The organism is Pseudomonas frederiksbergensis, from assembly GCF_900105495.1.
Lineage (GTDB): Bacteria > Pseudomonadota > Gammaproteobacteria > Pseudomonadales > Pseudomonadaceae > Aquipseudomonas > Aquipseudomonas frederiksbergensis.
Genome location: NZ_FNTF01000002.1, coordinates 4,822,898 through 4,937,188, shown reverse-complemented (window position 1 = coordinate 4,937,188; position 114,291 = coordinate 4,822,898). Strand labels below are relative to the sequence as shown.

Sequence of the window (114,291 nt, the reverse complement as noted above, 5' to 3'; positions counted from 1 at the left end):
GTAGTGATTGTGGTGTGTGGCGGCGTGAGCATCAGCGCGCAATTGGTGGCAGGTTGGGCGCGATTATCCAAGGGTGCTGAAGTGAGGTAGGGCTGCAAACGCTATCCGGGTGCCGCGAGCCCCACCGCTACTTTTTCAGCCTTTATTGACCTGCAGCTACGCCTTCCTGGACGAGGATTGCTCTGGCCAGGTCTTCGTCGCTGGCGTTGAGACCGGGATTTTCCAGGCGAACCTGCTTTAAGTACGACTCCAGATAAGCACCCCGAATCGCGCCACCACTGGCGACGAAGCTGGTGGCGTCATCTCGGGCTGGTATCACCCGTTTGTCATCCTTGAAGGTCGAGTACAGCGATGCGGAGACCCCGGCCGAGGTGGCGACATCTTTTGCATCTACATCGGCCATGGCCGAACCAACGGGCAAACAAAGCACTAGTGAAGAGATGATAATCAGACGACGCATGACGGTGTCCTCGGAAAGCGTGAAGCAAAAAAGGAAGTACCTCATAGTCTAGGATGCGTGGCGGACGTCAGGAGTTCCCTGGCGAAGCGATATCAGTTCAATACTGATCTGGCCTAATGAATCTGGACAAGCTCACTCCCACAGGGAATGAGGTTGGTCATACATTTTGCGGCCACCCAAGATCCAATGTGGGAGCGAGCCTGCTCGCGATAGCGGTGGGTCAGTCACCTTGATGTTGAGTTTGCCGAGGCCATCGCGAGCAGGCTCACTCCCACAGGGAATGAGGTTGGTCATACATTTTGCGGCCACCCAAGATCCAATGTGGGAGTGAGCCTGCTCGCGATAGCGGTGTGTCAGTCACGTTGATGTTGAAGGTGCCGACGCCATCGTCGGATCGCCGCCCGGAGCAAGCTTTGCTCCTACAGCAGTGGGATGCTGTAGCTCACGATCAAGCGATTCTGATACTGGTTGCGGGACGCCTCGCTGTTGGACTTGCCGTTACGCCATCCGAACCCGACACCTTTAAGCGAACCGGACTGAATCACGTAGTCCAGCGCAATATCCCGCTCCCATTCCTTCTGGGTATCGCCAGAGGTCGTCTTGATGTTGTCCCCGCTGAGGTACATGACAGACGCTTTCAGTCCGGGCACCCCCATGGCGGCAAAATCGTAGGCGTATTGACCGAAGGCTGTGCGTTCCCCTGCGCGGGTGAAGGTTTGAATCAGTCGGTCGGTGTACAGGTAGACGCTGGAGCCGCCGGCACCCTTGTTGGCCAGGCTGCCCTGATTGAGCTGCGTGAAGTTGCTGCCGCTCGAAACGCTTTGATAACCCGCTGTGAGGCCATGGCCACCCACCGTATAAATCAGCGCGGCGCTCCAGGTTCGATTGTCGATCTCACCATCATTGCCCTCGGTGTAGCCGCTGATTTTGTAGCCTGACGTCCCCGAGCTGTTTGCACCGGATGAATCGGTCTTGAAGTAGCGCAAGTCGGTTTTCAGCGATTGACCTTCCGCGATCGCCAGCGTGTGGATCAGACCGAAAAACTGCTGGGTGTAGTAGTTGTCCAGGTTAGCGTAGTAATACTGGGCGGTCAGGTCCTTGGTGACTTTCCAGTCGCCGCCGGCGAAGTCGAACGCGTTGCTTTCACGAGTGCCGCCCGTGGCAGCCAACCCGGTCTGATCGCTTGAGCCCCGACCGGTGGCGTGTTCGATTCGGCCTGCGGTGAAGGTCAAATCCTTGAACTCGCCCGAGGTGATCTGGCCACCTTCGAAGGTCTGTGGCAGAAGACGGCCGTCGTTGGACACCAGGATGGGAAGCTTGGGCATCAGCGTGCCCAGGCGCAGTTCGGTTTTCGAGACCTTGACCTTGCCGGTCAATCCCAACCGGCTCCATTCGTCGACAGCGCTGTTGTCGCTATCTGAAGGAATCATGCTGCTGCCGACGTGTCGTCCCTTGCCACTGTCCAGCGTAATCCCCATCAAGCCCAGTGCGTCGACGCCAAAACCAACCGTGCCGTCGGTGTAGCCCGACTTGTAATCGAGCATGAAACCCTGTGCCCACTCTTCGGTTTTCGACGGCGCAGCCGTGCCGTCGCGGTTGTCGTTGTTGAAGTAGAAATTTCTCATTCCCAACGTGGCTTTGCTGTCACTCAGGAAGTCGGCGTGCGCCTGGGTGCTGAGTGCAATGGCACCCAATGCAAAGGTCACCGCCGTTTTCTTCTTGCTCATGTGAATCGCCCCTTTATTTTTGTAGTTTGAATGTGGGAGGGTGGCTCCCGCAGTAGCGGGTGCCGGCAACGTTCGATGCCTGCGGGAGCGTTATTTGCCTGGCTTAAATACCCAACACGTTGGCGCCGATGCACGGGTCAATCCCGCGTTCCAGACGACGCTGGTGCACGATCACGGTGATTTCCATCGAGCCGGTGGTGACTTCGAAGTCGAGGATGTGGCCGCCGTACGCTTGAAACGTGGCGTCACCGGCAACGCCGTGCATATGGATCGAAGGCTGGTCGTTCTTCCACGCCACCGAGCCGGTGACGCTGGCCATCTCGACACTGTTCAAGGTCTTGGCGTCGAAGTCTTTTTTGTCCTTGTTCCAGAAACCGAACTTCACATTGCCGAAGCCGATGCCGCTGATGGACGCGCTGGGGATTTTCTCGGCGATGGCCAGTTTGGTCAGTTCCTTGAAGGCGTTGTCGCCCATGCGCAGGACCATGAGGTAACCGGTGGGGGTTTTGGTGTAGCGCGGTGTGGCTTCAGTTACACATTGCATAGGGGCTGTCGTCGCGGCAGGAGCGGTTTCGGCAACGGCCAGTTGAGCGCCTGCGGTGTTGATCATCACGGCAGCGGTCACGGCCAGCATCAATTTGCAAAAGCGGTGTTTCCGGTGAAGTTGAACGTGCATGAGACTTCCTCTGTTTTTGTTGTTGTGTGGGTGAAGCGGTTTTTGGGACGAGCGAATCCGACGCCTGTTGTTCAACAGGCGCGGAAGTTGTGCTGACAGCGGGTGTTAGTTGAAGCCGGGTGACTTACAGCGCATCACGGCTGCTGACACCGTCCACCAGTCGGGCAATGCCCAGCGGGTTAGCGTTCTTCAGTGCGTCCGGCAGCAAGCTGTCGGGGCAGTTCTGATAACAAACGGGACGCAGGAAACGGTCGATCGCCAACGTTCCGACCGATGTACCGCGCGCATCCGAAGTGGCCGGGTACGGCCCGCCATGAACCATGGCATCGCAGACTTCCACTCCGGTCGGATAACCGTTGAACAGCACGCGACCGACTTTCTGTTCCAGCAGGGCCAGCACGTCGTTCAGGGTATTGAGCTCCGAATCTTCGACGATCAACGTAGCGGTCAACTGACCGCGCAAACCGTGCAGTGCCTGGAGCAATTCGGCGTGATCGGCGACCTCCACGACGATGGTGGTCGGGCCGAAGACTTCTTCCTGAAGCAACTCATCCCCGTTGATCAACAGGCTGACATCGGCCTTGAACACTTGCGGTTGCGCCTGATTGCCCTGTTGTGCGGTACCGGCCAGGTGCGTCATGCCAGGGTGTGCGTGAAGATTGTCCAGACCGTGGCAATAGCTTTTCAGCGCGCCAACATTGAGCATCGTTTGCGCTGATTGCTCGCCCATCAACCCGGTAAAACGTTCCAGGAAGGCCGTGAACTCTGGCGAACGAATGCCCAAAACCAAACCGGGATTGGTGCAGAACTGACCTGCGCCCAGGACCACGGAAGCGGCCAATTCGGCAGCGATCTTGTCACCGCGCGCCTTGAGTGCTTCGGGCATCAACACCACCGGATTGATGCTGCTCATCTCGGCGAACACCGGAATCGGCTGAGGCCGTGCCGCCGCCATGTCACACAAGGCCCGGCCACCGCGCAATGAACCGGTGAAACCTACCGCCTGGATAGACGGATGCTTGACCAAGGCTTCACCGAAGCTGCCGTAGAGCATGCTGAACACGCCATCAGGCATTCCGGTTTTCCTGGCCGCGCGAGTGATCGCATCGGCGACGTAATCGGCGGTTGCCATGTGACCGCTGTGGGCCTTGAACACCACCGGGCAGCCCGCTGCGAGGGCGGAGGCGGTGTCGCCGCCGGCGGTCGAGAAGGCCAGCGGGAAGTTGCTGGCACCGAACACGGCGACCGGACCGAGCCCGGTGCGGTACTGGCGCAGGTCGGGGCGAGGCAACGGTTGACGGTCGGGCAGCGCACGATCGATGCGCGCGCCGTAGAAATCGCCGCGACGCAGCATCGTGGCGAACAGGCGCATCTGGCCGCTGGTGCGTGCCCGCTCACCTTGAATACGGCCGGCGGGCAGGGCAGTTTCCCGGCACACCAGCGCAATGAGCGAGTCGTCCAGCGCCTCAAGCTCAGTGGCAATAGCCTCTAAAAACTGAGCGCGTCGGGCAGCTGAAAGGTTACGGAATATCGGGTAAGCCGTGGCCGCCGCTTCTGCGGCCGCATTCACTTCATCCGTGGTCGCCTGATGGAAGCGATATGGCAGAGCTTCACCGGTAGTGGCGTCGTGGCTCTGCAGGGTGCTCGAGCCTTTTGCCGAACGAGCGCCAGCGATGTAGTTGTGGCCTGAAACTTCAAACATGGGAACTCCTGAAAGGCTGTTCAAATGAGGGTCAAGTGAGCCGGTAAATGCGTCGGGCGTTGTCATGAAACAGGGCGAGCCGATCCGTGAGGGAGCGGTCGCTGACAATCGTTTTAAAGCCGTCGAAGATCTCGCTCATGCCGTTCACGACGCCGTCTACTGGGTAATTGCTGGCAAACGCACAGCGACTGACATCGACAATCGAAATCGCGTCGTTCACCACCACGCGGTTCGACTCGACGGGCCATGCCTCGCCGGGGACGCAAATGCCGGAAATCTTCAGGGCGACGTTCGGCTCCCGTGCCAGCAATGCGAGGTTTTCACGCCAGCCGGCCAACCCTTCTTGCGAACGATCAGCCGGCAGCGCCGTGTGATTGACCACAATGGTCACGTCGGGAAAGTCCCTCGCCAGCTCGGCCGCTTCCGGCAGATGCCACCACGGCGCCTGCAACTCGAAGTGCAGGCCGTTTTCAGCCAGTTGTGCGTAGCCCTCGCGCCAACGAGGGTCACGCATGGAGCCGGGCGCAACGAAATCTTCGCGCCAGGCTTCAAGGCGGGTGACCGCAGGTTTGTGGCGCACGCCGCGCACCAACGGATGATCGCCGTACAGCCGCAACAGGTCCGATGCGTCTTCACGATCCAGCCAAACCTGCGCCACCATCGCCGCCAGGGTCGGCTCGTTTTGTGCCAGCGACTCGACAAAACCCACCTCGTCGGCGGGCGTCGCAGGGTCCCATTCACCCTCGATAACGACGGTCTGCACGATGCGATGGTTGCCCGTCAGCCGGCGATAGTCTTCAGGCAGAAAGTTGCGGCAGATCGACGAGTAATCTCCATAACGAAACGGTCGCAACGGACGGTCGTTCAGCCACGGGTAGTAATGCTTTTCGATATCGAAATAGTGTTGATGAGCGTCGACGATGGGTAAGTCCGCATCCTCGCCGTTGGCCAGAAAGCGCGCACGCCAGTCGATCACGGAGGGGTTATCCATGCTGTTCCTCCAGACGATAAAAGCGTTGCGCATTGCCGGCGAACACCGCTTCCTGCACGGCACGCCCCAGTGGCGCGAGCATCGCGGCCACGCCATCGGCAATCGTGTCGTAGGACGCGCGCAATCCGGCGACCGGGAAATTGCTGGCGAACATGCAGCGCTCGGGGCCGAAGATCTCCAATGCGGTCAGCACCACGATCCGGTTGTCGTCGTAGTTCCAGAGCGAGTCTTTCAACCCGAACTCCGACAGCTTGATGTGCACGTTAGGCTGCAAGGCCAGTGCTTCCAGGCCTTTGCGCCAGCGGCTCATGCCGTGCGGGCTGCGGTCCCAGGCGAAACCGGTGTGATTGAGGGCGATCTGGATGTGCGGAAACATCGCCGCCACTTCGGCGGCCTCGGCCAGGTGCCATGGCGGCACGCGCAGGTCCCACGACAGACCGTGGTCAGCCAGACGCGAAAAGCCTTCCAGCCATTTCGGGTCTTGCATGGTGCCCCTGGCGCCGGCAATTGATACGTCTGGCGATGCCGAGGTCACCGGTTTGGAACGGATGCCTTTGACCAGCGGCCTGGCAGCCTGGGCCGCGAGAATGTCCGCGCTGTCCTCTCGGTCGAACCAGGCGTGGGCAACGATGGCATTCGGGAAGCCGTAACGGGCGTTCACCTGTTCCAGCCAGCGTGTCTCGGCGACTTGCTCATCGCGAGCCCGTTCTGCCTCGACATGCACCGTTCCCACCAGCCGTTGTCGTTCGGTCAGGGCGAGAAAGTTTTCCGGCAAGAAATCACGGCACAGGCTGTGATAGTCACCGAGAAAAAAATCCTCGTGATAGTCGTCCTGCAGCCAGGGATATCGACCGTTGCCCAGATCCCACAGGTGGTGGTGAGCATCGACAATCGGTAGCGCATCCTCGGGCGCAAGGTTCGGTAAGCCGTTGCGTTCGTGCAGCGTGATCATGACGTCGTCCTTGCTCAGCGCGACGCGGCGAATTGGGAAGGGCTGAGCACGCTGTCTTCGACTTCCCCTGCGGCGGCCGCCTCGGCCTTGGCCTGAACGCGGCTGCGCAGTTTGGCGACGTTCACCACCACCCGGGTATGCGCCGCCGTGGCCACCAGCTCGACGTCATCGCGAACTTCGACGTTGAAAGTGATGCTGCGACCCTCGATTCGGGTCACCGTGGCGACGATGCTGACCGACATGCCGAGCAACGTGGCGCCGACATGGCGGATGTCGACTGCTGCGCCGACGGTGTTTTCGCCCTCATCGAGGAAGGTGAGCAGGTAATCAAGGCAGGTCTGTTCGATGTCATCCACCAGCCGGGGCGTGGCGTAGATGCGTAAGTCCTCGCCCAGAAACGAGATGGTGCGTTCCCGGTCGACAATCAATCGACGCTCGGTGGCGATGCCGGCTTGCAGTGTGGAAAAGTTCATAAAAAACCTCGTGTTTGAGGGCCGACGGTCGGGCTTCTACCGTCGGCTGGAGTCAAAGGTGATTCAGGCAGTGGGCAGGAAACCGATGGAAATCCAGGGCACGGCGATCAGCACGCCCAAGGCGACAACGAGTGCGCCGAGATACGGCCAGACCCGGCGCATGGCGCCGCTGGGGTCGACCTTGGCGATGGCGCAGGCGGCGTAGAAACCCACCCCAAACGGCGGGGCGAACAAACCCAGGCCCATGGCGAAGATCGCGACCATGGCGTAATGCACGTCGTTGATGCCCATGTCTTTGGCAATCGGAAACAGCAGCGGCCCGAACAGCACGATGGCCGGGATGCCTTCCAGAAAACTGCCCAGAAGGATGAACGCCACGGCGGAGATGATCAGGAAGCCCATCGCGCCCCCCGGCACCGTCGACATCACCTGCGCCAACTGGTGCGAGAAGCCCGACTGGGTCAATGCCCAGGCCATGGCGGTGGCGCTGCCGATGATGATCAGGATCGCGCCGGACAGCGACGCGGTGCTGACCAGGATCGGATACAACCGGCGCCAGTCAAAGCAGCGGTAGCACAGCAACCCGACGATGAAGGTGTAGGCCACGCCGATGGCGGCGACTTCGGTGGCGGTCGCGACCCCTTCGACCACCGCGGTGCGGATCACGAAGGGCAGGGCCAGTGCCGGTAACGCGACCAGCAGCGAGTGGCCGATTTCCTTGCCGGAGGCGCGTTTACCGGTGGTGGCGTTGCCTTTGCGGTTTTTCCACCAGATCACCGCCGCCATGGCGATTGCACCCACCACCGCCGGCATGAAACCACCGGTGAACAGGGCGGAAATCGACACGCCGGTCACCGAGCCGATGGTGATCAGCACCAGGCTTGGCGGAATGGTTTCCGACATCGCCCCGGAGGCATTGAGCATCGCCACCAGTTCGTTTTCATCCTCACCGCGCTTCTTCATTTCCGGAAACAGCGCCGGCGCGATGGCGGCCATGTCGGCAGCCTTGGAGCCGGAAATGCCGGAGATCAGGTAGATGGCGCCGATCAACACATAAGACAGACCGCCACGGACATGGCCGATCAACGAACAGAGGAAGCGGATCATCGCTCGGGCCATGCCCATGGCCTCGATCAGCGCCCCCAAAAACACAAACAACGGAATGGCCAGCAAAATCAGGCTCGCCATGCCTTCGTCCATCCGGCCGACCACCAGGGTCAAGGGTGTGCCGGTCATGGTCGACAGATAAGCTACCGTGGCCAGGCCGAACGCCACCATGATCGGCACGCCGATCATGATCATCGCCATCACACCGATCATGAAGAAAATGACCAGGTTCCAGTTACCCATCAGCAACATCCAGCCTTCTGCCACCCACAACAACGCAGCCAGGGAAGCCAACATCGCCACCGACACCGAGAAGTCGATCAACCGGGCGCTGGTCAGCAGACGCGCGACGCAGGTCATCAGCATCAGGCTCAGACCGACCGCGATGGCGGACACGCGAAAGGCGTTGGGGATTTCAAGGGCGGCGGTGGTGATGATCCACTCGTCGCTGACGTATTCCCAGGCCGGGGTGAACAGCAACCCGATGAACGCGATGACAATCACGGCGCCCAAGGTGTCGACAAAGGCGCGTTTTTCCAGCGGCAGCCGTCCGATGAACGACGTCAGGCGCATGTGCTCGCCTCGACGCATCGCCACCACTGAGCCGAGCATCGCCAGCCAGAGAAACAGCAGCGAGGCCAGTTCGTCGCCCCAGACAATGGGTTGATTGAGCACGTAGCGCGAGAACACATTGCAAAACAGCAGCGTGACTTCGACAACCACCAGCAACGCCGCGCTGCCTTCGGTCAGCCAGCGCAGCCCGGTGTCCAAGGCGCGACCGAGACGAAACGTGGTGGGGCGCGTGCTGAGTCCTTCAGCGGGAGAAACATCCGTCATTGGTATTTCGTTTTTCATGACCTTGTCTCCGGCTTAGGACAGTTGACCCGCGTACTGCTCCAGCAAGCTCCAGGCTTCAGTGCCGTACTTTTCTTTCCATTGGGTGTAAAAGCCTTTGGACTGCAAGTCAGTGCGGAACAATGAACGGTCGACTTTGTTGAAGGTGATGCCATGGGCGGTCAGGGACGGCTCCAGGCTGGCGTTGAGATCGATCACCTGTTGACGCTGGACCAGCGCCGCAGCGTTGATTTGCCGGGAAACGATTTCCTGCACGTCCGCCGGCAGTTTTGGAAAGGTCTTGCCCGAAGCGACGATCCAGAAACCGCCCCAGATGTGGTCGGTCATGGAGCAGTATTTCTGCACTTCATAGAAGCGCGCGGCTTCGACGACCACCAGCGGGTTTTCCTGGCCGTCGACCACTTTGGTCTGCAACGCCGAGTAGGTTTCGTTGATGCTGATGCCGGTAGGGGAGGCGCCCAGGGCGCTGAACATGGAGGTCCACAGCGGGCTGACCAGCACTCGCAGTTTGAAGCCGGCCAGGTCTTGCGGCGTGTAGATCGGCCGCGTCGAACTGGTGATCTGGCGGAAGCCGTTGTTCCAGACTTTCTCCATCGGGATCAGGCCGACCTTGGCGGTCTTGGCCCGTACGTATTCGCCCAGCTTGCCGTCCAGCGCGGCCCAGACACTGTCGTAGTCCTTGAACGCGAACGGCATGCTTTCAATCGACATGGCCGGCACCAGTGTGGAGAGAATCGCGCCTGGCAACGGAATGAAATCGACTGCCCCGGCGCGCACCTGGGAGAGCATGTCGGTGTCGCCGCCCATGGCGCCGTTGGCGTACACCTGCAGGTCCACGGCGCCGTTGGTTTCGGTCTTGATGGCTAGCGAAGCCGCCTTCATCTGGATGTTCAGTGGATGGGTATCGGGCAGGCTGCTGGTGTAGCGCAACACGATGGGTTTGGTCGCGGCGAAGACGCTGGAGGGCAGCAGGTTGGCGGCGAAGGCACCGCCGACGGTGACGCCGGCAGATACCAGGAATGATCGGCGGCTGACGGCCTCGGTCAAGATACGGCTCATGATGTTCACCTTATTGTTTTTGTAGTTGTTCTAAAAAACAGCGGATCGTTAAAGCAAACGCTGCTCCTTGTGGGAGTGAGCCTGCTCGCGATGGCGGCGTATCAGTCGATACTTATGTCGCCTGACACGGCCTCATCGCGAGCAGGCTCACTCCCACAGTTTTTTGCGTTACGCCAGTGCCACCACGGCCTGGCTTCGAATCAACTCGTCGATTTCATCTTCCGCGTAGCCGCTTTCTTTCAGCACTTCGCGGGTGTGTTCACCGAGCAGCGGCGCATGCCGACTGCTCGGCGGCGCGGCGTTGTCCATGTCGGAGAAGTGAATCGGCAAGCCCATACCGCGTACCCGGCCTTCGGTCGGGTGTTGGGTCTCGACGACCATGCCGCGTGCTTCGGTTTGCGGATGGGCCAGCGCCGCGGCGATATCGAGGACCGGCCCGGCAGGCAGGCCGAGGCTGTCGAACAGCACCATCCATTCATCCGTGGTGCGCGCGACCAGGACTTCGTTGAGGATTTCCACCAAGGCCAGACGGTGCTCCATGCGCAACGCGTTGCTGGCAAAGCGTGGGTCGGCTTCGAGTTGTGGCACGGCGAGCGCCTCGACCAGCCGTTCGTAGTTAGCCTGGTTGGCGGCACCGATGTTGATCCAGCCGTCTGCGGTGCGGAACACCTGATACGGCGCGCTGGTGGAGTTGGCCGAACCCATCTTCGGCAGGATGGTGCCGTCGGCGAAATATGCCGCAGCCGGCCAGTACATCTGTTGCAGGCCGGCTTCGAACAGCGAGGTATCGACCATCTGGCCGAGGCCGGTTTTCTGTTTGGCGGCGTACGCCGCGCAGATGCCGAGAGCGGCGAGAATGCCGGAGTTGATGTCGGCCACTGGCGAACCGGCCTTGACCGGCTCGCGCCCGGCTTCACCGGTCATGCTCATCATGCCGCTCATGCCCTGGGCGATCAGGTCGAAGCCGCCTTTCTCGCCGAACGGGCCACTGCGGCCGTAGCCGGAGATCGCGCAGTAGATCAGCCCTGGATTGAGGGTTTTCAGTGTTTCGTAGCCCAGGCCGAATTTCTCCATGGTGCCGGCACGGAAGTTTTCCGTGACCACATCGGCGTCCATCAACAGGCGGCGCAATACGTCGCGCCCGCCCTCGGTTTTCAGGTTCAGGCCGATACCGCGCTTGTTGCGGTTCACCACCATGAACGAAGCCGATTCACCGCTGGCCATGATCGGCGAGAAGCGGCGCGAATCATCACCGCCCGGGACTTTCTCGACCTTCACCACGTCGGCGCCCATGTCGGCCAGCATCATTCCGCACACCGGGCCGGACATGATGTGAGCCAGTTCTACCACGCGCATTCCTGTCAGCGGTCCCATGTTATTTCCCCTTGAATTGTGGTTTGGCTTTCTCGATGAAAGCGCTCAGACCGATCTGAAAATCTTCGGTGTCGTAGCAGAAGTAACTCGCGTCAATCTGCTCGACGTTGGGTGCCACGCCGGCCTCAAGCTGACGTGCAGCCTGGCGATGCCAGCGGGCGACGAGGGGGGCTCCAACGGCGATGCGCCGGGCGGTGGCGAGGGTTTCGGACTCGACCTCGGCATCGGGTACGACGCGGGTCACGAGGTTTTTCACGTAGGCGTCGTTGGCGTCGAGAATGCGACCCTCAAGCAGAATTTCCAGGGTGGTCGAGCGCCCGGCCAGCGCCACCAGACCGGCCATTTCGTCATACGACATGACCAGCCCCAACTTGCCGACCGGCGCGCCGAAACGACTGGAGGTGCCGCAGATACGCAGGTCGCAGAGTGCGGCGATTTCCAGGCCGCCGCCGACACACACGCCATGGATCATCGCGATCACCGGGTGCGGGCAGTCGACAACCGCGCGCATGGCCGCCGAGGTCACTTCGGCATATTCCCGGGCTTGAGCCAGGTTGGCGCGCACGCTCGGGAACTCGCTGACATCGGCGCCAGCGGCGAAGGCTTGTTCGCCGGCACCGCGCAATATGACGCAGCGCACACTGGCGTCGGCGGACAACACGGTCATGGCATCACCCAGGTCCTGCCACATGGACAAGGTCAGGGCGTTCATTTTCCCTGGGTGGCTGAGGGTGACGGTGGCAAGGCTGTCTTGCCGGTCGATAAGGACGGTGGGCTTCATGATTGTTGCGCTGGCGTCGGTTCAACCGACGACGCGGCTGCCTCCTCATTTTTTATTGTTGGATAGCGACGGTTACAACGACTGCTCAAGCATCGACAGGTAGTCCGCGGACGATGCTTCGCGGGGGTTGGTCTTGTGGCTGTGATCGTGCAAGGCGCCTTCGACGATGCCGGCAAACAGGCTTTCATCGACGCCGATTTCGCTGAGGCGGGTCGGCAGGCCCAGGCGGCGGGTCATGTCCTCAATGGCTGTGCCGATATTGGCGCCGGCCTCGAGGCCCATGGCATGGCGCAGGCGTTCGAGCTTGCGTTCGTCGCGAACGGTCGGGGCGTTGGCGTTGAAGTCCACGACCGCTGGCAGAAAGATGGCGTTCAAAGTGCCGTGGTGCAGCTTCGGATTGATGCCGCCCAAGGCGTGGGACAGGCTGTGCACGCAGCCCAATCCCTTCTGAAAAGCGAGTGCGCCCTGCATCGACGCGCTCATCATGTTCATTCGCGCTTCGCGATCACCGGGTTCGGCGGTGGCGCGCTCGATGTGTTCCCAGGCACGCCACAGGCCGTCGAGGGCGATGCCATCCGCCGCCGGATTGAAGGCCGGCGCCATGAACGTCTCGATGCAATGAGCGATCGCGTCCATGCCGGTGGCGGCGGTCAGCATCGGTGGCAGGCCCAGGGTCAGTTCCGGGTCGCAGATGGCCACGCGAGGCACTACGTAAGGTGAGATTACGCCCACTTTACGACCATCGTCGAGGATCAGGATGGCGCCTCGGCCGACTTCGCTGCCAGTGCCCGCGGTGGTGGGAATGGCGATCAGCGGCGCGGTGGCAGAGGTGATGCGATCCAGCCCGCCCTCGATCACCGCAAAGCTGTGCAGGGGGCCGTCGTGCGTGGCGCAGACAGCGACGCCTTTGGCCAGATCGATGGAAGAACCGCCGCCGACCGCGATGATGCCGTTGCACTCGCCGAGGTGATAGTGCGCCACGGCTTCACGTACCGCGTGTTCGTTGGGGTTAGATGGGGTGGCGTCGAAAATCGAAGGAGGCAGTCTGGCGCCGAGGGCCGCGATGACCTTGTCGACGATGCCGGCATTGCGCACGCCGATGTCGGTAACAATCAGCGGCCGGGTAATGCCCGCGCGCCCGGCTTCGGCGGCCAGATGCTGCAGGCTGTCGTAGCCGAACTGGATCTTGGTGACGTAATTGATGAGGGACATGATTCACCACAAGTTATACAGGATTGTTATTGTTGCAATCGGTCTGCGGCAGGAAGGCTTTCGCTCTCTGGTCAAACCCATTGCATTGCCTGGTTGTGGGGTGGACTATAGGGCCGTCGTGGCGAGCCTCGATACTGACAACTTTCGATACCTCTATAACTTTTAGTTAACCCTGATGACGCCCTCACTCAATTCGATCATGTCCCGCCTGCACATCAAGCAGCTGCGCTTGTTGATAGCCCTTGATGAACACGGCTCCTTGCTGGGCGCGGCCAAACAGGTTGCGCTGACCCAGCCCGGCGCGAGTAAAGCCCTGCAAGAAATTGAAACGACGTTCGGTACCTCGTTGTTCACCCGCACTAACCGCGGGCTTGAGCCGAACGATGCCGGACGCTCGGTCATTCGTTACGCCCGCTTGATCCAGACCGACCTCGCACACCTGCGCGAAGAGATCATCGGCATCATGAGCGGCGAGGGCGGACGGGTGTCCGTCGGCACCATCATGGGCGCCGTCCCACTGCTGACCACCGCGATCAGCCGGGTAATTGCCGACCACCCGAAGCTGTCCATCGAGATCGTCGAAGACACCAGCGCCGCACTGCTCAGCCAACTTGACGCCGGGCGCCTGGACCTTGCGATCTGCCGCACGACCATCAGCACCACGCCCTACTTGTATGAGAGCGCCACCTTCGTCGAAGAAACCCTGGCGGTGATCGCCAGCACTCAGCATCCATTCGCCTATGCCCGGCAGCTATCGCTGAAGGACCTCGTGGATTACCGCTGGGTCGTCTATCGCGCCAACATGCCGATGCGTTTGCTGCTGGAGCGCGAGTTTCACGAAGCCGACCTGCGTTTCCCGGTGCATCTGCTGGAAACCACATCGGCGTTTGCCACTTTGTCGCTGCTTCAGGAAAACCCGACCCTCGTCGCGTTGGTGTCGACCGACGTGGCGAAGTTCTGCTCCGGCTACGGTTTCACCACCACGCTGCCGCTGCCCATCACCTCGCGCAGCGAACCGTATGAGCTGGTTTCGCGCAAAGGCGTGCCGGACTCGCCGGCAGCCAGGCTGCTGCGAGAAGCCTTGTTGAGTCCCGGATGAACTCGTGGCCGGTTGGCTTGCACAGCCCCTGTGGGAGCCGTTCGCAGGATGTGTGGCCGGCGCCGGTTCCCTGTGGGAGCGAGCCTGCTCGCGATGGCGTCGGGCCTGACACGCCGTGTCATCGTTCATCGCGAGCAAGCTTTGCTCCTACGGCACTCGCATCACTCGTGAATATCCAGAACAAATGTATTGCCGATGCCGGTCTGTTTCCCCGCAGACGGGCTGCGTACCTTGGGTCCACTGCAACTCACAAGGACCCCCTCATGCTGAATCGATTGGCACTGCCGTTTGCCCTGTTGTTCACCCTCAATGCCGCCCACGCTGCGGATGCCGAGAAATGGTACCCCTCCAAATACGGCGCCAACGATGAAATCGGCGCGCTGAACCTGCTCAACGCCGAGTCGGTGATCAATGCCTCGAAACTGATCAAAACCGGCAAAACCTACCCCTTGGCCGTGCCCATCGACAAAACGTTGCCAGCGTTCCGTCATCGCAGCTTCAACCTGACCAACATCCAGCCGGGCGAAGCCGGTGGCACGACCATGGGCCCGAACAAATTCACCTTCAACGATGAACTGGTCGTGGGCTGGACCGGCGTCGGCACCCAGCTCAACGGCATCGGCCATATCGGTATCGATTACGTCTATTACAACGGCAACCGCGCCGCCGATTTCGTCACCGTGGAAGGCGTGAAAAAACTCGGCCTGGAGAAGGTCCCGCCCATCGTCACCCGCGGTGTGGTGCTGGACATGACCGCCGTGTACGGCGCGCCGATCGTGCCGGAGAAAACCGAGTTCAGCGTCGCTGATATCCAGAAGGCCCTGGATCTGCAAGGCATCGCCATCCAGAAAGGCGATGTGGTGCTGTTCAACACCGGTTGGCTGGAGCTGCTGGGCAAGGACAACAAGAAATTCCTCGCCGTGGAGCCGGGCATCGGCATGGAAGCGGCCAAATGGCTGGTGGACAAGCAGATCGTCGCCTTCGGCGGTGATACCTGGGCGTCGGAGATCTACCCGGCCAAAGACGGCCAGGAATTCCCGGTCAACCAATACATGCTGGCCAAAAACGGCATCTACAACCTTGAGTTGATCGACAGCCGGGCACTGGTGAAAGACAAGGCGTGGGAGTTCATGTTTGTCCTCGGCCAGCCGCTGTACACGGGCTCGACCCAGGTCAACATCAACCCGGTCGCCATTCGCTGACAGCCACCGTTCGAAGCCGTAACGCACACTTTGTAGCAGCTGGCGAAGCCTGCGTCCGGCTGCGCAGCAGTCGTGAGATCAGGCAATGCGGTGTGTCAGAAAAAACCGCGTACTCAGGTTTTACGACTGCTTCGCAGCCGAACGCAGGCTTCGCCAGCTGCTACGGTTTTGCGTTACGGATTCGAAGTGTGCGTTGCCGCAGTCATTGTTTACCTCTTGAATCGAGAACACACGGACATGGTTCCTTCCCTTTGCAGCATCGCTGCACGTTTGCGCCTCAAACAACTGCGTCTGCTGATCGCGCTGGATGATCGCGGCTCGTTGCACAAGGCCGCCGAGAAGATTTCGATTTCCCAGTCCGGCGCCACCAAGGCGTTGGGTGAAGTCGAATCGTTGCTCGGCATGCCGCTGTTCGAACGCCAGCCCAAAGGCCTGGTGGCCAACGAAATGGGCCGTTGCATGATTCGTTATGCGCGGCTGATCTACAGCGATGTCGAGCACCTTCGCGAAGAAATGCTCAGCATCATGCAGGGCCAGGGCGGGCGGCTCTCGGTGGGGGTGATCATGGGGGCGGTGCCGTTGCTGACCCGGGCCCTGACCGAGTTGCGCCTGAAGCAGCCGGAGCTGTCGGTGGAACTGGTGGAAAACACCAGCGCCACGTTGCTCGGGTTGCTGGATCAGGGACGACTGGACCTGGCGATTTGTCGCACCAGCGTCGGCCAGCGTTCGGATGCCTATGACTGCATCGAACTGAGCGAAGAACCCTTGGCTGTGGTCGCCAGCAAGGACCATCCGCTGGCCAGCGCCGAGTCTTTGCAGCTATCGCAGTTGAGCGACTACCGCTGGGTGGTCTATCCCAAGGACATGCCGATGCGTCAGACCCTGGAGCGTGAGCTGAATGAGGCAGGGCTGGGGACTCCCCGGTATCCGCTGGAAACCTCATCGATTTTTGCCACCATTTTATTGGTGCAACAGGATCCGACCTTGTTGGCAGTGATCCCGGTGGAAGTGGCCAGGTTCTGCGAACAACACGATTTGCTGGTGAAACTGCCGGTGTCGATGCGTGCATTGATCGAGCCCTACGGCGTGATCAGCCGGGCCGGCGCCGATCTTTCCCCGGCGGCGACCCTGCTGATCAACGAATTGCAGCAGGACCTGATTACTTGATCACGATCGGATTGACCGGTGCACCCGTGCCGCCAACGACCTTCAACGGCGCGGCGGTATAGAGGAACTGCCACTGGCCGTCTTCAGCGCAATCACTTGCCAGAGCATCAAGCATCGCCACTTCGGTGAAGGTCACGCCGAGGTTGCGCATCAAGGCATTGTGCAGCGGGATCAGCACGCCCGAGGTGGGGTCGACCGCCACTTCGTTGGCCATGGTGTCGGTCACCAGATTGGGGATTTCCATCTGGTGAAACCATTCCACCAGCTCGCGGCTGAAGGTCAGGCCCGGCTCGGCGAAATCCTTGTAGAACTCCTCCGGCTCGCGCTCATAGAACGAGCCGATCCAACCCGTGCGGATGATCAGGATGTCGCGCTTCTGGATCTCGACGCCCTGGGCTGTCGCCGCAGCCAACAGGTCCAGGTGATTGAAGGTTTCGCCCTTGTCCAGCACCGCTTTGCCGCGATGGCGAGCCATGTCGATCAGCACCGCACGCCCGACAATCCCGCGCTCGGCGATCGGCAGGATGCTGGCCTTGTCCATGCTGCCGATGGTGCTCATGGCGTCGTAGCCATTCCACAGTTTATTGTCGTGCCAGACGTGGCCCAGCGCGTCATATTGGGTCGAGCCTTGCAGGTGCATGAAGATCACGTCGTCGGCGTATTCCACATGGCCGTCGAAGTGGCTCTTGCCGGCCAGGAAATGGCCCTTGTCCAACACGTTGACGCGCATTGACGGACGTCGGCCGGGCCACAAGGGTTCGCCTTTGGGGTGGCCGATCTGCACTTGCAGGGTGAAGGTCTTGCCCTGGCGAACCGAGGCGATACCCCGGAGTATTTCTGCGCTTTGCAGGTAATTCAGGGCGCCGACTTCATCGTCGGGTCCCCATTTTCCCCAGTTGGTCGGCAGGCCTTCGAGCAAGGCTTTGATGTCGGGAGAACGGTCGGCGGCGGTGTTATTGGGATTGTGGTCGCACATGAGGGTTTCCTTGGTTTGAGCGGATGCCGACGGACTTGAATCCATGCGCTGTACCTGTGGGAGCGAGCTTGCTCGCGATGGCGGCGGAACAGTCAATATCGATGTTGAATGAACAACCGCTATCGCGAGCAAGCTCGCTCCCACAGGTTTCGCGTTGCCCATCGGAGCTGTGTTGGGATTATTTGATGGGGGAGAAATCCGCAGCGATCAGCAGTTTCGATTCCATCTTTTCCAGCATCGGGAACGCTTTCGGCACGAAGCCTTCGAGCCAGTCCGGGTCTTGATACAGCGCCGCGCGCTTCTTGATCCGGTCATCCAGGCTCTGGTAGGCCCAGATGTGGATGACCTGATTCAGCTCGCCGATTTCGGTGTACCACCAACCTACCAGCGTGGTGTAGCGGGAGATCACCGGCAGGCCGGTTTCCTCGAAGTGCTTGAGGTAGGTCTGCATTTTTCCGATTTGAATCGTGTAGGTGCGCATTTCGTAAAACATGGGCGTCGTCTCTTCAGGAGTGAGTGCCGTGCCAGGCGTTGCTGATGATTCGTTCGATGTCGGCGGCGGTGGTCAGGCGTGGATTGACCAGCACGTTGCCGCTGCGCATCGAGTCGCTGACCATTTGCGGCATGTAGTCCAGGTCCACGCCCAGGTCCTTGATGTTGTCGGGAATGCCGATGGCCTTGTTCAGCGCCACCACGTGTTCCACCACTTTGTGCCCGGCGCGGGCAACGCTCAGGCCATCGACGTTCTCGCCCATGGCCACGGCGATTTCACGAAACAGCTCCGGGCAGGCCGCGAGGTTGTATTCGATGACGTAGGGCAGCAGCGTCGCGTTGGCGATGCCATGGGGAATGTTGAATACGCCGCCGAAGGTGTGGGAGATCGCGTGCACGTTGCCCAGTTTCGATTGAGCGAACGCGACGCCGGCGAGGAACGAACCGAGCAGCATCTGTTCCCGGGCGTGCAGGTCGGAGCCGCTGAAAAACGCTTTCGGCAGGTGGGTGCAGATCATCTTGATCGCTTGCAGCGCCAGGGCCTGGCTGACCGGGTTGGCCTGTTTCGACACGTAGGATTCGATGGCGTGGGTCAAGGCGTCCATGCCCGTGGCCGCGGTGATCGACGGCGGCAGTTTGAGGGTCAGTTCGGCGTCGAGAATCGCCAGTTTCGGAAACAGCGCCGGGCTGATGATCACAGTCTTGAACAGGGTTTTGGTGTTGGTGAACACGGTGGAGGCGGTGCATTCGCTGCCGGTGCCGGAGGTGGTCGGAATGGCAAAGATCGGCAGAGGCGGGTGCAGCAGTTTGTCGTAGCCCTCGTAGTCGAGGATGTTGCCGGGGTTGGTGGCCATGGCCGCCACACCTTTGGCGGTGTCGATGCTGCTACCGCCCCCGACGCCGATGACCGAATCGCAGTCGTGGTTCTTCAGGAATGCCACGGCGCGTTCCAGCACGTCGGTGGTGGGGTTGGGTTCGACACCGGAAAACACTTCGTAGTGAATGTCACTCTCGACCAGCGAAGTGAAAAAGCCTTCCATCACACCCGACGCCATCAGCCCTGCGTCGGTGACCACCAGCAGTTTTTTTCGAACGTGCGGCTTGAGCAACGCACCGGCCTGACGCACCAGGCCGTTGCCGCTTTTCAGGGTCGTGGGGAAATAAAACTGGAACGGGTTCATGGGTGTCTCCGGTTCTTATTGGTCTGGAGACAGTAATAAGCGTGGGAGGCGGCTGATAATGAAAAGGTCTGATCCGGCGATCACCCTTTGTCATCCCCTGATGTGTCCTATCGCAGTGGTAACGTAAGGTTTTCGAACCGACTGGAGCATCGTCATGGAATTGGGAATATCGGGCCGCTGGGCCATCGTCTGCGCCGCCAGCAAGGGCCTGGGGCTGGCCTGCGCGCGAGCCTTGGCGAAGGAGGGCGTCAACCTGGTGATCAACGCCCGTGGCAACGAAACCTTGCAGGCTGCAGCTCAAGAGTTGCGCAACCTGGCACCGAGCATCGAAGTGCGCACGGTGGCCGGGGATATCAGCACGCCTGCGGTGCGCGAGCAGGTGTTGGCGGCGTGTCCGCAGGTGGACATCCTGATCAATAACGCTGGCGGTCCGCCGCCGGGTGACTTCCGTGACTGGCAGCGCGAAGACTGGTTGAAAGCGCTGGACGCCAACATGCTCACGCCCATCGAGCTGATCAAGGCCTGCGTCGATGGCATGGCCGAGCGAGGGTTCGGGCGCATCGTCAACGTCACCTCTGGCGCGGTGAAAGCGCCGATCGATGTGCTGGGCCTGTCCAACGGCGCTCGCAGCGGGCTGACCGGTTTCATCGCCGGGCTCGCGCGTCAGTCGCGGCTGGCCGGGCACAACGTCACCATCAACAACCTGCTGCCAGGCCCGTTCGAGACTGAGCGCCTGCACAAAACCCTCAGTGCCGCCGCCGAAGCTAACAGCACCACGCTTGAGAGCATCAGCGAGCAGCGGCGCCAGCACGTGCCGGCCCAGCGTTTCGGCCAGCCCGACGAGTTCGGCGCGTACTGCGCGTTCATTTGCAGCGCCCACGCTGGTTTCCTTACCGGGCAAAACCTGTTGCTGGACGGCGGCAGCTACCCTGGTACGTTCTGATTGATTGGGGGATGACGTTCAGTGATCCCCCAATCAGATCCCCTCATTATTCAGCTGTCGGGTGCGTGATTAGAGTGGAGCCGCTTACCCAATGCCAGGCAGACAAGACGCAATACCTGTGGGAGCGAGCTTGCTCGCGATAGCGGTCTTACATTCAACAGATGAGTTGTCTGCCAGTCAGCTATCGCGAGCAAGCTCGCTCCCACAAGGATTGCGGTGGCTGACAGGCATTGGGCCGCTTGCATCCACAACAATAAAGAGCGCCCCTCATGAACAATCCGAGTGCCGAAACGCTGTCCCTGACCGCCACCGAGCGCCCGACCAGCGTGCGCTGGCGGATCTTCCTCATCATGTTGCTGCTGACCGCGATCAACTACATCGACCGCGCTTCGTTGTCGGTGGCCTTGCCGTTGATTTCCAGTGAGTTCCAGATCCCGCCGGCGCTGGAAGGCTTGATGCTCAGCGCGTTTTTCTGGTCCTACGCATTGATGCAGATTCCTGGCGGCATGCTGCTGGATCGTTTCCAGACCCGTCGTGTCATCGTCATTGCGACCGTCGCCTGGGGCGCCTTTCAGGCCCTGGCCGCCGGCGCGCACAACTGGATCACGCTGCTGATCACCCGCATGGGCCTGGGCATTGCCGAGTCGCCGATCATGCCGGCCGGGGCCAAGCTCAATGGCGCCTGGCTGACCCCAAACGAACGCGGACGCGGCGCGGTGCTGGTCGATGGCGGTGCACCGCTGGGCAGTGCCTTCGGCGCGATCATCATTGCCGGCCTGATCGGCTGGTTCGACTCCTGGCGCATCGCCTTCGTGATTGCTGGCGTCGGCACCATGCTCGCGGGTGTGCTGGCCTGGAAATACATCCGCAACCATCCCAGCGAACACCCTGGGGTGAATGCTGCGGAACTGGCGCACATCACCGAGGGCAATACCAAAGTCAACCAACCCGGCGCGGTCACCAGCATTCCTCTCAAGGAGCTGCTCAAGGATCGTTCGGTGCTGGCGATGTTCGCCGGTTATTGCTGCATTCTCAGTGTGTTCTACGGTTTGCTGACCTGGATGCCGAGCTACCTGCACCAGACCCACGGCCTGAACATTTCGAGCATGGGCGGGGCGACTTTCCTGATTTTCATGTGCGGTTTCGTCGGCGAGCTGGTTGGCGGTTATCTGGGGGACAAATGGAAATCCAGCGGCGCCTCGCCAAACCTGGTGATGCGCAGCATGTTCAGCGGCTCGGCGCTGGTGGCGGCCCTGTGCATGCTGGCGGTGGCGTATGCGAGCGAGGCCAGCAAAGCGATCGGTTTGCTTTGCGTGGCGATGTTTTTCATTCGTTGGTGCGGCATGTACTGGTGTATTCCGTCGATCCTTGGCGGCACCTCGAAAACCGGCGTACTGGCCGGCACCATGAACTTCTGCGGGAACATGGCCGGGGTGATCGTGCCGATCCTGATCGGGTTGATCGTGCAGTTCACCGGGTCGTATTTCCTGGTGCTGATCTTCTTCGTGGTCATGGCCATGCTGCTGGCGATATTCTCCAGCCTGATCGATTATCGGGAACGAGGGCTGGCGTGAAAGGAGCGCAGGACAGGTGAGCGTCGATATCGAATGCGTGGTGGTCGGGGCCGGAGTGGTCGGGCTGGCGGTCGCCAGAGCCCTGGCCCGCAGCGGGCGGGAGGTGATCCTGGTCGAGGCGGGCGAGGGCATTGGCGTGGGCATCAGCTCGCGCAATTCGGAAGTGATCCACGCCGGCATTTACTACCCGAGCGGCAGCCTCAAGGCGCAAGTGTGCGTGGAGGGCAAGCAACGCCTTTACGCCTATTGCGATGAGCGCGGCGTCGATTATCGGCGCCTGGGCAAGCTGATTGTGGCCACCGATGACGGTCAGTGCGCGGGCTTGCGGAAGTTGTTGGCGCAGGGCCACAGCAATGGCGTCGATGACCTGCAATGGCTGGACGCCGAACAGGCGCGGCAACTTGAATCGGAAGTGTCCTGCGTCGCTGCGCTCTGGTCGCCGTCCACCGGGATCGTCGATTCCCATGCCTTGATGCTGGCGCTTCAGGGGGATGCCGAAGCCAGCGGCACGTCGCTGGTTTTTCATACGCCATTGATGTCAGCCCGTTGCACCGAGCAAGGTTTCGAACTGCAAATGGGCGGCGCGCAACCGACGGCCTTGAGCTGCCGCGAGTTGATCAATTGCGCCGGGCTGTCCGCGCCGGAGGTGGCGAGCCGGATTGACGGCTTGCCGTCGCAGCACGTTCCCGAGGCTCGATTGTGCAAGGGCAGCTATTTCAGTTTCAGCGGCCGGGCGCCATTCCGGCATCTGGTGTATCCGGCCCCGGAAAGTGCGGGGCTGGGCGTGCACATGACGCTGGACCTGGGCGGCCAGGCGCGCTTCGGGCCGGACGTCGAATGGGTCGATCAGGTCGACTATCGTGTGGATCCGCGCCGTGCCGATGGTTTCTATGAAGCGATCCGACGTTACTGGCCGGGATTGCCCGATAACAGCCTGCAACCGGCCTACAGCGGTATCCGCCCAAAAATCACCGGGCCTGCCGAACCGGCGGCCGACTTTGCCATCAGTGGGCCGGCCGAGCATGGTGTGCCGGGGCTGGTGAACCTGTTCGGTATCGAGTCACCGGGCTTGACCAGTTGCCTGGCGCTGGCCGATCGGGTAACGACGATATTAGCCAAACCACGACCTATGTAGCAGCTGTCGAGCAACGCGAGGCTGCGTTCGGTGCGGGCCGCGTTCGGACGAAGCCGTCGCTAAACCATACGCTGCGGTGTCTCAGATAAATCGCGTGCACAGGATTCACGACTGCTGCGCAGCCGAACGCAGCCTCGCGTTGCTCGACAGCTGCTACATAGGTCGTGTTACGGCGGAGCTACCGGTAATCAGCGTTTGCGATGCCGCTCGCCGTGAGGTCTATGCTTTGCAGTGCGCCCATCACAATGGGAGACCTGCGATGATTAACGTACGCACTGCCCGCATGCTGGCCGATTACAAGCGCTGGGCCAATCAACGCCTCTTTGACAGCTTGGCTGCACTGCCTCCGGGTGAGGTCAATAAAGAGCGCGTCTCGGTGTTCAAGAACATGATCGGCACCCTGAACCACCTCTACGTAGTGGACTGCATCTGGCAGGCCCACCTCGAAGGCCGAGGGCACGGCTTCAAGACGTCACACGATTTGCTGCACCCCGAACTCGCCGAGTTGCGCCAGGCGCAAAAAGACATCGATCACTGGTACTGCGATTGGAGCGAACGGCAGACCGATGCCTCGCTGGATAAGCCCGTCGAGTTCAGCTTTGTCTCGGGTGAAAGCGGCGTCATGAGCGCCGGGGCGATATTGATGCATGTGGTCAACCACGCCAGTTATCACCGCGGCTGGGTGATCCAGATGTATTTCGAGATCCCGGTCATGCCGCCGGTCACTGACCTGCCGGTCTACCTGCGTGAGACTGACCCCGCGTCCTTCCAACCGATTAGAGCCCCGGCAGCGGCGCCGACATATGTTGCGCAATTCTCGAGCGCAACCAACGTTCTGCCGGATCGTTATCGTTGACGCCGTTCCAGACCATGGACAGTTCCGACAGCACGATGTCAAACGGCGGGTCGTCGGCGCGCAACTGGCTGCTGCCTTCGATCAGCGCGCACGCCGCGTAGTCCGGCACCGTGGCCAGCATATCGGTGCCGGCCAGCAAGGCGCGCAGGCCGGCGAATTGCGGCACCGCCAGCACCACCCGGCGTGAGCGGCCGATACGTGCGAGGTCGTTGTCGATGGCCCCGGTCAAATCCCCGGAAAACGACACCAGCGCATGGGGACGTTCGCAGTAATCATCCAGGGTCAGGGGGCCGGGACGATTGTCGCCGCGCAGGATCTTCACGCTCAGGTCCCGCAGTTTTTTGCGCTTGGCGTTGGCTGGCAGTTCCGTGGTGTAGCTGATGCCGACAGAAATCTCCCCGGTGGAGAGCATCGACGACATCAGCAGGAAATTCACCCGCCGCACCACCACCACAACGTTTTGCGCTTCTTCGCGTATTTGCTTGAGCAGCGGCGGAAACAAGCCGAACTCGGCGTCGTCGGACAGGCCGATGCGAAACACATCGCGGCTGGTGGACGGGTCGAAATCCTTGGCCCGGCTGACCGCGCCGGAGATGGTGTCCATCGCCGGCTGCAATTCCTTGAGAATCGCCAATGCGCGCTGGGTCGGCTCCAGCACCCGACCGTTACGCACCAGCAGCGGGTCGTCGAACAGGTCGCGCAACTTGGCCAACGAGGCACTGACGGCAGGCTGGCCGAGAAACAGCTTCTCTCCGGCCCGGGTCAGGTTCTTTTCGAACATCAGCGTTTCGAAAATCACCAGCAGGTTCATATCGACGCGGCGCAGGTCGTTGCGGTTCATGCGGGGTTCTCGCTGGGTTTTGGGATCTTTTCAGTAAAGCACCAAACCCTGTGGCGAGGGGGTTTAGCGAAACGTCGCACCGCCCCGTTGAGTCGCGCAGCGGCTCCAAAACCTGCAATCGCGTTCATTCAGGTAAACCGAGTGCACAGGATTCACGACTGCTTCGCAGCCGAACGGGGGCAAGCCCCCTCGCCACAGGGTTTTGTGTGCTTCTCACGCAGAGTGGACGATTAGGTGGCCGGGCCCGGTTCGGTCAGCACTTTCCTGAACGTTTCCACCAGCGGTCGCAAATTGATCCGGTGCCACGCGGCCCACAGCGGCGTGGTGAATGAAATCCATGGCACTTCGCGCAGCACCACGCCGGGTGGTGCGTTGCGGCTCAGGCCTTTCTGGATCATGGCGATGCCCAGCCCCGAGGCCACCAACCCCAATGCGGTAAACGGTTCAGTGGCTTCCATGCGAATGTCCGGGGTGAAACCGGCGCGGATGCAGGCGCTGACGAAGTCGTCGCGGCTGGCGGCGTCCTGGCGGGGTTGCACGCCGATCCATTCCTGATCGGCCAGATCTGCCGGGGTCAGTGTGGTGTGGTTAGCCAACGGATGATGCTCGGGCAGGGCCAGCAGCATCGGATCGTCCAGCACCTGAAAACCCAGCAGGTCCGGGTCGTCGGCGACGGGCGGTTCGCTGACCAGGGCGATATCCAGACTACGCTGACGCAGGCCTTCGAGTTGTTCGGCGGAATTGAGGTTGTACAGCGCGACGTGCACGTTCGGCCGGTCGACCCGCAGGACCCGCAGGGCATTAGGCAGAACGCCGGCGTGCATGGCATTTTCGATGTAGCCGATGCACAAGCCGCCTTCTTCGCCGCGACCGAGACGCTTGCCCAGGGATTCCAGGCGATTGGCGTGGGTCAGCAGGGCACGGGTTTCAGCCAGGAAAGTCTGGCCATCGCGGGTCAGGCGAATGCGTTGCTGGCTGCGTTCGAACAGGGTCAGCCCCAGGCGTTCTTCGAGCTGGGCGATCTGCCGGCTCAGGGGCGATTGGGAAATGTGCAGGCGTTCGGCGGCGCGACCGACGTGTTCTTCTTCGGCGACGGCGACGAAGTAGCGCAATTGGCGGATGTCGATCATGTCAGACTTCTGGGGACTCAAGTGCTGCACATTATGTCTTGGACGGTCCGATCATCGCAATCTAGGATCTGCTCAACGGTCACCTCTGCTGACCCCTGACACTCAAGAGGAAAAACCCATGAGCTTGAAAGACAAACTACCTGGCGCCCTCGGTTTCGGCACCGCCCCATTGGGCAACATGTTCCGCGCCATTCCTGAAGACGAGGCGCTCGCCACCGTCCACGCCGCCTGGGATGCCGGTGTGCGTTACTTCGACACCGCTCCGTTTTATGGCTCGGGCCTGTCGGAAATACGCCTGGGCACCGCGCTGGCCCAGTACAACCGCGACGACTACGTACTCAGCAGCAAAGTCGGCCGAGTGATTCTCGATGAAGTCGAAGACGCCGCAGCCCGTGATTTGGGCGAAAAAAGCGGAGTGTTCGAACACGGCCGCCCGAACAAGATCGTCAACGACTACAGCGCCGACGCCACGCTGCGCTCCATCGAAGACAGCCTCAAGCGCCTGCAAACCGATCGGCTGGACATCGTTTGGGTGCATGACATCGCCCAGGACTTCTACGGCGATCAATGGCTGGAATACTTCAACCAGGCCCGCACCGGCGCCTTCAAGGTACTGACCCGCTTGCGCGAAGAAGGCGTGATCAAGGGCTGGGGGCTGGGCGTGAACAAGGTTGAGCCGTGCGAGCTGACCCTGGATTTGACCGAAGCCCAGCCGGACGGTTTTCTGCTGGCCGGTCGCTACACGCTGCTCGATCACGATCGTGCCTTGCAACGTTTGATGGACGCCGCGCTGGCGCAGAACGTCGAGATTGTGGTCGGTGGTCCTTATAGCTCGGGCATTCTGGCCGGTGGCACACACTTCGAGTACCAGAAAGCCAGCCCGGCGATCATCAATAAAGTCGAGCAGATCAAGCGAATTGCGGCCGCCCATGGTGTCGACATCAAGGCAGCGGCGTTACAGTTTTCGTTGGCTAACCCGGCCGTGGCGGCGGTGATTCCAGGCTCCAGCCGTCCCGATCGGATTGCTGAAGACGTTGCCGCGATGTCGGCGGTCATTCCCGCTGCGTTCTGGCAGGCGATGCGCGAGGCGAAACTGGTGTCCGAACGCGCGCCATTGCCGATCATTGGAGGTTGAGCATGAACATCGATCTGAGTGGAAAACTCGCCATTGTCAGCGGCAGCACCGCCGGCATTGGCCTGGGCATCAGCAAGGCATTGGCCGAGTCCGGCGCCACGGTGGTGGTGATCGGCCGCGAGACGGCCAAGGTCGAACAGGCGCTGGCGAGCATTCGTCAGAGCGTGCCGGATGCGCGGTTGCGTGGCCTGACCGCCGATTTGGGCACTGCCGAAGGCGCCGAGTTGTTGTTCGCCGCCGAACCGCGGGCGGACATCCTGGTGAACAACCTCGGGATCTTCAACGATGTGGATTTCTTCGACGCACCGGACAGCGAGTGGACGCGTTTTTATGAGGTCAACGTGATCTCCGGCGTGCGCCTGTCACGGCATTACGTGCCGGACATGGTCAAGCAGGGCTGGGGCCGGGTGATCTTCCTGTCCTCGGAATCCGGGGTCGCAACACCGGCCGACATGCTCAACTACGGCGTGACCAAAAGCGCCAACCTGGCGGTGTCCCATGGTTTGGCCAAGCGGCTGGCGGGCACCGGGGTGACGGTTAATGCAATCCTGCCTGGCCCGACGTTGACCGATGGCCTGGAGCAGATGCTCAAAGACGCCACTGACAAATCGGGGCGCAGCGTTCGGGAAGAAGCCGACGCCTTCGTGCGCAAGGCCCGGCCGAGTTCGATTATCCAACGCGTGGCGGATGTCGAGGAAGTCGCGAATCTGGTGGCTTATATCGCCTCGCCGCTGTCTTCGGCCACTACTGGCGCGGCTTTGCGGGTCGACGGTGGTGTTGTCGACAGCATGGCGATTTGAACCTTTTTGATTGAGAGAGAATATTTCATGGCTACAGCATCAGCATTCATCGACATTCCGGCGACCGCCGAGCAGGTTTGGCAATTGATTGGCGGCTTTGACTCGCTGCCGGACTGGCTGCCGTTTATTCCCCAAAGCGAGCTGAGTGAAGGCGGCCGGGTGCGCAGCCTGCAAACGGCGGACGGCGCAGTGGTGGTTGAACGGTTGGAGACGTTTGATAACGCCGGGAAGACTTACAGTTATTCGATTTTGCAGGCACCGTTTCCGGCTACTGACTACCTGGCGACTATCCGTGTTGATGCGCAGGGGCAGGGCGCGCGAGTGACTTGGTCCGGGCGGTTTACCCCTGTCGGTGTGAGTAATAAAGAGGTTGAGGATTTGTTTGCCGGGATTTACCAGGGCGGTCTTGAAGCCCTGCGCGCCAACTATCCGGCCTGACCCTGAACTGATCGTTCCCACGCTCTGCGTGGGAATGCCACTAGGGACGCTCCGCGTTCCAGCTCTCGAAAGGGACGCGGAGCGTCCCGGGCTGCATTCCCACGCAGAGCGTGGGAACGATCAACGCGGAGCGTGGGAACGATCAGCTACTGAGCCTGAGCCGGTAATTTCAGCTCCGCGCACAACCCACCGCCTTCACGATTACTCAACGTCAACGATCCCCCGATCGCCAGCGCCAACTGCTGCGCAATCGCCAATCCCAACCCGGTCCCGCCGGTACTGCGGTTACGCGAGTTTTCCACGCGATAAAAAGGCTCCATCACCTGGGCCAATTCCTCCTCGGCAATCCCCGGCCCGCGGTCCATCACCTTCACCGACACACTGCCGTCAGCCTTCGCTTCCACCCACAACTCGGCGGCGCCGGCGAACTTCAGCGCGTTGTCCGTCAGGTTCACCAACACCCGCCGCAAGGCGTGCGGCCGGGTGTTGATCACCGCGTCGCTTTTGCCTCCGAGCTGCACGTCTTTGCCCATGTCCTGATAGTCGAACACCAGGCTGTCGAGGAACGAGTCCAGATTGGTGCGGCGACTTTCCTCGGTGGCGCCATGCACGCTGCGGGCATAGGCCACGCCTTCGCGCACCAGGTGTTCTATCTCGCCAAGATCATTCCAGAGTTTGTCTTTCTCGGCGCAATCGTCCATGAATTCGGCGCGCAGTTTCATGCGGGTGATCGGGGTTTGCAGGTCGTGGGAAATCGCCGCCAGCAGTTGCATGCGTTCCTTGAGGTAAGCGGCGATGCGCGCCTGCATCGAGTTGAAGGCCTTGGCGGCATGTGCGACTTCGGTCGGGCCTTGTTCGTCCAGGTGCACCGCGTGGGTGTTGGGGTCCAGGGTCTCCACCGCCTGGGCGAGGCGGGTGAGGGGGCGGATGGCGATTCTCACCGCCAGCCAGGTGCAGATGAGCATCAGTGCCAATTGCCCCAGCAACACGATGGGCAGCCAAGGCGACAACGGCACCATCGAGGGTCGCACGTCGATGGTCACCGGGCTGCCGTCCGCCAGTTTCAGGTGGACCTGAAAATGTTTTTCTGGCCCTGGGATGTCGGTCACCGTCATCGGGTAATCCTTGCCGATGGCCTCCTTGATCGACGTCATCGCCATGGGTGAATCGCTCATCGGCATGCCCGGCGAGCCTTCGTTCAACAAATAGCGGTAGTTACGTCGATTCAGTTGTTGCAGCCAGCTCATGCGCTCTTCTGCCGGCAAGCGGTCGAGGATGGCGATGGAGGTCGAGACGTCGGTTTCCAGATTGCCCAGCATGGTGTTTTTCGTGCTTTCGTACCGCTCGTAGTACTGCGCGCCGAAAGACAGCGCCTGCGCGAGAATCAAGCCGATCAGGAAGATCAGCGACAGCCGCGAGGCGAGGGTGCGAGGCCAGCGCATCGAGAGGTTCATGAGGGCGCCCCGAGGACTTCCACCGGCAGGGAAAACACATAGCCTTCGCTGCGCACGGTTTTGATGTAGGCCGGTTCGCGGGCATCGTCCAGCAAGCGCTGGCGCAAGCGGCTGACCAGCAAGTCGATGGAGCGGTCGAACAGGTCGGCATCGCGGCCTTGGGTCAGGTTCAGCAATTGATCGCGATTGAGCACCCGCTGAGGGTGATCGAGGAACACCCGCAGCAACCGATATTCCGCGCCACTGAGGGCGACCATCGTGCCGTCTTCATCGAGCAGGTGCCGGGCCGATGTGTCCAGGCGCCAGCGTCCGAAGGCCAGCAAGCGACCGCTTTCGGTGACCACCAGGTTGGGTGGCAGCATCCTCGTGCGGCGCAGCACCGCGTTGATGCGGGCGAGCAGTTCACGGGCGGCGAAAGGCTTGACCAGGTAATCGTCGGCGCCCATTTCCAGGCCAATGATGCGGTCGGTTTCATCGTTGCGCGCGGTGAGCATCAGCACTGGCGTGGCCTTGTGTTTGCCGGCGCGTAGCTCACGGCACAGCACCAGGCCATCGTCGCCCGGCATCATGATGTCGAGCACGATCAGGTCCACCGGCGTGGACTCCAGGAACGTGCGCATTTGCCGCCCATCGGCCACGACGGTGGTGCGCAGGCCGTTTTTCTTGAGGTAGTTGCCTACCAGTTCCCGGATCTCGCGGTCATCGTCCACGATGAGAATGTGATCGACGTGTTCCATTTGGCCAGGCCTCTGTAGATGGGGGATGTCGCGCAGTCTATCGAGCCTTGGCCCGCTCGCCCGCAGTCCTTTGTATTGCAGTGTATCTGGCCTGTCGGCGGATACACGTGGACGCAAAAACCCCCGTTTTCAGGGCATTTGTATCGCTGTGTATCCCGGCCCGGTTCTGATACGTAACGATTTACCCGCGCCTGTTCCCGACACAGACGAGATACCTCTCGAGCTTCTAATAGGTTCCATCGAGGCAAATCAAACCGCCTCGGCCCAATCAACGATTGCCCTGTTGAAGCCTTGAGGAAACCACCATGAACACCAAAGCCGTCTGTGCTGCTTGCCTGTTTGCCGCCCTGAACATCTGCACCTTGTCGGCCCGCGCCGAAGCCGATGTCGCCGCTAAAACCTACACCTACGGCACGCAACTGGACATCAAGAAAGTGGTGTCGCTGAAACAGGACGACTCGACTTCCTGCGCAGTTGTGGATGCCCAGCTGACTTACCTGGATTCCCATAACAAAACCCAGGTCCTGGACTATCGCAAATTTGCGGATAGCTGCAACTCAGACAACTGAGTCCTGCGCTGACCCATTTCAAACAGGAGGAACATCATGAACAACGTAAGCCGCTTTTTGACGGCCATTGCCTTCTCCGTGGCGGGCGCCGCTGCCCATGCCAATGCTGCTGTTGAACAGAAAAGCTGTGGCAGCGCGACTTGCTTTCAGCTGACGCCGGTGGCGCAGAAGGGCGGGAACGCCTTTTTGGCGCAGGACGGTACCAGCCGTACGCCGCAGGACCAGCAGCTGGAAAACCAGGCGGTCTGACGCTCTAGCTAAATTCTGTAAACGCCACTGTCTCCCTGTGGGAGCGAGCCTGCTCGCGATGACGGCAGCACATTCAGCCTTTCAGTGACTGCCAGACCGCCATCGCGAGCAGGCTCGCTCCCACAGGGATGGGTGGTGTGTCGCCCCTCTCTATATTCAAGGTGATTTCATGTTTCTCATCGCTTTCCTGGGCGGCATATTGACCGTCCTCAGCCCTTGCATCCTCCCGGTCGTGCCGTTTCTGTTCGCCGGTGTCAAACGCACACGTTCCTCGATCCTGCTCACCCTTGGCGGCATGGTCCTGACTTTCGCCCTGATTTCCAGCCTGGCCGTGGTCAGCAGCGAGTGGGTGGTACACGCCAATAATTCCGGCCGTCACGTGGCCCTCATCGTAATGGCGCTGTTTGCCCTGTCGCTGATTTCCGCCCGTGTCGGTGACTGGCTGGCCCGGCCCTTCGTGGCGCTGGGCAACCGCCTCGATCCAGACACCCGCAAAATGTCCGGCCCGTTGGGTTCGGTCATGATCGGCGTCGCCACCGGCCTGCTCTGGGCTCCGTGCGCCGGACCGATCCTCGGGGTCATCCTCACGGGCGCCATGCTGCAAGGCGCAAACGCTCAAACCAGCCTGTTACTGGTGGCGTACGGCCTGGGCAGCGCATTGTCCCTGGGCACCTTGATTTTCGCCGGCCGCGGGCTGGTCAATCGCTTGAAGTCGTCGATTCCGGTCACCGGTTGGCTGCGTCGGGGTACGGGGGTTGCGGTGCTGGCGGCTGCGGCGGTGATTTCTACCGGTGCCGACAAGACACTGCTGGCCGGCACTTCATCCGAAAGCCTGACGACGGTTGAGCAACGCGTGCTGGAAACCGTGCCGAAAGTCGTCGATTACTTCGTCAGCAAGGTCAGCGCAGAGTCGTCCATGGACAACGCCCAAGGCCCGATGCCGTCGCTGTCCGGTGCGGTCGAATGGCTCAACTCGCCGGCGCTGAGCAACGATTCGCTGAAAGGCAAAGTGGTGCTGGTGGATTTCTGGACCTACGACTGCATCAACTGCCAGCACACCTTGCCGTACGTGAAGGACTGGGCGAAGAAATACGAGAAGGATGGCCTGGTGGTGATCGGCGTCCACACCCCTGAATACGGTTTCGAGCGCATCATCGACAACGTCAAGGATCAGGTGAAAAAGCTCGGCATCACCTACCCGGTGGCTATCGACAACAACTACGCGATCTGGCGCAATTTCGACAACCAGTACTGGCCGGCTCATTACCTGATTGACGCCAAGGGCCAGGTGCGTTTCACCCATTTTGGTGAAGGCCGCTACGAGGCTCAGGAGAAGATGATTCAGCAGTTGCTCGAAGAGGCCAAGGCTGACGCCAAAACCCCCGTACCTGCCGCATGAACCTGTAAATCAACAGCGCCACCCGTGAAATCTCCAGACGATCGGGCAGGGTTGGCCGACGATCGGGCAGGACGCCAGCGTTGCCCGGCGCGATAGTTGGCACACAGGGTCTGCCGACCCTGTCATCAATAAAAAGAATGAGAGGTTGCCATGCCCAAGTTTGTTATAGAACGCGAGATCCCGGGCGCAGCGTCAGCGTTTCCCCGGTCCTGAACATTATCGATCCCATGACGGCGGAGTCAGTATCCGCCGGTTCCTGCTCAGTGATCCCACTCCGCCGGAGAAAGAATCCATGAGTACACCCATTGATCTAACTGCCTTGAAAAACCGTCAGATGGCCTCTTGGGCCAGTGGCGACTATGCCGTGATCGGCACCACCTTGCAGATTGTCGGTGAGCAACTGGCCGAAGCCTGCGATTTGCTCTGCGATGAACGCGTGCTCGACGTGGCAGCCGGCAACGGTAACGCGACGCTCGCTGCCGCGCGCCGTGGTTGCCACGTCACCTCTACCGACTATGTTGCCGCGCTACTGGAACGCGGCGAAGACCGAGCCAGGGCAGAACGCCTGGACGTGACCTTTCAAGTGGCTGACGCGGAAGCCTTGCCGTTCGAGGATGCCAGCTTCGATGCCGTGCTTTCGACCTTCGGCGTGATGTTTACCCCGGACCAGCCCAGGGCCGCGGCGGAACTGGCGCGGGTCTGTCGTCCCGGAGGGCGGATCGGCCTCGCCAACTGGACGCCCGAAGGTTTTGTCGGCCAGATGTTCAAGACCCTCGGCCGCCACCTGCCGCCACCGCCGGGCGCTCAACCGCCTTCGCAGTGGGGCACCGAAGCCTGGCTGCGCACGCAGTTCGACGAACGAGACTTCCTGCTCCAGGTAGCGCGCAAGACCTTTAACTTCCGTTACCGCTCGGCCGCGCATTTCATCGACACGTTCCGCACCTGGTACGGCCCAGTCCACAAAGCCTTCGCGGCGCTACCTCCTGAAGGCGCCCAGGCGCTGGAAAACGACCTGACTGAACTGTTGAACCGCTTGAACCGAGCGGGAGAAAAATCGCTGGTGGTGCCGAGTGAATACCTGGAAGTAGTCATCACCCGGCGTTGAGCTGGCAACACTATCCCCCTGTGGGAGTGAGCCTGCTCGCGATGAGGGCCTTACATTCAACATTGATGTTGACTGAAAATCCGCCATCGCGAGCAGGCTCACTCCCACAGGGGGATAGTGTTTTTGTCGGGGGGGCAATTATTCATCCAGCCGCTCGGTGTACACCACCCAAACGCTGCACGGCATTTTGTACAGCAGATGCTCCACCGTGCTGCCGATCAGCCGGCCCATGCCGCGATGGCCAATCCGGCCCATGACAATCACATCAACGTCATAGGCGTCGGCATAGCGGGTGAGGACCTTGGCCGGGTTACCCATGATCATGTGCCTCTGCTCCGGCGCGATGCCGTTGCGCTCGGCCAGGTCGTTGAAGGCGTCCTCCTGGTAATCGAATACGGTCCTGGCCTTGCCCGACGAGAAGAACGCCGAACCGTTGTCGAAGCCGAATTCATCGGCACTGATGGATGAAAGGTCATAGGCATAGACCACATCGAGCTCGGCATTACAGGCACTCGCCAGTTTCGCCGCCTCGTGAAGGATCCGGTCGTTGAAGGTTTTGTAATGGTCATCGCGATGAAAGGGGTCGACCGCCGCAACGATCTTTCGGGGCAGCGCGTGCACGGCGTGGCTGACGAAATGCAGCGGTACCGGGCATTCGCGCAACAAATGCACATCGAGCGGGGTGAATATCAGCCGCGACAACAGGGATTCGTGCTCCAGCGCCTTGATCAGCACATCCATCGGCTGTTCCTTGAGGTGAATCAGGATTTCTTCCAGCGGACGTTCTACCCAGGCCACTTCGGTGGTGACGTGAACCCCGATTTTGCGCAAGGGACGGGCCTGTTCCTCAAGCCATTGGCGGTGGCGCTCGACGTAGCCCACGCGCATCTGTTCCAGGGCCTTTTCATTGACCAGACTGGCGGTTGCCAGACCCTCTAGGTAATCGAAGGCGACGATGTGCAGCGCGGCGTCTTCGGCCTTGGCCAGCGCAGCGGCCCTGTCGAAAGCGGGGCTGTGTTCCATCAGCGGTGATGCAACCAGCATGAAGCGGGATTGACCAGACATGACGAACCTCCCGTGGATTAGCCGCCCGACGTGCGGCTCGTGCGACGTACACCCAGTCTCTAAGTATTGACCATGATCATCCTCCCGTCCGCAAACCGGACGCGGGCTGAAGTTCGTGATGGTGCCGCAAGCGTTGGTCAATCTGTGGGAGTAGGTTCGGCGGGTTGGTCTTGCACGAGGATATCGGGGACTGTTACTTGGGGCTGTGGAGGAGGGCACTACTGTTGATTACTAACTGCACCTGACGCTAACAGCCTTCGCGGCGCGTTGCAGTTCTTGCTTGACGTCGACCGGGATCCGCTGCTTCACCAGTCGTTGCTCGAGAAATGTCTGATCGCCTCGGGTATCAACCTCGGCGTCAATAGCCGCATCCTCTGCTTCGATGGTGGCCGCGTGAGCCTCTATGACCGAATCGACTTCTGCGTCGCTCTTGGCGGCGTCGAGTGCACCAATGAGTGTCGCCACTTCGTCTTCTTCAGCCTTGCCATAGGCTTCTACGGACAGCCCGGCAGCCAACGCCCGCGCCCGGATTTCCACGCCTTTGAGCGTCTGCTTGGCTTCTCCGCACAGCATGTCGTGTTTCTGGCTTTCGACGGTTTTCCATTGGAAAAACCCATACGTCATCGTGCCGATAAGCGCTACGGTGATACCACCGATCAGGATCTGTTTCATGGCTACAGTCGTGAACGTCTGGGGGGTGAGGGTTCGGTGAGCATCGCTTCGTTCTCTATTCGAGGAAATAAAAGCGTAGCACCGGAACCCGGTCAAGCCCCGTCCAATGTCAATGCAAATGCGTGACGACGTACAGGAACGGAAGGGCTTCAGATGATGGCCTCACGGCCCTTGGCGTGTTGCTAGTTACCGTCCGCCACTTTGCGTTCTATCTCCGCTATTTTCCGATTGAGCTCCTCAGCTTCCTGCTCCCGGGTTCGGGGTGAAGAGGGCGTGACGGTTTCATTCGCCTCTTTGGCGCCCGTGCCCCTGTTCTCACGATCTGTTTCGGCGTTTGAATTTTCGTCTGATTCGACGTCGTTAACACTGTCATCGTTGTTCATTTTAATGACCTCCATTGGCCTGAACATTGGATTCGATGCCATGGCTTGAGTTCGAGATTTTTGTACCGGATCTGGAAGAAAAATTGGCGTCATGAAATAGACAACTGACGCCACTTCATATCGCTTGCAAAGTGGCTACCTTGAACTTTACTAGTCACTGAACGTGAGAGCGTTCGTCATCAATAAATGTCTTTTATATCAAGGTTTAAGCGCGCCACTTTGAAGTTCCGCCTTGATCTTTTTCTGATCTGCCCCAAAGAAAGCTCAAAGGATGACGAAGAAATGAAAGAGAACGTGGCGGCCGTTATCCGCAAACTGATATCTCCTTCAATGCGGTATGAGATTAGAAACGCTTCACACTGGTTGCGAGACATCCTTGGGCGTGCGTGTTTCTGGCGCTGGGAGATTGCCAGGTTCAGAGCGCAGAACGAAAGTCCCTACGAAATCCTTTATATCGGAAGAAAAAAGAAGCGCGAGATGGCCAAGCTTCTCATCAGGGGAAAGACCCAGGGTAATTCCCCTGTTGTCGACGTCGAAGCGCAACCTGGCGTGTCGAGCCATGTAGTGGTGGTGAGTGAAATGCCGACTTCGGGGGCCTTGTTTGTACCCCTGTATTTGAGTGCCGTCGTACCGCTGGGGCGATCCGTCGAGGAGATCACCACAAAATACGACAGCGAATTACGGCGAAACATCCGCAAGAACCGGCCGCGCTACCGAATGGTCCAGACGCTGTTGGACGAAGACATTGAAAAGGCCGATAGGGAGATGCTTAGACCTTATGCCACGGCAAGGCAAGGCATCCACGCTGCGCAATTTGCCACGCCGGAGGTCTTCAGGATTGCCAAGACCGTCGGCCGGCTCGACCTGATCATGCTGGAGGACGAGGTCGTTGCCTGTCACCTTGGCTGTGTAATAACCCGGGGCGGAAAGCGCTACTGGAGCACGCTGCGTTTCGGATACACCGAGGCGATTTTTTCAGATGCCAAAAGACTGCGTGAAGTGAACTCGATTACCACCTTCATGGCACTTGAATGGGCGATAGACAATGGCTTCGATTATTACGACATCGGTCTTTGCCTGGCGCGGCCGGATGACGGACTTCTGAAATGGAAAAGAAGGCGCGGCGGTGATATTGATTCCATGGGCAACCACGCTTACATGTTTGTCCGGCTGCCCAAGACAGGGGCGGCCAAATTCCTCTGGGATACACCGTTATTCGCGGTTGAAGGCAAGGAATTGACCCTTCACCTTGGCTTGCCGGACGGGCCAAGCGATGAGGAAGTGGCCAGCCGTTATCATGAAATGGTATTTGGCGGGCTGCACAAGATTTATCTTTATTGCGCCAGGAACTCGGGCGAACAGTTTCTCGAAACCTTGCGTAGTCGCTATGCCAGTTTGCAGACCCCACCCATTATGAAAAGGATTGCATCGAGCTGAACAATTTCCAGGCCTGAAATAAACAGAGCGCTTCGCGTCTGACTATTGACCCTGTTGTGCAGGGAGGACTTTTCATGGAAAGCAATGTCTCGCCAATCAGCACTTCAACCACGGGCAATCGGAAAAAATGGACCCTTGCCGCCTACCGGTACATGGCAAGAAAAAGATTCGTCCGAAAGGCGGAGATCAACTTGAAAAGCCTGGCGGCGAAAACCTGGGACGTGGCTCCGGGTGGCACATCGTATTCTCCGCCTGCTTTCTTCCTGCCCAATCAAATGGACCGTGTCACAGGCTGGGAGGCAAAGCGCTTTTATCCTTTCGAGCATCCCGCTCGCACAATGGAAGGGCTGGGCACCGTTGTGCAAGGCCCGACACGTGGCTACCTGATCAAGGATGTCTGGCTGATCGATGGAGCGCTCTACAAGAACAATGCAAGTCACTGGCTGTCTCTCAAGCCCGGTATGTTTCCGCGAATTCTCGTGGAAAACGAAATCGAGCGCGGCGCCGCCTACTGCACGCAAAACGGAAATACATGGTTTGGTACGTGGTTGATGGAAGACTGCCCGACCTATTCATTGGCATGTAACGAAGGCGTCCCGATAACCACCGCGCCCTCTGCCAGGTTTCCTCTGTTTACCCAGGCTCCCGCTTATGAGGACTGGTTTGATATGAAACCGCTTCGCCTGCACAGTGCGTTTTTTCGTGAACTCGTGCTGTTCGACGATGTGAGCAACAATCAAAGCAGGCATTTACGTTTCCGTGCCATGGGCGAAAAACTCCTGTCGCACGTGAGCTATGAGTCACACCCCGGCGTGTTCATTCTGCGAGGTGGCGACGGTGACTTGCGCTATTTACGCAATGAAAGGGAGCTCGCTGAACATCTGCGCAAAAGCAGAGGGTTTCGCGTAGTCGATCCTTTGAAAACAGATGTGCCGACCATCGTGGCGACATGTGCCGGGGCGCGGATCGTGATGGGGGTCGAAGGGAGCCAACTGGTTCATGGTGTGAATGTACTGCCGCAGGGTGGTTCGTTGCTGGTACTGCAGCCACCGAACCGTTTCGTCAGCTACTTCAAGTACCTGACGGATCGCGACCACCAGAATTTTGGCTTTGTGGTCGGAACGCCAGAGGGCGATGGCTTCAAGATCGACATTCAAGAGGTCGAGCGCACACTGGACCTGTTCCCGTCCTGATGGGGGATGGCGCTTCCCTGCGACTTACCGTATCAGTGCTCTTTGACTTTCTTGATGCGGAAAATAATCAGCGCAAGGATCGCAATCGCGAGGGGCGTCATCGCCAGCATTGCCTCTCGCGGGGCCACCTCGGCGCCGAGCAGGTGCAACCCTGAGTAGCCGAGCTTGAGCAGGTTCAGCAGGTAGTAAGTGATGGCGATGATCGACAGGCCTTCCACGGCGCGCTGGATCTTGATCTGGGCATCGGCGCGGGCGTTGAGGCTTTTGAGAATTTCCGAGTTCTGTTCTTCCATTTCCACCTGGACCCGGGCTTGCAACAGGTCGCCCAGGTTGGCCACGCTTTTGGCCAGGTGCTCCAGGCGTTGTTCGGTGGCGGTGCAGTACCTGACGGTGGGTTTGAAGCGCCGTTCGATGAACACCCCGAGACGCTGGCAATCGCCGACGTGACTTTCCCGCAATTCGCCCAGGCGCTCGTACACGAGTTGCGCATAGGCCTGGGTGGCGCTGAAGCGGTGGCGGGTTTTCGCGGTGCTGCTGACCACTTGGGCTGACAGGTTGGAGATGTCAGCCAGCAGGGCTTTCGCGTTACCGCTGTCGGCGTCGGCGTTACGCTCGGATAGGGTAACCAAGGTCTTGTCAAAGACATCGAGTTGCGCGCTCAAGGTCTTGGCCGTGGTCAACGATAACGAGGCCATCATGCGGTAGGTTTCGATTTCCAGCAAACGACGGATCATCCGCCCTTGGCGGTAAGCATTGAGGCGCCGGTTGATGAACAGGATGTGGTTGTTGCCGTCCTCGCTGAGACGAAAATCGCTCCAGACCACCGCATCGCCACCGCCTACGCAGGAACCGCATGGGTCCTTGAAACCGTAGCCGGCGAGGTCCAGGCCGGCTTCGCCACGCACGACGATCTGCACCGAGTTGATCAGCTGCGGCAAATGCGCATCGATCTTTTGCGCCAGCACCTCGGGCAGTGATGTCCAGGACAGGTCATCGCTGGATGAAGTGACCACCAGGGTCAGGGTGAAGAACTCGGCGTGGCGTTCCCATTTCAGGGCGTGGCCATCGAGTCGGGTGATGCCCTGGGCAGCATGAGGATCGATTGGCGTCGGGCAGCAGCGCTCCAGCAGCGCGTTGCACTGTGGCTCCCCGCCAAGGAAGGCCAGATGAAACACATGGGCCGGTTCGTCGAAATACAGTGACGGACGCGCGTGCAGTTCGTTGTGCAGGGTTTGTCGTTGCGGATGCATGCTGTTCAGGCCATTGATCGACTGCTGTTGTAGGTGGGACAGGTCGATGAACTGATGAGTCACAAGCTCAAAAAAGACGCCTGCTCAATCGTGAGTCAGGCGCCCAAAACCCAAGAAACGGGTTACTTCTTGCTTGATTGTTCTCTGATCTGAGTCAGGCTGAGTCGAGGGGTCAAGGCTTCAGGGTCGACCCTGACCTCAATCAAGGATGGCCGGGACATGCCAAGGCAGCGTTCAAACGCTGGGGCAAACTCCGACGTGGCGGTGACTACCTCGCCATGCAGCCCATAGGCTTGGGCCAGTGCGGCGAAATCCGGGTTGAGCAGTTCAGTGCCTGACACGCGTCCAGGGTAATTGCGCTCCTGGTGCATTCGGATGGTTCCGTACATTCCGTTGTTGATCACAATGAAAACCACATGGGCGCCATATTGCGCTGCTGTCGCTATCTCCTGACCGTTCATCAAGAAACAGCCATCTCCGGAAAATGAAACCACCACCCGATCCGGGCACGTCAGTTTGGCCGCCACCGCAGCAGGAACGCCGTAGCCCATGGAGCCATTGGTAGGGCCTAACTGAGTGCGGTACTGGCGGAACTGATAGAAACGCTGAAGCCAGACAGCGTAGTTGCCGGCGCCATTGGTCAGGATTGCATCGTCTGGAAGTCTGCGATTCAACCATTCAATGATTTCGGCCATTTGCACATCGCCAGGGGAGGGCGAGTGTTGCAGGTTTTCGCGGTAGTTTTTGTTCAGGGTGCGCGTCCATTCACTCTTTACCGGGCTGGTCACCGCAGGAAGTTTTGCGGCTGATTGGGCAAAGGTCGACAGGCTGCTGTTGATCGCTAACGCAGGTTGGTAAACCCGTCCCAGTTCCTCGATGCCTTGGTGAACATGGATCAAGGTTTGCTTCGGTACCGGGATGTCCAGGATCGCATACCCGCCCGTTGAAACCTCACCCATTCTGGAGCCCACGACCAACAGCAGGTCGGCGTTTTTTATCGCTGAGGACAGCTGCGCTGACGCGGCGAAACCAAGATCACCGACATAGTTCGGGTGTCGATTGTCGAACAGGTCCTGGCAGCGAAAGGAGGCGGCAACCGGGATGTTCTGCTGTTCAGCAAACAGCTGGATGTCGTGCACCGACTGGGTGTCCCAACCGCTGCCACCCAGCACCATCAATGGCCGCTCTGAGCGTTCAAGCAATTGCTGCATGGCGGCCATTTGCTCGGCTGCCGGGGTCATCAATACGCGTTTGAAAGGCCCGGCATCACTGACTTCCGCCATTTCGGTCAGCATGTCTTCCGGCAGGGCGACCACTACAGGCCCAGGCCTGCCATTGACCGCTCGGTGGAACGCCTGGCTGATCAGTTCGGGAATTCTGCGGGTGTCGTCTATTTGCACGACCCATTTCGCCAAGGGGCCAAACATCTGGCGAAAATCAACTTCCTGAAAGGCTTCGCGATACTGCTGATCGCGAGCAACCTGGCCAATGAACAGAATCATCGGCGATGAATCCTGGAACGCGGTGTGAACGCCAACCGAAGCGTTCGTTGCCCCCGGGCCTCGGGTCACGAAGCAGATGCCGGGCTCGCCAGTGAGCTTGCCGTAGGCTTCTGCCATATAGGCCGCCCCACCTTCCTGGCGGCACACCACCAGATCGATTTCTTCTTGCACGTCATGCAATGCATCGAGCACCGCGAGGTAGCTTTCTCCCGGAACACAAAACGCTCTTTTGACGCCATGGATGCGTAAGGCATCCACCAATATCTGACCTCCGCTACGACGAGAAATGGTTTTACTCATTGTTATCTCCTGAGTCGAATGGTGCGGTGTGAAGGGGGGAATCGCGCTCTTTCTGACAGGTACGGACTCGATCAATTGGAAGAACAACGGCTAACGTCTGCGCCACGAATTCTGAGCATCATCGAGTAGGCGTACAAACGATGATTGCTCAGCACTTCATTCCCTCAGCTATTGAAGTCGGACTGCTTGTCAACCAGTTACTTCTTATGCCGTCGTGCGCTTCTGGCGTGGCGGTCAGTCGTGAAATTGCAATTTCACACGATGAGCGATTAATATACGGTTCATATACATTTCATATTGGATTGATCAGTGGGTATCGTAAAAATTTCAGAAGCCATGCACGAGAATCTGCGCGTCGCCAGCGATGCGTTGAGTCGCTCGATCAACGCCCAGGCCGAGCACTGGATGCGCATCGGGATGCTTGCGGAGTTGCATCCAAACCTGGACCACAGCGACATCTGCCGTGTGCTGATTCGTGCCGAACTGGCGGGCGGTCTCGATGTGAAACAGCTGTGCGCACTCGCCGATTTTTCGCAAAACGCCCAGGTTGATGCAGCATCAGGAGCCAAGCCATGAAGGCCAATGTAAAACTCAATACCCCGGCAGAAATAGCCATGTCTCGTGTGGCGGGCACGCTGGCCGCCGAGGTCCTGGCCATGATTGCTCCGCATGTCAAAGCGGGGGTCACCACCGACGAACTTGACCGGCTCTGTCACGATTACATCGTCAACGTGCAGAAAGCCATTCCAGGCAATGTCGGCTATCACGGGTTCCCGAAAACCGTGTGCGCATCGGTCAACCAAGTGGTCTGCCATGGCATTCCTTCGGCCACGCCACTCAAGGATGGCGACATCGTCAATATCGACATTGCCGTGATCAAGGAGGGTTGGTACGGCGACACCAGCCGCATGTACTTCGTGGGCGAGCCCAGCCTGCAAGCTCGACGTCTGGCAGAGACGACCTATGAAGCGATGTGTGCCGGTATTCGCGTCGTCCGCCCCGGCGCGACGCTGGGTGACATTGGCCATGCCATTCAGAAGGTGGCTGAAAGAGACGGGTTCAGCGTCGTGCGCGAGTACTGCGGCCACGGTATCGGCAAGATTTATCACGATGAGCCGCAGGTCCTTCACTACGGCTTCCCAGGCCAGGGCCTGAAACTGAAAGCCGGCATGATCTTCACCATTGAACCCATGTTGAACGCTGGCAAACGCCATGTGAAAACCCTGGCGGATGGCTGGACCGTGGTCACCAAGGACCACTCCCTCTCGGCTCAGTGGGAACATATGGTCGCGGTCACTGACGACGGCTTCGAGGTGTTGACCCGTTGGCCCGATAGTGTCGATGGGTATCCCGCTATCGTTTAGGCGCAAAATGGCGCTAGTGGTTTTGAAACCTCTACAGTTAGCATTGAGGTTTATCAACGCACTCAACGACAGGTTGGGTAACGTAACCGAGCAGGCCGAACATTGATCGAGCGACGTCAATTCAGCGGAGGCATGAAGGGGAAAAATCTCCGCTATCTGAATGAGAACCCCAACGAGAAGACTCAGGTGGTCAGGGCAGGATTTCTGCTGCTTGAGCATTTCTCGCTGCCCGCATTCACGCAAGCACTGGATACGATTGTCACCGCGAATCTTCTGCGACCCGGGCTGTTCTCTTCCCGAACGTTCGGCTTGACCGATGAGGAAGTCATCAGTGACCTGGGCCTGGTCATTCGCCCGGATGGCCATTTCGTTGGCTCAACGATCCAGGAGCTGGACCTGCTGGTCATTTGCGGCGGCTACAGGACAGAACTCAAAGCGACGGATGAACTCATCTCCCTGTTGAGGGCCGCATCAGACCAGGGCGTCATTCTGGCCGGGTTGTGGAATGGCGCATGGTTCCTGGGGAGGGCAGGCTTGCTTGACGGATATCGCTGCGCGATTCACCCCGAACATCGCCCCGCGCTCGCGGAAATCTCCAAGGCGACGCATGTCACCAGTGAACCCTACGTCATCGATCGAGACCGGCTCACGGCCTCCAGTCCTTCCGGGGCGTTCCACATGGCGCTGGACTGGATCAAAAGCTTGCACGACAAAGCCCTTGTCGAGGGGATTGAAGACATCCTGGCTTTCGAGGAGTCGCGTTATCGGCGCATAAAACCGACTGAAAATATCTGTGTGAGCGCGCCATTACGCGAGGTGGTGAAGCTGATGGATGCCAACCTCGAAGAGCCTCTGGAACTGGAGCAACTGGCGGTTTACGCCGGCCGTTCGCGTCGTCAACTCGAGCGCTTGTTCAAGGAGCAACTGGGCACGACGCCGCAACGGTATTACATGGAATTGCGGATTACCGAGGCGCGTCGACTGCTCCAGCACACCGAACTGTCCCAGGTGGACGTATTGGTGGCTTGTGGTTTTGTATCGCCCAGCCATTTCAGCAAGTGTTACAGCTCTTACTTCGGCTACAGGCCTTCCAAGGAAAAGCGCCTGGTCAAGTAGCAATGGGGGGCGGCAAGTTGCCCCCCCAGCCTCTCATCCCGCCGAGGGGCTGAATCGTTCAGCGCTCGTTGACCCTTGCCGTGCTATTGCGCAACGTCAGTTCAAACGGCAATACCACATGACGTTGCGCAATCGGTTTCTTCTCAATCAAGGCAATCAGCATTTCGACGGCTTTCTGGCCGAAGACTTCGGCGGGTTGCGCGATGGTCGTCAGGGGGGGATCGCAATACGCCGCGAAGGGAATGTCGTCGAAGCCTACCAGTGAAATATCTTCGGGTACCCGCAAGCCTTGCTGCTTGATGCGCTTCAACGCGCCGATGGCCATTTCGTCGTTTTCGCAAAAGAGCGCGGTGGGACGGTCGGCCAGCTCCAGCATCGCTGCTGCACCGTCATGACCGGCCTTCAAACTGAAATCCCCGTGGCAGATCAGAGAGGCATCGGAGGCGATGCCGGCCTGGCGCAAGGCGTCTTGATAACCGGCCACACGATCGCGGGTCAGCGGGCTGCTTTTCGGGCCCTTGATCAGACCAATCCGGCGGTGGCCCAGTTCTATCAAATGCTCGGTCATGGCCTTGGCTGCTGCGCGGTTGTCGAGGCTGATCGTGGGATGGCGGCCGCCTTGAATCACCTCACAGGCGTTGACGATGGGCGGTAACTCGGCGCTGGGGAAGGTCGCTTCAAAAGGGTCGTAGGCGCGCAGTTGAATCACGCCATCGGCCTGATGGGCGTACACCAGCTCGGCGAATTCCCGTTCGATTTCCTCACGACCCTGGGTGTCGCACAGCAGCAGTCGGTACCCGGCGGCCTGGGCAGCCTGTTGGGCACCGCTGATCACCCGGGCGAAAAACGTGTTGGCGATGGCCGGGACCAGAATCACCAGGTTGCCCGTCCTGCGTGAGCGAAACTGCACCGCCATCAGGTTCGGCCGATAACCGGCCTTTTCCACGGCGGCGTTGACCTTGTCCCGCGTGTCGGGGAGCACGCGCTCAGGCGATTTCAGCGTTCTGGAGACCGTGGCCACCGAGACGCCGGCAAGCCGGGCGACTTCACGGATATTGGACAAGACCACCTCGTTGTCGAACTGTGCGGCTGGCGAGCTTAGCGCAAGTCGAGCGTGCCCTGAAATGTTCGTCGATATTAATCCGGGGTTTGACACCTCGCGCAACAGGGCCTAAATTTCCGTGGCGATGTAACCGGTTACATCGCCACGGAGTTTAAGTGTCCAAACAGCATAGGTATCTACATAAGGCTAAGTCTGTAGCAGCTGCCGAGCCTGCGAGGCTGCGTTCGAGGACGAAGTCCTCGCCAGGCCTGCATACGCGGTTTGCCTGAAAGCGCCCGCAAACTGATTTGACGACTGCTTCGCAGTCGAACGCAGCCTCGCAGGTTCGGCAGCTGCTACGGGGGGCCAAAAAGATGTGTAGTGCCTCAAACAGAGAAAAGTCGCGATGAACGTTCCAGTGGCAAAAATAAGAATGGGCTTTGTCGGAGGCGGCGAGGGTGCCTTCATTGGCAAGGCTCATCGTCAGGCCGCCGGGCTCGATGGTCGTTTTGAATTGGTGTGCGGTGTGTTCAGCCGAGACGCCCGCAACAACCAGGCTACAGGCGCGGCGCTGGGATTGTCCGCTTCGCGCTGCTACAGCGACTGGCAGCAGATGCTCGATGCCGAGGGCGCACTGCCCGCCGATCGGCGCATGGAACTGCTCGTCATCGTCACCCCTAATCACCTGCACGCGCCGATTGCCACTCGGGCGCTGAGTGCAGGGTTTCATGTGTTCAGCGAGAAACCCGCGGCGCTGAATCTGTCCGAGCTGTTACCTCTCAAGAAACTGCTGGAGAGCAGCGATCGCCTCTATGGATTGGCTCACACCTACCTCGGTTATCCGATGGTCTGGCAGGCTCGGCAAATGGTCCGCGACGGCGTGATCGGCACGGTGCGCAAGGTGATCGTCGAGTATCCCCAGGGCTGGCTCAGTCAGGATGTGGCCGGGCAGGGCAACAAGCAGGCGGGCTGGCGCGATCTGCCCGAACAGTCAGGGTTGGGCGGCTGCATTGGCGATATTGGCACCCATGCCTTTTCATTGGCCGAATTCGTCGCAGACCAACCGATCAAGCACCTGTGTGCGATGTTGAATACGCACCTTGCAAGCCGGCAACTGGACGACGACGCGGCGATGCTGTTCAAGATGGCCGACGGCGCGAGCGGTGTATTGATCGCCAGCCAGGTCTGCGCTGGCGAAGAGAATCCGTTGAAGATCCGCATCTACGGCGACAAGGGCGGGCTGGAGTGGCGTCAGGAAGAACCGTCGAGCCTGATTCATCGCGCCATCGATCAACCCTTGCGCACCCTGCGTTCCGGTGTCGGTCAACCCTGGTTGTGCGAAGCCGCGAACCGACGCATGCGTCTGCCCGCCGGACATCCCGAAGGTTATCTGGAGGCCATGGCCAACCTCTACGGCGACTTCGCCAGCGCGATCCGCAGCAACCTCAAAGGCAATGAGGCCCCCGGTGTGCCGGGCATCGAAGTGGGATTGCGCGGCATGGCTTTCATCGAAACCGTGATCGCCAACCATCGTGGCGACAACAAGTGGACCGAACTGGTCTGCCATCCATGAACCTGGAGAATTCCCCCGTGAATCCTACATCCCAACCCTCGACGGGCTTGCGTGGTCCAGGCATTTTCCTGGCGCAGTTCATGTCCGCTGAAGCACCATTCGATACGTTGGCCAATATTGCTCGTTGGGCGGCGTCCCAAGGGTACAAGGCCATTCAGTTACCCACGTTGGGCACGCAATACATCGACCTGGCGCGCGCCGCCGACAGTCAGGATTATTGCGACGAATTGAAAGCCACCTGTGCTCAGGCGGGCGTCGAAATCAGTGAGCTGTCGACGCACTTGCAAGGCCAACTGGTCGCGGTGCATCCGGCGTTCGATGCCTTGTTCGATGACTTTGCGCCGGCGCATGTGCGCGGTCAGCCGCAGGCGCGGACCGAATGGGCCATCGACCAATTGAAGCTGGCGGCCCGCGCCAGTCAGCGGTTGGGATTGAAGGCCCATGCAACCTTTTCCGGCGCGTTGCTCTGGCCGTATCTCTACCCTTGGCCGCAGCGGCCGAGCGGTTTGGTCGAACAGGGTTTTGCAGAACTGGCCAAGCGCTGGTTGCCGATCCTCGAGTGTTTCGAAGAGGCCGGCGTCGACCTGTGCTACGAGATCCACCCCGGCGAAGACCTGCACGACGGCGCCTCGTTTGAGCGTTTCCTGGAGGCGGTCGATCATCATCCACGCGCCGCCATTCTGTATGACCCCAGTCATCTGCTGCTGCAGCAAATGGACTACCTGGGGTTCATCGATCGCTACCACGACCGCATCCGCATGTTCCACGTCAAGGACGCCGAGTTCCGGCCCGATGCCCGTTCGGGGGTCTACGGCGGCTATCAGGCATGGGTCGACCGACCTGGCCGCTTCCGTTCTCTGGGCGATGGCCAGATCGATTTCAAATCGATCTTCAGCAAACTGACCCAATACGACTTTGCCGGTTGGGCCGTGCTGGAGTGGGAGTGTTGCTTGAAGGATTCGGCACAGGGGGCCGCGCAAGGAGCGGCGTTCATCGAGCAGCACATGATTACCAAGACACAAAAGGCCTTCGACGACTTCGCCAGCGTGACGTCCGACGAAGGTTTCAATCGCCGCCTGCTGGGTTTGCCCGCTGCCTGAATAAAACGCTGTTCGTTGCTCTTCTCCAAAAACAAAAACAATAAGTCGGTGACTGTTATGACCCTGATGACCGCGCGATTAAGCGCCATGATGTTCCTGCAATTCTTTATCTGGGGTGGATGGTTCGTCACCCTCGGTACCTTCCTCGCCAGTGATCTGGGCGCCAGCGGCGGGCAGATCGGCATGGCGTTCTCGACCCAGTCCTGGGGTGCGATCATCGCGCCGTTTGTGATCGGTTTGATCGCTGACCGTTTCTTCAATGCCGAACGCATCCTCGCCGTGCTGCACCTGGTAGGCGCGGTATTGCTGTATCAGCTTTATCGAGCGCCGGATTTCAGCACGTTTTATCCGTTCGTACTGGCCTACATGATGATCTACATGCCGACCCTGGCATTGGTCAATTCGGTCGCGTTCCGGCAGATGAGCGACCCGGCCCTGGAGTTTTCGCGCATCCGCGTGTGGGGCACCGTTGGTTGGATTGTGGCCGGTGTGGTGATCAGTTTTGTGTTTGCCTGGGACTCTCAAGCCGCGATTTCAACAGGCGGGTTGCGCAATACCTTTCTGATGTCGGCGATGGCGTCTCTGGTGCTGGGCCTTTACAGCTTCACCTTGCCGCGCACTGCACCTCTGAAGCCAGAGTCCGGCAGCGGCGGCCTCAAGCAAATGCTCGGGCTGGATGCCTTGGGCTTGCTCAAGGACCGCAGCTACCTGGTGTTCTTCATTGCTTCCATTTTGATCTGCATTCCACTGGCGTTTTATTACCAGAATGCCAATCCGTTCCTGGCGGACATCGGCATGACCAACCCCACCGCGAAAATGGCCATCGGTCAGGTCTCGGAAGTGCTGTTCATGCTGCTCCTGCCGCTGTTCATTCAGCGCTTCGGCATCAAAATCGCGCTCCTGGTGGGAATGCTGGCGTGGGCCTTGCGCTACCTGTTGTTCGCCTACGGTAACAATGGCGACCTGGCCTTTATGCTGTTCACCGGTATCGCCCTACACGGCATCTGCTACGACTTCTTCTTCGTCTCGGGCCAGATCTACACCGATGCCAAAGCGTCGGAACACTTCAGAAGCTCCGCCCAGGGCCTGATTACCCTGGCGACCTACGGCCTGGGCATGCTGATCGGCTTCTGGGTTGCAGGGCAGGTGACCGATCATTACGCGTTGGCGGGCAGCCATGACTGGAAAAGCATCTGGCTGTTCCCGGCCGGGTTCGCGTTGGCAGTATTTTTCTGTTTTTCGTTGGCGTTCAAGGGGCGGCAAACGGCAGTCGTGCAATCGACCATCTAGCGATTGATGACAGCCACTGCCTTTCGAAAACAGATCGAAAAAAACAGCCGAAGCCTTTAGGGACTTCGGCTTTTTTTTGTCCAGTGCCGGCGCGACGGCATCCGAACTAACGCGTCTGGGTTCTTGCAGACGGGGAAATCCCTGCTTAACTCTGAATCAGTGGTCAGTCTGTGACTATGTAGTCACGGAGGCCGTACGGGCACCGTCATGCTGTGCGCTTAGCTCAAATTGGTACAAGGAAAAGTTACATGATGCCGAAAACTGCCATCGTCGAGATCTGCGGGAAGTACAAGGTTCATACCGAGCACTATCTCAACACAGCCGCTAACAAGACCATCATTCTGGTCAACGGCTCACTGGCAACAACAGCATCCTTTGCCCAAACGGTGCGTTACCTGCAACCACGATTCAACGTGGTCCTTTACGACCAGCCCTACGCCGGTCAGTCGAAGCAACACAACCTCCACGGCGAACCGATCCGAAAGGAAGACGAGGCAGCGATACTGCTGGAGTTGATCGAACACTTTTGTGCACACCATGTGCTGTCCTTTTCCTGGGGCGGTGCGGCGACCTTGCTGGCGCTGGCCCAGCAGCCGCGACGTATCGAGAAAGCGGTGATCGGTTCATTCGCAGCACGGGTCAATGCGCCGATGCGCGATTACCTGGAGCGCGGCCTGAACCATCTCCAGGCGTGTGACCGCCTCAATGTCAGTCGCTTGATCAACAGCACGATCGGCAAGCACCTGCCATCACTGTTCAAACGCTTTAATGACCGCCATGTCAGCAGCCTGGCCGAGCACGAGTACCGGCAGATGCATTTCCACGTCAATGAGGTGCTGACTCAAAACACTCATTGCTATGTCGCCTGTGCCAATGCCATTGAAATCCCGCTGCTGTTTGTCAACGGCGAATGGGATGAGTACACCTCGGTAGAAGACGCCCGGATTTTTGCTGATCACGCCCCTCAGGCCAGCTTTTACACCATCAGGAACACCGGGCATTTCCTCGATATGGAACACCCGGCGGCGTTGCATGACACCCGGCAGGCCTTGCTCGGCTTTCTCGATCCGGCGTGCAGGAAGCAGGGCCGTGTTGCCTCAGACATCCAGGTCAATTACGTATGAATCATTGAATTGCGGGTTTTCATTAACGCCATTTTTTGCATAACCCCGGGGATTGCAAATGACCCGGGTTTTGCCCACCGCATAGTCAAAGCTTCCATGGGTATGGCCATGCAGCCAAAGCGCCGGCTGCCAGACGTTGATCCGTTCTTCGAGGTCTGAAACAAAACTCGCGTTGATCGGTGAATTCTCGAATAGCGGGCTTATGCTCAACCGTGTCGGTGCGAAATGCGAAACCACCACCGTGGGCGTCGTTCTGTCGCGGGTGAAGCAGTCTTCCAGCCAGGCGACTGTCTGCAAAAAAACCAGTTGTGAAACTGCCGGAGTGAACAGGTCTGGAAAATCGGGCGAGATTTTTATGTGGGTGTAGTCCCGCATAAGCTTCGTAGCCAGATCAACACCCCGTGCCCGATCTTCTGCAGAATCGAAAAGACGATAGTCGGACCAAAGGGTGCAACCCAAAAACCGCACGCCGTCGTGGACATGCTCCGAACGTTCCAATACGTGGATCCGTGTCCCTTGCGACAACCTGTTCAACTGTTCGTAGGTAGAAATCAGGTCACTGCCATAAAACTCGTGATTCCCAGCCACGTACACGATCGGAAGAGGGCACGATTTGGCCCACTCAATGGCCGCAGCCGGACGGGAAATGTCTCCGGCGAGAACGACAATGTCAGCATCCACATCGGGAAAAGGTAACGCGTTGACGGACAAATGGATGTCTGACAGCAAGGCGATGCGCATCGATCGACTCCTACTTGATTTGAATGTCAGCCCCGTTGAACTGACGTCGGCAAACGCCGCTCCATGATGATCGTACGCTCGGCCCCGTGAAACTCGTCGCGGATTTTTCGATAACCCAGCTTGAAGTAAAAGGTTTCGGCGGTGATGGAAGAGGGGACGCGCAGTACCTCGATATTTGCGGCTTGGGCGACCGATTGAAGGGTCGCCATCAACTGCCTGCCGAGTCCGCGGCCCTGATGGTCTGGGTCTACGAATACGCTGCGTACAACGTCTTGATCAAGACTGGCCGTGGCGACTACACGCTTATCGTGGGTGGCGACAAAGACCTGGCGTTGGTTTAACAGGGCGAGGATGGCCTCGGGAGAAAAGCTTTTCTCTACCTGGGTGATGACGTCGGGCGGGTAGTCCCGAGCATTGGACTGGCGCAGTGATTGAATGATGATCTGGCTGATGGCTGCCGCATCGTCAGGGGTAGCGAGTCGAATCTGGTTATTCATTTGAAGACCCCAATCCTTGTGTCTTTGCCAAAATCCTAAGTCGATCTTGAACGGTCAATGTCGCCGTAGCGAGCGACTAGTTGAGCTGAGCACCTCGCGCCTCTAACAACTCCCGCAATACCGAACGATGGCAATGCGCTTCCTCTTCGCAATAACAGCCAATGGCCAGTGACGTTTGATGGGACAACGCCGCCAGCAAATCGAGCAACTGACTGGGCGCTGGGTGGTTCATTTCGCTCTTGAACTTGCGCTTGAACACTTCCCACGCCTTGTCGTCTTCCGCCGCTTTGGCTTCTGCGACCAGCTCGGCGCTGGGAGACAGCAACGGCTGCCATACGTCATAAAAATCACGGCTGGCGAACTCGGCTTTCGGCACGCCACGCGGCGGACGCCGCACCGTGCCCAGGCGCAGGCCTTCATTGGCTGCGCGCGGTGAACCGAGGCGCACGATATGGATGGGCATGCTCTACCTTCCTTTATTACCGCGAGCTTTCGAACCACTCCAGCGCCGTGCGCCAGATGCAAATCCCCAGGAAGTAAGCCGACATCAGCAGCCAAAGCCCCATTACCAGCGGGTTGATCACTGGATGGTTGACCACCAGCGACAAGCTGCACAGCAGCCAGATCGCCGTCACGGCAATGTTGATCGGCATGAACTTGCGCACGCGGAACGGGTGGAGGAACTTCATCCGGGTCACGGTCAACAGCGCCAGGCCGATGATCGCGAGAAAAGTGATCCACGGCGGCGGAGCGATGATGTACAGGCACAGGGCAACCACGTTCCAGGCGGCGGGGAAGCCCTGGAAGTAGTTGTCTTTGCTCTTCATGTTGACGTTGCAGAAACAAAACAGCGACGAGACCAGAATCAGCGAGACGGACAGCAGCAGCGTGTAGTCCGGCAAGGGGATGTAACGATAAATGAACAGGGCGGGGATAAACACGTACGTCAGGTAGTCGATGACCAGATCGAGGATCGAGCCATCGAAACTTGGCAATACCGACTGGACATTGACCTTGCGTGCCAACGCGCCATCCAGCCCATCGACGATCAGGGCGACGCCCAGCCACAGCAGGCAGTTTGTCGCCTGGTTTTCCAGCAGGGCGAGGGTTGCGAGGAAGGCAGTGACCACGCCGGTGGCGGTAAAGCCATGGGCGCCCCATGCTTTGAGCCTGGCGATGTGTAGGGTCGATATCACGGGAGTATTCTCCAGAAAGTGAAGCAAGCCTGTTATCACCCCTTCAATCGGGGGTGTCGGCAAACCAAGTCAGGTTGCATGTATCGACCGGGTATCCGGGGATAAGGTTCACCATCTGTAAATCTTAGCTGGGCTGAAAAAAAATACCCCGGATCAATTCGGGGGTAATAAAGCCAAACGGTGGTGGCGCATTCGTCGGCGAGGACTATCGTTGCCTGACTGGATCACCCCAACTGATGAGGACATCTCATGAACACCAGCGATCTGCTCGAACAACTACTGCGGGCCGGTCAAGGCTCAATGTCGCAACAGGGTGGCGGTGGCGCGTCGGCCCAAGGTGGTCTCGGTGGGTTGCTCGGCGGCCTGTTGGGCGGCAGTGCCGGGTCAAGCGCCGGGGGCGGTGGCCTGGGTGGTTTGCTCGGTGGTCTGCTGGGCGGTGGCTCAACCATGGGTGGTTCGACCCGGACCCGCTCGGGTGGCGGCACTAACTACGCGGCACTGGCTTCGCTCGGAATGATGGCATTCCAGGCTTATCAAGCCTGGCAACGCAGCCAGGCCTCGGCGCCGCAACCGGCACCGCGCACTGTCGACCTGTTGTCCGGCCCGGAAGTCGAGGACCACAGCCATGCGATTCTTCGGGCATTGATTGCGGCGGCGAAGGCCGATGGCCGGATTGATGCCGCCGAGAAGCAGATGATCAGCACCGAGATCGGCCGCCACACCGATGATCCAGAGCTCCAGCAATGGCTGGATGACGAAGTCGCGCGGCCGCTGGACGCCGCCGATGTGGCGCAGTCGGCTACGGATTCCGGCATGGCGGCGGAAATGTACCTGGCCAGTGTGATGCTGGTGGACGACCAACAGGACGCCGAACGTCGCTATCTGGATGAACTGGCTGCGGCGCTGAACATCGATCCGGACCTGCAAGTGCATCTGGAGCAACAGGCCAAAGGTGGCGTGGCCTGATGATCGTTTCTGCGCTTTGCGTCACCAAGTTGCCGGGTAAGGCTCTGGCATCGTGGATGGAACGCGGAGCGTCCCGAGAGGCGTTCCCACGCGGAGCGTGGGAACGATCAACGCCTACGAGGTCATGGGGGCTTTCGGCACCAAAAACGTAACGCCGAAGCGCTCGGCGATTGCCAATATCTGCGGCAAATCCTGCGGCACTTTGAGCTGATCCAGTGCGGCAAAGAACTCGCCACCACGCGGATCAGACACTACGCCGATCATCTTAGCCGTCGCACTGATGTTCTTGTAGGCATGAATAGTCCCAGCGGGAATATGCACATACCCCCCGGGGGAAAGTGTGGTGGCCTTGCCCGCAACGGTCACTTCCACCTGCCCGTCGATGACGTAGAACGCTTCGTCCCATGGATGAAAGTGCGCGGGCGGCCCACCGCCTTGCACGCCTTCCTGGATATGCATTTCAAAAGGTTTGCTCAGATCCCCGCCCGCAAGAATGGTGATGGCCTCACCCACGACACTGACCGGGTCGGGTTTTTTGTCGGACTCGATGACATGAATCGTTCGCATGATTGCTCTCCGAAGGATGAGACCACACCCGCTGAGTATATTCACTCGATCCGGTACCGGGTGCCGTGCCACAAGCCCGTCTGTCCGGGCGATTCCCACGCTGATGGAATTTTCTTCCGGGGGTGTCGCTCTGCTGATGTAGAGACGTGCTGATTGAGCGTCCTGCCACTGGCCTCAGACCGAGAGATACGCCCATGACTGCCCTGACACGACTTGAATCCCAGCCGGCCCCCGAGCGCGCGATCCTGACCGCCGGCAGCCTGAAACGTATCTACGAACAGTTATTGCTGAGCGACGATATCGAACACCAGCGCGCACTCGGAAAAACCTTCCTGGAGGCGCAACTTGCGCAAGCCGCAGACCTGCCCGAGGACATGCCGCGAGACCTGTCGGCACTGCAAACCTTTGTCGAACAGCACTGCGCCGATGTAGCACGCCAATACGCCGATTACCTGCAACAGCGCAAGGACGGCGGACCGCGGCAGTTCTTTACCAACAAGGCGCACGCGTTGTATTTCCTGCAAGCCGTTGCCCCGACCAAACTGGTGGACGGCGCGTGGCTGTATGGACTGCTGCGGCACTGGCATGACCCGCGTTTCGAAGGGCTGATTTGCACCTATCTGGAAGAGTTGGGGGAGGGCAACCCGGCGCGAAATCATGTGGTGATATACCGCAAGCTGCTCGCCGAACAGGGCTTGCTGGACAATCCGTTCATCCCGGACGAGCGTTACTTGCAAGGTGCGGTGCAATTGGCGCTGGGTTATTGCAGCGACGATTTTTTGCCGGAAGTGATCGGCTACAACCTCGGCTATGAACAACTGCCGCTGCACTTGCTGATCAGCGCCTATGAACTCAGTGAGCTGGGCATCGATCCGTATTACTTCACCCTGCACGTGACCATCGACAATGCCAGCACCGGCCACGCGCAAAAGGCCGTGCAGTCGGTGCTGCAATTGTTGCCGGTGGAAGCCGACCGCGAAGACTTTCTGCGCAGGGTTGCGCTGGGTTATCGGCTCAACGATCTGGGGCAGGGTAGTCGCGAGATCATCGAATCGTTCGACCTGTACGGCGAGTTGCTGAGCATGCTTGAGCGCAAGCGCCCGTTTGGTCAGCACATGCATTCCGACTATTGCCGGTTGGAAGGCCAGACCGTCAATCAATGGCTGTCGTCGCCGGAGCAGTTGCCAGGCTTTCTCAGCGCCATGGAAAACAAGGGCTGGATCAAACGTCACCAGGACCCGCAAGCGAGTCGTTTCTGGCAACTGGTCGAGGGTGACGGTGCGGCCATGTTCGGGGTGTTCAGCCCCTACGAAAAACAACTGCTGCACGACTGGATTGCCGGAGATTGGCGACCTGAGCGATCGCCCGCTGCGGTTCGACGCAGTAGCCGCGCCGCGACGGAACCACCCGTGCCCGCCAATGACCCGGATGTCCAAAGCCTGCACGCTACACTTAAAGGGCTTGCCGCCGACGAGCAAATGCAAGTCTTGATTCCGTGGTTATCCGCCCATCGGCACGCCCACCCCGCTGGCCTGCTGGCCACGCGACGGTTCATCGAACTCAAATCCGGTTTTCGATAGGGAGCCCTTCATGAATCAGGAAGAACACCTTGGCGCCGCCGATCTGGCCTTGTTGCAACTGGGGCGCCGTTTGCAGGCCGACGGTTATCGATTCATCACGCCAACGCCGCTGACCCATCAGCGGGTCAATGATCGCTCTTTCGGGCAAAGCGCCCGGACCCTGCGCGAAGTGTTCGGCTGGTCGCGGCCGTTTGAGCCTGGCCTGTTGTCGGTGGATGAGCAGCGACAGTTGCAACAGGCTGGCGTCCTCGATGAATGCAATGGTCGACTGAAAAGTCATGTGCGCTGGTCAAGCCTCGATGACCTGTTGTTCGTGCATTCGGGTTACCCCACTGATGCCGCTGACGCGGTGTTCTTCGGCCCCGACACCTACCGTTTTGCTCAGCTGATTCACGACCATCTGCAACACAGCTTCGCGCCGATCAGGCGCGCCGTGGACATCGGCTGCGGTGCGGGCGTCGGGGCGATTTTGATTGCCCGCGCACGCCGGGAAGCGGAAGTCCTGGCCGTGGACATCAACCCGTTGGCGTTACGCATGACGGCGGTCAACGTCGCCCTCGCCGAGGTGGCTAACGTCAGCATCGAGGCCAGTGACGTGCTGCAAGACGTCGACGGCCAATTCGACCTGATCGTCGCCAATCCGCCGTACATGGCCGACCCGGCCGAGCGTGCTTACCGGCATGGCGGTGGCGCGCTGGGCGCGCAATTGTCGTTGCGCATTGTCGAACAGGCCCTGTATCGGTTGACTCCCGGTGGTTCGCTGGTGCTGTACACCGGCGTGGCAATGATCGATGGCATCGATCCGTTTCTGGATGCAGTGGCGCCGCGCCTGGAGTCGCCGATGTTCGGCTGGACCTACCATGAAATCGACCCCGACGTGTTCGGTGAAGAGCTGTTGACGCCAGGCTATCAGCGGGTGGAGCGAATTGCCGTCGTCGCCCTGATTGTCACGCGTATCGGCCCAGGCATCGGGGGCACCGTGACCGCGTCAGCAGGTGCGCCATGAGCAGGAGCCTGGACGATTACAATCGCATGCGCGATTTTTCGGCAACCTCTGAACCGGCTGCCGGCAAACGTTCGGGCAAGAAAACCGCGAAAGACCATGCGTTGCAGTTCTGCATCCAAAAGCACGACGCCTCGCGCCTGCATTACGACTTTCGCCTGGAGCTCGATGGCGCGCTGAAAAGCTGGGCGGTGCCCAAAGGCCCGTCACTGGACCCCAAGGTCAAGCGCCTGGCAGTGCACGTTGAAGACCATCCGATTGATTACGCCACCTTCGAGGGCAGTATTCCCGAAGGGCATTACGGTGCCGGCGAGGTGATTGTCTGGGACCGGGGAGTCTGGATTCCTCAGGACGCCCCGGCCGAGGCATACGCCAAGGGCAAGCTCAAATTCGAGCTAAAGGGCGAGAAGCTGGGAGGGCTGTGGAACCTGGTGCGCACGCACATGCCAGGCAAGCAGGAGCAATGGTTTCTGATCAAGCATCAGGACGGCGCGGCCAGGCCCGAAAGCGATTACGACGTAGTCGCCGCTGAGCCCGACAGCGTGCTCAGTGACCGGACCATCGTTGGCAAAAAGCCGAAGACTGCTGCCAAACCCAAGCCCGTCGACAAACCTGCCAGCCCGGCGCGCAACGAAAAATCGGCACCCTTGACGGGCGCCCGCAAAGCCAAATTGCCGGAGATGCTCAAGCCGCAACTGGCGACGCTGGTCGAAAAGGCCCCAGGCGGCGAGTGGAGCTATGAGATCAAGTTCGATGGCTATCGGATCATGGCCCGCATCGACCACGACGAAGTCAAACTGTTCACCCGCAACGGCCATGACTGGACCCATAAACTGCCCAGGCAAGCCCAGGCGTTGGCGGCGCTGGGTCTCGAATCGGCCTGGCTCGACGGGGAAATGGTGGTCGCCAACGAACAGGGTGTGCCGGATTTCCAGGCCTTGCAAAACGCCTTCGACTCGGGCCGCAGCGGCAACATCCTCTACTACCTGTTCGACATGCCTTACCTCAACGGTGTGGACCTGCGCGAGGTGCCGGTCGAGGAGCGAAGGGTTGCACTGTCGACCGTGCTCAACCCCAATAAAGATCCGCTGCTGCGCTTCTCCGATTCCTTTAGCGAAGAACCGCAAGCGTTGCTCAACAGCGCCTGCCAAATGCAGATGGAAGGGCTGATCGGCAAACGCCTGGGCACGCCTTACGTGTCTCGGCGCAGCAGCGACTGGATCAAGCTCAAGTGCAAGCATCGACAGGAATTTGTGGTGGTCGGCTTCACCGACCCGAAAGGCTCGCGCAATGCCTTCGGTGCGCTGCTGCTGGGGTTGCATGACCGCGATAGCGGTGAGTTGCGTTACGCGGGGAAGGTCGGCACCGGGTTTAACGAGACGACGCTCAAGCGCATTTATGAGCAACTGAAACCGTTGCAGACGAAAAAGATCCCAGTGGTCAATCCGCCGAGCGGTTTTGACGCCAAGGGTGTGCACTGGCTCAAGCCGACACTGCTGGCGGAGGTCGCTTTTGCCGAAATGACCAAAGAAGGTTCAGTCCGTCATGCGGTGTTCCATGGTCTGCGTGACGACAAACCTGCCGAAGACATTACCGAGGAGCGTCCGAAAGCCGTGAAGACTTCAGCCGCGAAAAAGACCACTGCCGAAAAACCTTCCACCCCTGCCAAAAAGAAAGCCACGCCCGCACCCTCACAAATCGGCCTGGGCGAGGGCAAGGTGCGCATCACTCACCCCGAGCGGGTGATCGACGCCAGCAGCGGCGCCACCAAAGTGCAACTGGCGGAGTATTACGCCAGCGTCGCCGAGTGGATTTTGCCTGAACTCAAGGATCGCCCCGTGGCGTTGGTGCGTGCGCCGGACGGCATTGCCGGCGAACTGTTTTTCCAGAAGAACGCCGAGCGCCTAGCCATTCCGGGAATTACCACCCTGGACAAGGCACTCACCGGGCAACCGGTGATGATCATCAATAACGCCGAAGCCTTGATCGGCGCCGTGCAGATGAGCACTGTTGAGTTGCACACCTGGAACGCCACCTCGGACAACCTCGACAAACCCGACTGCTTCGTCCTCGACCTCGACCCGGACCCGGCGCTGCCCTGGAAAAGCATGGTCGAGGCGACTCAACTGACCCTCTCGGTGCTCGATGAACTGGGACTCAAGGCGTTTCTCAAGACCAGCGGCGGCAAGGGGATTCACCTGGTGGTGCCACTGACGCGCAAGCTGGGTTGGGATGAGGTGAAAGACTTCAGCCACGCAATCGTCAGCCATATGGCCAAGTTGCTGCCGGAGCGTTTTTCCGCTGTGTCGGGCCCAAAGAACCGGGTCGGGCGGATCTTCATCGATTACCTGCGCAATGGCCTCGGGGCCACGACCATCTGCGCTTACGCCGTGCGCGCCCGCGAAGGGCTGCCGGTGTCGGTGCCGATCTTTCGCGAAGAGGTGGGGGAGCTCAAGGGGGGCAATCAGTGGAACATCCACACAGTGCATCAACGCCTGGCCGAGGTCGGCGACGAGCCCTGGAAGGATTTGAAGAAAACCCGGCAATCGATCACCGCCGAGATGCGGCGGCGGGTCGGGATGAAAAAATAGCCACGTACATCTTGTAGGAGCACGGCTTGCCGGCGATGGCGCCCTTTAGAACGCCATCGCCGGCAAGCCGTGCTTCTAAAAAAAAGCTATTTGATAAAGGCCTGCAGGTCGCTGGTCAGCTTGTCGATTGCGACTTTGAAATCCTTGGTGGTGATCTTCTGGCTGGCGTTTTCCAGTGTGGTGCCAAAGACTTTGCGCACGACTTTGGCCACGGTCTGGTTGTTGCTGGCGTCGACGAACTCGGCCTCGATGAACAGTGTGGTGTCCTGATCGCGGTGACCACTGGCGGCGGAAACACCCCCGACGACGGCGGCAATCGGCACCACTTCATACCACTTCATGCCTTCGGTTTCGGCACTCACTCCGGTGATCGCCGCGCGCATGATCAAGGTTTTTGAACCGGCTGGCGCTGATTTCGTGCTCGATACCACCCGATATTTCTGACCCAGCACACCTTTGGCCTTACTGGTCATGTAGCTCTGCAACTCGTCCAGGGTTTGCTGGTTGACCCGCTCATTAGGCTTGGGCGCCGGGTAGAGCTCCAGCTTATTGAAAACCACGGTGTTATAGGCCTCTGGATTCCAGGACGGGCTGACCCAGCGCATGGCTGTTTCGCCGCTGGTGGTGGTGACTTGCTGCAAATTGTTGTAGTTGGACAGGAAGCCGGAATACTGCTCACGCTCGGTGACTTTCGAGGTGCAACCGCCGAGCAGCAGGCTGGTCAGCGCAACGCCAATAAACAGCTTTCGGGACAGATTCATAGTGGTGTGTGCTCCATGGATTAAGTCGTTTTTTCGGTAGCAGATCATTAGAAGCGCCAAGTCATGTTGCCGGTGACGGCTTGAATCCAGGCAGTGTCGAACTGACTAGAAGTTCGAATATACCCGACGTGAATATGGTCTCCTCCACCGGCTTATCGCCCGGCCAGACCATGGCCCAGCTGACATTCAATGCCGGTGACCTCGTTCAGAGCATAGGTGGCTCCGGCCGCAATGCGCCAGGATTCTCGCATTGGCACGGTAAAAGTCCGGTTTGCGTCTGGCGTACCCTGAGACGAGCCCCCCGACCGGCCATCCACTGGATCCCCCCGCGATGAGCGTAGGTATGAATCGTTAAATTTCCAGTTATTGGTTTTTCGACCACAGGCCTTTGTTTCCCGTGCCTGGATCGATCATAGAGAATGTATTGTTCCAACGCGGAAGGGCATGGGGCGGCGAGCCCGGCTCGCCGCCCCAACGACTATTGCTTGCCGATAGCGGCCGCCAGCAGCGGCGCTATCTGTTCATCGGTCAGTGCCGCCTGGACTTCCATGGTCATAAGGTCGCTCCATTCCAGCACCCACTTCTGAATGGTTGCCGGATCACTGGCCTCTGCCACGCCAAAACCGGATGCACCACCGATGGCGTGCCAACGTCCAAGCATCTTGACGCCAGCGGGTGGCGCACCTCCGGTCTTGAGGAAACGCTCGATCGCGTTGTTACGATTTGCCGAACTGATAGACCAACTGACTATGAATAACATTTGCCACCTCCTGCGACGGATTGGCACCTGTTGCTCTTCGCGCACCTGGTGGGTGCCGGGACCAAGGTCACGCTTGAATGTCCAGTTTCATCCCTGACTGGCTTGAAACCACTGCTCCCATGAGAAGGCATAGCAGCGGGCCAGACTCGGCGCATGACCGCTGATCCTGTTTCGCTATATGGCAACGAATTTTTCCGGTGCCTGGAGGGCGATATTCATGCCGCTGATTTCACGCATCGCGCAACAGGTCGTTGGCGTTAAGCAGCGCGTAGGCGATTTCCGGGCGCTTCTCCAGTGCGCGACGAATCGCGGCCGGGATCGACTGACGGGTTTTGCGGCATAGCCCCGGTTGTTCACCCAGGTTGATACCGATACCGCGCATGGTGCGTACTTCGTTGAAACCGGGGGCGATGTCGACGCGAATGCCCAACTGCTCATACATCCGTTGTTGCAGGCGTTCCAGATCGCTCAGGCTCTGGAGGTTTTCCAGACGTTCGATCAGGCGCTTTTCCTCTGAGCGGGTCAGAAACAGAATGCGCACGTCCGCCCCCGGTGTTTCCAGCAGCGGGTCTCGCCCGCAGTCGCAGACGCCGGGTGGGCAGGGTTGGCGGATCGGAGGCGTGGTGGTCATGGGGTCAATCATAGAGTGCTGCAATCGGGTTTGCCCATAGGGTATTTGCCGTTCTGGCGAACGGGAAACGCCGGGTCTAGGCTTAAAAGTCGGGCACAGGCAGGGTGCAATTCATCACGTTCCGACTGTTTGATTTCAGAGGAGACGCAGCATGGAGCGATTCACGGGGGGTTGCCTGTGCGGCAACGTCCGAATTGAGGCGTCGGGACTCCCGTATCGGGTTGGCCTTTGTCACTGCCTCGACTGCCGCAAGCATCATGGGGCGCTTTTTAATGCTTGCGCGATATTTCCTCAGAATGCGGTGACGATTGAAGGTGAAACACGCGACTACGGCGGGCGATTTTTCTGTCCCCGCTGCGGCTCGTCTGTTTTCGCCCGCAGCGACGACGAAATCGAAGTGAACCTGGGGTCGCTGGATGCCCCGGACCAACTGAGGCCTACCTACGAAAGCTGGATCGTGCGTCGTGAATCCTGGTTGCCGGCGTTTCCGCTCATGAGACGCTACGAGCGCGATCGTGACCCCGCTGGTCGCTTTGAGGAGTAGGTGCCGATTGATGAATCCAGGGCTTGCTACACAAGACTTGGACTCTCAATCCAGTAGATATCGCTTTCAAAACGGGGCCTTCCACACCGAGTTCCCAGCCGCTATATACTCGACAGCCTCTTTACCCTCTCAAGCAAGAGACACCCATGGCAAACCACGATCTGACCTTTCTCCCCGACCCCGATCCGCAATCCATCTCTTCCGATGTCGCCGGTTTCGGCGGCCTGCTGGTCTCCACTCAGATTCCCACCCGCGCTGACGGCAGCCTGGAACTGGGCGACATCACTTTGCAAAGCGAATGCACCCTGCAGGCGCTCAAGGTTGCGCTGGAGCACGCCGGCAGTTCCATGGACCGGGTTCTGCACCTGACCATCTACCTTACCGACATGGCCGACCGCGCCGCCTTCAACGAGGTTTACCAGCGTTTCTTCGCCAAGCCCTGGCCGGTTCGAGCCGCCGTTGGCGTGGCCTCCCTGGCGGTTGAAGGCATGCGTGTGGAAGTCACGGCGATGGCGGCCAAGGGCTGAGTCCATGGGGTTGACCGGCAGCCTCGCTCAACGAACGGGTACTACCGGGCGGATTGGCAAAGACTGCCTCAAGGACGGCTTTTATTGGCCGTCTACGAGGCGAGGCAGCCCCAAGGGATCAAACTCGCGCAATGTCTCAGGCAATAGCGCATCCGGAAAACCCTGGTAGGACACCGGGCGCAAAAAGCGTTCAATCGACGTCATGCCCACCGAGGTGAAACGGCTGTCCGACGTTGCCGGAAACGGTCCACCGTGGATGGTGGCGAAAGTCACCTCCTGAGGGTGCGCGAAAGCGTTGACCACGATTCGCCCGGTACGCCGCTCCAGGACCGGCAGCATGCGATGAGCCAGCGGCATATCGCGCTCATCAAGATGCATGGCGGCGCTGAGCTGGCCCTTGAGCGAGCGAGCGACGGCAAGCAGTTCATCCTCATCCTTGACGTTCACCAGCAGTGCTGAGGGACCGAATACTTCTTGCGCAAGTACCGTTTCGGTCAGGAAGCGTTGACCGTCGACCTCATGCAACACCGATTGGCCATCAAAATCAGCGTTGGCTCGCGAGCCTTCGGCGATGCGATTTGCACCGACGCTCTCCATTGCGCCGAGGCCGCTCAAGTAGGAGGCATGAATACCTGGCGTCAACATCGTGCGCGCCGATGCTTCGGTGACGCCTTTTGCCATGGCGGCGCGCAGCGCTTCAAAGCCAGCTCCTTTGATGGCGAAGAGGATGGCGGGTCTGAGGCAGGCTTGCCCCACATTGACCAGCATGCGTTCGATAAAGCCAGCACCGATTTGCGCTCCACGCTCGGCCAGCGCATGGGGCAGGATGAACGTGGGGTTGACGCTGGTCATCTCGGTGAATACGGGAATGGGATCAGGGCGTAGCTGCGCACGCCGATACAGCGCCATGCCGCCATGCTCCGAGCCGGTGAACGTCACGGCCTTGATCAACGGATGATCGACCAAGGCTTCGCCGATCGTGTTGCCAATGCCACGCACCATCGAGAAAACACCCTCAGGCAGTCCGTTCTCGTGTACCGCCTTGCGGATGGCACGCGCCTGAATTTCCGATGCGCCTGGATGGGCGTTATGCGCCTTCACGATGACGGTCGCGCCAGCTGCCAATGCCGAAGCGGTATCGCCACCTGCGACCGAATAGGAAATGGGAAAATTACTCGCGCCGAAAATAGCCACAGGGCCGATTGCCATTTTCTGAAGTCGATGATCCATGCGTGGGCGAGGCTGACGATGGGGCTGGGCCGGATCGATGGCCAGCTGGAGGAAGCGTCCTTTACGTACGACCGCCGCGAACTGGCGAAACTGGGTGGCAGCTTTTACCGCTTCGCCTTCAAGCTGAGCCTCAGGCAGGCCCGTTTCGAGCGCGGCCCGTGCGGCAAGCTCATGACGGACAGCGTCGAGATTGTCGGCAATGCTTTCCAGGAACGCCGCGCGCCGGGTGAGCGAGGTATGGCTGTAATGGTCGAATGCTTCGTCGGCAAGCATCGCGGCCTGGTTGACGTCTGCCATACCACCGAGTGCGAAATCCGGCTCGATCAACTGGTTGGTTGCGGGGTTGAGCGCCTTCATTGTCCCTTCAATGGCCGGGACTTCGTTTGCGCCGATAGTGAGGTTTGCAGTCAATGTCATGTGTGTCACCCCTGCTGTGCCAGAGACGCGATGAGCTCGTTCGTCGCCACAATGGCGTGGGCGAACGTGGGGCCGTTGAGTTCATGCGCGGCCTGCATCATTTCCGGCTTGAAGGCAGCGGTCGCATCACGTACCAGTGTGACGTGGTAACCGAGTTCCACGGCGTAGCGCGCGGTTGCCTCGATGCAGGTATTCGCCAGCAGACCCACGATGATCACGTGCGTGATGCCTTTCTGCTTGAGGCGAAAATCAAGGTCGGTGTTGGCAAAGCCGCTCGAGCCCCAATGTTCCTGAACGACGATGTCGCCGTCCTTGGGCGTGAAATCGGGGTGCCATTCCCCGCCCCATTCCCCGCGTGCGAAGTGATGCATGTGCATGACCTTGCACTGGGTAGGGCTCGGATGATCCCATCCTTCGTAGTCGCCTTGTTCCCAACGGCGGTGCGGTACGATGACCACCGGAATATCGAGTGCACGGACGGCGCGGTCGAGGGCGCGCAGATTTTCGAGCAGGCCGACTTGCTCGGCAATCGGCTTGATCAAGGGGTAGACCTTTCCGCCTTCCGACAGAAAATCATTGTAAGGATCGACCAGCAGATACGCGGTTCTGGTGAGGGGATAAATGGCTTTGGACATGGCGATTTTCTCCAGGGATTTTGGATGACTCGCGCCGAGGGTTTGCCCAGGTACGATTTAGATATGATAATCATAGTAACTGTAGGAGAGGCAAGTCCTTATGTCGGTAAACACGAGTGCTGCGCAAACCCTGTGCCCGATTGCACGGGCTGAGGCGGTCGCAGGCGACCGCTGGACCGTACTGGTCCTGCGTGAGTTGTTCATGGGGAGCCATCGATTCGACGAAATCCAGGCGCAGACCGGAGGAACCCCGCAAATGGTTGCCGCACGCCTGAAAAATATGGAGTCTGACGGACTCGTCGCTCGCCGTCCCTATAACGAGCGGCCGCCACGCTACGAGTATCACCTCACCCCGAAAGGGCAGGCCTTCTATTCGGTGATCCTTGCGCTGCGCGCGTGGGGTGAAACCTGGTGCAAGTCGCCAGAGGAAGAGTTGGCGGTCGTTTACACCCACAAAACCTGTGGCCAACCCGCCGGGCTGGGGCCGCTTTGCGAACATTGCGGCGAACTGTTGCGCCGTGAAGAGCTGATCAGCGAGCCGAGCGCCGCCTACATCGAAGAACGAAACGCACGGCGTGAGGCTTTCAAGGGGAGTCGAATCCAGTCATAAGGACGTGCGGTTCACCACTGCTCAACGCCTTGATCAGTCGGTGTATGCCCTCACCGAGACGCAGTTGCTCCCGGCGAAAACCCAGCGCTTCATCGAGTTCGCGATCTTCGTTGCCGGGACGCAATGTGAGGGTTTAAACCCCACGGATTACCCGCTCAGGAAAAGACATGTAAAACGGGCGCCTTCAAGGCGCCCGTTGTTTTACTTTGCACTGTGTACAGGCGCTAGTTCATTTCAACACCAGCAAGCTATAAACCCCGCCCTCGCTTTCAATCCCATGGGTGTCATGGGTGAAACCCGGGAAGGATCTGTCGAAGGCTTCCAGTGCCTTGAGATAGGCCAGCAACGGGCCGTCCGCAGCCCCGGCGTTTTCGCCCGGCATCAGCAATGGAATGCCCGGTGGATACGGCACGATCCCGGTCGCAGCGATACGCCCGGCGGCTTCTTCGAGTGTCACCCGTTCGATGTCGTTTCTGACCAGTTTTTCGTAGGCCTCCACCGGGCTGAATTCGGCTTTGGGCAGTGTGCCGAACGCCTGGGCCATGTTGGCGGTGGTTTTGTGTTTCTTCATGGCGGCGAAGATTTCGTCGGCCAGGTCCTTGAGGCCCATGCCGGCATAACGAGCCTGGTTGGCGGCCAGCAGATCCGGCAGGCACAGTTCCAGTTCGACGTTGTCGTCATAATCGCGTTTGAAGTCGAGCAGGGCATTGAGCAACGTGCCCCATTTGCCTTTGGTGATCCCGATAGAGAACAGGAACAGAATAGTGAAGTCGGTGGTTTTCTCGACCACGATGCCCTGGCGTCCCAGGTAGGCCGTGAGCACACAGGCCGGGATGCCCGAGTCGAGCAGGTTGCCGTCGTCGCCCATGCCGGGGCTGAGCACCGAGACCTTGATCGGGTCGAGCATGCAGTAGCCTTCTTCGATGTCGCCGAAGCCGTGCCATACCGCGTTGGGATGCAACACCCAGCAGTTCGGCTCGGTTTTCAAAAGCACCGGGTCGACTTCATGGAACGGCACGGTGGCCGCGCCAACCTGCACGGTCGGCGGCTGCCAGCAGGTAAAGAACCACTCTTCCTTGCTCAACATCTCGTTGTGCATGCGCGAGACTACCTGGCGGAAACTGATAGCCTCTTCGATCGATTCGGTGGTGAGGATTTGCCCGCTGGGCGCGTCCATCATCGCCGAGCTGACGTCGCATGAAGCCATGATCGCGTAATTCGGCGAAGTCGAGGCATGCATCATGTACGACTCGTTGAAGCGACCATGATCGATCGGATTGCGGCCGTTACGCACGTGAATCATCGAGGCCTGGGAGAGGGCGGCCAGCAACTTGTGGGTCGACTGGGTGGCGAACACCGTCGGCTTCGAGTCGTCGTGATCGTCCGGGCTGCCGTGCATGGCGTGGCGCTCGCGGTACAGCGGGTTGAAACGCGCATAACCGTACCAGGCTTCATCGAAATGCAGACGATCGACGCTTTGCCCCAGCAACTCTTCGACGCGGGTGACGTTGTAGGTCAGGCCGTCGTAGGTGGAGTTGGTGATGATCGCGTGGACGGGTGTCGGGTCGATGCCTTGCTTGACCAGCGGGTTACTGGCAATGGCGTCTTTCACGCCGCTGGCGCTCAGGGTTTGCGGCAGGATCGGGCCAATGATGCCGTAGCGATTGCGGGTCGGTACCAGATAGGTCGGGATGGCACCGGACAGGGTCATCGCATGTTCGGCGGACTTGTGGCAGTTGCGGTCACACAGGGCGATCTGATTGCGCGTAACGCTGGCCATGAGGATGACGCGGTTAGACATCGACGAGCCGTTGGTGACGTAGTAGGTGCGGTGGGCCCCGAACACTTTGGCGGCGTAGCGCTCGCCCTGGCCGATAGGGCCGCTGTGATCAAGCAGCGAACCGAGTTCGCCGACCGAAATCGACAGGTCCGAACGCAGCAGGTTCTCGCCAAAAAACTCATAGAAAGCGCGCCCCGCGGTGCTCTTCAAAAAAGCTGTGCCGCCAGCATGTCCAGGGGTGTGCCAGGAGTATTCATAGCTTCGGGAAAACTTCACCAGCGCCCCGAACATGGGAGGCAGTGCGGCTTGGCGATAACGTTCGATGGCTGCCAGGATGCGCCCGCTGAGGAAGCGGCTGGTGTCCTCGGGCAACCAGATGAAGTCGTCGGCGTGCTGCATGACCACCAGCGGAATGCTCGACGCGGTACTGCGATCGCTAATCAGGAAAACCGGCACGCGGGTGTTGCGCTCACGCAGACTGACCAGCAGTTGGATGCATTCCTCGTGACCTGCGCTTTTGTCCATCTCCCAGCTGAGTAGCACGCATTGAATGGCTGGGTCCGAGCGCAGGATCGACGTGGCATCGCTCAGGGTTTCCGACGCCAGCACCTGGACTGCGCGTTCCTCCACATCGTTGATCAACTGATCCAGGGCGCGACCGAAGACGGTGCGTTTGTCCGGCGGGCTGCTGACCAACAGCGTGAGCATTCCAAGCGAATGTCTATGTTCCATCATGATTAAGCCTCCACTCTGACTGCATGCAAGTTATTGACCGGCACCGGTTTGCCCGTGATGTGCCGAGCGTTGACGGTCTGTGTTGGTACGCTGTTATTGAGTGCTTCGAGGCGGATCAGGCGGTTGTTGACGAAGCCGAACAGCGTATAGCCGAAGATCGTTGCCACGCCGCCGAGCATCAGCGCCTGCGGGCCCGAGCTGTAGAGCGCCAGGTAGCTGTAAGCCGCAGCCACCCACGCAATGATGTTGGTGGCCAAGGCCTTGCCCGCCGGTACGTTGGACACTTTTTGCATGGTCATCAGCGCGGCCATGGATAGGATGTAGGGCACCAGGTTGGTGACCACCGCGAGGTTGACGAGTGTGTCGAACTGCTTGCTCAGGTCAGGGCTGATGGTGAGAAAAGCCAGCGCCGTTTGCACTGCCAGCAGCACCAGCATGCCGATAATGGGTGTTCCGGCCTTGTTGGACTTGGCAAAGATCGACAGGAAATAACCGGTGTCCGCAGAGCTTTTGTAAACCTGCGCGATGGTGAACTGCCAGCCCAGCAGCGAACCGATGCACGCCAATACCATCGCAGCCATCACAATGTCGCCGACCATAGGCGTGAACATCTTGGCAAAGACCAGCCCGAACGGTGCGGTGGAGGAGGCCAGTTCCGGGTTATCGACAATGCCGGCAATGACGTTGGTAGAGACGATGTAGATCACCGCCGCGCCGAGGGTACCGCCGAGGACTGCAATCGGTACGTTCTTCTCCGGGTTTTCCACGGCATCGGTGTTGGCGCAAGCCGACTCGAGACCGAGGAAGGCCCACAAGGTGATCGCCACCGATGCACCTGCGGCATCGAACCAGCCCATGTTATGCGGGTTCCAGCCGGCGGCGTAGACACTGCTGTCGAACCAGAACCAGCCAATGGTGGATACCAATACCACTGGCGCAATCACCCCCCAAACCGTGATCGCACCGATCCGGCCGGTAATCCGCGCGCCGCCGAAGTTGGCGAAAGTGGTGATCCACAACAGAGCGATGGTCGCCAGACCCACTTGCAGTGAATCAAGCTGAACATGGAACAGCTCCTGGATATAGCCGACCGCAGTAATACTGATCGCCACGTTGGCAATCAACAGCGAGAGGCCATAGGTGTAGTTGGTGATGTAGTTGCCTGCCTTGCCGAAAGTGTATTCGGCATAGCCGCCCATGCCCCCGGTCTTTCGGCTGAGCATCCCGCAGCGCGCAAAGGCATAGGCCAGCGCCAGGGAGCCGGTGGCCGTGATCAGCCAGGAAAGGATGGAAATACCGCCGACTTCGGCAAGTTTTGTGGGGAGTAGCACAATACCGGAGCCCAACATGTTGACGGCTGTCAACATCGTCAGTTGCCCCACTGTCATTTTCTTTGCGACTGACATTCCGTTGCCTCATTTGTTGGCGGGAGAGAGCGTTAGCTATAGCAAAGGATTGAATTGGCGCAAGAAACGTCCGTACGACAGGAGAAAAACCGGCTATAGCGCACTTAAGGCATTTTGCTGGCCCCGAAGATTGAATCTTTTGACCAAAATCAATTTACTTTCAGTTAGTTGGGATCGAATTTAAATGCGGAATGTGATGGTTGCGCTGATTTCGTTAGGCCTGGCGAGCGTTGCCGCCTCTGTCCAGGCCAAAGAGCTGGCATCGAGTGATCGTTACATTTGCAGCTGGGGCGCAGGTACCGCGGCAAAAGCCCAGGAACTCAAGCTGTCCGGGGTTTCCCTGTATGCAGCGCGGCAGAAGCTACATACCTACAAATTCAGCAAGCCGTGGATGCACATGATGGCGATGGGCATTACCGAGCAGACCTATGACAGTCATTCTCGGATGAAGCCCGCAGCCCTGCGCGAGAGCTTTTACGAGGAGTGCGTGCGGTACAAGTTGGCACGCAAATGAGGAGGGCGGCCCGCCACAATCATCCGGACACGGTTCTGCGCCGTGCCGGGCTGGTACGTCAGTCGGGTAATTGAGGCCTTTCCTGTAGAGGGAGAACTATCGAGTCCTTCTCAGGTTTTTTGCCTTTAACCTCCTGAGCATACCCATTACCGGTCGCAGGATAGGCACCCTGTCAAACAGGGAAAGCTCATGCAGGTCGGTCCGCGAGGGCCTTTGGTAGCCACAATTCCAGGTGAAATAATAAGCCGAAATTTCTTTGTTCTTATGAATGAGCGTATTGAGAGCCGCGTCATAATGCATTGGGCCTCCGTCAGGATGTCCCGGTGGCCGCTCCAGAATCTCGAATAAAAAATCCCTCAATTTCCCAAAACACTTCCCGTTTACAGCATAGAAATGGGCCAGGTGTATTGGCCGGTCGACTGCTTTCCAGGCGGGCAAGTTTGAATTTTCTTCAAACGGATGCCCGAAATAGACGATGTCCCACTCCAAACCTTCCAGAGCCTTGATGGCCTCTCTACCGTATTGAGAAATGTGTCTGGAAAACTGTATGTCGTCCTCCAGGATCAAGACATTTTTCAAATTCAGGCGGATTGCCTCTTCCAGCACCCCCAGATGACTCAGAAAGCAGCCTCTGACACCGACGCTCGGGAAGCCATTTCCCTCAGTGGGCGTAACAGCCTCAAAAAAGCCTGTTTTTTCATCATCGATGTGAAAGCCGTTGCGAGTGAACTCTTCAACTGTTTCTAAACGGCGATCCTTTCTTGACGAGATATTGATGATTCTTACTCGATCAAAGTATTCGATCACATTCATCTGTCAGGTCCTTGGCGCAGACAATCAGGGCAGTTGGATTGGGGAACCCGAGTGCGGAAAACACCGTGCGGGCAGCATCAGAGCAGGGCCACTTTCTGCATTTCCTGACGGCTCGGCGTCAGCTTCCATGACCTCAACCTGACAGGCTGAGTACTTGGCGCTTTGTCCGTTTCTCTATCGACCCCGGATTGCAGTATAGGCAGCATTTCGTCTCGTAAATCGGTATGCAGCGGATAGGTCTGCTAGCCCTTTGGCGGATCGCGGATACAGAGCGAAGTCTTCAAGGTCTCCTATACTGGATCGTTCCGAGAGTGTCCCTACCCTTCACAGCGAGGAGAACGCATATGACCATTCGTATTGGCGACGAAGCACCGGATTTCACCGCCGAAACCACTGAAGGCACGCTCCATTTCCACGAATGGATTGGCGACAAGTGGGCCATCCTGTTCTCACACCCGAAGGACTTCACCCCGGTCTGCACCACTGAACTCGGTTATATGGCCGGGCTCAAGCCGGAGTTCGACAAACGCAACACCAAGATTATCGGTCTCAGCGTCGACCCGGTCGGTAACCATCAGACCTGGTCCAAAGACATCGAAGAAACCCAGGGCCATGCAGTCAACTACCCAATGATCGGCGATGAGAACCTGGTGGTGGCCAAGCTCTACGACATGATTCACCCGAACGCCAGTGGCGGCGCTCGTACTGCCGTGGACAACGCAACGGTGCGTTCAGTGTTCATTGTCGGTCCGGATAAAAAGATCAAGGCGATGCTGGTCTACCCGATGAGTGCCGGGCGCAATTTCGATGAAGTATTACGGCTGCTCGATGCTATCCAGTTGAACGCCAAGCACACGGTTGCCACTCCGGTGAACTGGCGTCCGGGCGAGGACGTGATCATTCCGACGTCGGTATCCGACGACGATGCAAGGAAGAAGTACCCGGAAGGCTTTAAGACGGTGAAACCGTATTTGCGTACGGTAGCGCAACCGAAGTAATGGTCAGGTGATCATCCTGCCTTCAATCGCGATGCAGGCGTCGTCGGTCCAGTGCATGGCTTTCCCTGAGCCGCCGTAGCCCGTTGCGGGGAAGCTGTTCCGGGTCGACGCCAACAGCCCGAAGCGGGCTGACGCCTCATGCGCAAAGCCATTTCACAGGGATAGAATTTACTGGGTTGCGGGGCATATTGTGGCGTTATTTTGACGCCATCCACCCTGAATTTAAATTTGGATTTATTATTGTGACGAGCTATTGACGTAATGGCGATGTGCTTATAGGCTCAATTTAGCCGATATAGATTTCTTAAACCGACAAAAGAATAACCCCCTTACGCAAGGAGGCGGTGTTATGCGCTCAACATTTGTCATTAAATTCGTGTTGTTGTCCGTGATCCTGAATGGTGCAGCCGTTGCTAGTGCGCAGGCGACCAGTCTGGCCTATGAAATTAGTCGCATAGGCAATACCAGCGAGGCGTTGAGGCCCAAACTTGGCGCGGTTCTTGAGAAGTATGCGGATGGCGCTTCGCTTACTTTGGGAAAGGGTCTTGGTTTGCCTTCGTTGATCACCGATATTTATTTCGATAATGCCGATTCCTCCAAATTTAATGGTGTCATCGATCACGCTGACTCAGGCGTTGGCGTATCCGTCAATTCTTCTTCGAGTGACGGATTAATGGCGGCGGCAAACAATAAGCAGATCAAGACTGATTCGGCAATCCAGGTTAAAAGTCTGGCTGAAACAACTGATACCAATCAACCGAATGCAGTACCGCTTTCAGCGGCAGCATGGTTGTTCTCTTCCGCATTGATTGGTTTTATTGTGGTTGCCAACCGACGGAAGATATAGATGGATGACACTAAGCGTTGGTTGTAAGTATGGATATAAAGTTAGTTGCATCGGCAAAGGTTGCCATTAACAGATTGACGGTGTTGCAGTTAAACCGGCTCAAGCGGGTAGGGTGTGGCTAATATTGACGCAAATACGTCGAAGGCAGCTTGCTTGTTCCAACCTGTTGTTAAATAACGCTATTTTGTTGTCTTGCACTAACGTTCCGGTTTTGGGTGTGTTGCATTGTCGGAATTGACCACCCGGAAGCTCAAAGCGATCCTGTTTGGTAATTTCTTTTGCGTGAAATGGGCTAGAGTCATTTGACTAGGTTTTTTTGTTCTAAGCTCTTTGCATGGCTACTTAGACGGAGGGATCCCGATGTTCCGTTCATTGATACCTGTGCTGTGCGCGCTGGCCGTTTGGCCCAGCATTTCCAATGCCGTCGAAAATGACGGGGCTTACAAGCTGAATCAGGGAGACAACCTTTCTATTTCCGTTTGGGGGGAAGACAAGCTCAAGCAGGATGTACGCGTACTCCCCAACGGCAGCATTACCTTTCCGCTGGTAGGGCGAGTCGATGTTGAGGGGCTTGATACCACCGCTGTCGAGCAGCAAATCGCTGCCAGGCTTGAGAAATTCATACCTGATCCGCAGGTGAGCGTGGTCGTCACCGGCACCGAAGGTAATCTCGTCTACGTTCAGGGCAAAGTGCTGAAACCCGGCACCGTGCATATGTCAGGTCAAACGTCAGTGCTGCAGGTAATAAGCATGGCGGGTGGGCTCGACAAATTCGCCGATAAAGACGACATTAAGGTCGTGCGACTCAACGGGACTAAACAAGAGATCCTGCGCGTCAACTACAGCAAGTTGATGTCGGGGGATGACATGTCCACCAATTTTCTACTTAAAGCCGGCGATACGCTGGTCGTGCCTTAGCCTTGGCACTAAGGATTATCTTGCTTGGATTTCGAACTACCGGGGTTGCGACGGCAATCCTGGCTTTGTCGTGTTCGGACATGGCCTCTGCTGCTACTTGGCAATCAGCTATAGCCGTGCCTTCGACGGTCGAGTACGACAGCAACCCACTGCTGCTCACGAGTGATGAGGAAGGGGTGACTCGTACCATCATCGCCCCCGATTACAGCCTTGTGGGTACTTCCGGGCCGGATGAGTACCGGTTCGGTCTGGGGGTGAATATCGTGCGTTCGTCGGATACGTCGATCGTTTCGGACCGTGAAGATCCCAGATTAAGGTTGGGGTGGCAGCGCGAGACCGAAACGGGGGCTTTTGGGCTTGTGGCGAGGTATGAAGAAAACTCTACGCTTTCCACGGTGGTCCAGGAAACCGGCGTAGTTGCCTCTGATGGCACGCAAAAGATGTATTTGGTGGGCGGCAACTGGAGCACTGCTCTCAGCGAGCGAAGTACCCTGGTTAACGAAACTGACTACACTCATGTCACTTACGATATTGATTCACTGACCGACTATGACGAGCTGGCAACCCGCTTCAGCTGGAACTATGCGTGGAGTGAGCAGGTCGAGCTGTTCACCCGTCTTGGCGTGAGGCGCTATGAGCCGGAGGAGGGTTCTGCGGTGGCTTCCTCAAACAGCTACACCCCTACGACCGGCTTGAATGTCCAATTCTCCGAGCGGCTAAGGGGGACGGCTTACGTGGGTCTCAACCAAGTCTCCGGCACAGATAGCGGCCCAAAAGGCCAGGGCGGTTTATTGCTGCAATATGCCGGTGAGCGTATTGATACCAGCATCGATGCCAGTCGCAGCACGCTCGCCAGTGGCGACGGTGGTTTCGTCGAGGTTGATGCCCTGAGAGGTTCATGGAGCTATTCGATCGACGAGACCCGACGCACCGGTTTCGATGCTTCCTGGCAAGACGCCAAAGGCCGGACGCCTAATACCCTGCAAAATTACGGTGCCTGGTTTAGCCAAGAACTCTCGCCTTTTTGGATTGCCCGCCTATCCTACACATACAAACAACGCCAGCAAGATGGCTTGCCGGATGCCACTGCAAACGTAGTCGGGCTGACGCTGACTTATAGTTATCCCGGTCTCTGACATTCAGCTGTGTGAGAAATATGGCCACTGAATACGAAATGTCGTTCAACGACTACCTAGCTATCATCAAGCACCACGCCCTGCTGTTGATCGTGAGTTTCGTGGTCATACTCGGCGTTTGCGTAGCGGTAGCAATCTCTCTCCCGCCTACCTATGAGTCATCCGGCACGATACTGGTGGAGTCTCAGCAGATTTCGCCAGACCTGGTGGCGGCCAACAACAATACCTTTGCCGATGAGCGTATCGAAGTCATTCGCCAGCGCGTGATGACCCGTGAGCATCTGGAAGGGATCATCAACAAATACAATCTTTTTGCTTCGCAAAGTCGGCAACTGACCGTTACCGAGAAGATCGAAGAAATGCGCAATGCGATTGTGGTCTCCCTCGTCAGTGCTGCCGTCAAGGGGCGCGGAGAGGTGACGATTGCTTTCCGTCTTTCCTTTGAGCACCGCCAGCCAGAGATTGCGAACAAAGTTGCCAAGGAGCTGGTGACGCTGTTTCTGGATGAAAACATCAAGCAGCGCACCGAACGCGCCAGTGAAACCACAGAGTTCCTGACGCAGGAAGCGGACAAACTGAGGGTGGAACTGGAAACCCTTGAGAATCGGCTGGCGGACTTCAAGCAGGCACACAGCAACGCGCTGCCCGAGCATCAAGAGCTGCGCATGAACATGTTGACGCGCGCCGAAACCGAGCTGAAGGAGATCGACCGTGACTACAAGACTGCCCGTGAGGAGTTGCGTTTCAATGAATTGGAGCTTTCCGCCGCGAATGCCGGGCTAGCGACCAGGCCTGGAGCACTCGGTACGGCTGCTGATAAACCACAGGATCTGGCTAGCCTCAAAGCGGAGTACATCCGCTTGCAGTCGCTGTATACGCAAGCCCACCCCGACGTGCGTGCCGTCAAGCGCAAAATTGCTGCACTTCAGGCCGGCAAAGGCGCTGGCGCATCAGCTTCGGTCAATCTGGACGTTGCCAGGGCTCAGGCGCGGATCTCCGCAGCCGAAGCACGGATCAAGTCGCTGGCCGATCAAAAGCAGCAAATACTCGGAAAAATAGCCGAATACGAGGCACAAATTATTGAGACGCCGCAAATCGAGCGCGGCTTGGTCACGGTGATGCGTGACCATGATAATGCTCGTAAAAAATATGAGGAAATTCGCACCAAGGAAATGAGTGCGAAAATTTCAGAAAGCCTGGAGCAGGAGAACAAAGCCGAGCGTTTCGTTCTTCTGGAATCACCGCTGATGCCCGAAAAACCGGTACGGCCGAACCGTAAAAAAGTGGTTGCCATGGGTTTCTTGCTTGCCCCGGTGGGTGCCGGCGCGCTGGTGATGCTCCTCGAGATGATGAGTCAGCGTGTACGCGGTGCCCAGGCCTTGGCCAGCGTGCTGGGTAGACGCGTACTGGTTTCCATTCCTTACATTCACACCAAGGCCGAACTGGCACGCCGCAGGAAGTGGCGAATGCTATCGATCGTCTGTGGAGTCGCAATACTCGCGATCTTTCTGGTGCTCTTGCACTTCCTCTATATGCCTCTGGATCTTCTGATATTTAAAGCTTTGGGCCGGTTTGCATAAGGAATATAGCCATGGAAATAATCAATTCTGATACCGAAAAAGCCGAGCAACAGACCTCGTCAAAAGCCATGACACCGACCGCGCAATCAACAAGTCTGAATGCGCTCAGTTATGTGCAAACCAAGGTTGTACCTTTGCGACCGGGTCACCTTGAGCGCAACCGAATTGTGGCTTACAACAAAAATTCGAATGTGGGCGGAGCATTCGATCTACTGCGTACACAAGTGCTGAAAATCATGGAGGAAAATGGTTGGCGCACGCTCGCCATCACCTCGCCGACCCCGGAGGCAGGCAAGACGGTGTTGGCTATAAACCTGGCGATGAGTATTGCGCATCACACCACCAAGACGGCGTTGCTGGTGGACTTCGACTTGCGTCGTCCGAAGGTGGGTGAATATCTGGGACTGCCGATGGATAAATCGCTTAATGAATTGTTGGCAGATGAAGCTGAACTGCAAGAGGTACTGGTCAACCCGACTTTGCCGCGCTTTGTAGTCCTGCCTACGCGCGAGCCGATTCCTCTTTCCACCGAAGTGTTGTCATCGCCTGCAGTGAGCCATTTGATTGCTGATCTGCGCGAGCGCTACAACTCACGCATCGTGATTTTCGACTTGCCGCCGTTGTTGAGTTCGGATGATGTGATTAACGTCCTGCCCAGGTTCGACTGCGTCCTGCTCGTTGTCGCTAATGGATTGAACAGCAAGAAAGAGATCGAGGAAAGTCTGCATCATCTTGGCACAGCCAACCTGATTGGTACGGTGTTGAACAAAGCCGAGCCTGAAAACCGCTCTTACTACTAGAGCATCATCCGCACGAGGTCGGCGCTATCGGCTGGCGCCGACGCTCAGTGCCAAGGGTACTTCTGCTCCCAGCTCCAGGCATGCGCCACTATCTGTTCAAGTGAGCCAAATTGCGGGTGCCAGCCAAGTAATGTGTTGGCCCTGCGGGGATCGGCCACCAGGCGGGGTGGATCGCCCGCGCGACGTGGCGCTGCGCTGACAGATATAGCCTGGCCGGTCACGTAGCGCGCGGTATCGATCACTTGCTGTACTGAGAAACCTTGACCGTTACCGAGGTTGAACGCCGTGCTTGCACCGCCTGCCAGCAGATAATCCAAGGCAAGCGCGTGAGCGGCAACGAGGTCGACAACGTGGACGTAGTCGCGGATGCAAGTACCGTCAGGTGTGTCGTAATCACAGCCGTAGACGGTGATGGTTGCGCGCCGTCCCGAGGCTGCTTGCAGGATCAGGGGCAGCAGGTGGGTTTCCGGTTCATGGCGTTCACCTAACTGTCCTTCAGGGTCTGCTCCGGCGGCGTTGAAGTAGCGCAGGCAGACAGATTTCAGCCCGTATGCACGATCGAAATCTTCTAGCATCTGCTCCACCATCCACTTGCTGCGCCCATAAGGGTTGATCGCTGCCTTGGGATGCTCTTCGTCTATCGGTACATACACCGGGTCACCGTAGACGGCGGCGGTAGAGGAAAAAATGAAGTTTTTAACCCCGGCGCGAACCATCGCCTGGAGCAGCGTCAGGGTGGCGGTGAAGTTGTTTTGATAGTACTTGGCAGGTTCAGCGACAGATTCGCCCACCTGTATAAAGGAGGCGAAGTGGAACACAGCATCAAAGTGGTGTCTCGCAAACAGGACATCCAGTGCCTGTTCGTCGGCTATGTCCAGTTCGACCAATGTCCCGCCTCTCAACGCGCTGCGATAACCCGTTGAGAAATTGTCTGCCACCACAAGATCGTGACCTGCGCTCAGTAGCTGCTTCACCATGTGCGAGCCAATATAACCCGCGCCACCCACCACCAAAAATTTCATCCTGATCTCCGATTTCCTGGGCGCTTTGCTGTGAGCTCAAATGATTGTATAGCGGCAATCAAGGCAGGTCGCAAACAGCTTCTTCATTTGCTCCTGCATGCCAAGGATGCACAGCGCCAAACCTTGCAGCTCGCTACGTCTGGAGCACCAAACGAGGGAGTATTTTTGAACGTAATGCAGCGAGTACGCCAATTGGAGCTACCCTCTGAGGAGGCATATGGGCATCCTGCGGGAATAATTACCAATGAAAAATTCTGCCAAAATTATCGATGGTTTATTAAAAATATTAAAAGCAGAATGGCCAAATTTAGTGTTGTGGTCATATTTGCTTTCACCCTTGGTGGTTAGAACGCTGACAAGCTATCAGTACTCTAAAATTGATTTGTTAGTCTTTTACACCCTTGGCATGTCGGTGTTGTGGCTTTTGGCAATCAGATTTATTTCCTCCAATCAATTCAAGGTTCACCTCATTCTACTGCCATTCTATTTGGTAGCAGCTATTGATCTATTTTTGGTTTTGAACTTCAACTCAAGATTAACGGCTGCCTATCTGTTTATTGGCTTGACGAACTTCCAGGAAGCAAGCGAATTCCTGCCGACCTATTGGCGACCCATCAGTATCGTTTTGATGATTTTCATACTGTGCTATGGGGCTGGATTAATAGGCCTGCATAAACGCAAATTATATAAGAGCAAAGGTGTTTTTGTTTTGGCTATTAGCGCCTTGATCGCAGGGTATGGGGCGTATTTTTATAAAACCGTTCAGCTTAACTCTTTCGGGAAGTCTGCAGTCATGGACCTCCTTGCAAAAGATCAAAGCACGCCAGTAGGTTATTTGTCGCAAATTACCCTTACTGCAAACTTGTATTTTGGGACGGAGAAGCTCATCAAACGTCGTCGGGAATCTGACGTAAAAATAACCAGCCTATCGGATCAGTCAACTATAGAAACCATTGTTTTTGTAATCGGTGAGTCATCGCGGCCGCACAACTGGTCCCTCTACGGTTATGACAAGGACACAACTCCGAATCTTGGTAAGCAGGCGGGCATTTTCAAGTTTAATAAGATCTGTACGACAGCCCCATACACCTCGTTCGCCGTGCCTTCAATGCTGAGCCTTGAGCCTATATCGGATTGGGACTCCATTGCGTCAACGAAATCGTTGGTGAGTATATATCGGGCGGCCGGGTACATGACCTATTGGTTGTCGGTGCAGGAAGTTGATAGTTTTGGCGGAATAATTCCACAAATAGCCGCCGAGGCACAATACCGTCAATACTTTGAGAGAAGTTATGATGGGGCGTTGATGTCGGAATATGAAAAAATACTCAATAAAAACGAAACGGAAAAGAAAGCCATATTCATTCATGTCAAGGGAAGCCATTTCGAGTATTCACGCCGATACCCGGAAAGCTTCGATCAATTCAAGCCGGCAACAAGCAGCTTCAAAGACAAGATCACTGCAGAATATGATAATAGTATTTTGTATACAGACTGGTTGTTGAGTACGATTATTGATCAGTTGAAGTCGAGCAAAAAACCATCCGTCTTGTTTTACTCATCAGATCATGGCGAAAACATGATGGATGACAGTCGAGGGTTGTTGGGTCACGGGATTGGCAATAAATATGATCTTCCGGTTTCGGCGTTTATCTGGGCGTCCGAGAATGTTTCAAACCAGCAATCGCTCAAATTTTTAAAGCTGAAGGAAAGAGAAAGTCAGAAAATCAGCATATCGTCCTTGCCCCATACGCTTTTAAATATCACCGGGGTTTTTACGAACAGGTATAAAAGTTCGGATGATTTATCAAGTGATGATTTCGTTTCGTCGAAATGTCCGCATTTACTCGGCGCAGGCTATGTTCCATCGTTTGATTTTGACGCTCTTTAAATACCCCTCGTTGAACAACGCCGCAAGGCGTTGTTCTCAGGTTGAGGCCGGTTACGGCGCCTAAGGTTGTGCTGGCGTGACGTCCTTTTTCAAGAACAACCAGTTTGAGGCCTGTAAGCCGTCGAGCTTGATTGTGTAGCGGCCATCGAGGTAGGTCGCAGGCAGTTTCTTCATTTGCCGCAGAATACCGTGGGTAAACAGTGTCAAGCCTTGCGGCGCCTGAATGGTTAGCGTGCCCTCGAGGGGCTCCACGTAAAAAGGTATTTTGTCGCCGTCTTGGGGGATGGCACGGGAGCCCAACGAAATCATTAAATCCTGCGATTGACCCAAAGGTGAGTCGTCCAGGCTTTGCACCGCCACACTGGCGTTGGCAGTCTTCACTTGAATCTTGATGTTGCCAAGGCTGATCGACTCGCCGCCGATCCAGCCGGTCGCAGCCTGGGTGCGCGGCGTATTGATGGTGTAGACGCCTTGTTTCCAGTTGCGCTTTAGCTCACCGGTGTCGGTCGTGGACTCGCTGGTGTTGGCGTCCAGTAGCGACTGGTCAGGGTCATGGAATTCCTGTGCACCGCGTGGAATAACGCTCTGTTGCAACCAAGGCAATTCCGGTGTCTGCGGCATCGCGATTTCCAGCTTGCCTTTCTCCATGGCTGTACGCAGGAAAGCAGAGCTGGCCGGTGTGATCATTTGATTGAAAAGAGTGCCTGGCGTCGGAGCGAAGACGTAGGTCGTCGTTGCTCCGCGAACGTCTGCACGGCGATAAAGCAAAGCGGCGGCGGGCAGGGTGGCCAGCATTGCAGGGTCGTTATAGGCATGCCAGTTATTGGCACTCATCCCGTTGCCGCCCATTGGCTCTTGGCTATAGGCATATTGCATCAGTGCATCCCAGCCTTGGTGGCTGGCGGTGCCGGCGATATAGAGTGGCAGCGAGTGACGGTCTGCTGTCGGGAAGGGCTCATTGTTCCACTCGGTAACGGTCAAGGGTTTGCCGACGACCTGGCCGGCGGCAATCCAGTTCACTATGCTTTCGCTGTAGTGCGGATTTTTCTCTATCTGTCCCGAACCCCCGTAGCTATGGACATCGATGACGTCCCCGGCGGTAAGGGCCGGCAGGGAGTTCAGGCCATTGCGACCCCAGCTACTGGTCGTGGCGATGGGGACCTTCACGCCTATACCACGCAAGTGTTGAATCATGTCGACGTTGAAACGTCGTTCCAGATCGTTAAGGAACATCTTGGAGGGGCCTGGCTCCCAGGAGCGCCAGGTCTGGTTTGCGGACAGGTTGTGCTGTTTGGCAAAAGCCTCGGCCTCGGCCATATAGATGCGGTTGTGTTTCGGTAAATTCTTGTCTGGCAGCAGGGCATTGCCAAAGTGGTTGGTGACGTCGTTTTCGTTGGTAATCAGTACGGCGGCAATCGCCGGGTCATCTTTGTAGGCGAGACCGGTATAGCTGTTTACATGGGTCAGGTAGTCTTCGGTAAAGCGCTTCATGGCTTTCTGAATGGTGAGATTCACATAGGAATAGCCCTTGAGATAGGTGTAGTTCTGTTCTTCTTTTGGCAATTCATCGAAGCCATAAATGTTGTCTTTTTCAGTAAAGACGCGCTGGACGTGCAGATCGAGCCAGACATAAATGCCTTCGTCTTTCAGGCACTTGATCCACCAGTCGATCTTTTTCAGCGATTCCGGGCTTAGTTGCTGGGTGCTGCGCGTGATCCTGCCGTCGCCAAAGATGTTCGGGAAGACCCATGGCGAGTCATGGTGGTGCAGTCGTACAAGATTGAAGCCCAGTGCCGACAGGCGTTTGGCCTGTAGCTTGATGGCATCGTCTGACGTGAGGAACAGCGAGTAGGCCGAAAGGTTGGTGCCCCAGAAACGCGCCACAGTGTTGTCGGCAAATTGCAGTTGCTCACCGGAGGCTTTGATGAAGCCGCGCTTGCCGGCAGGTTTTTCCTGAGCGTTGAGAAAGGACAGGTCGACTGGCGAGGTTTTCCAGTCGAGCTTGTCGGTCGGCCAGCTCTTGGGGTCCGACAGCCCGAAGCGCTCGGTTGTGGTTGGGCCGACCGTCACATCACCAGAAACGCTCAAGGTAGCCGTGAAATCCTGGCGGCCACGTTTGAGCGTGTTCTTGTAGAGAAAAGCACGCACCTCGGATTTGCTGCCCGGTTCAAAGTACACGCTCTCCAGTGCGGGCTCGAAGCGCATTTCGATGCGCCGCCCTTGTGCATTGCCCCAGGTCCAGCCGCGGTTGTCGGGTAGCAAAGTGGGCTCGCCCATTTCTCCAGCGAACAGAGCGGGGTCGAATGTGAAGACGATGCCACCACCTGAAAGGCCCGACTTCCCACTACGTGCATCCAGGGCAAAGTTCCAGGTCAGCTTTTGCTCGCCTTGCTTCTGAATCTGCGCAGTCAAGTCGAAATCCAGCGCTTTGTTTTTACCCGCGAAGGAGTATCGATAAGGGGTGTTTACCTTGAATTCAGGGTGCAAATACGTCCAGCCCCAGCTGGGTCCAAAAAACGAGAATGTCGTAACGAACACCGGACTGCCACCACGCTCCAGCATTGGCAGGCCGTTGCGCTCATCCACACTGACGACCCAGTCCGATGCCCAGGTGCCAAGCGGCCAAATGGCAAAAAGCAGCAGGAGCAGTATTTGAGGGCGGCGAGACAACTGGATCATGGGGGCTACCTGAGTTGGAGGTGGGCACTCGCCGCAACGGCCGTCGAGGTGTTCTTGAGCCTGCGTGCCATCTGAGCGTAGGCCACGCACAGTCCAGCCACCGACCAATACACCACGGGGATTACCGTAATACTGCTAACGGTGACGATGGTGATCAGGATCCCGGCCAGTGTCGCCAGCAGTGCACGTCCGAGTCGGCGTGCCTCATCGTCTTCTTTGGGGAAAGAACGAATCCCCTTGCGCAGGCCCTGCAGGACACTGACGAAAAAAACCACGAAAAGTGTCAAGCCAATCAAGCCGAACGACAGCGCTATGCCGATATAGGTATTCACGATATCGATGATTCCCTGGCCTTGAATCATGGACTGCATTTCCGGTGTGCTGCGGAAATTGAAAGAGCCCAGCCAAGGGTTGCGCTGGATAACGATCACGGCGTTATCAATCAAGCGCTGCCGATAGGTGATGTTTTCGACTTCCACCGTGCCGATAAACGGTAGCAGATCAAGCACTTTTTGCCCGCCCGGCACGATGGCCAGCAAGGGAAGTGCGAGGATCCCGGCGACCGCCAGCAGCGTTAGGCGTTTGATCGCTTTGCGGCCAGTGCCGATGAACACGACGATAATGACGGCTGCACCAATCCAGGGGCCACGCGACAGCGGTGCGAACAGACCACCGGCTAGCAACAGTGCGCCGAGGGTGCGCTGTAATTTGCTACGTACTTCCTCCTGCAAGTACAGGTAAAAGCCGATGGACACACTGATGACGAAGCCCAGGGCAATGGCCTGGCCGGTAGTGGCGCTGGCACGTAGTGAGCCACCGCGACTCAAGTAGCCAGGATCCCATTGCATGCCCATGGCGGTAACAACCGCGCTATACAGCTGCCAGTGCTTGGCATATTCGAAGAGACCTATAAGCGACAGCACCATGGCGGCGAGTACAAAACCGAGCAAAGCGTCCTTGAAGTCGCTGAGGTTTTTCAGCGCCCGGCTGGCAACGTAGTAAGGCAAAAAAACTTCGATGAACAGGTAAAGCATTTGGCGCAAGGTGTCGGTGACGGTGGTTTCGCGCAGGAAAAGCAGACTCGTCAGCAGGAGGTAGGCGGCTAACAGTCTGTCAGGCCAGGTGCGCCCGAAAGAGACCGTGTCGGCGCGCCTGCGCAAAGTGAAAAAAGCCGGAAGCAACACGCACAGTGCCAGCACACGAATATGGTTGAGGGAAAAAAAATAGTTGACCAGGCCGAAGCCCGGAATCTCCGCCGTGGCCGGCGGGATGAGAAACAGCAGAAGAAAAAATAGCGCCATCGGATTGCGTTCGCGACTTCGTGCGAAGGTCAAAACGATCGTGGCAATGCCTGCGTACACCCAGAAACTGTGCGAAACAAATGCCAATAGCGTCAATACGAACCACAAGTTGCGCCGACGAGTGAAATTACGGTCGGAAATCAGGTCTGCTGCTGGTCGACGTGCCATGGCAAAAACGATGCCGGTGAGGACCAGAATGACTACTAACGCTCGGAAGTGCTCAGGCATGGATGATTGCACTTATTGATTGTTGATCGACGGCTAGTGGAATGGCTAAACGCGACTATAGTTCGTTTTGAGCCATTGAGTCCGGGGATGATGTTATGTCGTTAGTCGATTCGCCAGTGTTGGGCCTTCGTAAGCGAGCGATCTCTGCCGGCGCATGGAATTTCGGGGCGCTGGTTACCTCTCAAGCCTTTCGCTTGGGCGGCAACCTGATAATGGCCCGTCTGCTGATGCCGGAGATGTTCGGCATCATGATGATCGCCATCACCGTTTCTCTGGTTCTGCACATGCTTTCCGATGCCGGCTTGCGCCAGAACATCATCCAGAGCCCACGTGGCGACGATCCGGTGTTTCTCAATACCATCTGGACCGTGCAGATCGTGCGCGGCTTTATCCTTTTTGCTTCAACACTTCTTCTTGCGGCCCTCGCCTGGTATGCACAGACCATTAATTTGTGGGCGCCCAATTCCACCTACGCCGCCCCCGAGTTGCCGTTGGTGTTGGCCGTGACCAGTTTCTCGGCAATCATTGTTGGTTTTCAGTCGACCAAAATGGACCTGGCAGTGCGCACTTTCCAGCAAAAGAAAGTGGTACTCACCGAGTTTGGTTCTCAGGTCGTCGGGCTGTTGGTCATGCTGGGCATCGGTTACTTCACCAGGTCCATCTGGTCGCTGGTGATTGCAGGTCTGGTCCAGTCGATGGTCAGCACGCTGCTGGGGCATTTCTGGTTTGAAGGCCCTCCCAACCGTCTACGGTGGGAGCGTGCTGCGCTCAATGAATTAGTCGGTTTCGGTCGTTGGATACTATTGTCGTCAGCGGTGGGCGTATTGGCCATGTACGGTGATCGCGTCTGGTTCGGCGGCAGCATGACGGCCAGCGAACTGGGCGTTTACTCCATTGCCGTGCTGATTCTGGGCGCTGTTCAGCTTGCGTTGCAAAAGATCGTCGGGGCCGTGGCCTTGCCGGCCTTCAGTGAGGCCTCAAGAACTAATGACACCGTACGGCTCCACGCTTTGTATTACCGCTTGAAATTGATGCTCGATCTTGCCTGCCTGTTTCTCTGTGGACTGTTCCTGACCGGCAGTCCACTGCTCATCGGCATCTTGTACGATGAGCGTTACGCTCAGGCCGGCAACATGATGGCCATTCTTTCACTCTCTTTTTTCACAATGCGCTACCTGTTGGCGAATCAGGTCTGGATTGCCTTGGGACTGACCAAGTACCAGGCCATGGATAACATTATTCGCGCCGTCTCGTTGTGGGTGCTGCTGCCTCTGCTGTTGGCGATTGGCGGGGTCGACTATGCGATTTGGGGCGCAGCCCTGTACACGTTTCCTACGCTTATCCTGGTTTTTTACGTCAATTATCGTCTGGGGCTATTCAGCCTCAAGCGTGAATTGATAGTGCTGCCCATGCTCGCGGTGGGGGCTTTGTGTGGGGAGTTATTGACGGATCTTTTTAAATGGCTTTGATCTGATCTGTTTCTCTCAAGTTTTCAAAGCTGTGGCACAGCGTCGCCATTGAGGTATTGATGGCCGTCGCCAAAGTATGTGGCCTTGATGTGTAGTTGGAATTTTCAACGCAATCTCGATGTCGTGGAGCTTTGAATCATGAGAGAAGCTGATTTGAATACCTCTGTGATGGGACGCAGAAGCTTTCTCCAGGCTTCTGTTCTATTGAGTATCGGAGGACTCATGTTCGGATTTTCCAAAGCCGTTGCCCGGCCGTCTGCTGTTAAATCCGAGTTTGTTGTAATCAACGGATGGGTGCTGCCTGCCCAGCATTTTCGGCAAACGCCAGCATGATCAAAGACTACCAATCGCAGAAAGAACTACGCGATCACTATGACCTCTGCATCATCGGTGGGGGCCCCGCCGGCATTACGCTGGCCTTGCGTTTAGCCGGTAATGGTCGACGTGTGTTGCTTGTCGAGGGTGGCGGGCACGAGTATTCGTCGACTTCGCAGGACCTTTATAAGATTTCATCTTCAGGCCTCGAGATGTACGCCCATGAAACCCGCCTGCGTTACCTCGGTGGGACCTCCAATCACTGGGCCGGGCGATGCCGCCCATTCGAAAAGTCGGACTTTACCGTAGGACCTCCGGGTCCCGTGCCGGGTTGGCCCATCGCCTTTTCCGAGATCGAGCGCAATTTGTCGGCGGCCATGGATATTGTTGATCTTGCGCCGCACTCCGGATTCAAGGCGATCAATGCAAGTCTGGACGGTACCGACTTTGAAGCGGATCGTTTCCTGCTTAGCCCGCCGACGCGATTTGCACAAAAATATGCCAAGGAACTTAATGAGACCGAGGGGCTGGATGTTTTCATCCATTGCAATTGCGTCGATCTTGAGTTCGACAGCAAGACCGGCCGCATCGCAACGATAGTCGTCTCGGACTACCAGTTACATCGAGAGCGAGTTACGGCAAAACGATTCATTCTGGCGACAGGCGGAATCGAGAATGCCAGGCACCTGCTCAACAGCGAGTCCCTGGCGGCTGGCGGTATCGTAAAAAAGGACGGTTTCGTCGGCAGATGCTTCATGGAGCACCTGAACGTCGAGATGGGAAACTTCATCCTGAAAGACGGGCAGGGCACAGATGCTCGGCAGGAATACTTCACGACCGATGCATTCGTGATGGCGCACAACTCAGGTAAAGGGAATGTGACGGCCACGCTTGTCTCGGAAGTGAAATCCTATGGACGAATGGCTGCCATCAAAAGCTTTTTCGAGAACCTCATTTGCGAAGTAGGCGCGGAGCGCAAGGTTGAGTTCATTGCCAAGTTCGATTGCCCTGGAGATGGGGTGATCGGCACGTTGATTGAGCAGTTTCCCAACCCCGATAGCAGAATTTCATTGCTCGACGAGCGAGATGCATTGGGGATGAGAAAGGTCGAGATTCATTGGGCGCTAACGCCAGCAGACAGGGAAACCGTCAAGTCCATAGGGCTGGAAGTGGCGAAGTGTTTTGCCGACACAGGGCTGGGCTTCGTCAAACTGGAAGAATATGTGTATGACGTCGATGTGCCACTGAGGCTCAATCCACATGCTCATCATATGGGGACCACGCGGATGGCGAGTTCGCCAGAGTTTGGTGTGGTCGATGAGAACTGCAAAGTGTTTGGTGTTGAGAATCTTTACGTTGCGGGCAGCAGTGTGTTCTCTACAGGTGGTGCCTGTAACCCCACGATGCCTCTTTTGCAACTTGCTTTAAGGCTGGCAGAACATCTCAACCATCAGATAGGGCCCGGGGTGGGCAGGTATTCCTGAGCGCGGCGCAGGTGGATTATTGGAGTGTTGGATTTTAGGGAAGCGTCTACGCTTAGGGTAGTGGTAATGAAGAATCAGGGTGTATCTAACCTTGGCACAGGTGTCTATCGCTGAATTAATGAGGCTGACAGGATGATTGGTCTACTAAAACGCACTATTGCTTATATTGCAAAAACAACGGGGTATGGGACTCCGCTCTATAAAAAATTCTGTAAACCGGACGGGTATGAATGGGCTAAACATATGGTTCGGTGGGGGGGGCTGCACTCCATCGGTCAAGGCGTATGGATCAATCCTGCTGCCAACATACCTGACCCTTCACTAGTACGACTCGGAAATAATGTAGGTTTATCTTGTTGCACGCTGTTCGGCCACGATGGAGTAGTCGGCATGCTCGAGGTGGTCTTTGATAGAAAACTTGATTCTGTCGGTCCTGTCGACATTCTTGATAATTGTTTTATCGGCTATGGCGCTATGATCTTGCCGCGTGTGACTGTTGGCCCTAATTCGATTGTCGCAGCCGGTGCTGTAGTCGTAAAAGATGTTCCGCCTGGGGTGGTGGTTGCGGGTAATCCAGCCAAGGTTATTTGTACGCTGGAAGAGGTGTTGGCGAAAGTCGAAGAGCGTAGTGCCACTTATCCGTGGATTGACCTTATCAGGCAGCGCAGTGGTGTATACGACTCGGAACTTGAACCGACGCTCATTAAAATGAGAGCGGAATACTTTTTTGGCGCGCGATCCAATGGTTAGTGCTCCTCTTGACGTATTGGTAGTCAATTACAATACAGCGGAGTTGTTGCAACCGATGTTTAATGCGTTACGCCAGTCAAATAGTGTGAATCGCACGCGCTATTTGGTGGTGGATAATGCCTCTGTCGATAATTCGCTGGAATGTCTGGCAACTATCTGTCCAGAGGCAGTGCAACTCGCCAATGAAAATAATGTTGGCTTTGGTCGTGCCAATAATCAATTGGTTGAACACCTGGAGGGCAAGTATGCGTTGCTCCTCAATACCGATGCCTTTGTGGCCGCGGATACGCTGAGCAAGACGCTCGACTACATGGAGACTCATCCTGATTGCGGTGTCCTCGGCGTTCGATTGGTTGGACGTGAGGGTGATTTGCAGCCCTCCTGTCGCTATTTTCCAACACCGTTAAATGTCTTCCTTTCGCATACAGGGCTTGAACGTTTTGTCCCTGTGGTGAAAAGAATCGACGACATGGCCTGGGACCATGCTTCGGTGCGTGAGTGCGACTGGGTGCCCGGGTGCTATTACCTGATCCGTCGTGAAGTCATCGACGAGGTTGGCTTGTTCGATCCGCGCTACTTCCTTTATTTCGAAGAGATCGATCACTGCAAACGCGTTAAACAGGCAGGCTGGAAGGTCGTTTACTACCCGCATACCACGGTGGTGCATATCGGCGGTGAAAGTGCCAAGTCTGTTGACAAGCTCAATGCGGATAATCGCCAGTTACCTACGTTACAAATCGAAAGTCAGCTGTTGTATTTTCGCAAGCACTACGGTCTGCCTGGTTTGGCCTCACATATGCTGCTGGTGAGTCTGGGGGATCTGATTGTGGCGCTCAAGGCGTTATTGAAAGGCCGCGGTCGGGCCGCTTTAGCAGCGTGTTGGCAGCATACTCGTGTGACCTGGGCGTTGTTGCGTGACACCAAATTCGCTAGCCAACCAACACGGTAGAGCCAGTTATGTTCGAAAACATACGTGCGGATTTACGTGCATACGGCGGAGATTGGGGGGCTCAGGGGTTTTGGGTGATGGTGGTTTATCGTTTTGGGCGCTGGCGTTACGGTGTGCGACCGGCCCTGTTACGCAAGCTGTTCTCCTTTATATACAAAGTGCTCTTCAAGCTGATGCAGATCGTCACGGGTATCGAATTGCCCTGTGAGGTGGTGGTCGGGCGCAACTTCGTCATCGATCATTTCGGCGGAATCGTCATCAGCGGCTATGCGCAATTCGGCGATGATTGCCGTATCCGCAATGGTGTCGTTGTAGGCCTCAAGAATGTGAATGAGCCGATTGCTCCGGTGATGGGTAACAATGTTGATATCGGGGCAGGGGCCAAGGTGCTGGGCAATATCCGCATCGGTAACAATGTCGTGATTGGTGCCAATGCGGTGGTGCTGACCGATGTACCGGACGACTCGGTGGCAGTGGGCGTGCCGGCGACTATCAAGAAAAGGAAATACGCAGAATCGAGGGAGTTCTCATGAACCACCCGATGGATTACTTCAATTGCGTCGCTGAGTGAACGCCATGGTTATGGGGATGGGTGTCGTTGTTATCGGTCGCAACGAAGGCCTACGACTTGAGCGTTGCCTGACATCCCTCGTCGGTTCGGCGCAGAAGGTTGTATATGTCGACTCTGGATCAACGGACGATTCAGTGCAGACGGCACTCAGGCTTGGGGTCGATGTGGTTGAGTTGGATATGACGATTCCCTTTACGGCTGCGCGTGCACGCAATGAAGGATTTGCCTGCCTGAAACGCTCATTGCCGCAGATGAGTTATGTGCAGTTCGTCGACGGTGATTGCGAGGTTGTCGGCGGTTGGCTCCCCCGGGCGCAGGCCTTTCTTGATAAGCATCCTGACGTTGCGGTGGTCTGCGGACGGCGCCGTGAACGTTTTCCGCAGCACTCGGTTTACAACCTGCTGTGTGATTTCGAATGGGATACGCCGGTAGGCGAGGCCAAGGCATGTGGTGGCGATGCGCTGATGCGGGCCGACGCCTTTGCCGAAGCATCCGGGTTTCGACCGGGACTTATTGCCGGGGAAGAGCCTGAATTGTGCGTGCGTCTGCGCGGGAATGGCTGGAAGGTCTGGCGTCTGGGCGAGGAAATGACCTTGCATGATGCAACCATGACCCGGTTCGGCCAATGGTGGCAGCGTACCCTGCGCGGTGGTTATGCCTTTGCCGAGGGCGCATTTTTACATGGGGCCGCACCGGAGCAACATTGGTTGCGCGAGTCACGCCGTGCCTGGTTCTGGGGATTGGGTGTCCCGCTGGCAACTGTTATCGCGAGTTTGGTGGCGGGGTGGTTTGGGCTGCTTGTGCTGCTGGTCTATCCACTGCAAGTCGTGCGCCTCGCCCGCAGGGGCGACAGATCCACACGCGAGAACTGGCTGCGGGCTTTTTTTCTGGTGCTGGGGAAATTTCCCGAGATGCTCGGGCAAGTCAAGTTTCTACTGAACAGATTCGGCGCCAGCAAGACGGCGTTGATCGAATACAAGTGAGACTTATATGAATAATTGGGTGATAGTAAAAAGTGTATTTTTTTTACATGCCGGGTACTCTTTAAGGGCGTTGAATAATAAGTTTAAGATGCTGGTGCTGGTTGTAAAAAACTGGTCCGAACTTAAGTTGTTTTGCGGGCGTATGTCGAGCGCCTTGGGTAAGTCCGGTGTCGAGAAATTAGGCGGGGATTGTGTCGGCGTTGTTCATTGGCCCTACATCAGCAGAAACTGGGGCCCGAAGAATAAACTTGGCGTGTTGGCCTCGCATTACGAAGTGGTCACCCAACGCTGTCCGCAACTATTGCTGTTGGGGCGAAATGAAAGTTTGCTGCTGAGTGATTTATCGGAGTTTGCTGCTGGCTGCTCCCTGGTGCTGGATCGTCCCTTCTGGTTTATGCGTGAAGGGGAATTGGTGCTGAACTTGTTTCAGGGGGATCTGCGCATTGCATCTATAGCATTTACTTTGTGTCGTACAGACACTGAACTATGTATTTTTATTGGCGCCGTTCAGGGGATACATAAAGGCGTCGACAGTGAACTGTCGTTGAGTATCTACAGGGACCTGACAAAAGACTTTGAAGGTCTTCGACCAAGAAGCTTTCTGATTGAAGTCATTAAATACATTGCCATTAACATCGGTGTTGAGAAAATTTACGCAGTAGGGGACGGGTATCGCCACCATCGTCATCCGTATTTTGGCGCTCACAAAGCTCTGGAACTGGCGGCAAATTACGATGTGATCTGGTTAGAGCATGGCGCGACGCCGTCAGAGCGCGAAGATTTTTTTGAGATTCCAATGGTTCTGTCCAGGAAACCGCTCGACAGTATTGCGTCAAAAAAACGCGCCATGTATCGCCGGCGCTATGAGCTGCTGGACGACACTTTTAAAAAGATAGACAGCGTGTTGATAGGTAGTTATTGCAGTAACCGTGAAGCTGGTTGAGGTTCCTGCTACCTGTACTACTGTGGGATTGCTTGCAGTAATAATCCACCGCAACGACAACTAAGTCTGGTTCCTATGCGCATCGCCTATTTCATCAATCAATACCCCAAAGTCAGCCATAGTTTCATTCGCCGGGAGATTTTGGCGTTGGAACGTCAGGGGTTTGTGGTGCAGCGCATTGCTCTGCGTGGCTGGGATGCCGAACTGGTGGATGCCGAGGACGTGTCTGAACGCGATAAAACCCAGTATGTGCTGGAGGGCGGAGTCAAAGCGCTGTTAGTGCCTGTGCTGCAGGTATTGCGCGCCCAACCGCGACGGTTTTTTTCGGCGCTGTGGCTGGCGCTGCGCATGGGCCAGCGTGCTGATCGTCCCTGGCCATACCATTTGGTTTATTTATCCGAGGCGTGTGGTGTGCTGATGTGGTTGCAGGCGTTTGGAGCCGAGCACGTGCATGCGCATTTCGGCACCAACTCAACCGAGGTGGTGATGCTGGCCAATGTACTCGGTGGGCCAGCGTACAGTTTTACCGTGCACGGGCCGGAAGAGTTCGACAAACCGCAGTTTATTCATTTGGGCGAGAAAGTCCGGCGCGCGGCTTTTGTCGCGGCGATCAGTTCTTATGGGCGTAGCCAGCTGTTTCGCTGGGTGGCTCATGCGCATTGGCCAAGAGTAAAGGTGGTGCACTGCGGGCTGGAGCGGGCGTTTCACGATGTGCCGGCCGTTGCCGTGCCATCTGCGCCGCGGTTGGTTTGCGTCGGTCGTTTGTGTGAGCAAAAGGGACAACTGTTGTTGCTTGAGGCTGTCCGCAGCCTGGCAGCACAAGACGTGGAGTTCGAACTGGTACTGGCGGGTGATGGGGAAATGCGCGCAGAAATCGAAAGCCTGATTGCACGGCATGGCTTGCAAGCACGGGTGCGAATTACCGGCTGGATCAGCAGCGATCAGGTGCGGGCGGAAATTCTCGCGGCGCGGGCCTTGGTGTTGCCGAGTTTCGCCGAGGGGTTGCCAGTGGTCATTATGGAAGCCATGGCGTTGCGCCGACCAGTATTGACGAGCTATGTGGCAGGGATTCCCGAGTTGGTACAACAGGGTGTGAACGGTTGGTTGTTTCCCGCGGGAGCCGTGGATGAATTGGCGGCGGCGCTGGCGGACTGCCTCGCGCAACCTGTCGAGGTGTTGCAGCGGATGGGCGAGGCGGCTTACCAGAGAGTGCTGGAGCGACACGACATCGACATCGAAGCGGCCAAGTTGGCTAATTTGTTCAGGGCGCAAGCATGACTACATTACTTGGTTGGCTGTTCAGCTCACTGCTGATGCTCATCCTCCTGCCGGTGTTGGTGCTGTTTGTGCAGGTGTTGATGGCCTGCCTGCCTGCGCGTTCGCCTGCGTCGGCGCAAGGCTCGCGACCGCGGGTGGCGGTGTTGATACCGGCACACGATGAATCCTCGGTCATCGTCGCGACGTTGAATAGCATTCGGCCGCAGTTGCTTTCGGGTGATCGCCTGCTGGTGGTAGCGGATAACTGTTCTGACGACACGGCGGCGCTGGCCCGCACGGCGGGCGCCGAGGTGGTGGAGCGCAGCAATGCTCAGCAGCGTGGCAAGGGTTATGCGGTGGACTGTGGGGTACGTCATTTGGCCAGCGATGCGCCGGACGTCATGATTGTTGTCGATGCGGACTGCCAGGTGGCCGAGGGCTCAATTGAGCGTTTGGCCATCTGTTGCATCGACTCAGGGCGGCCAGCGCAAGCTCTTAATTTAATGCTTGCTCCGGCAGGTTCCGGGCTAAAAGTGCGGCTTGCCGAGTTTGCCTGGTGTGTGAAGAATCGGGTACGGCCGCAGGGTTGGACCCGACTTGGTTTGCCCTGTCAGCTAATGGGCACGGGAATGGCTTTCGTCTGGCAGGATCTGACGTTGATCAATTTGGCCAGTGGCCACATCGTTGAAGATTTGAAGATGGGCCTGGATTTATGCCGAAACGGCAAGCCGCCGGTGTTCTGCCCCGATGCTCTGGTGACCAGTTACTTTCCGCGCAGCGATGAAGGCTTAACGACCCAGCGTACGCGCTGGGAACATGGTCATTTAGGCGTAATTCTTGGGGACACGCCAAAGTTGCTGGTCGAGTCGCTTGGCCAGCGTAACTGGCGTCTGCTGGCGATGACCCTGGATTTGCTGGTCCCTCCGTTGGCCTTATTGACGTTGGCCTTGGCGGCGGCGTTTGTTCTGTCATGGTTGGTCTTTCTACTGTCCGGAGCGTTGGCGCCCGCATTGATAGCTTCTTGCGGGGTGGCAATTTTGGGTGTGGCTATCTTGCTGGCATGGAGCCAATTTGGTCGCGGGATTATTTCTTTTTCAGCCTTGATGTATGCGCCGTTCTACGCGATGAGGAAAATCCCGCTGTATCTCGGGTTTTTGCTCAAACGCCAGGTTGAATGGGTGCGGTCGAAGCGAGATGACAGCTAATGCGCGCTTTATCCTGGCAGCACAGCTGGCAAACGATTACCCGGAAACTCAGGGTGGTCAGCGATGCTGATGACGAGCAAGCATTGATTGATGCGTTATCCAGACCTGACGTAACGACAGTGCTCGGGTTCGCCAATGCCCATGCCATGAATCTGGTGGCGGCCAACCCCGACTACTTCAACGCCCTGTTGGCTACGGACGTGTTACTACGGGATGGCTCCGGCATGGCTATTCTGTTTCGTCGCCTCGGCCTGGAGCCGGGGTTGAATATGAATGGCACCGATTTCATTCCCAAGTTATTGGCCGCGTTCAAGGGCCGTCGCGTGGCTTTCTGGGGTACTGAAGAGCCCTTTCTGGCCAACGCGGTGCAGCGAAGCGAAGCGATATTTGCGGTCAATGTCGTCTCTGCTCACCATGGTTTTGCGTCGGTGGATACCTATGTAAACCTTGCCCGGCAGTTTCAGCCGGAACTGGTTGTGCTGGGTATGGGCATGCCCAAGCAGGAAGCCGTTGCTGCGAGGTTAGCCGCCAGTGGCGCGCCCTGTCTGGTCGTGTGCGGAGGGGCGATCCTGGATTTTCTCGGCGGCAAAGTCACTCGTGCTCCGCAGTGGGTGCGGCGTCTCGGTTGTGAGTGGGTGTTCAGGCTGATAGGTGAGCCAAAGCGCTTATTCAGACGCTATGTGCTGGGTAATCCGATGTTCTTGTTGCGTACATTGATCTACAGGGACAAGGGCAGGGGTAATGCGTAAGTTCATATCCGTTTGGCGGTCTTTTTAAATAACCTCCATTGTTCCGGGGGAACCCTGAATGGCCTTGAGATCGCCCAGACACTCGAGAATGGCTAGTAGGCATGTTTGCCGGAGAAGGCAAACACCGTTCGTAAAAGGATGACGAAATCGAGCCATAGCGACCAGTTGTTGATGTACTCGATGTCCGAGTCAACACGCCGAATCATCTGATCGATATCCTTCGTTTCACCTCGATAGCCACGTACCTGAGCCAGGCCTGTGATGCCCGGCTTAATGTTGTGGCGCGCAAAGTAGCCCGAGACATCGGGCGAGTACTGCACATCGTGTTGAATAGCGTGCGGGCGAGGCCCCACCAAAGACATTTCCCCCATCAAGACGTTAAATAACTGCGGTAGTTCATCCAGGCTGGTTCGCCGAATAAAGGCCCCAACCCTGGTCATGCGCGGGTCGTTCTTTTGCGCCTGTTTGACGATGCCGTCTTCATCCTGATGGACGACCATGCTTCTGAACTTCCAGATCCGAAAAGCTTCCCCACTCCAGCCCATCCGCTGCTGACGAAAGAATATCGGGCCGGGGCTATCGAGCTTGATGGCAATGGCGACGACTACCAGGACGGGCGCTGCAAGAACCAAAATGAGAAAGGCCAGGACTTTGTCCTCAAGGTTCTTCAGAAACAGGCGCATCCCCATCAACGGAGTTTCAGACAGGGTCAGGACGGGAATGCCGGCAATTTCGCGAACGCTGTGGTTGATCAGGCGCAACGAGAAAATGTCAGGCACCCAGTTAACAGAGATGTGTTTATCGAACAGCCTTAAGTAAACATCCTGGATGACCTCTGAGCCACCCAGAGGGGTCACGAAATAGACGGTACGAATGGCATGTTTGACAACTAACTCATCAAGGTCGGCGATATCGCCCAGGATCGACAGACGCTGAGCGCCTTCCAGACTTTCCTTTCCCCGGTCATCGTCCGCGCCAATCAACACACAGCCAACTATGCGCTCGCCGAGCCAAGGGTTATTGCTGATTTTCTTGTGAAGATAGCTGGCCAGTTCGCCCGAGCCAATGATGAGCGAGTTTTCCAATTGAGTCGGATGGGCCAAAAACTTTTTTTGCATCTCGCGGGTCGCGAGGTGCAAAAGCAACTGAGCAAAATATCCAACAACGAATAACTGCCCGACCAATAAACGCGAGTACTGTTCGCTTTGCTTGGTAAGAAAGGCCATGGCAACGAGAAAGCCAAACGTGGCAGTCCATGCTTTCAAAAGCTTGAAGGCTTTGACGGTAAAACCGACATTGCTGCGGTAAATGGCGTAGTGGTCGTACACGACGGCCAAAGCCCCCAGCAGCAACAGGAGCAGGATGACATAGGACTGCGTTATGAAGCCGATATGATAATTGATCAAAAACCATGCAACACCGGTCACCGCAACACAATCGAGACCCGCCTGGACAACGATACTGGTGCTGCTTCTTCGCTGGAGAACGGAACGGGTACTGTTGGGCTCAAATATCATATTTAGACCTCATGTCTGCTGCCCCTCGCGCTCGATGACGCGATTCAGTTCATGCAGCCCTCGCTTGAGAGCATTGGCGTCACCGTGATCAGCCACCCACCTTCGAAAATGACAAGCGTTGGGGGCATGTGGGGGCGCGTGCTATCACTTTAGCAGTGCTGTGAAATCATTCACTGGAACTGCTTGGTTCTGCGTAGTTTAGTAGAACCTTGCGCACGCATTTGCTTGATCAGTTCGGCGCGGGTGCCGGGGAGGTAGAACATGTTTTTTGCGCAAATACCGCCATGTCGTCAGCGCGCCAAGGCTGATAATTCGCCAGCGTGCTGTTGTCCGCCTTGCAATCAATCGGGGAGGGAGTTCGAGTGGGGTCGTGCAGTATTCGAGGCTTGCACCGAGCTGGAATCTGCGTGCATTGCGCACTGATTCCATCGCACTAAAACGAGGCGGCGCCATAATCGGCGCCGCCTTCGTTTGGGTCGATCAGACGCGTTCGAACAACACGGCGATGCCTTGGCCGCCGCCGATGCACATGGTTGCCAGGGCATAACGACCCTGAACACGCTGCAGTTCATGAATCGCCTTGGTGGCGATAATCGCACCGGTCGCGCCCACCGGGTGGCCCAGAGAAATCCCCGAACCGTTCGGGTTGACCTTCTCCGGGTCGAAGCCCAGCTCCTGCGCCACGGCACACGCCTGGGCCGCGAATGCTTCGTTGGATTCGATGACATCCAGGTCGGCAACGGACAGGCCGGCGCGTTTGAGGACCAGACGGGTGGCGGGAATCGGTCCCAACCCCATCAGCTCGGGTTCCACGCCGGCATGGGCATAGCCGACCAGTCGGGCGATGGGCTTGAGGCCTTGGTCGAGAACCATCTGACCCGTGGCCAGGATCAATGCACCGGCACCATCGTTGAGGCCGGACGCGTTGCCGGCGGTGACGCTGCCATCTTTTTTGAAGGCCGGCTTCATCTTGCCCAATTGCTCGGCATTGACCTCGGCGCGCACATGCTCGTCCGTCGCAAACGTCACGGTGCCTTTGCGCGATGCCACTTCGATCGGCACGATCTGGTCGGTAAATCGCCCTTCGGCAATCGCCCGGGCCGCTCGTTGCTGGCTGAGCAGCGCCAACTCATCCTGAGCCTGACGAGTGATGCCATAGCGCTCGGCGATGTTTTCCGCAGTAATGCCCATATGGAAACCGCCAAACGGGTCTTGCAGAACGCCGAGCACGTAGTCGATGGCTTGCATATCGCCCATGCGTGCGCCCCAGCGCGCCTGCGGCAACAGATAAGTCCCGCGGCTCATGGATTCGACGCCACCCGCCAGCGCAGCCCCGGCATCCCCGAGCATCAAACTTTGAGCGGCACTGACAATGGCCTGCAAACCAGAACCGCAGAGGCGGTTGACGTTGAAGGCGGGCGTCTCTTTCGGCAGGCCGGCATTCATCGCCACGGCACGAGAGATGTAGGCATCACGTGCTTCCGTCGGGATCACATGCCCCATCACCACGTGACCGATGTGTTCAGGCGCCAGCCCCGAACGTTCAATGGCGGCGCGGCAAACATCAGTCGCCAATTGAATGGGCGGCACATCTTTGAGCGAACCGCCAAAGCTGCCGATAGCGGAGCGGACGGCGCTGATGACAAAAATGTCGGATGGGTTCATGCGGGTTCCCCTGGAACAGTCCTGGATTCAAGTGTGCTTTTGCACTGTTATTTGGAGTGAGTCTAGACACCGTGATGATTTTGGCCTATGCCAAAACTGCTCAAGGGGGGTGGCGTTTTTGGCCATTTCAGTTGAAGTCGCTTTTTGATCTCTTCGTGGTCCGTAAGCTGTTCACTCACTCTCCCAATGGCCAAGGCTTTCTGGTTCCCGGGATCTTGTACAACCACCCGGTTGTCATGAAATGAAAAGCCATTGTCGTCTGATGAGAAGCGACCCTGCAGACGTCGTCCTACAGTCCAATCAGCGCAATTCGACGCAGCACGCCCATCTTGCAGATTGGAGAATAAGAAAAATGGCCAAAGCCGTACGCTTCTACGAAACCGGTGGTCCCGAAGTCCTCCGCTATGAGGAGGTCGAAGTTGGCGACCCCGGTCCAGGCCAGGTTCGTCTTCGTCATGTGGCGGTCGGCCTGAACTATGCCGACACCTACTTTCGCAACGGCACTTACCCGATCCCGATGCCCAACGGCATGGGGGTTGAAGCGTCCGGTGTGGTCCAGGCCATCGGCGAGGGGGTTACCAATGTCCGTGTAGGCGATCGCGTCACCTACACCGGTTTTCTCAACACCTTGGGGGCCTACAGCACCGAACGCCTGATCCCGGCCGCGCCGTTGATCAAACTGCCGGAAACCATCAGTTTCGAGACCGCCGCCGCCATGACCATGCGCGGCCTGACGTCGTCGTACCTGATGCGGCGCATTTACGATTTCAAGGCCGGCGACAGCATTCTGCTGCACGCCGCTGCCGGTGGCGTGGGCCTGATCGTTTCGCAATGGGCCAAGCTGCTCGGCCTGACCGTCATCGGCACCGTGTCCACCGCGGTCAAGGGTGAAATTGCCCTGGCCCATGGCTGCGACCATGTCATCAATTACAGCCACGAAGATGTCGCCCAGCGCGTGCGCGAGTTGACTGATGGCGTGGGGGTCAACGTGGTGTTCGACAGCGTCGGCAAGAACACCTTCATGGGTTCGCTGGATTCGCTCAAGCGTCGTGGCCTGATGGTGTGCGTCGGCACGGCATCCGGTCCGATCCCGGCCTTCGACCCGGTAATGCTGGCGATGAAAGGCTCGCTGTTCATGACGCGTCCGGCCCTGGCCGATTACATTTCCGACCCCGCGGAAAAAGCCGCCCTGGCTGGCGAATTGTTCGACCACGTTGGTAGCGGTCGGATCAAGATCGAGATCAACCAGCACTATGCTTTGCAGGATGCCGTGCAGGCCCATCGCGACCTGGAATCACGCAAAACCACGGGCTCTTCGATTTTCGTCATTTAAGGGAGTTGTCCGCCATGAAAGTCGAACAATTGACCTGCAGCATTGGCGCCGAACTGATCGGCGTCAACCTCGCCGACGCGGTGCATGACGACGGTCTTTTTGCCGAGATTCGTGCTCAGTTGCTCAAGCATCGAGTGGTGTTCCTGCGCGATCAGGACATCACTCGTGCCGAGCACGTGGCTTTCGCCCGCCGCTTCGGTGAGTTGGAGGACCATCCGGTGGCTGGCAGTGATCCGGATCATCCCGGGCTGGTGCGCATCTACAAGAACCCGGACCAGCCGATGGACCGCTACGAAAACGCCTGGCATACCGACGCGACCTGGCGCGAGGCGCCGCCGATGGGCTGCGTGCTGCGCTGCGTGGAATGCCCTCCGGTGGGCGGCGACACCATGTGGGCCAACATGGTCGAGGCCTACGCTCGTTTGCCAGAGGACGTGAAGGTGAAGATTGCCGACCTGCGCGCCCGCCACAGCATCGAAGCGAGTTTCGGTGCCGCCATGCCAATCGAAAAGCGTCTGGCGCTCAAGGCGATGTATCCGGATGCCGAGCACCCGGTGGTGCGTACCCACCCGGAAACCGGGGAGAAGGTGCTGTTCGTCAACGCCTTCACCACGCACTTGAGCAACTACCACACCCCGAGCGGGTGCGCTTCGGCCAGGATGCCAACCCTGGCGCGAGCGAGTTGCTGCGCTACCTGATCAGCCAGGCCTACATCCCCGAGTATCAGGTGCGCTGGCGCTGGAAACCCAACAGCATCGCCATCTGGGACAACCGCAGCACCCAGCATTACGCCGTCATGGATTACCCGCCGTGCCATCGCAAGATGGAGCGTGCCGGGATCATCGGCGACAAGACCTACTGATCGACCGCAACTGCATTCGCACTCGTAAACACGCCTGCCCGGCACGATCCCGGGTGGGCGCGACAATCATAAGAACAGGAGTAACTCATGCAATTCTTCGACGATTCCCTGCACCCGGAAAACATGGAAAAGGTGGTGATCACCGTGGCCCCGTACGGCCCGGAATGGATGCCTGAAGACTTCCCCGAAGACATCCCGCTGACCATGGATGAGCAGGTGCAGAAGGCGGTTGAGTGTTATGAGGCAGGTGCAACGGTATTGCACCTGCACGTGCGTGAATTGGACGGCAAGGGTTCCAAGCGTCTGTCCAAGTTCAACGAATTGATCGCCGGCGTGCGTGAAGCCGTGCCGGACATGATCATCCAGGTCGGTGGCTCGATTTCCTTTGCGCCGGAAAGCGATGGCGAAGCCGCCAAGTGGCTGTCTGACGATACCCGGCACATGCTGGCCGAGCTGACGCCAAAACCGGATCAGGTCACGGTGGCCATCAACACCACCCAGATGAACATCATGGAGCTGCTGTATCCGGAATACCTGGAAGGCACGTCCCTGGCCAATCCGCTGTATCAGGCCGCCTACAGCGAAATGACCGTTCCGGCAGGCCCGGCCTGGGTCGCCGAGCACCTCAAGCGTCTGATGGACAACGGCATCCAGCCGCACTTCCAGCTGACGGGCATGCATGCCATGGAAACCCTCGAGCGTCTGGTGCGCAGGGGCGTCTACAAGGGCCCGTTGAACCTGACCTGGATCGGTATCGGCGGCGGTTTCGATGGCCCCAATCCGTTTAACTTCTTCAACTTCATCCACCGCGCGCCAGACGGTTGCACCCTGACCTCCGAGTCGCTGCTGAAAAACGTCATGCCGTTCAACACCATGTCGATGGCCATGGGTATGCACCCGCGTGTGGGCAATGAAGACACTATCATTGATCACAAGGGCGATCGTTTCGGCTCGGTTGCGCAGATCAAGCAGACCGTGCGCATCGCTCATGAGCTGGGTCGCGAAATCGCCACGGGTAAAGAAGCCCGTGAGATCTACCGCATCGGTGTGCAGTACCAAAGCATCGAAGAAACCCTGTTGGCCAATGGCATGGCCCCCAACCGCAAGGCCGGGCAGAAAGGTGTGCCGCAACGCGGCTGATCGGCAGACGAAGCGGGCGGTCAATGGCCTCCCGCTCGCTGCACTGCAACACGCTTGATAACAACAATAAAACAAAGCTTTGAGGAGGCTGCATGGCCTTTCACCCAATCGCTGCAGACGATGACGACTGCAGTGGCGTCGGCGTTGCGCGCAAGTACGCCTGGATCGTCTTTGCACTGACGTTCGGGCTGTTGATTTCCGATTACATGTCACGTCAGGTGCTGAACGCGGTGTTCCCGATGCTCAAGGGCGAATGGGCCCTGAGCGACGGCCAGCTCGGCCTGCTCAGTGGCATTGTCGCCCTGATGGTGGGGCTGCTGACCATTCCCCTGTCATTGCTGGCGGATCGCTTCGGCCGGGTAAAAAGCCTGGCGCTGATGGCTTTGCTGTGGAGCCTGGCGACGCTGGGCTGCGCATTGGCGCAGGACTATCAGCAGATGTTCATTGCACGGTTCATGGTCGGCGTCGGTGAAGCGGCGTACGGCAGCGTCGGCATCGCCGTGGTGATCTCGGTATTTCCCAAACACATGCGGGCAACCCTGGCCAGTGCGTTCATGGCGGGTGGCATGTTCGGTTCGGTGTTAGGGATGGCGCTGGGTGGTGCAATCGCCGCCAAGCTTGGCTGGCGATGGTCGTTTGCCGGCATGGCGCTGTTCGGCCTGCTGCTGGCGGTGCTTTATCCGATCATCGTCAAGGAAGCACGCATTGCGCCGCAACGTGCCGCTCAGGTGGCGAACAAGGCAGCTGCCGCGGTCAAGCGCCCGTTGCGTACGCTGTTTTCCAGCCGCTCGGTGATCGCGGCCTACATCGGCAGTGGCTTGCAACTGTTCGTCGGCGGCACCGTGATTGTGTGGATGCCCAGTTACCTCAATCGTTATTACGACATGGCCACCGACAAGGCAGGTGGCCTCGCGGCAATCATCGTGCTGTGCAGCGGGGCGGGGATGATCCTGTGCGGCATGCTCAGTGATCGACTGTGTCGCCATTCGCCGGAGCGCAAAGTGGCGTTGGCCATCGCTTATTGCCTGGGCAGTTGCCTGTTGTTGTCGGCGGCGTTCGCTCTGCCGGCGGGGCCTGGGCAATTGCTGCTGATCTGCCTGGGCATGTTGATTGCCGCCGGCACGACCGGCCCCTGCGGAGCGATGGTTGCCAACCTGACGCATTACTCGGTCCACGGCACGGCCTTCGCCACGTTGACCCTGGCCAACAACATGCTGGGGCTCGCGCCTGGGCCGTTCATCACTGGCAGGGTGTCCGACCTGATTGGCTTGCAGGCTGCTTTTCAGCTGGTGCCACTGGTCAGCATCGCGGCGGCGGCGGTGTTCTTTTATGCCAAGTGTCATTACCACAAGGACATTGCCCGGCTTAAGGGCGAGCAAGTCCGAGATTCGATTAGCAAAGCGGTGTTAGAGGTGAAGTTGTGAGTGGTCGTCGTTTACGTATTGATGTGTTCTTCGATTTCATCTGCCCCTGGTGCCTGATCGGCAAGCGTCAACTGGAGCATGCGCAGGTACAGTTTCGCAGTCGCCACCCGGACGTGCAGATCACCACGGTGTGGCATGGCGTGCAGTTGCTGCCTCAGTTGCCGGTAGAAGGTGAACCCTTCGCCGATTTCTATCGCAAACGTCTGGGCAATGCCGACGCCATGACCATGCGCCAGGCCCAGGTACAGCAGGCTGCTGCGGCGGTTGGACTGACCATCGACCTCAGCCGTATCGAGACGATGCCCAACACCGCCGACGCCCACCGTTTGTTCGAACGCGTCAGCGTACTGGGCAATGCTGCTCAGCGTGAAATGTTGCTTGAACGGCTGTTCGCCGCTTATTTCCGCAAACGCGAAAACCTCGGGTGCCGCGAGACCTTGCTCGCCATTGCCCGCGCCTGCGGCGTCGATACGGACGTGGTGCTCGATTGCCTGAAGGGCGACGCCACGCCATTCGAAGGCTTGCCCGGCGCGACCAGTGGGGTGCCGAGCTTTCAGTTCGACCGCCGCATGACGGTGATCGGGGCACAACCTGCCCAGGCGCTACTCGGGGCCATGAGCCAGGCACTGAAAGAAAGTGATAACGAGCGGCAACCGGCATGAATCGGCGTATCCCCGTGCCTGCCGGAAAACTCCCGCAGGCGGGCGGTCGTGCACTGTTCGAATTCGATGACAAAAGCCTGGCGTTATTCAACGTCGAAGGTGAGGTATTCGCCATCGACGACAGTTGCCCGCACCAGGGCGCCTCGCTGTGTGGCGGGCGCCTTGATGGGCGGGTGATTCAATGCTGCGCCCATGGCCTGCGCTTCGATTTGCGCAGCGGTTACTTGCTCAATTCCACCGCAGTCAAAGTCGCCAATTATCCGGTCGAGATCATCGACGGCCAGGCATTCATCGTTATCGTTGCCGAGGAGTCCGCGCCATGAGCGCCATCGCTCTCACCCGTATCCACAGCCGAACGCGCGAACTGGCGCCAGGCTTTGTCGTTAGCCTGATCGTTGCAGCCGCAGCGTCCTTTTTGTCCGAGCATTACGGCGCGCCGGTAATGCTGTTCGCTTTGTTGCTGGGCATGGCGCTGAACTTCCTGGCCGGTGACGGTGCCTGCAAGGCTGGCATCGAGTTCACCGCACGCACCGTGTTGCGCATTGGCGTGGCGCTGCTGGGCATGCGCATCACGCTCGAACAGATTGCCGCGCTGGGCTGGAAGCCTGTGGCGCTGGTGGTGATTGTGGTGGTGGTGACCATCGGCGTTTCAGTGATCGCAGCCAAGGCGCTGGGCTTCCAGCGTTTGTTCGGCATGCTCACCGGTGGCGCCACCGCGATTTGTGGTGCATCGGCCGCATTGGCGCTGGCGGCGGCATTGCCCAATCATCCGCAGAAAGAACGCGCGACATTGTTCACGGTGATCGGGGTGTCGGCGCTGTCGACCCTGGCGATGATCGTGTACCCGATGATTGCCAACTGGCTGTCGTTGTCGCCACAAGTGGCGGGCGTGTTCCTGGGGGCGACCATTCACGATGTCGCCCAGGTGGTCGGTGCCGGTTACAGCATGTCGACCGAGACCGGCGATACGGCCACGGTGGTCAAGTTGATGCGGGTTGCCATGCTGCTGCCGGTGATCGTCTGTGCCGCCATGATCACCCGCATGCAAGGTGCCGATCCGGCCGGAAAACGGCCGCCGCTGCTGCCTTGGTTCGCCGTCGGGTTTCTGATCCTGGCCTGTATCAACAGCACCGGCTGGGTGGCCCCGGTGGTGCAAGGGTCGGTCAATGAACTGTCGCGCTGGTGCCTGGTGGTTTCCATCAGCGCCCTGGGCATGAAAACCCAGCTCAAGGAGCTGGCGGCGGTGGGCATCAAACCGATCCTGCTGATGGTGGGGGAAACGGTGTTCCTCGTCGTGCTGGTGCTGCTGTTGCTGCGTTGGGGCCTCTAAGTCCGTTAAAAATATTGGCGGCGGTAATGCGATCCGTAGCAGCTGTCGAGCCTGCGAGGCTGCGTTCGGCTGCGAAGCAGTCGTAAAACCAGAACCTGCGGTGCATCAGGCAAAACGTGTCAGCCGGATTCACGACTGCTTCGCAGCCGAACGCAGCCTCGCAGGCTCGACAGCTGCTACAGCCGAACGCAGCTGCTACAGCCGGACCTCGCTCCACATTGCAGTGGAACTCCTCGGCCGGTGTGTCATAAACACCGGTTCTTTTTACGGCGACTGTGCCAGCAGTCGCCGTTTTTTTTTGCCTGTCCTGCGTCTGTTCCGTCCGGTTCAGGGTTCGCTGGGGCCGGGCAGGGGGCTCAGGTCCGACGGTGCCTTGACGGTGTGCTTTTGCGCGCTGCGCCAAGCGGCGGGCGGCATGCCGAACTGGGTGATGAACCAGCGGGTGAAGGAACTCGCCATGGAGTAGCCGAGCATGTCGGCGATCCGGCCCAACGAATAATTCGGGTTTTCCAGGTAGCGCAACACCAGGTCACGGCGCACGTCGTTGATCAGGTCGTTGAAGGCGCAGCCGTCGTCTTTGAGGCGACGTTGCAGGGTGCGTACGTTCATGCCCTGGGTCTGGGCGATCTGCTCGATGGTGGCGCGCCCCATCGGCAACAACAGGTAAATGGCTTTGCGCACCTCGAACAGCATCGACGGACCTTCGTGGTGCAGCAGTGAGTCGAGGTAGCTCTGGGCGTAGCGCGCCATGGCCGGATCGGCATGGGGGTTGGTCATGTCGAGGCTGGCATTGGGGCAGACGATGCCATTGAACTCGCTGCCGAACTCCAGTTTGCAACCGAACAGGCGGCGATGCAGTTGCAGGTTGTCGGGAGGCTGGTGCGTGAAGTTGACGCTGTAGGGTTGCCAGTGCGCGCCGAGCAGGGCGGCGCACAGGCGGAACATCACCCCGATCGCCAGTTCATTGGCTTGTCGGCAGGGCATCGGCGATTCGGTGACCACCTCTTCGCGAATGATCACCATCTTGCCCGCCTCCTCGATGAAGAGGGCCAGCGAATCGTTCATCAAATGACGGTAGTGCACCAACACTTGCAACGTGTCGCGCAGCGTACGCTGGTGGCTGAGCAACAGGCTGACCACGCCGAAGTCCGAGAGCTGGCGCGACTCGGCCATGCTCAGGCCGAAACTCTGGCAGCCACTGGCGACGGCCGAATCCTCCAGCAAACGCACGGCGGCATCGATGGGAATGCGATGTTCAGGGGCTAGCAGCTTGGCTTTGCTCAAGCCGACGCCGGCCAATACATCGCGCGGGTTGAACCCCAGGTATTGAGTAACCTCCAGGTAGTTGGTCAAGACGGCGGCGCGAACAAGCTTGGGCATGCGAAGGTCTTTCCTGGGCCAGTTGCGATTCAAATTTGCGTGGCGACTATATCCAGCACATCAACGATTGAACAGTTGTGACGTTGTCGAGGGCGTTCGCCCAATGCTGTCCAAAATCACACCGTCGTTGTCCAGCAATCGACGCTCACCCTTTGATTACAGTGAGCTGTAGAGAACCTGTGGGGATATTCGACCAATGGTCGCTGTGTGCCCGACACCTGGAAATCTGTCATGAAAAGAAAAGTGCCTGACGTCTAATGAAAAGCGCTTCGGGCGGGCGCTCTTTAATGTCAGTCCTACAAAAAGCCCCTGGCGAACAGAGCCAGTCGAGTCATCGAGAAAGCGAAGGTGTTGAAAGTGAACAAACTGCAAACTGCAGCAACCGTTCTGATCGTACCGGGCCTGCGCGAGCACGTAGCCGAGCATTGGCAAACGCTGCTGGAGGCCAGGCTGTGCAAAGTACGCAGTGTGCCACCGCTGGACACCGACAAGCTCGATTGCGCCAAGCGGGTCGAAGCGATCCAGCACGCGCTGGAGCAGATCGACGGGCCGGTGATTCTGGTCGCTCACAGCGCGGGTGTGCTGATGGTCGCGCACTGGGCGGCGCAGCACAGTCGGCCGATCAAGGGTGCGCTGCTGGCCGCTCCGCCGGACCTCGATGCCCAGTGGCCGCAGGGCTACCCATCCGCTGAAACCCTGCGTAGCCAGGGTTGGGACCCTCTGCCCAAAGGCCGGTTGCCGTTCCGCAGCCTGGTGGCCGCCAGTACCAACGACCACCTTGCCAGCCTGGATGCCGCCACGCGCATGGCCGACGGCTGGGGCAGCGAACTGCTCAACCTCGGCGAAGTCGGTCACCTCAATCCTGCTGCCGGGTATGGGCACTGGCCACACGCCGAAGCCCTCATCCTCGAGCTGGATCGCTAGTTCAGGCGCCGTTTGGCCCGCGCCATCCGGCATTTGCCCTCATTCCTGAAACCGTAAACCCCTGGAACAAGGGGTTGCGCGAGGGCGGCTGCGCTTAAAACAAATACAAAAAGGCGGAGACAACGCAATGCACAACAATAAGAGTCACGGGTTCGCACCCTCGCGTTACACCTTGTTGGCCTCGGCCATCCTGGCCGCAGCCGTGCCGGTCGCGCAGGCGATCGAGCTCGACACAGGTAACCCGGACTGGACCGTACGTCTTGATAACACCGTGAAGTACAACTACGGCGTACGCACCGAAAGCGCTGACAAACGCATGCTGGCAACGCCGAACAACAACGACGGCGACTACAACTTCCGCAAGGCCGGGACCAACATCACCAACCGTGTCGACCTGTTGACCGAGCTGGATGTGGTCTACCAGAACCACATGGGTTTTCGTGTCAGTGCGGCCAGTTGGTATGACAAGGCCTATGAAAACACCGGTTCCAATTCCAACCCGTTCGTCAACGGCAACGACGCAAGGTCGGGGCTGGTCGCCAACGATCCACGTCTGGCCGGCGTCACCGGTGACAACGTTGGCAACGGCAGCCCGCACTTGAGCAACTATGCCCAGCGTTACTACACCGGGCCGTCCGGCGAAATCCTCGATGCCTTCGTGTTCTACAGCACCGAAGTGGGCGAGGAGTCACTGCTGAGCGTCAAGGCCGGTCAGCACAACGTGTTCTGGGGCGAGACCATTCTCAACCCGGTGCACTCGAACAGTTACGGCCAATCGGGCCTGGACCTGGCCAAACTGGCTGCCTCGCCCGGTACCGAAGCCAAGGAACTGTTCGTTCCGCGTAACCAGTTGTCGATGTCGTTCACCGCCAATCCCGAGTTGACCGTGGGTGCCCAGTATTTCCTCGATTGGGATGCTGCGCGCCTGCCTGAAGCCGGTACTTACTATGGTGGTTCCGATCTGGTCGGTTTCGGTGCGCAGTCGTTCCTGCTGGGCAACACCAATGGCGTGGTGCCGGGCAGCCCCCTGGGTTGTGGCCTGGCGCCCTGCAATGGCTTGACCAATGTGCGTCGCGGTCATGACCTGACACCGGACAAGCGCGGTGACTGGGGCGTTATGGCCAAGTGGTCGCCGGCCTGGCTGGATGGCACCCTCGGCGTTTACTACCGCGAAACCTCGGAAATCCTGCCGCAAGCCTGGCTGGATGCCAGAGGCCTGAGTTCGGCCAACCCCAACGGCACCCGGCCGGCCGGGCAAGTGCCTGCGGTGATCAACACGCTCAACTCGCTGAGCACCGCCACCTATCAAATGGCCTATGCCGACAACATCAAGATCGTTGGCTTGAGCCTGTCCAAGGATGTGGGCGGGGTGAGCGTCGGTTCTGACCTGAACATCCGTCACAACATGCCGCTGGCCAGTATTCCGGCGGTTGTCAGCACGAACAGTCCGCTGGGCCTGGGCGCGGGTCTTGGCCTGTTGCCGGCGCGTACGGCGGCCACCGGTGTGGTGTATGACACCCCGCAGGGGGGCGACAGCATGGCCGCCACCGGCGACACCTTGCACTGGACGCTCAACGGTCTGATGACCATTGCCAAAACGCCGGTATTCGACTCGGCAACCCTGCTGGGCGAGCTGTATTACAGCAACCTGCTCAAGCTCGATAGCAAGAACGAGGCGCTCTACAAAGGCAAGGACACCTATCGCGGCATCGACCAGCCGACCCGGGACAACTGGGGCATCGCGGTCAACTTCACGCCGACTTGGTACCAGGTGTTTCCCGGCGTCGACCTCAACGCACCGATGTCCATCAACGTCGGTCTCGACGGCGTCTCACCGGTCTCCGGTGGCGGTGCCAAGGACACCGGAAACTACGCCATCGGCCTCGGGGCCGTTGTGTACAACAAATACTTCGTTGACCTGAAGTACGTGGACTCCTTCGGCAAGACCGACAAGTGCGACACCAGCGGTCTGAGCACCGGCGCGGCCAATGCCGGCAGCGGCGACGGTTCCACACCCAATGCCTTTAGCGGCAATGAAAACTACGCCTGTTACGGCGGTGGCTACTCAGCCTTCTCCGGTGGAGGGGCCACGACTGAGGACCGTGGCGCCGTTTACCTGACGATGAAAACCACTTTTTGATGCACCACTGATTTGCTCAATGCAAGCAGGAGAATAACAAGATGAAATTCGCAAAAACCGTGTTGGCCGCTTCGCTGGCCATGGTCCTTGCCGCCCAGGCACAGGCCGCTGTTTCACCTCAGGAGGCTGCCAAATTGGGCAGCAGCCTGACCCTGGTGGGCGCCGAGAAGGCCGGGAACGCTGATGGTTCCATCCCCGCCTATGAGGGTGGCTTGACTACGCCGCCGGCCAGTTTCAAATCCGGTGACAGCATGCGCCCGGATCCCTTCGCCAACGAAAAACCATTGCTGGTGATCGACGGCAAAAACGTCGATCAGTACAAGGGCTTGCTCAGTGCAACCACGGCGGAACTGGCCAAACGTTTCCCGAGTTTCCACGTCAATGTCTACCCGACCCACCGCACCGTTTCGCTGCCCAAAGCCATCCTCGATAACGGCGTGAAGAATGCCAGCGGCGCCAAGTCCCTCGAAGGCGGTCTGGCCATCGATAACGTGCTGCCGGGCGTGCCGTTCCCGATCCCGCAGTCGGGCAACGAAGCAATGTGGAACTTCCTGCTGCGCTATCAAGGCGTGAGCATCAACTCCAAGTACGACTCCTGGAACGTCGACTCCGCCGGCGTGCCGAGCCTGGCGACCACCGGCCAGGCGTTCATTTCCTACCCGATCTACGAAAACCTCGCGCAGCCGATCAGCAGCGCTGACGTGTACTACCAGATGAAGCTGTCCTACACCGGCCCTGCGCGCCGGGCCGGTGAAGCGGTGATGCTCAAGGACGCCGCCAACCCGCTGCAACAGCCGCGTCGCGCCTGGCAATACCTGCCTGGCCAGCGTCGGGTCAAGCTGGCGCCGAACCTGGCTTACGACACGCCTAACCCCGGCACCGCCGGCGCGGGCACCTACGACGATGTTTTCGTGTTCAACGGTGCACTGGATCGCTACGACTGGAAGCTGGTGGGCAAGCAGGAAATGATCGTGCCCTACAACACCTACAAGCTGACCTACGCCCAGGATCCCAAGTCGCTGACCACCGCCAATCACCTGGCTCCCGATTACGTGCGTTGGGAGAAACATCGCGTGTGGGTCGTGGAAGGCAACCTCAAGGCCGGCGCCCGACACATCTATCAGAAGCGCCGCTTCTACCTCGATGAAGACAGCTGGACCGCTCTGGCTTCTGATCAATACGACGCCCGTGGTCAGCTGTACCGTGGCTCTTTCGCATTCCTCAGCCAGAGCTACGACAAGCAGATCCCGGATTCCACGCCCTTCATGATCTACGACTTGGTAGGAGGCTCGTACAACATCAACGGCGTGGTCGGGCCTTACGGCGGCATCAAGTACATCGATCCGCTCTCCAAGGCGCAATGGTCGTCGGAATCCCTGGCCGGCAGCGGCATTCGCTAAGCCAACCGCAAAAAGCGCCCGCAAGGTCCACGGCTCACCAAGCGTGGATCGTGTGGCGGTCGGTGCACGCCGATCGTCGCGGGCGCCAGGTGTGAACGTCAGACACACGGATGTGTGTCCCGGCGCGGTTTTCCGAAGAGGACGCGGTATGTGTTCGTATAAGAATTATTTGCAGGTGGCGTTTGGTGTGGTGCTCGGCCTGTTGCAGGGCGTCACCCACGCGGCCGATTACGTCGATGTGCTGGACCTGCCCGCCAGAGTCAGTGCCTTGGCCATCAACAGTCCGTTGTCCGGCATGGCCCGCGCCGGTGAGCGGGTGATCGCCGTCGGTCAGCGTGGCCATATTCTGTTTTCCGATGATTCCGGTAAGCACTGGCAGCAGGCCGTGGTGCCGGTCAGTGCTGACCTCAATGCCGTGAGTTTTCCTTCCGCGACCCAAGGCTGGGCGGTGGGCGGCGACGGTGTGGTGTTGCACAGCAACGATGCGGGCGCGACCTGGCGCAAGCAACTGGACGGTCGCGAGATCGGGGCCTTGCTGGTCAAGCATTACGGTGCGTTGGCCAGTGCAGAACCGGGCAACGAACAATGGCCGCTGCTGGTCGCCGAAGGTGAGCGCCTGGTGGCGCAAGGCGCCGACAAACCGTTGCTCGATGTCTGGTTCGCCAACGAGCGCCTCGGCTATGTGGTCGGGGTGTTCAACCTGATCCTGCGCACCGAGGATGGCGGCCAGAGCTGGACACCGTTTCAGGACCGCACCAACAACCCGCAGGGTTTTCACCTCAACGCCATCGCCTCCACCGGGGATGCGCTGTACATCGCCGGCGAGCAGGGCTTGTTGCTGAAATGGGATGACGCCCAACAGCGTTTCGCCGCCGTGCAGACACCTTATCAGGGCAGTTTTTTCGGGGTGCTCGGCAAACCCGGGGAAGTCCTCGTCTACGGCTTGCGCGGCAATGTGCTGCGCAGCACCGATGGCGGCCTCAGCTGGACCCCGCAGGACAGTGGCCTGCGCGTCAGCATCACTGCCGGAATCGTCGATGCCCAGGGTGATTACCGCCTGTTCACTCAGGGCGGGCAGATGCTGGTGAGCCAGGGGGGCGGTGCGCAAATGCACTGGTTGCAGCAAGCCGAACCAGTCCCGGTGACGGGCGTCACGCGTGCCGCCAACGGTGCGCTGGTAGTGGTTGGCAGCCGTGGTGCACGGACGCTGTCCGTTGACAAGCCCTCGAACCCTTAGAGCGAGTACCCAGACATGGGCAATATCAAACAAGAAACCATGCCGGTAATCCGCGATCTGCGGGATTTCGACCGCCATTCCGGCAACCTGCTGGAGCGGTTGGTGTTCAACTACCGCCCGTTGTTCATGCTGCTGATGGCGCTGGCCACCGTGGTGTTGGGCTACATGGCCGCAACGCGTCTGGAGCTTCGCCCCAGCTTCGAAAAAATGATTCCGCAGAGTCAGCCGTACATCCAGAACTTCCTGGAAAACCGCCAGTCGCTGCGCGGTTTGGGCAACTCGGTCCGGGTGGTGGTGGAGAACACCCAGGGCGATATTTTCGACCCCGGTTACCTGGACGTGCTCAAGCAGGTCAATGACAAGTTGTTCCTCACCGAAGGCGTCGACCGCGCCTGGATGAAGTCGTTGTGGAGCCCGGCGGTGCGCTGGACCGAAGTCACCGAGGAAGGGTTCCAGGGTGGCCCGGTGATGCCCGATACCTATGAGGGCAAGCCTGAGCAAATAGAACAGCTGCGCCAGAACATTTCCCGCGCCGGTATCGTCGGCAGCCTGGTGGCCAGCGACTACAAATCGAGCATGCTGATCGTGCCACTGCTGGACAAGGCCACGGCCAGCGGTCAGCGCATCGACTACCACGCCTTTTCGCAGATGCTCGAAGAGCAGTTGCGCGACAAGATCGAGTTCGCCGGCGACAGCGCTGCACGCAAGGCCGGGGAGGAGGGCAAGGGCCAGTACAAAGTCCGGGTGATCGGTTTCGCCAAACTGATGGGCGACCTGATCGACGGCTTGATCCAGGTAATGATGTTCTTCGGCCTGGCCGTGGTCACGTCGCTGATCATCATCTACGCCTATACCCGTTGCGTGCGCAGCACCTTGCTGGTGGTCGGCTGCTCGTTGATCGCGGTGGTCTGGCAACTGGGCATCGTCGCCTGGTTGGGCTATGCCATCGATCCGTACTCGGTGCTGGTGCCGTTCCTGATCTTCGCCATCGGTGTGTCCCACGCGGCGCAGAAGATGAACGGGATCATGCAAGACATCGCCCGCGGCACCCACAGGCTGATCGCCGCACGCTACACCTTTCGCCGCCTGTTCATTGCCGGCGTCACCGCGCTGCTGGCCGACGCCGTCGGGTTCGCGGTGCTGATGCTGATCGATATTCCAGTGATCCGCGACCTGGCGATCACCGCCAGTATCGGTGTGGCGGTGCTGATTTTCACCTCGCTGTTGCTGATGCCGGTGGCGCTGTCTTATGTCGGCGTCGGCGCCAAGGCTGCCGAGCGTGCGCTGAAAATCGACACCCGCGCAGAGGGGCACAAAGGCTTCGGCAAACTGTGGGACTTGCTCGACCGTTTCACCACGCGCAAGTGGGCCACGGGGGCGGTATTGGTCGCGATGCTGATGGGCATCGGCGGCTTCATGGTCAGTTTGCAGCTGAAGATCGGCGACCTGGAAAGTGGCGCGCCGGAGTTGCGTGCCGACTCGCGCTATAACCGTGACAACGCCTACATCACCAGCCACTACGCGCTGTCCAGCGACCTGTTCGCGGTGATGATCAAGACTGCGCCAGAAGGCTGCTTGAACTACAAGACGCTGGTCCTCGCTGACCGCCTGGCCTGGGAACTGCAGCAGTATCCGGGCGTACAGGCCACGGCGTCGTTGGTCAACGCGGTGCGCCAAATCACCGCCGGCACCTACGAAGGCAACCCCAAGCTCAACAGCATCCAGCGCAATCAGGACGTGCTGAACTACGCCGCACAGCAAGCCTCGGTCAACTCCCCGGAGTTGTTCAACACCGACTGTTCGCTGATGCCGGTGATCACCTTCCTCAAGGACCACAAGGCCGAGACCCTGGATGCCGTGGTGGGCATTGCCGAAAAATTCGCTCGCGAGAACAACAGCGAAGATCGGCAGTTCCTGCTGGCGGCCGGGTCGGCCGGGATTGAGGCGGCGACCAACATCGTGGTGCGCGAGGCCAATCGCACCATGCTGCTTTACGTCTATGCGGCGGTGACGCTGTTCTGCCTGATCACCTTCCGCAGCTGGCGCGCGACCCTGGTCGCCCTGTTGCCACTGGTCCTGACCTCGATCCTTTGCGAGGCGTTGATGGTGGCCATGGGCATTGGCGTGAAAGTCGCGACCCTGCCGGTGATCGCATTGGGCGTGGGCATTGGCGTGGATTACGCGTTGTACCTGCTCAGCGTGCAGTTGCATTACCAGCGTCAGGGCCTGCCGCTGTCTCAGGCGTACCGCAACGCCGTGTCGTTTACCGGCCGGGTCGTGGGCCTGGTGGGCATCACTTTGGCGGCGGGCGTGGTGTGCTGGGTCTGGTCGCCGATCAAGTTCCAGGCCGACATGGGCATCCTGCTGACCTTCATGTTCCTGTGGAACATGCTTGGCGCGCTGGTGTTGATTCCTGCCCTGTCGTACTTCCTGCTG

105 protein-coding genes and 2 pseudogenes (2 of these 107 only partly in view) are annotated in these 114,291 nt (G+C 58.4%); 62 read left to right on the top strand and 45 right to left on the bottom strand.

Translation table 11 applies throughout. The annotated features are described in order from the left end of the window. Positions 1-90, top strand: partial view of a pyridoxal-phosphate dependent enzyme gene (locus BLW70_RS23065; protein ID WP_074877924.1) — the 3' end only. Its footprint begins 843 nt before the window's first position; the window shows 90 of its 933 coding nt (coding positions 844-933); its start codon lies beyond the left edge, outside the window; the stop codon is at positions 88-90. Positions 91-142: 52 nt separating this feature from the next. Here the strand turns inward: BLW70_RS23065 and BLW70_RS23060 are convergent, their stop codons facing one another. The 12 genes from BLW70_RS23060 to BLW70_RS23005 form a co-directional block, all read right to left on the bottom strand. Next, on the bottom strand, positions 143-460 hold the full coding sequence (locus BLW70_RS23060; protein WP_074880773.1) for a DUF2388 domain-containing protein: 318 nt from the start codon (positions 458-460) through the stop codon (positions 143-145). A gap of 419 nt (positions 461-879) precedes the next feature. Continuing rightward, positions 880-2,187, bottom strand: a complete 1,308-nt coding sequence (locus tag BLW70_RS23055) for an OprD family porin (RefSeq protein ID WP_074877922.1) — start codon at positions 2,185-2,187, stop codon at positions 880-882. Between the two features lie 103 nt (positions 2,188-2,290). Continuing rightward, positions 2,291-2,863: a PPC domain-containing DNA-binding protein gene (locus BLW70_RS23050; protein ID WP_074877920.1), complete on the bottom strand. Its 573-nt coding sequence runs from the start codon at positions 2,861-2,863 to the stop codon at positions 2,291-2,293. Between the two features lie 124 nt (positions 2,864-2,987). Continuing rightward, the gene (locus BLW70_RS23045; protein ID WP_074877918.1) at positions 2,988-4,565 is read right to left on the bottom strand and encodes an aldehyde dehydrogenase (NADP(+)); all 1,578 of its coding nucleotides are present in this window, start codon (positions 4,563-4,565) and stop codon (positions 2,988-2,990) included. 31 nt (positions 4,566-4,596) lie between these two features. Next, on the bottom strand, positions 4,597-5,556 hold the full coding sequence (locus tag BLW70_RS23040; protein WP_074877916.1) for an amidohydrolase family protein: 960 nt from the start codon (positions 5,554-5,556) through the stop codon (positions 4,597-4,599). After that, positions 5,549-6,508: an amidohydrolase family protein gene (locus BLW70_RS23035; RefSeq protein WP_074877914.1), complete on the bottom strand. Its 960-nt coding sequence runs from the start codon at positions 6,506-6,508 to the stop codon at positions 5,549-5,551. Before BLW70_RS23035 ends, BLW70_RS23040 begins: the two co-directional genes overlap by 8 nt. Positions 6,509-6,522: 14 nt before the next feature. Then, the gene (locus tag BLW70_RS23030) at positions 6,523-6,981 is read right to left on the bottom strand and encodes a thioesterase family protein (RefSeq protein WP_074877912.1); all 459 of its coding nucleotides are present in this window, start codon (positions 6,979-6,981) and stop codon (positions 6,523-6,525) included. Between the two features lie 63 nt (positions 6,982-7,044). Beyond that, a complete protein-coding gene (locus BLW70_RS23025) occupies positions 7,045-8,943 on the bottom strand; it encodes a TRAP transporter large permease (RefSeq protein WP_074877910.1) in 1,899 nt (632 codons plus the stop codon). 15 nt (positions 8,944-8,958) lie between these two features. Beyond that, positions 8,959-10,002 carry a TRAP transporter substrate-binding protein gene (locus BLW70_RS23020; protein WP_074877908.1) on the bottom strand — a complete coding sequence of 348 codons (1,044 nt, stop codon included), beginning with the start codon at positions 10,000-10,002 and terminating at the stop codon, positions 8,959-8,961. A 168-nt stretch (positions 10,003-10,170) separates the two neighbouring features. Further along, positions 10,171-11,376 carry a CaiB/BaiF CoA transferase family protein gene (locus BLW70_RS23015; RefSeq protein WP_074877906.1) on the bottom strand — a complete coding sequence of 402 codons (1,206 nt, stop codon included), beginning with the start codon at positions 11,374-11,376 and terminating at the stop codon, positions 10,171-10,173. Position 11,377: 1 nt separating this feature from the next. After that, positions 11,378-12,157, bottom strand: coding sequence for an enoyl-CoA hydratase-related protein (locus tag BLW70_RS23010; protein ID WP_074877904.1), 780 nt, complete (start codon positions 12,155-12,157; stop codon positions 11,378-11,380). A gap of 72 nt (positions 12,158-12,229) precedes the next feature. Beyond that, on the bottom strand, positions 12,230-13,369 hold the full coding sequence (locus BLW70_RS23005) for an iron-containing alcohol dehydrogenase (RefSeq protein WP_074877902.1): 1,140 nt from the start codon (positions 13,367-13,369) through the stop codon (positions 12,230-12,232). Positions 13,370-13,544: 175 nt separating this feature from the next. On the opposite strand from BLW70_RS23005, the gene BLW70_RS23000 reads away from it, so the two are divergent. The 3 genes from BLW70_RS23000 (at position 13,545) to BLW70_RS22990 (ending at position 16,837) form a co-directional block, all read left to right on the top strand. Then, positions 13,545-14,468: a LysR family transcriptional regulator gene (locus BLW70_RS23000; protein ID WP_074877900.1), complete on the top strand. Its 924-nt coding sequence runs from the start codon at positions 13,545-13,547 to the stop codon at positions 14,466-14,468. 263 nt (positions 14,469-14,731) lie between these two features. Beyond that, the gene (locus BLW70_RS22995; RefSeq protein WP_074877898.1) at positions 14,732-15,670 is read left to right on the top strand and encodes a cyclase family protein; all 939 of its coding nucleotides are present in this window, start codon (positions 14,732-14,734) and stop codon (positions 15,668-15,670) included. Between the two features lie 237 nt (positions 15,671-15,907). Next, positions 15,908-16,837 carry a LysR family transcriptional regulator gene (locus BLW70_RS22990; protein ID WP_074877896.1) on the top strand — a complete coding sequence of 310 codons (930 nt, stop codon included), beginning with the start codon at positions 15,908-15,910 and terminating at the stop codon, positions 16,835-16,837. Here BLW70_RS22990 and BLW70_RS22985 read toward each other — a convergent pair. The 3 genes from BLW70_RS22985 to BLW70_RS22975 form a co-directional block, all read right to left on the bottom strand. Next, the gene (locus BLW70_RS22985; RefSeq protein ID WP_074877892.1) at positions 16,830-17,813 is read right to left on the bottom strand and encodes a cyclase family protein; all 984 of its coding nucleotides are present in this window, start codon (positions 17,811-17,813) and stop codon (positions 16,830-16,832) included. The two genes, BLW70_RS22990 and BLW70_RS22985, sit on opposite strands and share 8 nt — an antisense overlap. Positions 17,814-17,991: 178 nt before the next feature. Beyond that, the gene (locus BLW70_RS22980; RefSeq protein ID WP_074877890.1) at positions 17,992-18,306 is read right to left on the bottom strand and encodes an NIPSNAP family protein; all 315 of its coding nucleotides are present in this window, start codon (positions 18,304-18,306) and stop codon (positions 17,992-17,994) included. A 13-nt stretch (positions 18,307-18,319) separates the two neighbouring features. After that, positions 18,320-19,486 (bottom strand): iron-containing alcohol dehydrogenase, encoded by a 1,167-nt coding sequence (locus tag BLW70_RS22975; RefSeq protein WP_074877888.1) that lies wholly within the window; start codon positions 19,484-19,486, stop codon positions 18,320-18,322. Positions 19,487-19,640: 154 nt separating this feature from the next. Here BLW70_RS22975 and BLW70_RS22970 point away from each other — a divergent pair, with 154 nt between their 5' ends. The 4 genes from BLW70_RS22970 (at position 19,641) to BLW70_RS22955 (ending at position 23,994) form a co-directional block, all read left to right on the top strand. Beyond that, on the top strand, positions 19,641-20,429 hold the full coding sequence (locus BLW70_RS22970; RefSeq protein WP_074877886.1) for an SDR family oxidoreductase: 789 nt from the start codon (positions 19,641-19,643) through the stop codon (positions 20,427-20,429). A gap of 269 nt (positions 20,430-20,698) precedes the next feature. Next, positions 20,699-22,003, top strand: a complete 1,305-nt coding sequence (locus BLW70_RS22965) for an MFS transporter (protein WP_074877883.1) — start codon at positions 20,699-20,701, stop codon at positions 22,001-22,003. A gap of 16 nt (positions 22,004-22,019) precedes the next feature. After that, the gene (locus BLW70_RS22960) at positions 22,020-23,138 is read left to right on the top strand and encodes an NAD(P)/FAD-dependent oxidoreductase (RefSeq protein WP_074877880.1); all 1,119 of its coding nucleotides are present in this window, start codon (positions 22,020-22,022) and stop codon (positions 23,136-23,138) included. Positions 23,139-23,397: 259 nt separating this feature from the next. Further along, a complete protein-coding gene (locus BLW70_RS22955; protein ID WP_074877879.1) occupies positions 23,398-23,994 on the top strand; it encodes a DinB family protein in 597 nt (198 codons plus the stop codon). Here the strand turns inward: BLW70_RS22955 and BLW70_RS22950 are convergent. Together BLW70_RS22950 and BLW70_RS22945 are read right to left on the bottom strand one after the other, a co-directional pair. After that, a complete protein-coding gene (locus tag BLW70_RS22950; protein WP_074877877.1) occupies positions 23,915-24,835 on the bottom strand; it encodes a LysR substrate-binding domain-containing protein in 921 nt (306 codons plus the stop codon). The two genes, BLW70_RS22955 and BLW70_RS22950, sit on opposite strands and share 80 nt — an antisense overlap. 230 nt (positions 24,836-25,065) lie before the next feature. Further along, the gene (locus BLW70_RS22945; RefSeq protein WP_074877875.1) at positions 25,066-25,965 is read right to left on the bottom strand and encodes a LysR substrate-binding domain-containing protein; all 900 of its coding nucleotides are present in this window, start codon (positions 25,963-25,965) and stop codon (positions 25,066-25,068) included. A 118-nt stretch (positions 25,966-26,083) separates the two neighbouring features. Between BLW70_RS22945 and BLW70_RS22940 the strand changes: the two genes are divergently transcribed. The 3 genes from BLW70_RS22940 to BLW70_RS22930 are packed head-to-tail and all read left to right on the top strand — an operon-like array spanning position 26,084 to position 28,338. After that, on the top strand, positions 26,084-27,100 hold the full coding sequence (locus BLW70_RS22940; RefSeq protein ID WP_074877873.1) for an aldo/keto reductase: 1,017 nt from the start codon (positions 26,084-26,086) through the stop codon (positions 27,098-27,100). A 2-nt stretch (positions 27,101-27,102) separates the two neighbouring features. After that, positions 27,103-27,900 (top strand): SDR family NAD(P)-dependent oxidoreductase, encoded by a 798-nt coding sequence (locus BLW70_RS22935; RefSeq protein ID WP_074877871.1) that lies wholly within the window; start codon positions 27,103-27,105, stop codon positions 27,898-27,900. A gap of 27 nt (positions 27,901-27,927) precedes the next feature. Next, the gene (locus tag BLW70_RS22930; RefSeq protein WP_074877869.1) at positions 27,928-28,338 is read left to right on the top strand and encodes an SRPBCC family protein; all 411 of its coding nucleotides are present in this window, start codon (positions 27,928-27,930) and stop codon (positions 28,336-28,338) included. A gap of 146 nt (positions 28,339-28,484) precedes the next feature. Here BLW70_RS22930 and BLW70_RS22925 read toward each other — a convergent pair whose 3' ends face one another. Both BLW70_RS22925 and BLW70_RS22920 read right to left on the bottom strand, forming a co-directional pair. Then, positions 28,485-29,792, bottom strand: a complete 1,308-nt coding sequence (locus BLW70_RS22925; protein WP_074877867.1) for a sensor histidine kinase — start codon at positions 29,790-29,792, stop codon at positions 28,485-28,487. Further along, positions 29,789-30,529 (bottom strand): response regulator, encoded by a 741-nt coding sequence (locus BLW70_RS22920; protein WP_074877865.1) that lies wholly within the window; start codon positions 30,527-30,529, stop codon positions 29,789-29,791. The genes BLW70_RS22925 and BLW70_RS22920 overlap by 4 nt, the downstream gene beginning before the upstream one ends. Positions 30,530-30,834: 305 nt before the next feature. Between BLW70_RS22920 and BLW70_RS22915 the strand changes: the two genes are divergently transcribed. The 4 genes from BLW70_RS22915 to BLW70_RS22900 all read left to right on the top strand — a co-directional run bounded on the left by BLW70_RS22915 (position 30,835) and on the right by BLW70_RS22900 (position 33,851). After that, positions 30,835-31,098, top strand: coding sequence for a DUF2790 domain-containing protein (locus BLW70_RS22915; RefSeq protein WP_074877864.1), 264 nt, complete (start codon positions 30,835-30,837; stop codon positions 31,096-31,098). 36 nt (positions 31,099-31,134) lie between these two features. Beyond that, positions 31,135-31,347 (top strand): hypothetical protein, encoded by a 213-nt coding sequence (locus BLW70_RS22910; RefSeq protein WP_074877862.1) that lies wholly within the window; start codon positions 31,135-31,137, stop codon positions 31,345-31,347. Positions 31,348-31,516: 169 nt separating this feature from the next. Next, positions 31,517-32,746 (top strand): cytochrome c biogenesis protein DipZ, encoded by a 1,230-nt coding sequence (locus BLW70_RS22905; RefSeq protein WP_074877860.1) that lies wholly within the window; start codon positions 31,517-31,519, stop codon positions 32,744-32,746. A gap of 292 nt (positions 32,747-33,038) precedes the next feature. Then, entirely contained in the window at positions 33,039-33,851 is an 813-nt protein-coding gene (locus tag BLW70_RS22900; RefSeq protein ID WP_074877858.1) for a class I SAM-dependent methyltransferase, read from the top strand. A gap of 138 nt (positions 33,852-33,989) precedes the next feature. Here the strand turns inward: BLW70_RS22900 and BLW70_RS22895 are convergent, their stop codons facing one another. From BLW70_RS22895 to BLW70_RS22885, 3 genes are all read right to left on the bottom strand, one after another. Beyond that, on the bottom strand, positions 33,990-34,916 hold the full coding sequence (locus BLW70_RS22895) for a universal stress protein (protein ID WP_074877856.1): 927 nt from the start codon (positions 34,914-34,916) through the stop codon (positions 33,990-33,992). A gap of 231 nt (positions 34,917-35,147) precedes the next feature. Further along, entirely contained in the window at positions 35,148-35,588 is a 441-nt protein-coding gene (locus BLW70_RS22890; RefSeq protein ID WP_074877855.1) for a hypothetical protein, read from the bottom strand. Positions 35,589-35,770: 182 nt separating this feature from the next. Then, the gene (locus BLW70_RS22885) at positions 35,771-35,971 is read right to left on the bottom strand and encodes a hypothetical protein (protein WP_074880770.1); all 201 of its coding nucleotides are present in this window, start codon (positions 35,969-35,971) and stop codon (positions 35,771-35,773) included. A 282-nt stretch (positions 35,972-36,253) separates the two neighbouring features. On the opposite strand from BLW70_RS22885, the gene BLW70_RS22880 reads away from it, so the two are divergent. Both BLW70_RS22880 and BLW70_RS22875 read left to right on the top strand, forming a co-directional pair. Next, positions 36,254-37,408 carry a hypothetical protein gene (locus BLW70_RS22880; RefSeq protein WP_074880766.1) on the top strand — a complete coding sequence of 385 codons (1,155 nt, stop codon included), beginning with the start codon at positions 36,254-36,256 and terminating at the stop codon, positions 37,406-37,408. A 74-nt stretch (positions 37,409-37,482) separates the two neighbouring features. Next, positions 37,483-38,601 carry a glycosyltransferase 61 family protein gene (locus BLW70_RS22875; protein WP_074877853.1) on the top strand — a complete coding sequence of 373 codons (1,119 nt, stop codon included), beginning with the start codon at positions 37,483-37,485 and terminating at the stop codon, positions 38,599-38,601. 32 nt (positions 38,602-38,633) lie between these two features. Here the strand turns inward: BLW70_RS22875 and BLW70_RS22870 are convergent, their stop codons facing one another. Beyond that, positions 38,634-39,851, bottom strand: a complete 1,218-nt coding sequence (locus tag BLW70_RS22870) for a DUF3422 domain-containing protein (protein WP_074880763.1) — start codon at positions 39,849-39,851, stop codon at positions 38,634-38,636. Positions 39,852-39,973: 122 nt separating this feature from the next. Beyond that, complete coding sequence (locus tag BLW70_RS22865; protein ID WP_074877851.1) at positions 39,974-41,653, bottom strand: thiamine pyrophosphate-binding protein; 1,680 nt, start codon at positions 41,651-41,653, stop codon at positions 39,974-39,976. A gap of 309 nt (positions 41,654-41,962) precedes the next feature. Between BLW70_RS22865 and BLW70_RS22860 the strand changes: the two genes are divergently transcribed. The 3 genes from BLW70_RS22860 to BLW70_RS22850 all read left to right on the top strand — a co-directional run bounded on the left by BLW70_RS22860 (position 41,963) and on the right by BLW70_RS22850 (position 44,133). Next, positions 41,963-42,229 (top strand): ParD-like family protein, encoded by a 267-nt coding sequence (locus tag BLW70_RS22860; RefSeq protein WP_074877849.1) that lies wholly within the window; start codon positions 41,963-41,965, stop codon positions 42,227-42,229. Then, positions 42,226-43,017: a type I methionyl aminopeptidase gene (gene map / locus BLW70_RS22855; RefSeq protein ID WP_074877847.1), complete on the top strand. Its 792-nt coding sequence runs from the start codon at positions 42,226-42,228 to the stop codon at positions 43,015-43,017. Before BLW70_RS22860 ends, map begins: the two co-directional genes overlap by 4 nt. Before the next feature lie 102 nt (positions 43,018-43,119). Then, the gene (locus tag BLW70_RS22850) at positions 43,120-44,133 is read left to right on the top strand and encodes a GlxA family transcriptional regulator (protein ID WP_174553774.1); all 1,014 of its coding nucleotides are present in this window, start codon (positions 43,120-43,122) and stop codon (positions 44,131-44,133) included. 58 nt (positions 44,134-44,191) lie between these two features. Here BLW70_RS22850 and BLW70_RS22845 read toward each other — a convergent pair whose 3' ends face one another. Beyond that, complete coding sequence (locus BLW70_RS22845) at positions 44,192-45,196, bottom strand: LacI family DNA-binding transcriptional regulator (RefSeq protein ID WP_074877843.1); 1,005 nt, start codon at positions 45,194-45,196, stop codon at positions 44,192-44,194. Between the two features lie 385 nt (positions 45,197-45,581). On the opposite strand from BLW70_RS22845, the gene BLW70_RS22840 reads away from it, so the two are divergent. From BLW70_RS22840 to BLW70_RS22825, 4 genes are all read left to right on the top strand, one after another. Beyond that, positions 45,582-46,748 carry a Gfo/Idh/MocA family protein gene (locus BLW70_RS22840; protein WP_074877841.1) on the top strand — a complete coding sequence of 389 codons (1,167 nt, stop codon included), beginning with the start codon at positions 45,582-45,584 and terminating at the stop codon, positions 46,746-46,748. Continuing rightward, positions 46,745-47,848: a sugar phosphate isomerase/epimerase family protein gene (locus tag BLW70_RS22835; protein ID WP_074877839.1), complete on the top strand. Its 1,104-nt coding sequence runs from the start codon at positions 46,745-46,747 to the stop codon at positions 47,846-47,848. The genes BLW70_RS22840 and BLW70_RS22835 overlap by 4 nt, the downstream gene beginning before the upstream one ends. 57 nt (positions 47,849-47,905) lie before the next feature. Continuing rightward, positions 47,906-49,138 (top strand): nucleoside permease, encoded by a 1,233-nt coding sequence (locus tag BLW70_RS22830; protein WP_074877837.1) that lies wholly within the window; start codon positions 47,906-47,908, stop codon positions 49,136-49,138. Positions 49,139-49,386: 248 nt separating this feature from the next. Further along, positions 49,387-50,262, top strand: coding sequence for an alpha/beta fold hydrolase (locus BLW70_RS22825; protein WP_074877836.1), 876 nt, complete (start codon positions 49,387-49,389; stop codon positions 50,260-50,262). Here BLW70_RS22825 and BLW70_RS22820 read toward each other — a convergent pair. From BLW70_RS22820 to pcsA, 4 genes are all read right to left on the bottom strand, one after another. Continuing rightward, a complete protein-coding gene (locus BLW70_RS22820; protein ID WP_074877834.1) occupies positions 50,236-51,003 on the bottom strand; it encodes a metallophosphoesterase in 768 nt (255 codons plus the stop codon). The genes BLW70_RS22825 and BLW70_RS22820 overlap by 27 nt on opposite strands. Before the next feature lie 26 nt (positions 51,004-51,029). Next, entirely contained in the window at positions 51,030-51,500 is a 471-nt protein-coding gene (locus BLW70_RS22815; RefSeq protein WP_074877832.1) for a GNAT family N-acetyltransferase, read from the bottom strand. Between the two features lie 76 nt (positions 51,501-51,576). Next, positions 51,577-51,963, bottom strand: coding sequence for a DUF488 domain-containing protein (locus BLW70_RS22810; protein WP_074877830.1), 387 nt, complete (start codon positions 51,961-51,963; stop codon positions 51,577-51,579). 16 nt (positions 51,964-51,979) lie between these two features. After that, the gene (pcsA, locus tag BLW70_RS22805; protein ID WP_074877828.1) at positions 51,980-52,696 is read right to left on the bottom strand and encodes a phosphatidylcholine synthase; all 717 of its coding nucleotides are present in this window, start codon (positions 52,694-52,696) and stop codon (positions 51,980-51,982) included. Positions 52,697-52,945: 249 nt separating this feature from the next. On the opposite strand from pcsA, the gene BLW70_RS22800 reads away from it, so the two are divergent. Then, the gene (locus BLW70_RS22800) at positions 52,946-53,662 is read left to right on the top strand and encodes a tellurite resistance TerB family protein (protein ID WP_074877826.1); all 717 of its coding nucleotides are present in this window, start codon (positions 52,946-52,948) and stop codon (positions 53,660-53,662) included. Positions 53,663-53,776: 114 nt separating this feature from the next. On the opposite strand, the gene BLW70_RS22795 is transcribed toward BLW70_RS22800, so the two are convergent. Further along, on the bottom strand, positions 53,777-54,229 hold the full coding sequence (locus tag BLW70_RS22795) for a cupin domain-containing protein (protein ID WP_074877824.1): 453 nt from the start codon (positions 54,227-54,229) through the stop codon (positions 53,777-53,779). Positions 54,230-54,423: 194 nt separating this feature from the next. Between BLW70_RS22795 and BLW70_RS22790 the strand changes: the two genes are divergently transcribed. From BLW70_RS22790 to ligD, 3 genes are read left to right on the top strand one after another with little or no spacing between them, the layout of a single operon-like run. Continuing rightward, positions 54,424-55,809, top strand: coding sequence for an iron-containing redox enzyme family protein (locus BLW70_RS22790; RefSeq protein WP_074877822.1), 1,386 nt, complete (start codon positions 54,424-54,426; stop codon positions 55,807-55,809). A gap of 10 nt (positions 55,810-55,819) precedes the next feature. Further along, positions 55,820-56,815: a methyltransferase gene (locus BLW70_RS22785; RefSeq protein WP_074877819.1), complete on the top strand. Its 996-nt coding sequence runs from the start codon at positions 55,820-55,822 to the stop codon at positions 56,813-56,815. After that, positions 56,812-59,403: a DNA ligase D gene (ligD, locus tag BLW70_RS22780; RefSeq protein WP_074877817.1), complete on the top strand. Its 2,592-nt coding sequence runs from the start codon at positions 56,812-56,814 to the stop codon at positions 59,401-59,403. The genes BLW70_RS22785 and ligD overlap by 4 nt, the downstream gene beginning before the upstream one ends. Positions 59,404-59,489: 86 nt before the next feature. Here ligD and BLW70_RS22775 read toward each other — a convergent pair whose 3' ends face one another. From BLW70_RS22775 to BLW70_RS22760, 4 genes and pseudogenes are all read right to left on the bottom strand, one after another. After that, positions 59,490-60,164 (bottom strand): DUF3313 domain-containing protein, encoded by a 675-nt coding sequence (locus tag BLW70_RS22775; RefSeq protein WP_074877815.1) that lies wholly within the window; start codon positions 60,162-60,164, stop codon positions 59,490-59,492. Positions 60,165-60,211: 47 nt separating this feature from the next. Further along, positions 60,212-60,442, bottom strand: a pseudogene (locus BLW70_RS31195) (transporter); the annotation flags it as partial. 200 nt (positions 60,443-60,642) lie between these two features. Next, positions 60,643-60,924 (bottom strand): DUF3303 domain-containing protein, encoded by a 282-nt coding sequence (locus tag BLW70_RS22765; RefSeq protein ID WP_074877814.1) that lies wholly within the window; start codon positions 60,922-60,924, stop codon positions 60,643-60,645. Between the two features lie 229 nt (positions 60,925-61,153). Next, positions 61,154-61,555, bottom strand: a complete 402-nt coding sequence (locus BLW70_RS22760) for a hypothetical protein (protein WP_074877812.1) — start codon at positions 61,553-61,555, stop codon at positions 61,154-61,156. Positions 61,556-61,706: 151 nt separating this feature from the next. On the opposite strand from BLW70_RS22760, the gene BLW70_RS22755 reads away from it, so the two are divergent. Together BLW70_RS22755 and BLW70_RS22750 are read left to right on the top strand one after the other, a co-directional pair. Further along, positions 61,707-62,099, top strand: coding sequence for a GFA family protein (locus BLW70_RS22755; protein WP_074877810.1), 393 nt, complete (start codon positions 61,707-61,709; stop codon positions 62,097-62,099). Between the two features lie 146 nt (positions 62,100-62,245). Beyond that, entirely contained in the window at positions 62,246-62,626 is a 381-nt protein-coding gene (locus BLW70_RS22750; protein ID WP_074877808.1) for a RidA family protein, read from the top strand. Positions 62,627-62,707: 81 nt separating this feature from the next. Here BLW70_RS22750 and BLW70_RS22745 read toward each other — a convergent pair whose 3' ends face one another. Both BLW70_RS22745 and BLW70_RS22740 read right to left on the bottom strand, forming a co-directional pair. Next, positions 62,708-64,273: an aldehyde dehydrogenase (NADP(+)) gene (locus BLW70_RS22745; RefSeq protein ID WP_074877806.1), complete on the bottom strand. Its 1,566-nt coding sequence runs from the start codon at positions 64,271-64,273 to the stop codon at positions 62,708-62,710. Between the two features lie 5 nt (positions 64,274-64,278). Then, complete coding sequence (locus BLW70_RS22740) at positions 64,279-64,908, bottom strand: cysteine hydrolase family protein (protein ID WP_074877803.1); 630 nt, start codon at positions 64,906-64,908, stop codon at positions 64,279-64,281. Between the two features lie 100 nt (positions 64,909-65,008). On the opposite strand from BLW70_RS22740, the gene BLW70_RS22735 reads away from it, so the two are divergent. Continuing rightward, positions 65,009-65,518: a winged helix-turn-helix transcriptional regulator gene (locus tag BLW70_RS22735; protein ID WP_074877802.1), complete on the top strand. Its 510-nt coding sequence runs from the start codon at positions 65,009-65,011 to the stop codon at positions 65,516-65,518. A 229-nt stretch (positions 65,519-65,747) separates the two neighbouring features. On the opposite strand, the gene BLW70_RS22730 is transcribed toward BLW70_RS22735, so the two are convergent. Both BLW70_RS22730 and potE read right to left on the bottom strand, forming a co-directional pair. Continuing rightward, the gene (locus BLW70_RS22730; protein WP_074877800.1) at positions 65,748-68,033 is read right to left on the bottom strand and encodes an Orn/Lys/Arg family decarboxylase; all 2,286 of its coding nucleotides are present in this window, start codon (positions 68,031-68,033) and stop codon (positions 65,748-65,750) included. 2 nt (positions 68,034-68,035) lie between these two features. Further along, positions 68,036-69,439 (bottom strand): putrescine-ornithine antiporter, encoded by a 1,404-nt coding sequence (potE, locus tag BLW70_RS22725; RefSeq protein WP_074877797.1) that lies wholly within the window; start codon positions 69,437-69,439, stop codon positions 68,036-68,038. Between the two features lie 184 nt (positions 69,440-69,623). On the opposite strand from potE, the gene BLW70_RS22720 reads away from it, so the two are divergent. Continuing rightward, positions 69,624-69,953: a hypothetical protein gene (locus BLW70_RS22720; RefSeq protein WP_074877794.1), complete on the top strand. Its 330-nt coding sequence runs from the start codon at positions 69,624-69,626 to the stop codon at positions 69,951-69,953. Positions 69,954-70,049: 96 nt separating this feature from the next. Here BLW70_RS22720 and BLW70_RS22715 read toward each other — a convergent pair whose 3' ends face one another. Then, positions 70,050-70,766: a glycosyltransferase family 25 protein gene (locus BLW70_RS22715; protein WP_083383388.1), complete on the bottom strand. Its 717-nt coding sequence runs from the start codon at positions 70,764-70,766 to the stop codon at positions 70,050-70,052. A 344-nt stretch (positions 70,767-71,110) separates the two neighbouring features. On the opposite strand from BLW70_RS22715, the gene BLW70_RS22710 reads away from it, so the two are divergent. The 6 genes from BLW70_RS22710 (at position 71,111) to BLW70_RS22685 (ending at position 77,045) form a co-directional block, all read left to right on the top strand. Continuing rightward, positions 71,111-71,764 (top strand): peroxiredoxin, encoded by a 654-nt coding sequence (locus tag BLW70_RS22710; protein ID WP_074877792.1) that lies wholly within the window; start codon positions 71,111-71,113, stop codon positions 71,762-71,764. Positions 71,765-72,113: 349 nt separating this feature from the next. Beyond that, the gene (locus tag BLW70_RS22705) at positions 72,114-72,611 is read left to right on the top strand and encodes a hypothetical protein (protein ID WP_074877790.1); all 498 of its coding nucleotides are present in this window, start codon (positions 72,114-72,116) and stop codon (positions 72,609-72,611) included. A gap of 360 nt (positions 72,612-72,971) precedes the next feature. Further along, positions 72,972-73,529, top strand: a complete 558-nt coding sequence (locus tag BLW70_RS22700) for a polysaccharide biosynthesis/export family protein (protein ID WP_074877788.1) — start codon at positions 72,972-72,974, stop codon at positions 73,527-73,529. A gap of 80 nt (positions 73,530-73,609) precedes the next feature. After that, complete coding sequence (locus BLW70_RS22695) at positions 73,610-74,665, top strand: hypothetical protein (protein WP_074880757.1); 1,056 nt, start codon at positions 73,610-73,612, stop codon at positions 74,663-74,665. Between the two features lie 20 nt (positions 74,666-74,685). After that, complete coding sequence (locus BLW70_RS22690; protein ID WP_074877786.1) at positions 74,686-76,245, top strand: GumC family protein; 1,560 nt, start codon at positions 74,686-74,688, stop codon at positions 76,243-76,245. Positions 76,246-76,313: 68 nt separating this feature from the next. Next, on the top strand, positions 76,314-77,045 hold the full coding sequence (locus BLW70_RS22685) for a CpsD/CapB family tyrosine-protein kinase (RefSeq protein ID WP_232252300.1): 732 nt from the start codon (positions 76,314-76,316) through the stop codon (positions 77,043-77,045). A gap of 44 nt (positions 77,046-77,089) precedes the next feature. Here the strand turns inward: BLW70_RS22685 and galE are convergent, their stop codons facing one another. After that, positions 77,090-78,067 carry a UDP-glucose 4-epimerase GalE gene (galE, locus tag BLW70_RS22680; RefSeq protein WP_074877781.1) on the bottom strand — a complete coding sequence of 326 codons (978 nt, stop codon included), beginning with the start codon at positions 78,065-78,067 and terminating at the stop codon, positions 77,090-77,092. A gap of 244 nt (positions 78,068-78,311) precedes the next feature. On the opposite strand from galE, the gene BLW70_RS22675 reads away from it, so the two are divergent. Next, positions 78,312-79,958 (top strand): phosphoethanolamine transferase, encoded by a 1,647-nt coding sequence (locus BLW70_RS22675; RefSeq protein WP_074877779.1) that lies wholly within the window; start codon positions 78,312-78,314, stop codon positions 79,956-79,958. Positions 79,959-80,018: 60 nt separating this feature from the next. Here the strand turns inward: BLW70_RS22675 and BLW70_RS22670 are convergent, their stop codons facing one another. Both BLW70_RS22670 and BLW70_RS22665 read right to left on the bottom strand, forming a co-directional pair. Beyond that, on the bottom strand, positions 80,019-82,637 hold the full coding sequence (locus BLW70_RS22670) for a glycosyl hydrolase family 5 (protein ID WP_074877777.1): 2,619 nt from the start codon (positions 82,635-82,637) through the stop codon (positions 80,019-80,021). 5 nt (positions 82,638-82,642) lie between these two features. Continuing rightward, the gene (locus BLW70_RS22665) at positions 82,643-84,166 is read right to left on the bottom strand and encodes an O-antigen ligase family protein (protein ID WP_074877775.1); all 1,524 of its coding nucleotides are present in this window, start codon (positions 84,164-84,166) and stop codon (positions 82,643-82,645) included. Positions 84,167-84,261: 95 nt separating this feature from the next. Here BLW70_RS22665 and BLW70_RS22660 point away from each other — a divergent pair, with 95 nt between their 5' ends. The 11 genes from BLW70_RS22660 (at position 84,262) to BLW70_RS22610 (ending at position 94,841) form a co-directional block, all read left to right on the top strand. Next, entirely contained in the window at positions 84,262-85,635 is a 1,374-nt protein-coding gene (locus BLW70_RS22660) for an oligosaccharide flippase family protein (RefSeq protein WP_074877774.1), read from the top strand. Positions 85,636-85,773: 138 nt separating this feature from the next. Then, positions 85,774-85,968, top strand: coding sequence for a hypothetical protein (locus BLW70_RS22655; protein WP_074877772.1), 195 nt, complete (start codon positions 85,774-85,776; stop codon positions 85,966-85,968). Further along, entirely contained in the window at positions 85,965-87,434 is a 1,470-nt protein-coding gene (locus BLW70_RS22650) for an FAD-dependent oxidoreductase (RefSeq protein ID WP_074877770.1), read from the top strand. The genes BLW70_RS22655 and BLW70_RS22650 overlap by 4 nt, the downstream gene beginning before the upstream one ends. A gap of 132 nt (positions 87,435-87,566) precedes the next feature. Further along, positions 87,567-88,184, top strand: a complete 618-nt coding sequence (locus BLW70_RS22645) for an acyltransferase (RefSeq protein WP_074877768.1) — start codon at positions 87,567-87,569, stop codon at positions 88,182-88,184. After that, a complete protein-coding gene (locus BLW70_RS22640) occupies positions 88,177-89,133 on the top strand; it encodes a glycosyltransferase family 2 protein (RefSeq protein WP_074877767.1) in 957 nt (318 codons plus the stop codon). Before BLW70_RS22645 ends, BLW70_RS22640 begins: the two co-directional genes overlap by 8 nt. A gap of 8 nt (positions 89,134-89,141) precedes the next feature. Then, positions 89,142-89,666 (top strand): serine O-acetyltransferase, encoded by a 525-nt coding sequence (locus tag BLW70_RS22635; protein ID WP_074877765.1) that lies wholly within the window; start codon positions 89,142-89,144, stop codon positions 89,664-89,666. Between the two features lie 43 nt (positions 89,667-89,709). Beyond that, positions 89,710-90,687 (top strand): glycosyltransferase family 2 protein, encoded by a 978-nt coding sequence (locus tag BLW70_RS22630; RefSeq protein ID WP_074877763.1) that lies wholly within the window; start codon positions 89,710-89,712, stop codon positions 90,685-90,687. 7 nt (positions 90,688-90,694) lie between these two features. Further along, positions 90,695-91,630: a DUF535 family protein gene (locus BLW70_RS22625; protein WP_074877761.1), complete on the top strand. Its 936-nt coding sequence runs from the start codon at positions 90,695-90,697 to the stop codon at positions 91,628-91,630. Positions 91,631-91,705: 75 nt separating this feature from the next. Then, entirely contained in the window at positions 91,706-92,908 is a 1,203-nt protein-coding gene (locus BLW70_RS22620; RefSeq protein WP_074877760.1) for a glycosyltransferase, read from the top strand. Beyond that, a complete protein-coding gene (locus BLW70_RS22615) occupies positions 92,905-94,092 on the top strand; it encodes a glycosyltransferase family 2 protein (protein ID WP_074877758.1) in 1,188 nt (395 codons plus the stop codon). Before BLW70_RS22620 ends, BLW70_RS22615 begins: the two co-directional genes overlap by 4 nt. Beyond that, entirely contained in the window at positions 94,092-94,841 is a 750-nt protein-coding gene (locus BLW70_RS22610; RefSeq protein ID WP_074877756.1) for a WecB/TagA/CpsF family glycosyltransferase, read from the top strand. The genes BLW70_RS22615 and BLW70_RS22610 overlap by 1 nt, the downstream gene beginning before the upstream one ends. Positions 94,842-94,933: 92 nt before the next feature. Here the strand turns inward: BLW70_RS22610 and BLW70_RS22605 are convergent, their stop codons facing one another. Next, positions 94,934-96,358: an undecaprenyl-phosphate glucose phosphotransferase gene (locus BLW70_RS22605; RefSeq protein WP_074877754.1), complete on the bottom strand. Its 1,425-nt coding sequence runs from the start codon at positions 96,356-96,358 to the stop codon at positions 94,934-94,936. A gap of 480 nt (positions 96,359-96,838) precedes the next feature. Next, on the bottom strand, positions 96,839-98,023 hold the full coding sequence (locus BLW70_RS22600) for an acetyl-CoA C-acyltransferase family protein (protein ID WP_074877752.1): 1,185 nt from the start codon (positions 98,021-98,023) through the stop codon (positions 96,839-96,841). A gap of 352 nt (positions 98,024-98,375) precedes the next feature. Between BLW70_RS22600 and BLW70_RS22595 the strand changes: the two genes are divergently transcribed. The 7 genes and pseudogenes from BLW70_RS22595 (at position 98,376) to BLW70_RS22565 (ending at position 104,774) form a co-directional block, all read left to right on the top strand. After that, positions 98,376-99,356 (top strand): quinone oxidoreductase family protein, encoded by a 981-nt coding sequence (locus BLW70_RS22595; protein WP_074877750.1) that lies wholly within the window; start codon positions 98,376-98,378, stop codon positions 99,354-99,356. A 14-nt stretch (positions 99,357-99,370) separates the two neighbouring features. Beyond that, a pseudogene (locus tag BLW70_RS22590) lies at positions 99,371-100,218 on the top strand (TauD/TfdA dioxygenase family protein). An 87-nt stretch (positions 100,219-100,305) separates the two neighbouring features. Next, entirely contained in the window at positions 100,306-101,358 is a 1,053-nt protein-coding gene (locus tag BLW70_RS22585) for a beta-keto acid cleavage family enzyme (RefSeq protein WP_008155072.1), read from the top strand. Positions 101,359-101,450: 92 nt separating this feature from the next. Continuing rightward, on the top strand, positions 101,451-102,782 hold the full coding sequence (locus BLW70_RS22580; protein WP_074877748.1) for an MFS transporter: 1,332 nt from the start codon (positions 101,451-101,453) through the stop codon (positions 102,780-102,782). Further along, entirely contained in the window at positions 102,779-103,444 is a 666-nt protein-coding gene (locus tag BLW70_RS22575; protein ID WP_074877746.1) for a DsbA family oxidoreductase, read from the top strand. Before BLW70_RS22580 ends, BLW70_RS22575 begins: the two co-directional genes overlap by 4 nt. After that, positions 103,441-103,767 (top strand): Rieske (2Fe-2S) protein, encoded by a 327-nt coding sequence (locus BLW70_RS22570; RefSeq protein ID WP_074877744.1) that lies wholly within the window; start codon positions 103,441-103,443, stop codon positions 103,765-103,767. Before BLW70_RS22575 ends, BLW70_RS22570 begins: the two co-directional genes overlap by 4 nt. Further along, on the top strand, positions 103,764-104,774 hold the full coding sequence (locus tag BLW70_RS22565; protein ID WP_074877741.1) for a YeiH family protein: 1,011 nt from the start codon (positions 103,764-103,766) through the stop codon (positions 104,772-104,774). The genes BLW70_RS22570 and BLW70_RS22565 overlap by 4 nt, the downstream gene beginning before the upstream one ends. 327 nt (positions 104,775-105,101) lie before the next feature. Here the strand turns inward: BLW70_RS22565 and BLW70_RS22555 are convergent, their stop codons facing one another. After that, a complete protein-coding gene (locus tag BLW70_RS22555) occupies positions 105,102-106,154 on the bottom strand; it encodes an AraC family transcriptional regulator (RefSeq protein WP_074877738.1) in 1,053 nt (350 codons plus the stop codon). Between the two features lie 357 nt (positions 106,155-106,511). Between BLW70_RS22555 and BLW70_RS22550 the strand changes: the two genes are divergently transcribed. From BLW70_RS22550 to BLW70_RS22530, 5 genes are all read left to right on the top strand, one after another. After that, positions 106,512-107,078: an RBBP9/YdeN family alpha/beta hydrolase gene (locus BLW70_RS22550; protein ID WP_074880755.1), complete on the top strand. Its 567-nt coding sequence runs from the start codon at positions 106,512-106,514 to the stop codon at positions 107,076-107,078. Positions 107,079-107,205: 127 nt separating this feature from the next. Continuing rightward, complete coding sequence (locus BLW70_RS22545) at positions 107,206-109,218, top strand: DUF1302 domain-containing protein (RefSeq protein WP_074877735.1); 2,013 nt, start codon at positions 107,206-107,208, stop codon at positions 109,216-109,218. Positions 109,219-109,259: 41 nt separating this feature from the next. Then, positions 109,260-110,618, top strand: coding sequence for a DUF1329 domain-containing protein (locus BLW70_RS22540; protein ID WP_074877733.1), 1,359 nt, complete (start codon positions 109,260-109,262; stop codon positions 110,616-110,618). Between the two features lie 148 nt (positions 110,619-110,766). Further along, on the top strand, positions 110,767-111,855 hold the full coding sequence (locus BLW70_RS22535) for a WD40/YVTN/BNR-like repeat-containing protein (RefSeq protein ID WP_074877731.1): 1,089 nt from the start codon (positions 110,767-110,769) through the stop codon (positions 111,853-111,855). A gap of 15 nt (positions 111,856-111,870) precedes the next feature. Then, positions 111,871-114,291 carry the 5' portion of an efflux RND transporter permease subunit gene (locus BLW70_RS22530; protein WP_074877730.1) on the top strand. It continues 96 nt past the right edge of the window, so the window shows 2,421 of its 2,517 coding nt (coding positions 1-2,421); the start codon lies at positions 111,871-111,873; the stop codon falls past the right edge of the window.

Excerpts from the sequence above, each read along its gene's own strand:
- BLW70_RS22800 (WP_074877826.1), top strand. The coding sequence starts at position 52,946 with ATGAACACCAGCGATCTGCTCGAACAACTACTGCGGGCCGGTCAAGGC.
- BLW70_RS22700 (WP_074877788.1), top strand. The coding sequence starts at position 72,972 with ATGTTCCGTTCATTGATACCTGTGCTGTGCGCGCTGGCCGTTTGGCCC.
- BLW70_RS22975 (WP_074877888.1), bottom strand. The coding sequence starts at position 19,486 with ATGAACCCGTTCCAGTTTTATTTCCCCACGACCCTGAAAAGCGGCAAC.
- BLW70_RS22665 (WP_074877775.1), bottom strand. The coding sequence starts at position 84,166 with ATGCCTGAGCACTTCCGAGCGTTAGTAGTCATTCTGGTCCTCACCGGC.
- BLW70_RS23030 (WP_074877912.1), bottom strand. The coding sequence starts at position 6,981 with ATGAACTTTTCCACACTGCAAGCCGGCATCGCCACCGAGCGTCGATTG.
- BLW70_RS22785 (WP_074877819.1), top strand. The coding sequence starts at position 55,820 with ATGAATCAGGAAGAACACCTTGGCGCCGCCGATCTGGCCTTGTTGCAA.
- BLW70_RS22580 (WP_074877748.1), top strand. The coding sequence starts at position 101,451 with ATGGCCTTTCACCCAATCGCTGCAGACGATGACGACTGCAGTGGCGTC.
- BLW70_RS23035 (WP_074877914.1), bottom strand. The coding sequence starts at position 6,508 with ATGATCACGCTGCACGAACGCAACGGCTTACCGAACCTTGCGCCCGAG.
- BLW70_RS22740 (WP_074877803.1), bottom strand. The coding sequence starts at position 64,908 with ATGTCCAAAGCCATTTATCCCCTCACCAGAACCGCGTATCTGCTGGTC.
- BLW70_RS22865 (WP_074877851.1), bottom strand. The coding sequence starts at position 41,653 with ATGAGTAAAACCATTTCTCGTCGTAGCGGAGGTCAGATATTGGTGGAT.
- BLW70_RS22610 (WP_074877756.1), top strand. The coding sequence starts at position 94,092 with ATGCGCGCTTTATCCTGGCAGCACAGCTGGCAAACGATTACCCGGAAA.
- BLW70_RS22930 (WP_074877869.1), top strand. The coding sequence starts at position 27,928 with ATGGCTACAGCATCAGCATTCATCGACATTCCGGCGACCGCCGAGCAG.
- BLW70_RS23040 (WP_074877916.1), bottom strand. The coding sequence starts at position 5,556 with ATGGATAACCCCTCCGTGATCGACTGGCGTGCGCGCTTTCTGGCCAAC.
- BLW70_RS22920 (WP_074877865.1), bottom strand. The coding sequence starts at position 30,529 with ATGGAACACGTCGATCACATTCTCATCGTGGACGATGACCGCGAGATC.
- BLW70_RS23025 (WP_074877910.1), bottom strand. The coding sequence starts at position 8,943 with ATGAAAAACGAAATACCAATGACGGATGTTTCTCCCGCTGAAGGACTC.
- BLW70_RS22615 (WP_074877758.1), top strand. The coding sequence starts at position 92,905 with ATGACTACATTACTTGGTTGGCTGTTCAGCTCACTGCTGATGCTCATC.
- BLW70_RS22775 (WP_074877815.1), bottom strand. The coding sequence starts at position 60,164 with ATGAATCTGTCCCGAAAGCTGTTTATTGGCGTTGCGCTGACCAGCCTG.
- BLW70_RS22965 (WP_074877883.1), top strand. The coding sequence starts at position 20,699 with ATGAACAATCCGAGTGCCGAAACGCTGTCCCTGACCGCCACCGAGCGC.
- map (WP_074877847.1), top strand. The coding sequence starts at position 42,226 with ATGAAGGCCAATGTAAAACTCAATACCCCGGCAGAAATAGCCATGTCT.
- BLW70_RS22565 (WP_074877741.1), top strand. The coding sequence starts at position 103,764 with ATGAGCGCCATCGCTCTCACCCGTATCCACAGCCGAACGCGCGAACTG.
- BLW70_RS22640 (WP_074877767.1), top strand. The coding sequence starts at position 88,177 with ATGGTTAGTGCTCCTCTTGACGTATTGGTAGTCAATTACAATACAGCG.
- BLW70_RS22605 (WP_074877754.1), bottom strand. The coding sequence starts at position 96,358 with ATGATATTTGAGCCCAACAGTACCCGTTCCGTTCTCCAGCGAAGAAGC.
- BLW70_RS22790 (WP_074877822.1), top strand. The coding sequence starts at position 54,424 with ATGACTGCCCTGACACGACTTGAATCCCAGCCGGCCCCCGAGCGCGCG.
- BLW70_RS23005 (WP_074877902.1), bottom strand. The coding sequence starts at position 13,369 with ATGTCCCTCATCAATTACGTCACCAAGATCCAGTTCGGCTACGACAGC.
- ligD (WP_074877817.1), top strand. The coding sequence starts at position 56,812 with ATGAGCAGGAGCCTGGACGATTACAATCGCATGCGCGATTTTTCGGCA.
- BLW70_RS22535 (WP_074877731.1), top strand. The coding sequence starts at position 110,767 with ATGTGTTCGTATAAGAATTATTTGCAGGTGGCGTTTGGTGTGGTGCTC.
- BLW70_RS22875 (WP_074877853.1), top strand. The coding sequence starts at position 37,483 with ATGGAAAGCAATGTCTCGCCAATCAGCACTTCAACCACGGGCAATCGG.
- BLW70_RS22885 (WP_074880770.1), bottom strand. The coding sequence starts at position 35,971 with ATGAACAACGATGACAGTGTTAACGACGTCGAATCAGACGAAAATTCA.
- BLW70_RS22600 (WP_074877752.1), bottom strand. The coding sequence starts at position 98,023 with ATGAACCCATCCGACATTTTTGTCATCAGCGCCGTCCGCTCCGCTATC.
- BLW70_RS22625 (WP_074877761.1), top strand. The coding sequence starts at position 90,695 with ATGAATAATTGGGTGATAGTAAAAAGTGTATTTTTTTTACATGCCGGG.
- BLW70_RS22935 (WP_074877871.1), top strand. The coding sequence starts at position 27,103 with ATGAACATCGATCTGAGTGGAAAACTCGCCATTGTCAGCGGCAGCACC.
- BLW70_RS22690 (WP_074877786.1), top strand. The coding sequence starts at position 74,686 with ATGGCCACTGAATACGAAATGTCGTTCAACGACTACCTAGCTATCATC.
- BLW70_RS23000 (WP_074877900.1), top strand. The coding sequence starts at position 13,545 with ATGACGCCCTCACTCAATTCGATCATGTCCCGCCTGCACATCAAGCAG.
- BLW70_RS22735 (WP_074877802.1), top strand. The coding sequence starts at position 65,009 with ATGTCGGTAAACACGAGTGCTGCGCAAACCCTGTGCCCGATTGCACGG.
- BLW70_RS22685 (WP_232252300.1), top strand. The coding sequence starts at position 76,314 with ATGACACCGACCGCGCAATCAACAAGTCTGAATGCGCTCAGTTATGTG.
- BLW70_RS22670 (WP_074877777.1), bottom strand. The coding sequence starts at position 82,637 with ATGATCCAGTTGTCTCGCCGCCCTCAAATACTGCTCCTGCTGCTTTTT.
- BLW70_RS22710 (WP_074877792.1), top strand. The coding sequence starts at position 71,111 with ATGACCATTCGTATTGGCGACGAAGCACCGGATTTCACCGCCGAAACC.
- BLW70_RS22990 (WP_074877896.1), top strand. The coding sequence starts at position 15,908 with ATGGTTCCTTCCCTTTGCAGCATCGCTGCACGTTTGCGCCTCAAACAA.
- BLW70_RS22895 (WP_074877856.1), bottom strand. The coding sequence starts at position 34,916 with ATGTCTGGTCAATCCCGCTTCATGCTGGTTGCATCACCGCTGATGGAA.
- BLW70_RS22595 (WP_074877750.1), top strand. The coding sequence starts at position 98,376 with ATGGCCAAAGCCGTACGCTTCTACGAAACCGGTGGTCCCGAAGTCCTC.
- BLW70_RS22915 (WP_074877864.1), top strand. The coding sequence starts at position 30,835 with ATGAACACCAAAGCCGTCTGTGCTGCTTGCCTGTTTGCCGCCCTGAAC.
- BLW70_RS23050 (WP_074877920.1), bottom strand. The coding sequence starts at position 2,863 with ATGCACGTTCAACTTCACCGGAAACACCGCTTTTGCAAATTGATGCTG.
- BLW70_RS23010 (WP_074877904.1), bottom strand. The coding sequence starts at position 12,157 with ATGAAGCCCACCGTCCTTATCGACCGGCAAGACAGCCTTGCCACCGTC.
- potE (WP_074877797.1), bottom strand. The coding sequence starts at position 69,439 with ATGTCAGTCGCAAAGAAAATGACAGTGGGGCAACTGACGATGTTGACA.
- BLW70_RS22985 (WP_074877892.1), bottom strand. The coding sequence starts at position 17,813 with ATGTGCGACCACAATCCCAATAACACCGCCGCCGACCGTTCTCCCGAC.
- BLW70_RS22910 (WP_074877862.1), top strand. The coding sequence starts at position 31,135 with ATGAACAACGTAAGCCGCTTTTTGACGGCCATTGCCTTCTCCGTGGCG.
- BLW70_RS22705 (WP_074877790.1), top strand. The coding sequence starts at position 72,114 with ATGCGCTCAACATTTGTCATTAAATTCGTGTTGTTGTCCGTGATCCTG.
- BLW70_RS22835 (WP_074877839.1), top strand. The coding sequence starts at position 46,745 with ATGAACCTGGAGAATTCCCCCGTGAATCCTACATCCCAACCCTCGACG.
- BLW70_RS22795 (WP_074877824.1), bottom strand. The coding sequence starts at position 54,229 with ATGCGAACGATTCATGTCATCGAGTCCGACAAAAAACCCGACCCGGTC.
- BLW70_RS22830 (WP_074877837.1), top strand. The coding sequence starts at position 47,906 with ATGACCCTGATGACCGCGCGATTAAGCGCCATGATGTTCCTGCAATTC.
- BLW70_RS22620 (WP_074877760.1), top strand. The coding sequence starts at position 91,706 with ATGCGCATCGCCTATTTCATCAATCAATACCCCAAAGTCAGCCATAGT.
- BLW70_RS23015 (WP_074877906.1), bottom strand. The coding sequence starts at position 11,376 with ATGGGACCGCTGACAGGAATGCGCGTGGTAGAACTGGCTCACATCATG.
- BLW70_RS22995 (WP_074877898.1), top strand. The coding sequence starts at position 14,732 with ATGCTGAATCGATTGGCACTGCCGTTTGCCCTGTTGTTCACCCTCAAT.
- BLW70_RS22655 (WP_074877772.1), top strand. The coding sequence starts at position 85,774 with ATGAGAGAAGCTGATTTGAATACCTCTGTGATGGGACGCAGAAGCTTT.
- BLW70_RS22945 (WP_074877875.1), bottom strand. The coding sequence starts at position 25,965 with ATGATCGACATCCGCCAATTGCGCTACTTCGTCGCCGTCGCCGAAGAA.
- BLW70_RS22650 (WP_074877770.1), top strand. The coding sequence starts at position 85,965 with ATGATCAAAGACTACCAATCGCAGAAAGAACTACGCGATCACTATGAC.
- BLW70_RS23045 (WP_074877918.1), bottom strand. The coding sequence starts at position 4,565 with ATGTTTGAAGTTTCAGGCCACAACTACATCGCTGGCGCTCGTTCGGCA.
- BLW70_RS22810 (WP_074877830.1), bottom strand. The coding sequence starts at position 51,963 with ATGCCCATCCATATCGTGCGCCTCGGTTCACCGCGCGCAGCCAATGAA.
- BLW70_RS22660 (WP_074877774.1), top strand. The coding sequence starts at position 84,262 with ATGTCGTTAGTCGATTCGCCAGTGTTGGGCCTTCGTAAGCGAGCGATC.
- BLW70_RS22950 (WP_074877877.1), bottom strand. The coding sequence starts at position 24,835 with ATGAACCGCAACGACCTGCGCCGCGTCGATATGAACCTGCTGGTGATT.
- BLW70_RS22645 (WP_074877768.1), top strand. The coding sequence starts at position 87,567 with ATGATTGGTCTACTAAAACGCACTATTGCTTATATTGCAAAAACAACG.
- BLW70_RS22815 (WP_074877832.1), bottom strand. The coding sequence starts at position 51,500 with ATGAATAACCAGATTCGACTCGCTACCCCTGACGATGCGGCAGCCATC.
- BLW70_RS22905 (WP_074877860.1), top strand. The coding sequence starts at position 31,517 with ATGTTTCTCATCGCTTTCCTGGGCGGCATATTGACCGTCCTCAGCCCT.
- BLW70_RS22675 (WP_074877779.1), top strand. The coding sequence starts at position 78,312 with ATGAAAAATTCTGCCAAAATTATCGATGGTTTATTAAAAATATTAAAA.
- BLW70_RS22890 (WP_074877855.1), bottom strand. The coding sequence starts at position 35,588 with ATGAAACAGATCCTGATCGGTGGTATCACCGTAGCGCTTATCGGCACG.
- BLW70_RS23020 (WP_074877908.1), bottom strand. The coding sequence starts at position 10,002 with ATGAGCCGTATCTTGACCGAGGCCGTCAGCCGCCGATCATTCCTGGTA.
- BLW70_RS22955 (WP_074877879.1), top strand. The coding sequence starts at position 23,398 with ATGATTAACGTACGCACTGCCCGCATGCTGGCCGATTACAAGCGCTGG.
- BLW70_RS22870 (WP_074880763.1), bottom strand. The coding sequence starts at position 39,851 with ATGCATCCGCAACGACAAACCCTGCACAACGAACTGCACGCGCGTCCG.
- BLW70_RS23060 (WP_074880773.1), bottom strand. The coding sequence starts at position 460 with ATGCGTCGTCTGATTATCATCTCTTCACTAGTGCTTTGTTTGCCCGTT.
- BLW70_RS22750 (WP_074877808.1), top strand. The coding sequence starts at position 62,246 with ATGGCAAACCACGATCTGACCTTTCTCCCCGACCCCGATCCGCAATCC.
- BLW70_RS22570 (WP_074877744.1), top strand. The coding sequence starts at position 103,441 with ATGAATCGGCGTATCCCCGTGCCTGCCGGAAAACTCCCGCAGGCGGGC.
- BLW70_RS22940 (WP_074877873.1), top strand. The coding sequence starts at position 26,084 with ATGAGCTTGAAAGACAAACTACCTGGCGCCCTCGGTTTCGGCACCGCC.
- BLW70_RS22760 (WP_074877812.1), bottom strand. The coding sequence starts at position 61,555 with ATGACCACCACGCCTCCGATCCGCCAACCCTGCCCACCCGGCGTCTGC.
- BLW70_RS22755 (WP_074877810.1), top strand. The coding sequence starts at position 61,707 with ATGGAGCGATTCACGGGGGGTTGCCTGTGCGGCAACGTCCGAATTGAG.
- BLW70_RS23055 (WP_074877922.1), bottom strand. The coding sequence starts at position 2,187 with ATGAGCAAGAAGAAAACGGCGGTGACCTTTGCATTGGGTGCCATTGCA.
- BLW70_RS22745 (WP_074877806.1), bottom strand. The coding sequence starts at position 64,273 with ATGACATTGACTGCAAACCTCACTATCGGCGCAAACGAAGTCCCGGCC.
- BLW70_RS22730 (WP_074877800.1), bottom strand. The coding sequence starts at position 68,033 with ATGATGGAACATAGACATTCGCTTGGAATGCTCACGCTGTTGGTCAGC.
- BLW70_RS22720 (WP_074877794.1), top strand. The coding sequence starts at position 69,624 with ATGCGGAATGTGATGGTTGCGCTGATTTCGTTAGGCCTGGCGAGCGTT.
- BLW70_RS22545 (WP_074877735.1), top strand. The coding sequence starts at position 107,206 with ATGCACAACAATAAGAGTCACGGGTTCGCACCCTCGCGTTACACCTTG.
- BLW70_RS22880 (WP_074880766.1), top strand. The coding sequence starts at position 36,254 with ATGAAAGAGAACGTGGCGGCCGTTATCCGCAAACTGATATCTCCTTCA.
- BLW70_RS22900 (WP_074877858.1), top strand. The coding sequence starts at position 33,039 with ATGAGTACACCCATTGATCTAACTGCCTTGAAAAACCGTCAGATGGCC.
- BLW70_RS22970 (WP_074877886.1), top strand. The coding sequence starts at position 19,641 with ATGGAATTGGGAATATCGGGCCGCTGGGCCATCGTCTGCGCCGCCAGC.
- BLW70_RS22820 (WP_074877834.1), bottom strand. The coding sequence starts at position 51,003 with ATGCGCATCGCCTTGCTGTCAGACATCCATTTGTCCGTCAACGCGTTA.
- BLW70_RS22695 (WP_074880757.1), top strand. The coding sequence starts at position 73,610 with ATGGCCTCTGCTGCTACTTGGCAATCAGCTATAGCCGTGCCTTCGACG.
- BLW70_RS22635 (WP_074877765.1), top strand. The coding sequence starts at position 89,142 with ATGTTCGAAAACATACGTGCGGATTTACGTGCATACGGCGGAGATTGG.
- BLW70_RS22825 (WP_074877836.1), top strand. The coding sequence starts at position 49,387 with ATGATGCCGAAAACTGCCATCGTCGAGATCTGCGGGAAGTACAAGGTT.
- BLW70_RS22840 (WP_074877841.1), top strand. The coding sequence starts at position 45,582 with ATGAACGTTCCAGTGGCAAAAATAAGAATGGGCTTTGTCGGAGGCGGC.
- BLW70_RS22980 (WP_074877890.1), bottom strand. The coding sequence starts at position 18,306 with ATGTTTTACGAAATGCGCACCTACACGATTCAAATCGGAAAAATGCAG.
- BLW70_RS22555 (WP_074877738.1), bottom strand. The coding sequence starts at position 106,154 with ATGCCCAAGCTTGTTCGCGCCGCCGTCTTGACCAACTACCTGGAGGTT.
- galE (WP_074877781.1), bottom strand. The coding sequence starts at position 78,067 with ATGAAATTTTTGGTGGTGGGTGGCGCGGGTTATATTGGCTCGCACATG.
- BLW70_RS22925 (WP_074877867.1), bottom strand. The coding sequence starts at position 29,792 with ATGAACCTCTCGATGCGCTGGCCTCGCACCCTCGCCTCGCGGCTGTCG.
- BLW70_RS22765 (WP_074877814.1), bottom strand. The coding sequence starts at position 60,924 with ATGTTATTCATAGTCAGTTGGTCTATCAGTTCGGCAAATCGTAACAAC.
- BLW70_RS22630 (WP_074877763.1), top strand. The coding sequence starts at position 89,710 with ATGGTTATGGGGATGGGTGTCGTTGTTATCGGTCGCAACGAAGGCCTA.
- BLW70_RS22715 (WP_083383388.1), bottom strand. The coding sequence starts at position 70,766 with ATGAATGTGATCGAATACTTTGATCGAGTAAGAATCATCAATATCTCG.
- BLW70_RS22540 (WP_074877733.1), top strand. The coding sequence starts at position 109,260 with ATGAAATTCGCAAAAACCGTGTTGGCCGCTTCGCTGGCCATGGTCCTT.
- BLW70_RS22585 (WP_008155072.1), top strand. The coding sequence starts at position 100,306 with ATGCAATTCTTCGACGATTCCCTGCACCCGGAAAACATGGAAAAGGTG.